Raw genomic sequence first — 115,343 nt, 5'->3', positions numbered from 1 at the left:
GCAATACCGTCACCGCCGCCTATGAACGACTGACCTCGGAGGGTTTCCTCTCCGCTCGCGTGGGTTCGGGCACCTTCGTTCGGTCGCCGATAGCGCCAGCCGAACAGCGACGCAACGCCCTGTCCGGAACGGGGCTCCGCCCTCTGCCCGTTTGGGACCGAGTCACCGTGGGACCGGAACGCCCGGCGCGAAAACCCGCCTTCGACTTTCGCGCCGGGATTCCGGATGCGCGACTCTTCCCGTTCGCCGCCTGGCGCAGGCTGGTGACTCGGGAGTTGCATTCAGCGGAGAACCGCAAGGCGCTCTACCAGGAGCCCTCCGGGCTGCTCCGACTGAGGCAGGCCATCGCGCGGCATGTAGGAGTCGCCCGGTCGATTCAGGCGACAGCCGAGGACATCCTCATCACCAACGGAACCCAGCAGGCGCTGGACCTCATCGGCCGCGTCCTGTGGGAGCCGGGCGCCGTGGTGGCCATGGAAGACCCTGGCTACCCCATGGCGCGACTGCTGTTTCAGTCACAGGGGGCGCGGGTTCATCCGGTGCCGCTGGATGCGGAAGGGCTGGAGGTGGACGCATTGCCGGAGAACGCGGCGGTGGTCTACACCACGCCGTCCCATCAGTTTCCGCTCGGCATGCCCATGTCCCTGGCGCGGCGGATGGCGCTGCTCTCCTGGGCGGAACGTCGTCGGGCAGCCATCATCGAGGATGACTACGACAGCGAGTTCCGGTTCGACGACCGACCGCTGGAGCCACTCCAGAGCCTGGACCGAGGCGGGCGAGTCATCTACGTGGGGTCGTTCTCCAAGACCCTGCTGCCGGAACTTCGGGTGGGGTACCTGATAGCCCCGCCCTCGATTCGTCCCGCGCTGCGAGCCGCCAAGGCCCTGACGGACTGGCACAGTCCCCTCACGACTCAAGCCGCTCTGGCGCGGTTCATGGAAGAAGGGCTGCTGGCGCGGCATGTCCGCCGGGCCCGGAAGGAGTACCAGTCCCGCCGTGATCGACTGGTGAGCGCCATCGAGCGCCACCTGGGGACCTGGGCGGAGCCCGCTCCATCGGTGGCTGGGCTCCACCTGTGTGCCCTGTTCCGGGACGAGCGATTGCACGCCGACGAAGTCGCTCGCGCCGCGAACGCGGAGGGCATCGCGGTGTATCCGTTGTCTCGCTTCTCCACCGCCCCCACACCTCCCCAAGGGCTCGTCCTCGGGTACGGGAGCATTCCCGTGAACCGGATCGACGAAGGCGTACGGCGGCTGGCCGCGGTCCTCGCGGCGACGCGGTAACCACCGGGCTCGCGGCCCTGACGAACTTCATGGCGGCACGTGGCCTGCACTGGAGGTCCCCGGGCCCGACGCCGGAGGTCGGAAGAGGGCCCTTCAGGGCAGCGCCATGCGCGAAGCCAGGGTGCCGAAGGACAGGGCGACACGCGTGGCGAGGTGGGGGCCTGCCATTCCGTCACATGAGGTGAAGAACAGACATGAACCAGAACAAGTCCAGGCAGCAGCGCCGTCGCAATCGCGGCATGACGCTCATTGAAATCATGGTGGTCATCACCATCCTTGGCCTCATCGCCGCGGCCGTCGGGGTGGCTGTCATTCCGACGTTGGGCGAGGCGAGGGGAGACCGGGCCTCGTTGGATATCAAGACCATCGAAACCGCGCTCAAGCTCCACTACTCGAAGAAGGGCCGCTTCCCAGACACGCAATCCGGGCTCGGCGCGTTGGTGGAGAGTCGGACCCTGGAGCAGCTCCCCAAGGACCCGTGGCAGAACGACTACGTGTATCTCAACGAGGGAGGCCGGCCCGTCGTCATCTCCTACGGAGCGGACGGCACCGTGGGTGGCGAGGGAGAGGACGCGGACATCTCCTCTGCGCCCGCGAACTCCCAGAAGGGCTGAGTCCGCCCATCCGACGGGTGCGGGGAACATGGCGGGCCCGCTTGTTCCCTCCGGCACCGCCCGCATCGCGGTGCCGAGTCGTTGGGGCCAGACCCCGCATGCTCTCCCCGCAGCGAGCGGGGCACCTGTCTGGGCTCTCCTGGCTCATACCGCCAGAATGCTACATCCTGAATGTCTCATGTCTGTCGATTGGGTCATGGTGTTTGTGTTTTATTGTTTCGCGGTTTAGGCATCGAAGGCCGGATTTCATCCGAACCTCCGGTGGCGCCCGTGGGGCGTCCTCTTGTCCAAGAGAAAGGCCTGACCATGAAGAAGCTGTTCCTGGGAATGTTCCTGGCAATGATGCCGCTCGTCGGCTGTGGCACTGATGAGGCGAGCCCGCCGGAGACCGGCCAGGTGATGACCACCGAGGATGGCCGCGAGCTGGTCATCGAACAGCGGACGGCTGAGCCGGGCGAGCAGGCACCGGACGCCGAAGTCGCCAATATGAGCGTGGACGAGGACAATCTCGCCTGCTGGGTGGTGCTCAATTACTGCAGACATCCGAACACGGGGCGGCCGCATTGCACGGCCACCGGCTGTACCATCGCCCAGGCCATCAAGCACTGTCAGGCGCTCATCAGAAAGACCTGCTGAGCTGTCACTGCGGGCATCCCAAGGGACCTCTCGGCCGTGGCCGGGAGGCCCCGGGACGTCGGAGCGCCATCTCGTCAAGAGAATATGTTATACCACAGCAATATGGTTGCGAAATGACCACGAATTGCCGGCTGACGGTGCCTTCCGGGGAACAAGAACATCAGAAATTGATTAATCTGGACATTCGAGATTAGTCAGGATTGCTTGTCCCTCCTCACCATCTCTGAATGAGGAGGCTCTGTGATTCGTTCGCGGCTTCGTGACGTATGGATGCGTGGTTTCGCCTCGCTGGGCGTGTTGCTGGTCGGATGTGGAGTTCCCGAGGAGGGTGGCGCCGAGCAGGCCCTCTCCTCCACGGCCTCGCCGCTCGTGGGACAGAAGCTGGCCATCACTCCGGCGATGGTCCAACCGGACGGCGTCCGCCCGACGCTGGGCGTCTATCAAAACCTCTATGACGAGCAGGCGCTGATAGGTGACCCGCGCGCGGGCTCGACCTTCAAGCCCGCGACGACCTGGGGCAACGTCGTCTACAGCGAGACCCAGTACCCCATGGGTTTCATCATCGACCTGGGCCAGCTCCACGACGTGACGGAAGTCGGCGTGTTCGACACGTACGACCACAATGGCTCGGTCTCCTTCCGTGTGGGGGCGCCGGGTGCATGGACCTCCACCTTCACCATCAACACCACCCTGTGGGAGACGTGGCAACTGGTGCCCGTGGGCCAGCGCACGCGCTACATCCACTTCGCGCGCACCATGTACGGAGCGTCGAACGAAATCGTCATCTATGGCGCGCCGGTGGGCCCGCCCGCCAACGTGCCTCCCACGGCCTCGGCGGGCCTGGACCAGACGGTGGTGCTGCCCACGTCGTCCGCGCAGCTCACCGGCACGGCGAGCGACTCGGACGGAACGGTGGTCTCCCGGCAGTGGACCCAGTTCTCCGGGCCGAACACCGCCACGCTGACGGGCGCGAGCACCCTGACCGCCACGGCCTCGGGCCTGGTGGCGGGGCTCTACGAGTTCGACCTGCTCGTGACGGATGACCAGGGGGCCACGGCCACCTCACGCACCAAGGTGCGGGTGGAGCCCGCCAGCACCGGGCGAGGCACGACCACTGAAATCTACAGGGACACCACGAGCACGCTCCCGGGGAACTATGGCTACGTCGTGTACCTGCCGCCGGGCTACAACGCGGCCACGAACTGGCCCATCGTCATCTTCCTGCACGGCGCGGGTGAGCGAGGCGACGGCGGCACCAACCAGCTCAAGCGCGTCCGGAACATGGGGCTCCAGTCGTACATCGACAAGAATGGGAAGGACTATCCCTTCATCCTCGTGTCGCCCCAGACGAGCACCAGCAGCTACTGGAACGACCAGGAGGCCCTGGACAGCCTGAACCCCTTCATCGAGCGAATCCTGTCGACGTACAAGGTGGACAGGAAGCGCGTGTACCTGACGGGCCTCAGCATGGGCGGCGCGGGCACGTTCTCCTATGCGCAGAGCTTCCCCGCGAAGCTGGCGGCCGCGGTTCCCGTGTGCAACGGAGGCTACGGCGCCTCCGCCGCTCGCGCGCAGGCCATGGTGGACGCCAACCTCCCGGTCTGGGGCTCACACGCCATCAACGACCCCGTCTCGTATTCGGGGACACGCGAATGGTTCACCCGGCTGGGACAGGCCATGGGGGCCACGGGAACCGTCATGGACACGTACACCTATCCGCCTCGGGCGCAGACCGCGTTCTTCCGCCCGGCACTGGGGCGGTGGGACTGGGTCGACGGCCAGACGGCCCAGGATGCGAATGGGAATCCTCCCGAGCGCCCGGTGCTCTTCACCCTCTTTCATGACGGCGGCCATGAAATCTGGGACCGCGTCTACCAGGACCCGAAGGTGTTGAGCTGGATGCTCGCGCAGCAGCGCCCCTGAGGTTCATCTCTCTCCGGACGGAGATGAGGTCCGAAGCCGCGGTGCAGGTCACACCGGCGGCCCGGCGTGGGGGTTGGATATCCTCCGCGCCGGTGCCGCCGGATGTTCTCGTTAATGACTAGCGGATGATTCCCTGGGCGTCGTAGATGGTCTTGGTGGAGGAGCTGGTGCTGATCACGACTTCGTCCCCGGCCAGGCCGTCGATGTTGGCGATCATCTGCAGGGTCCAGAATCCGGCGATGGGGTAGTCCCGCGTGGCGCGGCTGGCGTCCCGGATGATCCTCACGTACGAGACGTTGTTGATGATCAACTCGGCGCCCGGCTGTCCATTCGTGTCGGCGACGCCCATCAGCGCCCAGGTGCCGCTGGAGATGGGGTAGTCACGAGTCCCTGACGCCTGGTGGTCGATGATTCGAATGGCGGCGCCCGTGTTGATGGGCAGTTCAGTCGCTCCGTCGCCGGTCAGGTCATGAAAGCCAAGCGGCGTCCACGCGCCCCCGGAGATGGCATAGTCGCGTGTCGCCGAGAGCCGGTGGGTGATGACCCGGACGAAGCTCCCCGCGTTGACGGCCAGCTCCTGGCCCGCGAGTCCATCCATGTTGCTGAAGCCAATCGGAGCCCAGGCCCCGCCGGAGATGGGATAGTCGCGTGTCGCCGCGGTCCGGTGCGTGATGACCCGGACCAGGTTTCCCGCGTTGAAGGCCAGCTCGGCGCCCGGCGTGCCATCCATGTCCGTCGCCTGAAGGAACGTCCAGGCGCCCGTCGAGATGGGATACGTGCGATTGCCGCCATTCGTTTGTTGGACCTCGATGTAGCTCAGGTTGTTGTAGACGGACTCCAGCGTGCCATCTCCATTCAGGTCCCACGCCCCCATGAATGTTCCCGCCGCATACACGGGGCTCGCGCTCAGGGTGAGCAGCAGGAGCGTTGTTTGGACGAAGGAACTGCCTGAAACCAATGCACTCTTCCGGGACATGTGTGCCTCGCGGTCTGAGTCCAGATAGGCATGACTATCAGGACTTCTCTGGAATATCGCCAATTCACACTGGGCGTGTAAATGACCTGCCCCGTTTCCCTATCGCCAGAGGTCCGTGGCGACGTCCGTCCCTGAAGCCTTACCTGTTGGAGGATGTGCTGGGCTTGTGTGCCTCGATGAGGAAGCGTGTCGTGCGGGCGACGAAGGGGCCGTCGCGCTGGATGCGCTCGTGGAGGGCCCGGAGCTGGGGGCGGTAGCGCTCGACGGTGAAGTCCGGGACCATCCAGATGACCTTGCGCAGGAAGTAGATGACCGCGCCGATGTCGAAGAACTCGGTGCGCAGGGACTCCAGCCGCAGGTCGATGACCTGGAGTCCGGCGGACTCCGCCTGGGCACGTGCGTCGTCGGGGTGGCGCCTGCGGTGGATTTCGGCGGGCAGGGGGCCGAGGAAGAACTCCACGAGCTCGAAGACGCTGGCGGGGCCGACCTGCTGGGAGAAATAGGTTCCGCCGGGTTGGAGGACGCGGGCAATCTCCGTCCACCATGTCGTCACCGGGTGGCGGCTGACGACCAGGTCGAAGGCGCTGTCGGCGAAGGGGAGGGGTGGCTCGTCGGAGTCGGCGACGACGACCACGCCGAGCGGGTGCAGCCGCTTTGTTGCCTTCGCGACATTGGGTGGCCACGACTCGGTCGCCACGGTGAGGGGAGGCCGCTTCGGCACACCCGCGAGCACCTCGCCACCGCCGGTCTGGATATCGAGCGCGGCGGAGGCTCGGGCCATTCGCTCACCCAGTTGCCGCTGATAGCCCCAGGACGGGCGTTGCTCGGTGGCGCGACCGTTCAGCCAGGAGAAGTCCCAGCCTTCCACGGAGGCACTCGCGGCCTCGGCTTCCAGTTCCTCGTACGTTCGCGACATGCCCTGGCTTCTATCGCGAGGCTCCGTGCGTCGTGGTGGAGACCTGTCCTTTCTTCGCGCGGGCCAGCGTGCCGAGGACATTCAGGGCGTTCGTCGGTAGGTTCTACCCTGCGTGAGTCAGGATTCTCCCGGTCCATGATTGGGTTTGTCATGTTCGACCTCAGAGAGGGGGGTGACACCTCCGCAGCCGAGCGGTGTTCCCTGTGCATGAACATCCACACCCGGAGTCTCGAAGTCCGCCACGGTGATTCACTCGAACAGGGGCCCGCGCGACGGCCGAGCTTCACCTCGCTCTCCCTCGTCCTGTTCCTCGCCCTGGCCGGAGCCGTCAGTGGTTGCGGCGACGACGAAGAAGAACCCACGACGCTGCACGCGGACCTTCAAGCCATTCTCGAGGACGCCGTCGCCAAGGGCGTGACGCCTGGGGTCTCGCTGGCCGTTGCCTCGGACAAAGGCCCGATGTGGCTGGGTGTCGCTGGCGTCGCCGACGTCGAGCGGAATCAGCCCATGTCCGCGCAGCACCGCTTCCGTGCGGGCAGCATCCTCAAGAGCCTGATCGCCACCGCGGTGCTCCAGTCCGTTGAACGGCGCACGCTCGCGCTGGATGACACCCTGACGGAGCGACTGCCAGCGAGCGTGACGGACCGTATCGAGAATGCGGGGGCCATCACCGTGGCCATGCTGCTCGGTCACCGCTCGGGTATTCCGGAGTGGGTCACCGACGAGACGAACATGGCCATCATGGCGGACCCGGAGCACCGCTGGACGCTCGAGGAGATTCTCGGCATCTCCGGAGCGCGGCCCTCGGCGTTTCCTCCCGGTTCCCAGTATGGCTACTCGAACACCAACTACGTGCTCCTCGGCGAAATCCTCTCGGCCGCGGAAGGCCGGAGCTGGCGCGAGATTGTCCGAGAGCGGGTCATCGAGCGAGCGGGGCTTTCCCACACACGCGTGCCCGAGCCGGGAGACCTGGACTGCCCGGCGCCCTGCGCGCGTGGCTACGTTCCCTTCGACGGTGCGCTGGCGGACCTCACCGTCGTCGACCCGTCGATGGCTGGGGCTTCTGGCGGTCACGCCCTAGTGACCACCGTCTCCGACCTCCTCACCTTCTGGAAAAAGCTGCGCGCTGGTGCGCTCTTCGAGCGCAGGGAGACGCTGGAGGCCATGGTCGCGTTCCAATCGGCGCCCGACCCCGAGTCCCGACTGGTCGGCTACGGGCTCGGAGTGATGCGGCTCGAGTCCCAAGGCGTTGCCGCCGTCGGGCATCTGGGCGGCACGGCGGGCTACCAGAGCTTCATGCTCCATGTCCCCGCGACGGGCCGCTACGTCACGGGGAGCATCAATGTGATGGGAGACCTGGCCGCGGTGCTCGTGCCCATCCTGGACCGCGCGGGACGGCCCTGAGCCTCGAGCGAAGTGGGCCGGCCAGAGAGCCGCTGTTCAGGGGCCGGAAGCCTGGCGAGCCGCCCCCGTGGGTCGCGGTGCCTCCATGCGCTCCGCGCGAAACCGGCGCAGGCGTCGGCTGCTGACCAGCAATCCATCCACGCCTCCGGAGGCCGCCCGTGTGAAGGTCACCGCTCCGAGCGAGCCGATGAACCGGTCCCCACCCACGGGCTCCAGCACGACCTCGTCCCGACGGGGCCAGCGCACGGCCAGTTTTCCGTCCGCGATGCGCACCGTGTAGGTCATGGCGACCTCCTCGCCGCGATACTGGCCGACGAACGCCGCCAGGTCTGGGGGCGTGGGCATGGGCGCGCTCAGGCGGATGAAGTCCCTCGTCGTAGGCCAGGCATCCCGGATGCGCAGCTCGCGTGGGGCCTGGGGCTTTGGCGCCACGAAGCGCCAGACATGCGTCGACTCGCCCGGGCGGAACGCGCCATCGCCGATATGGACGAAGGCCTTGGGCATGCCGACCTCGCGCAGCGCTCCGTCCTTGACCTCCAGTCGCACGACTTCATCCGTCAGGGGACTCCAGTAGTTGCCGGCGAGCGCGGACAGCTCCGCCTCCGGAAATGCGACGGCGGGCGGCAGGGTGTCCTTCAGGAGGTCACCCAGATACACCTCGGCCACCTTCCACACGAGGTCCGTGACCGCAATCGAGCCGTTGTTGCACAACGCGACGATGGCCAGCCGTTGGTCGGGGAAGAGGACGGCCTCCGTGCGGAAGCCGGAACCCGTGCCGTCATGTCGCACCGTGCGCAGACCGCGATGCTCCGCCACATGCAAGCCACCGCCATAACGCGTCTCGGTGCCATTGTTCAGCTTGCCGGAGGTCTGCATCAGCGCCTTCAAGGCCGGCCCGCCGACGCGCCCATCGAGCAGGTTCTGCTCCCACTTCAGCAAATCACTGACAGTGGAGAGCAGATTGCTGGCGCCGTAGTGGTCGTTGTTGGGCATGCTGATTCCCCAGCCGCTCTCGCGGGGGAAGTAGCCCATGGCGCGCCTGGGAACGACCGCGTTGTGGTCTTCCTGGAACCCGGTGTCGGTCATTCCGAGCGGCTTGAAGAGCCGCTCGTCGGCGAATGCCCGCAGGGGCTTGCCGGAGACGCGGTGCACGATGACCGCCAGCAATGTGTACGCGGCATTGCCATACAGGATTTCCGTCCCCGGCTCGAAGTTCACACCGCGTTGCCGGGTCAGCACGTCGAGGATGTCCGCCTCGGTGTTCAGGTCGTCGCCGCGCAAGCCGGCAAGGCTCAGCAACTGACCCTGCTCGCGCAACCCGTTGGTGTGGTGCATCAGGTGCGCGATGGTGATGGTCTTGCCGTAGTCAGGTATCTCCGGCAGGTATTTGCGGATGTCGTCGTCCAGCGACAACTTGCCGTCTTGTGAGAGCAGCCCGATGGAGTACGCGGTGAACTGCTTGGTGACAGAGGCCAGATTGAAGACGGAGCGCGGCGTGATGGGGACGTCGTATTCCAGATTCGCCATGCCGTGGCCCCGCGCGTAGTCCACCACGCCGTCGCGAGAGACACCCACCGCGCAGCCGGGCGTGGCCTTGCCGCTCCATGGCGAGAAGATGGCGTCGACGCGTGAATGACGCTGGGCCCGAGAGCCCCGTGGCGTCTGGGCACTGGCGATGCTTCCGGGAAGGACCCACTGAACGACGAGGGCCAGCAGGAGTAGGGAACGGGGAAGTCGCATGCGAAGGAGGCTCCTCGAGCGGGACGTCGAGCCGCCCCGCGACGAGAGGGAGGATTCCCGAGCCCTCCGCCCCGCGCGGGGCATATCTGCGAAGCCCCGCCAGGCGTCGGTGAACCGCGCGTTTCAGGCGGTGAGCCGCCGGGCCCGCAGAGGCTCAGGGCCGTTCCGCGCGGCCCAGGACGGGGATGCGCACCGCGGCCAGGTCCCATCACGTTGATGCTCTTCGTGACGTAGCGGCCCGTCGCGGGGGCATGGAGCATGAATCTCTCGAGGACTTCGAAAGTCCGGGAATGGGTTGACATGCCCATGAAGCCCCGCGCGAATGCGGCCGTGTCACCTGTCCTGGCGCTCGAGGCGGCTTTCAGGCGTGGGATGGCGTGTCGAGGTCCCAGCGGCCCACGGTGCCGTCGGGCTCGCCCCTCGCCACCGCGTCGTCCTGTCTAGGTGGATGTACGTGAGCAGGGCAGCTCAATACCCAGACCCTCCGAGCAGGATATGCCATGATTGGCTTCCCTCTTCGTTTTCGACAGGGCGGGAGTCGTTGATAGCGAAGCACATCCAACACGAGGCCAGTTATAATGAAACTTTCTGCCTTACTTCTCGCAGTGTGCCATCTGCTTGTAATCAACACGGTTGGGTGTACAAAACAGGACCCTGCGGTGCCTGGTAGTCCTACATCAGAAGCACAGCCTGCTTTCTCCCCTCTCGTCGGGCCGTCCTTTCCTCGAGGTGAAGCGACCCGAGGCGGATACGTCGATGCTTCTGGCCATGAGCACCCGCCTTCCCTCAAGGAGAGCACCGACTCCTGGGTAGCGCTAGACTATCCTGGCTGCATCGATGACTACATCGACAACCACAGCATCACCTATCAAGGATTTTCTCTCGAATACACAACCTGCAACCCGGGCGCTCCACAGCCCAGCGCCATCCGCGTTGCCTGGACGCACGACACGCCCTCCGACATTGCCTTCAACGCCGCATCCAGCAGCAGTTACGGGAGGGTGAAACTCGTGGGCGGTATGCAACAGACTGTCCCTCTCGTCGTGACGCAGATTGGAACGTACACGCACCCCGGCTCAGGTATCGCGATGACCAGATACCGAGTCGAGTATACAGCCAGCATGGGCGGCGTGAACTACTGCACTGCCACCGACTTCTCCACCAACTACCGTCTCGCCACGGATTGCGTCGAGGCGCCCGTGGCCTATTCGGGTTCCAATACGTCTTCCCTGACACCGAAAACCTACAAGGTCTACCCCTACGTTGCCAGTGTCTCTCCCCTTGACTCGAGGGGGAGGGTGTTGACTGTATCCACGGGGACGCTGCCCTGCTCCGGCTGCCACGATCCCGAATTGGGCGACAGTCCCGAGAGCTTTTTCGAGTATCGGAAGCAGGGAACCACTGCATGGACCGTGGTTCGCCGCACGAATCCGTCCAACTTCAAGGTCCTTCTCGTCAGCGCTGGTACCTATGAGTACCGGTCCAGGGGCAAGCTGACGCTCGGTGGCACATACTCCGACTACACAGCGATCCAGACGGTGACCGTGCAACAGCCTGTCGAGGTCGTGGCGGGACTCAGCTATTCCCTGGCATTGCGAACAAATGGCACGGTCTGGACTTCGGGTGTTGGTCCGACTGGAGGGGGGACCTACACTCCCGGCCGGTTCATTCCAGTGCAGGTTCAGGGACTGAGCGGGATTGTGACCGTGGCCGCAGGTGGCTCTCATGCCGTGGCCGTGGATTCCAATGGCACGGTGTGGGCCTGGGGAGACAACACCTTCGGCCAGTTGGGAGATGCTACCTATACCGAGCGCGATACTCCGGTCCAGGTGCGAGACTTGACCGGAGTCGTGGCTGTCTCTGCTGGCAGCTACCACTCGCTGGCACTGCGCTCCGATGGCACCGTCTGGTCTTGGGGCGCGAACCCCTACGGGCAATTGGGGGATGGCTCTTTGTTGGGGCGTGCCGTGCCGGTGCAGGTACAGGGACTGAGCGACATCGTGGCCGCGTCCGCAGGCGGTTCTCACTCACTTGCCTTGCATGCGGATGGTCGCCTGTTCGCTTGGGGCTACAACAGCTCCGGCCAGTTGGGGGATGCCAGCACGACCCATCGTTCCTCGCCGGTTCTGGTGCAGACGGTGAGCGGTGTCGTGGCCATGGATGGAGGTAACTCACACTCCCTGGCCGTCCTCTCGAATGGCACGGTGTGGGCCTGGGGTAGTAACACCCAGGGCCAATTGGGGAATGGCTCCACGACCAACGAATCGTTGCCGCTACACGTGCCGGGGGTGGGTGATGTGAAGGCCGTATCCGCTGGCTTCGACGGCCACTCGCTGGCGGTAGATGCGAACGGTACCGCGTGGGCCTGGGGCAGCAACTCTGGTGGCCAGCTGGGAGATGGAACCACGACGAATCGCTCCACACCCGTGCAAGTGCAAGGCCTGACCAGTGCAGTTGCCATTTCGGCGGGTGGGTTCCATTCGTTGGCGGTGCGCTCCAACGGCACCGCCTGGGCCTGGGGGCGCAACTCCCAAGGAGAGCGCGCGGATGGGAGCTTCGGGTATCAAACCGTCCCGATGAGGTTCGAGGGACTGAGCAACGTGGAGGCCGTGGCCGCGAGTGGTGAGCACTCACTGGCGCTGCGCTCTGACGGCACTGTCTGGGGATGGGGCCAGAACAACCTTGGGCAGCTGGGGAATGGCACGACCTCGACAATCTCGCTGCTCACGCAGGTGCAAGGATTGTCCAACGTCGTTGCCATCGCCACCGGACCGCGACACTCGCTCGCGGTACGCACCGATGGCTCTATCTGGGCCTGGGGGGACAATTTCAGCGGACAATTGGGTGACGGCACCCTCACCAGTCGACTCACACCTGTTCCAGTACAGGGCTTTGGTGGCGCGTTGACCGTGGCCGCAGGCCATCTCCATTCGTTGGCGTTGTACTCCGATGGAATCATCAGGGCCTGGGGCTACAACTTCTTCGGGCAGTTGGGCGACGCCACCATCGTTTCGAGATCCATCCCTTCTCTCGTGAATGGGATGTATGGCTCGAGTGCCATCGCGGCGGGAACGAGCCACTCCATGGGCATACGGAGTCATGATCCCAGCGCCTGGACCTGGGGCGACAACGCCGCCGGTCAACTGGGCCGCAGCGACTCCAGCACGTACCGGTACGCGGGCCCAGTACCTGACCTGATCGGCGTACAGGCCGTAGCCGCGGGGTCTGACCACTCGATGGTTCTCCGCGATGACGGAAGCGTGTGGGCGTGGGGTGCCAACAGCAACGGTCAATTGGGAGATGGCACCTACAATGGCGCGTATTGGCCTGTGCAAGTCCAGGGACTGAGCGGCGTGAAGAGCGTGGCGGCCGGTGGCGAACAATCGGCGGCGATTCTGACCAACGGAACTTTCTGGACCTGGGGAGTGTTTGGCGGCCAAGGACAGCCATCCAATGTTCCGATGCAAGCTGGCACGCTGGATAGTGGGCGTAGTGTGGCCGTCGGTGGAGCCCACTTCGTGGGTCTGCGGCAGGATGGCACCGTCTGGGTCTGGGGAAGAAATGACTCCGGCCAGCTCGGGAGCGGCGTGCCGACGAGCGGTCTGACGGCTACCCCCTCGTTCTTGCTCTGAAAGGTGCCGGCCCCTCCGTCCGCGGGCACGGTTTCGACGGTGCGAGCATGTTCTTCGAGGAACATGCTCGCACCGTGGCTCTCCCGGAATCAGTACATCAGGAGTTGGACGGGCATGAGCGCGTCGAACGCGGTGCCGTCACCGAGTTGGCCGTCGCAGTTGTTGCCCCAGGCCATGGCCTGCACGCCTCCGGTGAGGCCGAGGACCTCGTCGGGCTGGAGGGGTTTCCCCAACGGCCGCGAATCATTGGGAGTCAAGGGGTGAGGTCGATGTCAGGCAAGCCCGTGAGGGTGTACTGAATTTCGACCGAGAGGAGGGCTGCGGCCACCGACACACAGAGGCCGAGTACGATGAAGCCCTTGCCCGCGAGCGCGCCTGACTTCGTGCCGACGCCGCGACGCCGGACCTGGACAGCGATGGCGACGAGGGTAGCGGCCAGTGAGACACCACGAACGTCAAGAGCACGAAGGTCGCTGCGTCGTCCATGTTCGTTGGGGCTCGGACCGCGCGGAAGGTTCGATCAACCTACGCTGGCGCGTGCATGCGGTCGACCGGACATGCGGACAGCGGCTGTTCGTTCTCCCGGCCCCATGACCCAACCTTCCTTTTGGATCCACGGGGCCGCGGTTGCCCGCATGCCATGGCTATTCCCCTCAGCGGCGCGGGGCGCGTGCGAGCTGCTGACGCAGGTGGGACTCTTCCACGAGCCCCCAACGTTCGAGCAGCCGGCCGTCGGCGGAGAAGCGCAGCAGGTCGAGGACGGTGTAGGCCACCGGGAGTCCCGTCGGCGCGAATCCCATGAAGGGTCCCAGGTGGGTGGCTCGGGTCAGGACGCGACAGGCGACCTTGTCACCCTCCGCGACCAGGTCCTCGAGCACGAAGCGAACGTCGGGAAACGCGGTCCGCAAGCCGGCGAAGGCCTCTTTAATGCCCTCGCGCCCGGGCTTCATGTCGGGGTCCGGATGATGGTCGATGGCGTCGTGCTGGATGACGTCATCCAGGAGGCTGAAGTCGCCGGAGTGGATGGCTTCTTCGAGCCGCGGGTAGAACCGGCGTGCGGCGTCCTTGGCGGAAATGAGCATCGGATGTCCTGGGAAGGAGCGTGGATGTGGGAGTCTCTCCATGGCTTCCGCGCGCGTCTTGCACGAATCGGACAGCGGCCGCGCGTCATGCCCGCTTGGCCGCTCCAGGGCGCGTGACGCGTCTATTCCCTTGAGGCAACACCACGCTCTTGGAATCGTATTCCTCCCATGTCCCTGCCGCTTCGCATCGAATGTGGTCCCTGTGTCCTGCGCCCCTGGCGACGCGGTGACGAGGCGTCCCTGGTTCAGCACGCCAACAACCGCGAGGTGTGGCGCAACCTCCGTGACCGGTTTCCCCACCCCTACACGGCCGAGGATGCCGCGGGGTGGGTGAGTTACGCGGGAGCGGTGCTGCCTCCCACGGACTTCGCCATCGAGGTGGACGGCGCCGCGGTGGGCTCCATGGGGCTGATTCCCGGCAAGGACATCGAGTGCTATTCGGCGGAGGTGGGGTACTGGCTCGGGCAGTCGCTGTGGGGCCGGGGAATCGTCAGCCGCGCGCTCGACGCGTTCTCTTCCTGGACCTTCGCGAACAGCGACTTCCTCCGCCTGTTCGCGCTGCCCTTCGCCGACAACGTCGCGTCGTGTCGGGTGCTGGAGAAGGCGGGCTTCCAGCGCGAGGGCCTGTTGCGGCGCAGCGCCGTCAAGGACGGCACCGTGCATGACCAGGCGCTCTACGCGCGCCTGCGCCCGATGGGGCCCTGAGCCCGCCCGCGGCTCAGGGGCTTTCGCTGCTCGGCGCAGGGGGGATGGCTTGAAGGCCACGCCCCTCAATAGTTCCAGGCGGTGCAGTCGGTCGTCGTGCGGGTGACGAACTCGGCCAGCGTGCGCAGGTTCCGCACGAACGTGCTCGTGTCGAGATAGTCACCCGGCGTGGCGCCACTTCGCGGACCGCTCGGGCTGTAGGTCGTGAGCCACTTCTCGTTGTTCACCGTCGCATCCACGGCCTGGGCCGTGTCGGCGCGGAGTTGCTGGCACGAGCGCTTCATCACCGTCGTGTCGCTCGCCAGCCGGTTGTACTCCGCGCGGAGGGCGACGAGCTGGGACGGACCCTCCCACCCATAGTTCTGGTAGGTCGGCGGGGCCTGGGAGAACCGCACAGGGTAGCCGCCGGGCTTCACCGTGAAGAAGCCCGTGTTCGCCGGAGCGGTGTCATCCAGTTCGATGTAGCGGTGGATGAGTGTGTCGTTCGCATGGTCGACGGTCTCCAGGTACGCGAGCGCGGTGCCGACCGCGTCGCGGTTCGCCGGCACACTGGGGTCGAGCTGGTAGAGACGAAGCAGCGCCCACATGGCGTCCTGACTCTCCTGACCGGCGATGGCTGGAACCTCCCAGTTGCGCGCCCAGCGCGGCTGCATCTGGATGTCATATTGCTGCGCCCAGGCGGGCTGGGGCTGGGGCATCTGCGCCCGGCGAAGGAATCCCCCGAACGCGGTGCGCATGCCCTGATAGGTCGTGGCCTGCGCGGGATAGATTTCCTGGGCCCAGTTCAGCATCTCCACGAAGGCCGTCGCGAGGTTGTCGTTCAGGGTCGGGTCATCCCAGTACTCGTGGGTGTAGGTATTCGCATAACAGTTCGCGAGGCCACACGAGGTCCCGATGGAGGGCGGGTAGCTGGCCGTGAGCGCCGGCCGCGCGGCGACGGGACCGGTGAAGCCCTGGGGGAAGCCGCCATTCGTCGGGAACTGCGAGGTCTCCACCCGCGTGCGGGCATAGGACGAGGCGTCGGAGATATCCGTGTGCGCGAACCCGAGGAGCTGGTCGGCGCGCATCATCGCGATGAGCGCGTTCTGGGTGGTCTGGTCGTCGTAGGTCGTCGTCGTACAGCCGCCGCAGCTACAGCTCGCCGTGGTGTGGCGGTAGCACGCCTTCAGCGTCGGCGTCGCCTTGAAGTCCGCGTAGAGCCGCCAGCCTCCCGACTTCACCTGCCCATGACGCAGCGCCATCGCCGCATCCGTCGCATACGTCTTGAGCGCGGGTGTGGCCGGGTCGGCGAGGGCCGCTTCGACGAACGCAATCACCACGTCCGACGTGCCGGGCGACTGAATCATGATCTGCTCTTCGTCGAGCTGGATGTCGCCCCAGCGCTCGCTCAGGTTGTTGGCATTGTGATGCCACGCATAGCCGCCCTGACGTGCCACCTGGTCATGGAAGTACTTCGCCGCGTTCCGCATCCGGCCGAGCGCCTTCGCGCGGAGCGGAGTCGTGGCCGCCCGCGCCGCCTCGCCAGTCCGGGTGCCCTCGTCATCGGGTTCGGAGGCCATGGGCGCGCAGGCGAACGTCGAGAGCAGCGGAAAGAGCACGAGCACAATGGGTCTTCGCATGCGCGCTACGCTAGCAAGCAGGTGGCGCGTGTGCAGCGTCGCCACCAGACGCCGGGTCCTGAGTGGGGCGTCGCGGCCCGTCTCCAACAACCCCTGGAGGTGGTGGGGTACCGCGCAGGCGACGAACGAGGATGAACCCCAGCGAGAGGGCCGCCACGGTGAAGCCCACGAGTCGCAGGTGTGTCCCGATGACTCCAGCCACGCCGACCGTCACCCCGAGCAGCGACAGGTACGCGGCAATGCACAGGGGGCACTTCGGGATGAGCGCGGCCAGCAGCCCCAGGGCCAGCGACACGCCCGGCGCGACCACCGCCGGGCGGCGTGTCAACGGGTCAGCGGCCATACTGGTCTCTCAGTCGCACCCACTGCATCGGCCAAGGCAGTCCGTCCTCGTCACGGCCCTTCGAGACGAGGTCGAGGACCTGGTAGGCCGTGTTGATGACCTCGATGCCTCGTCCGTAGGTCCCGTAGGTGTGGAAGACGTCGCCGCGCTCGTCCTTCGCGAAGGCGCTGATGCCGGGCATGTCTGAGTTGGACTCCCGTAGCGGTCCGTAGTTGTAGACGGCTTCGCCGCGCTCCCGTTCGTCCGGGTGGAACGACACGTTGAAGTCGAAGTTGAAGGTGTTGGCCTGGGATGACAGCCACTTGAAGCGCCAGCCCATTCGCTGCTGGAACGCCTGCAGCTTGGGCAGTGCCGCGCGGGAGATGGCGACGAAGCTCACGTCCCGCTGGGCCAGGTGCTCGATGACTCCGTTGAAGGAGTCCGCCCAGAACGAACAGTTCTTGCAGCCCGCCTCCCACTCTGGCGCGAACATGAAGTGATAGACGACCAGCTGGCTTCGGCCCGCGAAGAGCTGCGCCAGCGTCTCCTGACCGTCGGGGCCGTCGAACACATAGGGCTCGGCCACGCGCAGCCAGGGGAGGGCGCGGCGTGTGGCGCTCAGCTCATCGTGCATGCGCATGAGGGCCTTCTCCCTCGCCAGCAGTTCCTTGCGTGCGGCGAGCCACTCGCTCTTCGATTCCGTCATGACGGGTGTCACGTGATTCCTCCACGGGGATTGGGGACTCCAGACGTAATGGGTGGCGGGCGTGGGGCGGGAGTAACAAAGGCGACGGGCTTCCCAACGCAGGTGGGGTGCTGGAGGATGCGCGGCATGGATGTGCTGGTCACCGTGGCGGCTCGGGCGCTTCGTGAGGGAGACCCACTCGGTGCGCTTCAACGCGTGGCGCTCCGAGAGGACGCTCCGGCGTTGGCCCTGAGAGGGGTCGCGATGGCGCAGCTGGGCGAGTTCCCCAGGGCCCTGCATCTGTTGAAGCGTGCCGCGCGCGCCTATGGCTCCGGGGACGTCCTCGCGCGGGCGCGCTGCGGTGTCGCGGAGGCGGAGGTGGCGCTCGCATCCCGCGACTTCGAAGGCGCGGAGCTCGTGCTCGTCGAGGCGCTGCGAACCTTCGAACTCCATGGCGACTCCGAGAACGCGCGCTACACGCGCCTGTTGCAGGCACGGCATGCCCTGGTGCTGGGACGTGTCGATGCGGCCGAGCGGTTGCTGGCCGAGCTCGACCCGCGCGATGCGCCCGCGATGCATTCGACGCTCGCGCGGCTGCTGTCGTTCGAGGTGGCGTTGCGCCGGGGGGAGATTCGCTCCGCCCGCACCGCTCTCGAACACGCACGCGTCGCCGCCCGGAACGCGCGCATCCCCGCGCTGGGCGCCGAGGTCGAGCATGCGGCCCGGGTCCTGAGCATCCCCGCCGCGCGAGTCGTCGTTCGGGGCGAGGCGCGGCCTGTCTTGCTCGACGAGGTCGAGTCCCTGCTCGGCTCGGAGCACCTCGTCGTTGACGCCTGTCGTCGCGCGTTCCGTTCGGGCTCGCGGGTCGTGTCGCTGTCCACGCGCCCCGTGTTGTTCGCGCTCCTGCGGGTGCTGGCCGAGGCCTGGCCGGGTGACGCCTCACGCGATGCGCTCGTCTGGCACGTGTTCGGAGCGCGGCGGGTGAATGCCTCGCATCGCGCGCGGCTGCGCGTGGAGCTGGGTCGTCTGCGCACGCAGTCGCGCGACCTGGTGGACATCCAGGCGACCCCGCGCGGCTTCGTCCTGGTTCCCCGTCGTCCGGTGGAGGTCCGGGTCCTCACGCCGCCCGTCGAGGGGGCGGACGGGGCCGTGTTGGCGCTGCTCGCGGACGGTGAGCACTGGTCGACCTCCGCGCTCGCGCTCGCGCTGGGGGCAAGTCAGCGCACGGTGCAGCGCGCGCTCGCCACGCTGGAAGAGGCCGGACAGGTCCAGGTGCTGGGGCGTGGCCGCGCGAGACGCTGGGTGGCTCCCCCGGTCAGCGGCTTCACGACGACCTTGTTACTCCCCACCTCGGGTTTCCCTGGGTAGAGCGGACCACGGGACATCGGAAGGAGCGCGGACATGGACAAGACTCGGAGCGAGGTGGAGGAGACACAGCCAGCGGAGGTCGTCCGTGAGTACGGCCCGTTCGAGGGCGCCTCGCGCGTCCACGGCGTGACGTTCGACGGCGCACAGGTCTGGTTCGCTGGCGGCGAAACGCTTCATGCCTTCGACCCGGCGAGTGGTGAACCCGTGCGCACCCTGGCCGTCGCGTGTGACGCGGGGACCGCCTTCGATGGGCGGTATCTGTTTCAGCTCGGCGGAGGGCTCATCCGGAAGATCGACCCCGAGACGGGACAGGTGTTGAAGACGCTCCCGGCTCCGGGCAATGGCAGTGACTCGGGGCTCACCTGGGCCGAGGGCTCGCTGTGGGTGGGCGAGTACCGCGGCCGGAGAATCCATCGAATCGACCCCGAGACGGGCGCCATCCTGCGCACCATTGAGTCCAACCGCTTTGTCACGGGCGTGACGTGGGCGGAAGGCGAGCTGTGGCACGGCACCCTGGAAGACGGCGCGAGTGACATCCGGCGACTCGACCCGGCTGACGGCCGCGTGCTCGTCAGGCTCACGTTGCCCGAGGGGATGAGCGTCACGGGGCTCGAGGCCGACAAGGGCGACCTCTTCTACGCGGGCGGCGGCGCGAGCGGGAAGGTGCGCGCCGTGAGGCGGCCCCGACGCTCCCGCCGCTGATGAGAGGACCCGCCGCCGCGGCGCGACGGCGGCGGGGTCCTCCATCGCAGGCAGCAGACATCAACTCCGCCGCGAACGGGGCCCTTGGGCCTCGGGGAGCTGGTAGCCCACTAGCGCATGGCCTGAACCCTCTCACGCGACAGCGACCTTGACGCTCACCGTCGCAGCCCTCTTCCCTCGCGTCAGTCCCTGCGGTCCAGGCGGCGGTACTCGACGATGCTCGGTGGGTACTCGGTCCAGAAGCGCAGCATCCCGTCGTGCCCCATCACCGTCTCCTGCTTGCCTTGTGCATCCGCGTCCGAGACCGCGAGCGAGAAGCTGGCGGCCACGAGGGGTTCGCTGACGCCGAGCTCCGCCAACGGCAGTGTGAGCGTCACCTCGTAGCCACGGGGACGCTTGCGCCAGGCGCCCTGGATGGACGGAAGCCCCGGGTGCGCATCTCTCGTCCAGTCACGCGCCTCGACCTTTCCTCCGGCCCCGAGCAGGACCCCCAGCTTGAAATCTTCAGAGCGCGGGCCAGAAGATCGCACCTGCCACACGGTGAGCTCGAGGTGGTCTGAATGCAGCCCCTCGCCACTCCCCAAGGGGGCCACCTTGTCATCATGTACCTCGACGTGGAGGGAGAGCGCTCCGCCCACGCGCGCCAGGCGCCACGCGAACGCCAGGTCCGCCGCGTCCTTCCAGCCCTCGAGCCCCCAGGAGATATGCGCCTGCGTGTAGGCCTGGACCGTGGGAGCCAATGCCAGCGCGTCCTCGGCGGACCGTGCGAACCTCACGGGGTAGGGATGGCTCCCATTGACGACCGCTCCCGCGGTGCTGGCGAACGCCATGTATCCCGGCCGTTCCCGGGAGAACGTCTCTAGCTCCACCGTCGAGCCGCGCACGCCCATGGGGCCCCAGAACAGATAGAACGTCGGCTCCACCAGGACGGAGGTCGCCCAGTCTTCGGACGCCACCAGGTGGAGCTCCTTCCCCTTGACGACGAGGACACAGAACGGCCCCTTGAGGCGGCCGTCCGACATCAAGGACGCATCCTCGGGCACGGCATCGGGAGCGGGATCGGGCTTGAACCCCGTGAGCAGCAGCAGGCACGTCCCATCCCGACAGACGTACTCCAGCGGATTGAAACGCACGCCCATGGGACACAGGGCGCGGGCCCGAGAGAGGAGTTCGTCACTCACCGCCCGAGGCTTGGGGGGCTTCGGGCTCACTGGCGCGTTCACGACCCGAGCGCTGGACTTCGTCCACTTCGGCTCCTGGCTGGGCACAGCGATGAAGCGCGCCCCATCCCGTGACACCTTCATGACCCGCCGGTACACCTGTTTCTGGGCCAGGCCGTAGTCGACGAAGGTGTAGGGCAGCCGGTTCTTGCTCGAGGTCACGACCTCGACATGCTCCGGGTCGAGGAACCTCACGGTGTTCGCTGGGGCGTGTTCGAGGCGATAGGTTGCCCCCAGGACCTCCCCCTGGAGGTCCGACAGCATCAGTGTCTCGAGCGCGCAGTACCCGCTGGAGCAGGAACCCAAGTCATCGATGAGGTGCCACAAACAAAAGGGACCTTCGCAGGCGAGGCGCTTCAGCGTGCTCCCCCTACCCCAATCCTTCAGGAGCTTCTCGTCCAGGACCGTGCCTTTCGGGAAGGGGGCCTTGTCTGGAGACGCCAGGGCCGCGGTGCTCCCGAGCCCCAGACAGAGCGCCAGGGCGAGGACGCCGCGACGACCGGCGGCGCCCTCGCCCATCGGGAAGGTTCGTGGGCCCGAAAAAAGGGGCGCGCGGCGTGGGTCATTCATCGGTTGACCTTCATGCACCGCGAGTTTGCAGACGGCATGCCATGGTTTGCCCCCATGCCGGCCCCATTCACACGGCCCCACTGCGGCGAGAACGCGGCTCCGGAACCGCGCGACGAGGGCCTCCAGACCCACCCGGGATGAAAAGCCACATGGGTTTCGATACGGTGCCTCGCGCCGCTCGGGTCGCGCGGGGGCGCGAGCATGAACGGGTTGATGGGGATGGCCGCGCGGAGCTGTCGGGCTCTACAGCCGCGTGACGCGCTTGAGCGCCTTGGTGTTGCCCTCGCCGAGCGAGAAGAAGGCGCTGCCATCTGGAGCGAAGGTGAGTGCCTCCGAATAGCCGGGGTTCGTCACCTCGCACCGGGTCCCCAGCAGCGCCGCCGGGACGCTCTGCCCCGCCTGTCGCTTCCATAGGAAGGTGTGCGTATAGGTCTTGATGAGAATCTCCCCGCCGTCAGGGGAGATGGCGCCCCCTGTCACCACGCGGTCCTCCTCCGCCGTCGAGCCCGGCAGGAAGTCGAGCTCCGCCACCAGCTCCAGCGTCCGGGACACGCCCGGCGCGTTCAGCGGCACGGCATAGCGGTACACCTGCGAGTGTCCCGACGGCGCCTTGGTCACGATGTAGATGTCGCCCTGGGAGTCCACGAACATCGCCTCCGCGTTGGGCGCCACGCCGCCTGGATAGGTGAACGGGAAGCGCTCCACGCCACTCACGGGCACCGTCACGGGCGCCTGGGCCACGCTGACGGTCGGCTCGGGGAATCGCACGACTTCCCGCACGCTCGGCAGGCCATTGTTGTCACCGATGCGGCCCACGTAGACGTAGTCCACGCCGCTCACGGGGCCGGGGCCCATGGCCATGTCCTCCCAATCCAGGTTCGGGTTGCTCGACAGGGTGTAGGTGCCCAGGAAATGGCCGTCCACGGCGCTCAGCGCGTAGACATGCTCGACGCAGTTGCCGCCGCTGGCGCCACACCGGTCATTGTGCGTCCAGACGACCTGGGCGTTGGCCCTGCTGGCCGCGAGCCCCGAGGCATCGGTGAGGATGGCGATGTTGTGGGGCGTCAGATTGACCGGCGCGCCGAAGGTCGGGCACTGCGGCGTGCTCGCCGCGGGCGTGGCAGTGATGGGCGTCGCATAGCCCGAGGCATTGCCGGAGAGGTCCTCGGCCTTCACCATCAGCTCGTAGGTCGTGCCATTCACCAGCCCCGTGAGCGTCACCAGGGGCTGGGTGAGGCTGTAGCGGTAGCTGTAGGTCGCTGCCCCCGCGGCGCGGTACTTCACCGTGTACCGCCGGAAGTCCGGCTCGGTGTTGGCGCTCCAGGTCAGTCCGAGCACGGTGTCGCCTGGAGTCGCCACGAGTTGTCCTGGCACCACGGGAGGTGTCACGTCCGGCCCGGTGGGCGTAGGCGTGGCGTTCACCGCCGCGCAGTACGCCGAGGCATTGCCCGAGGTGTCCTGGGCCTTCACTTCGAAGGCATAGGTCACTCCATTCACCAGCCCCGGGAGCGTCAGGGGCGGCGCGCCCACTCCCCACTTGTAGGACGGCGTCGTCTGTCCCACGACGCGGTAGCGGACCGCATAGTCCTTGAGGTCCGCCGCGGGGCTCGGGTCCCACGACAGGATGACACCGCTGTTCGCCGCGAGGATGCTCAAGCCCGTGGGGACGGGCGGAGCTTCGGTGTCCGCCAGGGGACTCGACACACGGGCGGCTTCTGGCAGCGCTTCTTCCTCGCCAGGCACGGATGAGACGCCGCACCCCACGCAGAGGCTCAACAGAAGACTGCACAAGCCGGCGAAAGGCATGAGTACACGACGCGTCACGGTGACCTCCTGAAATGTCATTCCATGGATGGAAACACGCCGCAGCCTAAGGCCCCGCACCCGGGGCAACAATGAAGACAGGCTTCACGTGTCCATCCAGGTCAAAGTTTGACCTTCGCAATGAAAGAGCCGCTTGAGAACAAGCGTTCTGAAGTCATCGCCCGGCTCAGTCCACGGGGCAGCTCCCGCACCCTCCTGAATCAACTCCCGAGAATTGGAATGGGAGGTCTCACATGTCATTCGGTTTCCTGAATCGCATTCGCCGCAAGGTTGTCGCACGGCCCAAGCCTCCACCGCCTCCGCCCCCACCGCCTCCCAAGACAAAGTCCGCGGGGGAGCCCACGGGATACTCCCAGGTGGACAGCTTCCAGGCGCCTCGCGGCGCACGGACCATCGAGCGGGCCTCCGCGCCGGGAAACACCTGGTCCGGGGACATGCCACTCTCCGAGGCACGCAACGCGCATCGCACCAACACGAAGGAGGAGTTCCAGGCCGCGCTCCAGAGTGAGGCCAACTGGTTCGAGGGCGACGTCCGGAAGGAGCTCAACCACGACTCCCTGGAGATGCGTCACGACACGACGCACGAGAGCGGGGACAACCTTTCCCTCCATGAATGGCTGAGCATGGGGACGGAGTCGGGACGTGGGCTCAAGCTCGACATCAAGGAAGGCGAGCACATGGGGGCCGTGCTCGACGAGATTGAGCGCGTGGGTGTTCCCCAGGAGCGACTGATGCTCAACCTGGGCTTCGGCGACGTGAAGACCTGGGGAGAAGAGATTCGCACGCGCTTTCCCAATGCCATCCTCGCCATCAATCCGCCGCCCGGCGACGGAACGGTGAGGGCCGCTGATGCCCGGCAGATGGTCGACGAGGCAAGACGAGCGGGCGGAGGCCCCACCACCTTCGTGGTGCATCATGAATCGCTGACCGACGAGGCCATCGAGGTCTTCAAGACCGCGGGGACTGTCTCGGTCTGGGGAAACGCCGAGGACCCGACGAAGGTCGCCGCGGAGATGCGGGCCCGAGGTGTCGACGGGATGGTCGACATCGGCTCCAACTACAATTGGGGCTCACTCTCGAGGGCGGACGGCGTGCGTGACGGCCTCGACGCGGGGAAGAACTGGGCCCGGACGCGATGGGACAGGCTCTTCTGAACGAAGAGCGGTGACAGTCGCGACCTGGCGAGCCCGGTGCATCTGGAGTCCGGTGCCGCTGGGGCGGGTTGGTGGTGGACCGCTTCCGCTTGGAGGTGGCGGCCCGTGCGCGTGGAGGCAAGTCCCAGGGAGAGGACAGTCCACCGCCTCAAGGAACGCCAGTGTTGACCGTTGGCCTTGACGCCCCGCATCCGGTGGGTGCCGCCGTTTCTCCCGCGCCACCTGGAACGAGAACGTGCCCGGGTCGAAGTCCAGCGTCACCGTGCCCGTGGGAAGCTCCTCCACCAGCGCCAGCCCGGTGGAGCGAGGTGCTCACACCTGCTTGCGCGCGACGGACCAGACGAAGCCGTCGTACCAGAAGTGCAGCAGGGACACGACGAGGGTGAGGGACCAGAGGCTCTCCAGGTCGGAGTCCAGCAGCTCGGCCCACACGCCGTAGGTGAGCACCGTGCCCAGGAACAACGCGAGCGCGAGCCCGCGCCACTTCAGCCGCAGCCGCTCACGCAGCCGCTCGCCCTCCATGGCCCACACCAGCGCCAGGTACTGTATGGCGTGGAGCAGGTTCATGATGAAGAACGCTTCGCCCCAGGTGTTGAAGCCCCAGGAGTAGATGGAGCAGGCGCCTGTGGTGACCAACAGGAACACCTTGTGGAAGGAGAGATGGTGGCCCTTCCTCAACAGGTGTACCGAGGCCGCCACGTAGAAGACGAGGAACGTGCCCCCCACGGCCACGACGCCCATCGTCCAGGCGCGGTGGGTGGCCGTCATGCGCGCGGGCACGGAGGCGAGCCACGGCATTCCCACCGCTTCGAAGGACTCGAAGCTGCTGAAATGGTCCAGCATGGTGGCGCCAGCGAGGATGGGGCCGACGTACAGCAGGTGGTTCAGCCAGTAGTCGAGCCGGCGCCCCGCGGCGGGTGGGTTGCCTTGGTTGCGGTCATAGATGCGTGCCAGGCCAAACGTCTGCAGCCCCGAGTGCCACACGTCCCAGAACGTCGCGAGCACGGTGGCGGCGGCGGCCACCACCGCCAAGCCGCGAATGACCGCCCAGGCCAGCACGGGGACGAGGACGAAGCGCAGTGGATGGAGCCGGAAGATGGCGGGGTTGCCATGGCTGCGGAAGAACACCGCCACCAGGTGCGCATGGATGATGCTGCCCACCATCAGCCCGGCCCACGTCTTCTCCTGGCCGAAGAACTGGACGGGAGTGTCGCTGAAGTGCGTGCCTGAGATGGCGATGCCCAACCCGAGCGCCAGCAGCGGCGGCAGCAGGAAGAAGGCCCAGTCATAGGTGGGCCCTATGATGTACGAAGAGCGCGCCGATACAGGAGCGGCCTCTCGTACAGACTCCACCGGAGGTTGTGTCTCAGGAGGGCGCGGTTGGGCCAGGGCCATGGGCCGCCTCCTTTCGCACCGCGAACTCCACGCGCTCGCTGAGCTCCTCCACGAGCGCCGCGAGGAACAGGCTGGCCCCGACCAGCTCGAGTGCCTCCTCCACGTGGTCGATGAGCGCATACACGAGGTTGTCGTTGCCGTGTTGCTCCGTCCACCACCCCAGCGGCAGCTCCATGAGCAGCGCGCCACCCACGTACAGCACACCCGCCAGGATGAACTGTCCGCGCCGTCGCGGCGCGAGCCGCGCGAGGAAGGGCAGGAAGGCAAGTCCGCCGAGCACCACGAGGATTGCCGCGGGCACCACCCAGGTGAAGAACAGCACTCCACTCAGGGAGAGCAGGCTTCCGAGGTGCTCATGGAGACCCACGCTCTCGTCCAGGGAGATGTACGCGAACACAAGCGCCAGGGCCCACCAGTGAATCCATCCTTGCTCCCGGGGGCGTCCCGCCACGCGGGCGATGCCCGCGAGCACGAGCGCGCAGCTCAGCAACAATGCCGAGGCGTACCAGGTGGGCAGGTTCCGCTCGTAGCTCAGGGAGAGAAATGCGACGAGGGGCTCCAGCTTCCGCGCGCCGAGCGCGGAGTAGGCGACCTCTACTCCCACTCCGATGGCAGTCAGCAGGCCCGCCAGTGAGAGGAGCCAACGGCGCAGAGAGCGGGGCGAGGGGAGGAGCATCGGAGGCGGAGGGAAAGGTTACTCGGCCGCGTGCATCCTGGAGCGGAGTGTCATGGTGCGGAAATGTTTCGTGTCCGCGGTACTGGGGTTGCTCGTGGAGCACGCGAGCAGGGACTGCAGGTGCGGGCTTCGGATGTGAGTGTGCTCGACCTCTCGGGAAAAGGGTCCGGTATAGAATGCGGCTCCGAGGGAGAACCCCACCATGTCACGGATGAATCTGGCCGGCCTGCTCGCGATGCTCCTGCTCGCTTCCGCCGGTGTGGTCGAGGCGAAGCAGTGGAGGTACGCGGGCATGCACCCCCGCACCGGGCAACCGGCGGATGGGCTGTGCCACATGGAGATGGTGCATGTGCACACCGCCGCCCCGCTGCACGCCGACACGCTCTATCGTACGCGTGAAAACGTCTATGTCTTCATTGGAGACCCGACGCCCTTTGGCTACGAGGGGCCGCGGCATGCCTATTACGGGCACCATCCCGTGGTGCTCAACGTCCTCGTCAACATCTCTGTCGACAGGGACGTGGTGGAGTACTGCTACCACGATGGGCCGCACTATCATTCCTACGAGCCTCCGCCGCGCCACGAGTTCGTGGAGAAGGAGGACGTCAGCTACTACGCGGGCGAGTATCCCCAGGAGTACAAGCAAGGGAGCCCGAGTCTGGTGCGCGTCAATACGGTGTATCGCTCCTGGAGCGCTCCGCGTCCGGTCATCACCGTGGGTCCTCCGCCCGAGTACCGCGGCCCCGTCATCCAGGTGGGCCTGAACATTCCGGTGCCCAGCGTCGAGATTCGGGTGGGAGGGCCGCCTCCGCCGCCTCCGCCACCTGAGTGGGAGGGGCGCGTCGTCCGGGAGGAGCGCGTGCATGTGCATCATGACCACTGCGACCACCACGAGCACAAGAAGCACAAGAAACACAAGAAGCACAAACACAAGAAGTACAAGGGACGGGATTGAGCGTGCCGAGAGTGGCTCTGGCGTTGATGCTGCTGTTGGTGGCGGGGTGCTCCAGCGGGGTGGATGATGTGCTTGATGCGTGGAAGGCGGCGGGAGAGTCGCCTTCGGCGTTCACCGACGTGGGCGAGAAGCTTCCGGGGGGCAAGTGCCGGGCTGGAAAGGTCAGTGGCCTGGACGCCACGGTGTGTGTGTTCGAAAGCACCGAGAAGGCACGGCAGGCCGAGGAGTCCGGCTGGACGCTCGTTGGCAATGCCGCCGGAGCCGCGACGGTCTCCGGCAAGATGGTGCTTGTCATCGCTGACCCGCGAAAGGAGGACCCGAGCGGACGGCGTATCAACGCCCTCGTGAAGGCGTTCCAGGGCGAGACTCGCTGAGAGAGCACCTGGGAGTCGCTGGAGTTGCCCTTGTCGACTCGATGGGGAAGTCAGGCCGGGTGCGTCATCGTCGTGACGCGCGCATCGAGGGCGCGCGCACGGCCGCCAGCGGCAGCAGCCGCGCCTCCAGCTCCGGACTTCGCGCGAGCGCCTCCTCCACCCATTTCGCGACGAGCCCGGCCACGGCGCGCTCGACCTCGGGGGTCTCCAACCTGTCGTGCGTGTGCCGGTGCCAGATGGGCACGGGGACGACGAGCTCCATCACCGCCGTGAGTCCCGTCGCCAGCGCGGACTTGCTGAACGGGAGCTTTGTCTGGCGATACCCGAGGGCCGCCCTCCTGGCGCTCACGGCCTCATGCAGGCCCCGCCTCAGCCCCTCGCGGGGGATGTCGCGATGCGAGCACCGCTGGAGGTTGCCCCAACAGGCGAAGCCCTCACCGGGGCGCTCACACCACTGCATCGCGAGTCGGAACCGCGTCGTGCCCGACAAGCCCTCGAAGCTCCAGGGCTCGTGGAGCGGCCCCGAGGACGCCGTGGATTCGCGACACAGGTCCGCGAGCCCCTGCTCGCGGAGGATCCGCTCCTCGCGTCCCGATGTCACGTCGTGGAACCGCCAGAGGACTCCCGGGACGAGCGCCGCCAGCTCCCGCATCCTCCGAATCACCTCCTCGGAGACCTCGCGCGGGGGCTCCGCGAAGAGGGACGCGTCCGGAGTGAAGACGAGGCGCAAACCCGAGTCGGAAGCGGGCACGTCGAGCACCTCGGGCCGCATGCCTCCCTGGGGAATCCCTTCACGGAAGCGCTGTCCCCAGGCCCGTCCCTGTCCCCACACGCGGACGTCGAGCGACGAGGAGAAGACGCTGACCATCGCGAGGTCGTCGTAGCACGTCGGAAGCACCAGTCCCCGTGCGACACCTTCGGGCCTGGTGCCCCTCGGCTCGTAGCTCGTGAGGGAGAGCCAGCCCTCGACCTCCTCCGGCATGGCCTCCACTCCCGCCGGGCAACTCCAGCCGTCGAAGACGGCCGTGCAGGAGCCGTCCGCCCCCATGTGCAGGGATACCTCGCGTGTCCCTCGCTCCCTGGCGGCCACGGCGCCCGACCGGAGCACCACCTCGGCGAGTGAGTGGAGGGCAAATCCGTTGGCGCCCCCGAGATACAGGCCAGGGCGACGGCGCATGAGCCCGCGCATTTCCTCCCCTGTCTCGAACATGTCCCAACCCTATCAAAAAGGGCATCCCCGCTCGCGACGCGCCTGACAAGCCGCATCCTCCAGGTGGAGCGGGCGGCTGCCCGTCGGCCTGCCCCTCTCCCGGAGACGACGCCCTTCCGGGCGGGTGACTCCATCTCACGTCCGAGTGATGCCTTCACGGTGGACCGACGCGAGGAGAACACATGCCCCTGCATGGAAAAGATGAAGTCCGGGACCGCATCAACGATGACGTCTACGCCTCGCCGGACCTGTCCGTCCCGATGCCGAAGTATCGCATCCCCGACGAGGAGCACAGCGCCGAGCATGCCTACGCCGTCGTGCACGACGAGCTGCTGCTGGACGGCAACTCCCGGCAGAACCTGGCCACGTTCTGTCAGACGTGGTCGGAGCCGCAGGTGCACAAGCTGATGGACGAGTGCCTCGACAAGAACATGATTGATAAGGACGAGTACCCGCAGACCGCCGAAATCGAGACGCGCTGCGTGAACATGCTCGCCGACCTGTGGCACGCGCCGCACGCGGCCAACACCATGGGCTGCTCCACCACCGGCTCCAGCGAGGCGGCGATGCTGGGAGGACTCGCGCTCAAGTGGCGCTGGCGCAAGCGGCGCGAGGCGGCGGGCAAGCCCACCGACAAGCCCAACCTCATCTGCGGGCCGGTGCAGATTTGCTGGCACAAGTTCGCGCGCTACTTCGACGTGGAGCTGCGTCAGGTACCGCTGGCCGAGGGCCGCATGATGATGACGCCCGATGAGGTGCTCAAGCTGTGCGACGAGAACACCATCGGCGTCGTGCCCACGCTGGGCATCACCTTCAACCTCATCTATGAGCCGGTGCAGGAGATCGCCGCCGCGCTGGATGGGCTCCAGAAGCGCACCGGGCTGGACATCCCCATCCACGTGGACGCGGCCAGCGGCGGCTTCCTCGCGCCATTCATCCACCAGGACGTCGTCTGGGATTTCAAGCTGCCGCGCGTGAAGTCCATCAACGCCTCCGGCCACAAGTTCGGCCTCACGCCGCTGGGCTGCGGCTGGGTGGTGTGGCGCGACAAGGAGGACCTCCCCGAGGAGCTCATCTTCCGCGTGGACTACCTGGGCGGCGACATGCCGACCTTCGCGCTGAACTTCTCGCGGCCGGGCGGGCAGATTGTCATCCAGTATTACAACTTCCTCCGGCTGGGGAAGGAGGGCTACCGGCGACTGCAGCAGGCGTGTTCGGACACGGCGAATGTCATCGCGAAGGCCATCGAGCAGATTGGCCTGTTCGACATCGTCTACGACGGCCGGGGCGGCGTGCCCGGTGTGTGCTGGAAGATGAAGGACGGGGTGAACCCGGGCTTCACCCTCTACGACCTGGCGGACCGGCTGCGTGAGCGGGGCTGGCTGGTGCCCGCGTACCCCATGCCCGCCAACCTCCAGGACCTGGTGGTGCAGCGCGTGCTGGTGCGCCACGGCGTCAGCCGGGATTTGGCCACGCTGCTGGTGACGGACCTCCTCGCCTGCATCGAGCACTTCAAGCGCCACCCGGTGAGCGCGCCCATGACCCGGGAAGAGGCGTCCGGCTACCACCACTGAGTGGCTGTTGCTTCACGAGACGGGGGCGTGTCCATGGGGGGGGGCGCGCTCCCGTCTCGTATTTCAGCGCCCGCCCCCCGCGACCTCCTTGCTTCGCGAAACTCCGTAAGCGATAACGGAGTTCATGGACTCCCTCAGGAAGCAGGGCACCCTGGCTTTCGGGACGCGCCTGCGGCGTCTCGTGGAGCGGATGGACCGGGACGTGCTCGCCCTCTACCGCGCCGCGGGCGAGCGGTTCGAGCCCCGCTGGTACGCGGTCTTCACGACCTTGAGGGATTCCGGTCCGCTGACGGTGGGCGAGCTGGCCGCGCGGCTCGGGATTACCCATGCGGCGGTCAGCCAGGTGCGCACCGCGCTGGAGCGGGAGGGACTCATCCTCTGCAAGCCGGACCCGGAGGATGGCCGTCGTCAGCGACTGCTGCTCAGTGCGAAGGGGCAGCGGACGGCCACGCGCCTCGCGCCGCTGTGGGCCGCCATCGCCCAGGGGGCGGACGAACTGCTGCGCGAAGGTGCTCCCTCGCTGATGGCGCAACTGGATGGACTGGACCAGGCCCTGGACCGGCGAGGGCTGCGCGCCCGGGCCGGAGAGCGGCTGGGAATCGACACCTCGAATGACACCGGAGACTCAGATGAAGACGTCTAGGCCGTGGCTCGCCGTCCTTGCCTCGCTGCTCCTTCTGGGCGGAGGCGCCCATGCCCAACCGAGGGTGGCGCCTCCCGTGACGCCCGCGCGCGGGCCGCTTACCCCGGCGGAGCTGGCCACCACCCTGGACACCATCGAGTCGGTCATCCAGCGCTCGTATGTCTTCCCGGAGAAGCGCGCGGTCATCCTCGAGCGATTGGCTCGCGGTCGGAAGTCCGGGCGGTATGCGGGCAACACGCCAGGGCAGCTCGCCGAGCACGTCACCGAGGACCTGAAGGCGGCCAGCGGAGACGGGCACCTGTACCTGATTCATGACCCCGCCTGGTTCGCCGCGCAGCAGGCGGGCCCGAAGGTCTCCGCGAGCGACAGCGCCGAGGCGTTCCACCGGAAGCAGGCCCTGCGTCAGCACCACGGCCTGACGGAGCTGAAGGTCCATCCGGGCAACGTGCGCTCGATGAAGGTCACCGGCTTCATGTGGGTCCGCGACGAGACGGGCGGCGTCTATGACGACGCGATGCGGTTCCTTCGCGACGGTGACGCCCTCATCATCGACCTGCGCGGCAACGGCGGTGGCTCGCACGCGGCGGTGCAGTACCTGGTCAGCCACTTCCTGGCGCCGGACACGCTCTTGATGACGTTCCAGAGTGGCACCCAGCCGCCGGTCCAGTCTCGCACGCTGGAGCACGTGCCCGCGGGACGGCTGATGGGCAAGCCGCTGTATGTCCTGATTGATGGCCGGGTGGGCTCCGCGGGCGAGGACTTCGCGTACGACGTGCAGCAGTTCAAGCTGGGCACCCTGGTGGGCACGCGGACGGCGGGCGCGGCGAACAACAACGCGATGCTGCCGGTGGCGCCGTGCTTCCAGTTGAGTGTGTCGGAGGGCCGCCCCGTCCACGCCGTCAGCCAGTCCAACTGGGAGGGCACGGGCGTGGCGCCGGACCGGGAGGTGCCCGCCACCGAGGCCCTGGAGGTCGCCCTGTCCATGGCGGTGGAGCGCCTGGCCCAGCGTCCGGGAGCCACGGCGCAGGAGCTGGCCGAGTATGCGTGGGCGCGCGCCGGCCTGGAGGCGAAGCGCCGGCCCGTGTCGCTCTCCTCGGCGCGACTCAAGTCGCTTGCGGGGCGCTATGGAGAAATCGACGTGAGCCTGCGTGACGGGAGCTTGTGGCTCGTGCGGCCGGGCCGTCCGCCTGGCCGGCTGATGCCCATGACGGAGGACGGCCTCTTCGCCGTCGAGGGCACGGACAGCTTGCGCGTGAGGCTGCCGGGCAAGGCCCTGGAGTTGTTCTGGGTGACGGAGCCCGCTCCCCGCGTCTTCTCGCGGGGGTGAGGGCGTCGCGCGCGCCTCAGTGCGGCGCGGCGGCGGCCTCGGTGGCGACGGGCGTGCCGGCGTTGCGCTGGACGCGGGGGAAGAACAGCCCCGCGATGAAGGCGCCCACCGCGAAGAGGCAGATGAGCCAGAAGTTGATGCTCAGCCCGGAGGTCAGCGCGCCGCTCAAGGTCCGCAGCGTCGCCTCGGGAATGGAGGCGTGGCCCCGCTCGGGACCGAGCAGCGCGTTGGCGGCCTCGACGGGAATCGTCGGGTCCGCCAAGAGCCGCGACACCATCACCCCGCCCATCAACCCCACGCCGAGCACTCCGCCGATGGTGCGGAAGAACATGTTGCTGGCGGTGGCCACGCCCCGCAGCTCCCAGCCCACGCTCGTCTGCACCGCGATGAGCAGCGCCGTGGACGCGAAGCCCAGGCCGACGCCGAACAGCGCCATCGCCACCTGGAGCGCGAAGAGGGGCGCGTCCTGCTTGAGCAGCAGGGCCATCAGCGTCGTGCCCACCACCGTCAGCCCCAGCCCTCCGACGATGAGCGGCCGGAAGCCCGTGCGCAGCAAGAGCTTCCCCGCGAACAGCGCCGCGAGCGGCCAGCCGACAATCATCGGCGTAATCATCCCGCCCGCCGTCGTGGGCGAGCCGCCCAGCACCGCCTGCACGTACAACGGCACATATGTGGTCGCTCCGAACATCGCCGCGGAGAAGAGCGCCCCGGCCACGGAGGAGATGGCGATGGCGGGGTGCTTGAAAATCGTCATCGGGATGACGGGCGCCGGGGCCCGGCGCTCCACCTGGACGAAGGCCACCAGCAACACCAGCGCGGCCGGCAGGGCCCACAGGTTCGTTCCCACGCCCTGCACACCGAAGAGCAGCGCCACCACGCCCGCGCACAACAACCCCGCGCCCGCGTAGTCCAGTTGCTGCGGCTTGTGCTGCACCTGCTCGTGGAAGAAGGCGACGATGAGCGCGAAGGTGAGCATCCCCACCGGCACGTTGATGAAGAAAATCCAGTGCCAGCTCAGGTACTTCACGATGAGGCCGCCCGTGACGGGGCCCACCAGTCCCGCCACGCCCCACACCGCGCTGAACGCGCCCTGCACCCGGGCCCGCTCCTCCATCGTGTACAGGTCACCAATCATGGTGAGCGCCACCGGCTGGATGGCCCCCGCGCCCAGGCCCTGAAGCGTCCGGAAGGCGATGAGCATCCCCATGGAGGACGCCAGGCCGCTGGCGATGGAGCCCGCGAGGAACAGCCCGATGCCGAACAGGATGATGGGCTTGCGACCGTACAGGTCCGCCAGCTTCCCGTAGATGGGCACGGTGATGGTGGAGGACAGCATGTACGCGGTGAAGACCCACGCGTAGCTCTGGATGCCACCCAGCTCGCCCACCACGGTGGGCATGGCGGTGGACACGACAGTCACTTCCAGGGCCGCCATGAAGAGACTCAGGGCCAGGGCCACGGTGGTGAGGGGACGGTGGGTCTTTCTCATGGTGTCGGGCGTCGAGGAGGGCGCCCACTTCTAATGGGTGCTCCCCGAGGTCGCCAGCCTCAATCTTTCCGGGCACTTGGAAAGACCGGGAAATTCGAAAACCACGTGTCGATTTGCGGGGTCCTCATTCGTCGCCGCTGAAGAGCGGCGATTGAGCGCTCGGTGCATGGCCCGGGGGGGCCCGACGTATCCATTCCTTTTGAACGCTCGGGAGTTTTCATGAAGAAGACATCAGGTGTCATCTCGACGGTCATCGTCGTGCTGCTGCTGTTCGCCATCGGCCAGCGACCCGGCACGTTCCGCGTCGAGCGGAGCGCGACCATCCACGCGCCCGCCGACGTCGTCTTCGCGCTGGTGAACGACTTCCGGTACTGGGAGCAGTGGTCGCCCTGGTGGAAGCTGGAGCCCACCCAGCAGGTTTCCCTGGCCGGAGCGGCCTCGGGCGTGGGCGCCATCTATGAGTGGCGGGGGGAGCGGACGGGCTCCGGGCGGATGGAAATCATGGAGAGCCGCCCGCCCGCGTACGTGCGAATCCGGCTCGACTTCACCGCGCCGATGCGGGCCACCAACACCACCGAGTACCTGCTCACGCCCACCGCGGACGGCGTGAAGCTGACGTGGGTGATGTCCGGGGAGAACACCTTCGCCGGCAAGGCGCTCCAGCTCTTCGCCAGCATGGACGAGATGATGGGCCGGGACTTCGAGCGGGGCCTGGCCGACATCAAGAGCGTGGCGGAGGCCTCGCGCGGCTCCTCCGCGCCCTCCGTGGGCGAGGCCGGGTTTCATGGAGACGCCCTGACTCGCGATGCCGCTCACGACGTCGTCGTCACGCGGGAGCCTCGCTTCCCGCGCGAGTAGGACCGACGCCGGGAAGGTGCGTCCCTGTGTCGTCCATTCTCAGAGGGTGTGAGTCGACCCCCGGATTCGAGGCAGCGGGCTCGGATGGGGGTACCAGCCGTGAATAACGTGTTTTTGTTTTCAGGTTGATGCGGTTTCAGGGGCGTCAGCGGCGCCTGAAACATGGCTCAAGCAACCTTGTAGGCGTGTGCTCGATACTGATTCTGGATTTCTCCAGACAACGGCCGAGCCATGCCCACCCGGATTCCCCCACCGAGCCGTCCCGCCACCTCTTCCACGTCCCGTTCCACCGAGGCCGAGGCGAAGTCGTCGCAGCCCGCGTCCAGTCCCAAGGGCGCTGGCGCGCGCGGGCCGGCGGTGAAGGACTTCTTCGACGATGTCCGGCGGACGCGCGGCGCGGAGGCTCGGCGTGCTCCGCCGGACCACGGCCCCACGGGGCGCGAGCTTGTCCGCAAGGACGGCAGCCTGGTGGCGGAGCTGCCCCGGGCCACCGCCGTGCCCATGCCCACCCAGCCCTCCAGTCGTCCGGGCATGGGCGCCATTCCCTACGACGGCGGGAGCACCTTCCGCGTGTGGGCCCCCAACGCCCAGCGCGTGCAGGTGGCCGGTGACTTCAGCAACTGGGAGTCGGTGGAGCTCCAGCGCGAGCCGAGCGGCAACTTCTCCCTGGACGTCCCCGGCGCGAAGGCCGGTGAGCAGTACCAGTACGTCATCCAGGGCAAGCACGGCGACTGGCGCTGGAAGGGAGACCCGCGCGCCAACGACGTGACGAACTCCACGGGCAACTCCGTCATCGTCGACCACAAGTCCTACGAGTGGAAGCACGACTGGGAGTTCAAGATGCCGGCCTGGAACGAGGCGGTCATCTACGAGATGCACGTGGGCACGTTCAACGACTCACCCGGCTGGGGCCCCGGCAACTGGCAGAGCGCCATCGACAAGCTGGACCACCTGAAGGACCTGGGCATCAACGTCGTGGAGTTGATGCCCTCGGCCGAGTTCGCCGCCGACTTCAGCTGGGGCTACAACCCCGCCTTCCCCAACGCGCCGGAGAGCGCCTACGGCAGCCCCGAGGACCTCAAGCGCTTCGTCGACGAGGCGCACAAGCGCGGCATCGGCGTGGTGATGGACGTCGTCTACAACCACCTGGGGCCCAGTGACTTGCCCCACTGGGACTTCGACGGCGAGACGTACGGCAAGGGCGGCAGCTACTTCTACACGGACTGGCGCGCGAAGACGCCGTGGGGCGACACCCGGCCGGACTACGGCCGCCCCGAGGTGCGCGACTACCTGCGTGACAACGCGATGATGTGGCTGCGCGACTACCACATGGACGGCCTGCGGCTGGATGCCACCAAGGAAATCCGTCAGGCCAGCGGCGCGGACAATCCGCAGGGCTGGCAGCTGCTCCGGGACATCAACGACGCCGTCAACCGCGAGTTCCCGCAGAAAATCATCATCGCCGAGGACCTGGGCAACGAGGGCGGCCTCACGCACCCGGATGGCGCCAACTTCGACAGCCAGTGGGACTCCAACTTCGTGCACCCCGTGCGCACGGCGCTGACGGCCTTCTCCGACGCGGACCGCGACATGAACGCCGTCGCCCGCGCGATTGGCTTCAAATACAACGGCAATGCCACCCAGCGGGTCATCTACACGGAGAGCCACGACGAGGTGGCCAATGGCAAGCAGCGGCTGCCCAGCGAGGTGGGCGGCTGGGACTCCGGGGGGTATCACGCCAAGAAGCGCTCGCTCATCGGCGCCGCGCTGACGATGACCAGCCCTGGCATTCCCATGCTCTTCCAGGGCCAGGAGTTCCTCGAGGACGGCCACTTCCAGGACGGCGACCCGCTCGACTGGCAGAAGAAGGAGTCCTTCGCCGGCATCAACCAGGCGTACACGGACCTCATCAAGCTGCGGCGCAACTGGAACGACAACACCGCGGGCCTGCGTGGGGAGAACGTCAACGTCCACCACGTGAACAACGACGACAAGGTCATCGCCTTCCACCGCTGGGACAAGGGCGGGCCGGGCGACGACACCATCGTCGTGGTCAACTTCGGCGGCAAGCAGCTCTCCAACTACGAGCTGGGCCTGCCCTCCGACGGCACGTGGAAGGTGCGTTACAACAGCGACTGGCAGGGCTACTCCGGCGACTTCGGCAATGCCCAGAGCTTCGACGTGGGCGGCAAGTGGAACGGCAAGGACGGCCTGCCCGCCAGCGGCTCCCTCAACAACCTGGGCCCGTACAGCGTCGTCATCCTGTCGCGGGACAAGTAGCCCATCACCTCCCTCGAAGCACCTGGACCCCGTCGTCTCTCAGTAAGAGGGCGGCGGGGTTCTCACGTTTCAATACCGTGGCATGTGTAGCGGTGTCGCATGAAGCCGCATAGCCGTAAAACATGAAATACTAGCTGTGTCCGGATAGCATGGTGGTTCCCCCAGGAGGGTTTCCATCATGATTTTCTCCCGCCGGGCCGTGCCCGGGCTTCGTGGTCTCGCGGTCGCTCTCACGTTGTTTCAGGTGTTGTTCGCGGCGCAGGCGATGGCCGCCGAGCGACGGTTCCTGATTGATTTCGGCGCGGACATCTCCACGACACCTGGTTGGAACAACGTCACGGTGGGCCATTCGGGGACGACGCTGAACAACCTGGTGGACTCGGCGGGTGTCTCGTCCGGGTTGACGCTCCAGATTACGGACTCCTTCTGGCAGGGCTGGACGGGGGCCAACAACGGCAACGGCACCACCAGCAGCGCGCTCTATCCGGCGACGGCGACGCAGGACTCGCAGTTCATCGGCAACCACATGGGCACGCTCGATGATCTGGCGAAGGTGCGCATCTCCGGGCTCGCGGTGAACGGGACCTACTCGGTGCGCTTGTTCGCCTCGCGCGTCACCGACGACCTCACGTCGGACCGGACGACGGTGTTCACCATCGGCGCCCAGTCGGTGGAGCTGCAGGCGCGCAACAACGTGAACAGCATCGCCGAGCTCACGGGCCTGGCCCCGTCGGGCGGCGCGCTGGAGGTCACCGTGTCGCTCAAGCCGGGCGCCATCTATGGCTACCTGGGCGTGCTCGAACTCATCGAGCACGACGGCGTGGTGGTGAACCGTCCCCCTGTTCCCAACGCCGGCGCGGACCGCACGGTGCCGCTGCCCAGCAACACCGTGGCCATTCCTCCAGCGGGCACGGACCCGGAAGGGCAGGCCATCACCTTCCAGTGGACGCAGGTCTCCGGCCCCAACACCGCGCGCATCTACCAGAGCCCGTGGAGCCCGCTGGTCGCGAGCAACCTGGTGCAGGGCACCTACGTCTTCCGCCTCACCGCGACCGACAGCGAGGGCGCCAGCGCCGCCGATGACGTGAGTGTGTCCGTGGTGCAGAGCACCGGCGCCGGCTCGCCCTTCCAGCGCACCGTCACCCAGAAGGCCGTCACGGCCAACAGCAAGGTCATCCAGTATTACGAGTCGCTGCCCCGGGGCTACAACACGGACCCCACCCGCAAGTGGCCGCTCATCGTCTACCACCACGGCCTGGGCCAGCGCGGCAGCACGCCGGAGAGCCTGCCCATCATCCTGGGCACCAGCATCCCCGTGGAGACGGGCGCGCAACTGGAGTACGTGAACAACGGCGTCACGGAGTCCTTCATCGTCCTGCAGCCGCAGCTGCACGAGTCCTATGGCGAGTGGCAGGACTTCTTCACCCAGGTCATGCTCGACACGGCCCGGACGAACCTCCGCGTCGACCCGGACCGCGTCTATCTGGTGGGCTACTCGCTGGGCGCGTTCCAGACGTGGACCTTCCCGCAGCGCTCGGACGCGAACGCGCTCCAGGTCGCCGCGATTGCGCCGGTGGCCGGTGGGCGCGTGCACACCTCGGGCGGCGTGTCGCAGCTCTGCCGGCTGGCGAACCAGGACGTCGCGGTGTGGGCGTTCCACGCGGTGGATGACCAGACGGTCGGTGTGGGGACGACGGATGGCGCGGTGAACGGGCTCAATGCCTGCTCACCGGCTCCGGACCCCGCGCCGAAGTACACGCGCTACGCGGATGGTGACCACTGGGTCATCGGCCGTGCGACGAATCCGACGGCGCCCGAGGCCTCCAACCTCTACCAGTGGCTGCTGAGGCAGCGCCGCAACGCACCGCCCGTCATCTCCACCCCCCGGACACTCACCGCGCGGTCCACCACCGTGCCCAAGCTCTACAACACGACCATCGGCTACTACGAGTCCCTGCCGCCTGGCTACAACGTGGACCCCAACCGCCAGTGGCCGCTCATCGTCTTCCTCCACGGCCTGGGCCAGCGAGGCAACGGCACGACGGAGCTGACCAAGGTGCTGGAGACGGCGCTGCCCTTGAAAATCAAGGACGGCGCGCAGCTCGAGTACGTCGTCAACGGGGTGACGGAGTCGTTCGTGGTGTTGATGCCCCAGATATCGGCGAGCACCTCCGGGTGGCACCCGTACCACGTGGAGCGGATGCTGGACCTCGCGCTGGCCAACCACCGCATCGACCCCAAGCGCATCTACCTGACGGGCCTGTCGCTCGGCGGCTTCGGCACCACGGCCTTCCCCGAGTTCTCCCTGGCGAATGCCCAGCGGCTCGCCGCGATTGCGCCCACGGATGGCGCCCACTACGGCGATGTCGTCTGGGCGCCGGACCTGGGCAACGTCCCCACGAACACCTGCTACATCGCCCAGGCCGGTGTGAAGACCTGGATGTTCTACGGCGCGGTGGACAACGACTGGGGCTGGTCGGCCTCGCAGTTCGTGGACCGGCTCAACGCCTGCGCGCCCACGCCTTCGCTCAAGGTCTCTGTCTATGCCGGTGTCGGCCACGGGGCCTGGGGGCGCGCGTATGACACGGGGGCCGCCTGGCAGACCCCGAACCTCTACGAGTGGCTGCTGGCCCAGCGTCGTCCGTAGGACGCTGGATGCATGGAGGCGCCCCGCGGTGTCCGTGCGGGGCGCTTCGCGTCTTCCTCCGGACCCTGTCTCTTGAGAGACAAGGGGCAGGAACCCGTGGGCAATGTCGTGCCCGCCGCGCATCCGGCACAACCGTCGGCATGGTGGGAAACACGTTGGTGGTGGTGGCGCGTCCGGAGTGGGTGTCAGGCGGCGGTCCCTGGGGGTCGACCTTCAAGGTGACGTTGCTGAACCTGTCGGACGAGGTGGTGGTCAATCCCGTCATCACCTTCAAGGTGGGGGCGAAGCAGGTCATCCAGAACAACTACGGGCTGGTCTGGACGCGCAGCGGGGAGGTGGTGTCCGGTCGGCTCGTGGCCGAACGCAACGTCATCCCTCCACGCGCTTCGACGGAGTTCCGGCTGTCGGTGCGGGGGGAGGGGCAGGACCTGGGGCCGCTCCCCCGCGACTTCACCGTCAACGGGCGCCCCGCGGACCCTCCTCGAGACAGCGAGCCTCCGACGACGCCCAAGCGGGTGCGCGCAACCCTCGTGGGCTCCGCACTCGTCACCCTGGGTTGGGACGCGTCCACGGACAATGTCGCCGTCGCGGGCTACCGCGTGACGTACTCGAAGGTGGGCGGTGGTGTGGCCCAGACGCTTTCGTCGACGCGGCCGGCTATCACCCTGATGGGCCTGTCGGCGGGGAGCGAGTACCAGGTCTCCGTGGTGGCGCTGGATGTGTCCGACAACGTGTCGGCGTCCTCGGACACGGTGAAGATTCGCACGTCGGCCGCGCCGCCGGACGCGGGGGACTGGGACGTGCCCCGGGCCCCGTTCGTGGACTACACGTCGTGGCCCACGCCGCGCGTGTCCGAGTACGGAAGAGAGGCCGGCCTGGATGGCTTCTTCCTCGGCTTCCTCGTGGCGCGACCGGACGGGGGTGCCAGGGCGGTGTCCTGGGGTGGCAACACCACCCTGGTGGACTCGGAGGATGGCCAGTCGTATTCGGGGGACGCGACGGTCTCCGACTACGGCAAGAGGGACATCGAAGCCTTCCGCCGAAGCGGCGGCACGGTGGTGCTGTCTTTTGGTGGCGCGTCGAACGTGCCCCTCGAGGCCGAGGAGACCGAGGTGGCGATGCTTGTCGCGACCTACGCGGCTGTCCTTCGCAACTACGGAGTCCGCCACCTTGACTTCGACTTCGAGGGCGCGTTCCTCCATGACGAGGACGCACAGGTGCGCCACCTCGCGGCCCTCTCCCAACTGCTCGCTGTCTACCCCACGCTGAAGCTCTCCTACACGCTGCCCGCGGACGGCGCGCCGGGCTCGCTGGTGGGCTTCAACGACGGTGGGGTGCGCTTCCTCCAGAAGCTGTCCTCCGCGGGCATCGAGCCGTCGCTCATCAATGGCCTGCTGATGGAGTTCGGGCAGTCGGCACCGGTTGATGCACTGGAGTGTTGTGTCCACGCGCTCCGGGGCATGCACGCGCATGTCTCCGCGGCCTTCCCTCGGTGGGACGCGGCGAAGGTGTGGCGGCGCCTGGGGGCGTGCCCCATGTTCGGGCGTCATCCCAATGGACGGGAGTTCACCCTGGAGCACCAGCGCGGCCTGGTGGAGTTCGCGCGAGAGCACCAGCTGGGCTGCCTGTCGGGCTGGGATGCCACCCGGGACGCGAACCAGGGACGGCTGCCCGAGTGCGAGCGAGACTCCGGAGGTGACCTGTCCCGGTGCACGCTCACCCCGCAGCAGCCGTTCGACTTCGGCAGATGCATCTCCGCCCATGGCGCGAAGGGCCCCTCGCAAGAAGTCGTCGCGGAGTAACGACTCGCGGAAGTACGACGTGCATCGTTGACAACATACGACTGACGTCGTACTTAGATGGCATGACGACGGATGCCATTCCCACGGACGTGGAGCTCGCCATCCTGGGCGTGCTGTGGAAGCGCGGTCCCAGCACCGTGCGCGATGTTCACGAGGCGCTCGGGCGGGAGGACGGCAAGAGCGCGGGCTACACCACCACGCTCAAGCAGCTCCAGGTGATGTCCGCCAAGGGGTTGGTGAGCCGTGACGAGAGCTCGCGCAGCCACGTGTACGCCGCGAGCGTCGCGGAGGGGCGCACCAAGCGTCAGCTGGTGAAGGACCTGCTCGACCGCGTCTTCGGGGGCTCCTCGGGTGCGCTCGCCGTGCAGGCGCTGTCGCTCAAGCCCGCATCGAAGGAGGAGCTCGAGGACCTGCGCCGGTTGTTGGACGCGGACAAGAAGGGGGAGAAGTGATGAGCCCCGCCTGGCTGATGGCGGAGTGGGGGCGAGGTGTGGCCCTGTGGCTGGTCCATGGCGTGTGGCAGACGAGCGTCGTGGCCCTGGTCGCGGCCGCCTCGCTGTGGTTGCTGCGGCGCCGCTCCGCGCGGGCTCGTTATGCGGTGGGGTGTCTGGCCCTGGCCGCGCTCGTGCTCGCGCCCGTGGTCACGTTGCTGCTGTCGTCCCCGAACTCCGTTCCGGCGCCGCTGGACGTTGGAGCGAGCGGGCGCGTGACGTCCATCGTCGAGGACTCCCAGGCGCTCGCGGGAGCCTCCCTCCCGAGCCCGACGTTCCAGGCGGCGACGGAGCCCGTGGCCTTCGACATCTCGTGGCCCATCGTGCTGGGCGGTCTCTGGTTCAGCGGGGCGTGTGTGGCGCTCTTGCGCCTCGCCCTGGGCTGGTGGCGGATGACGCAGCGACTGGTTCGCCTCGCGAGGCCGGCCTCCTCGTCGGTGCGCCTGACGGTGTCGCACGTCGCGGAGCGGCTGGGCCTGCGCCGCGGGGTGGAGGTGCGGGAGTCCTCCCTCGCGCCCTCTCCGTTGGTGCTGGGGCTGGTGCGGCCGGTGCTCGTGCTCCCTCGCGGCGTGGATGAGCGACTCACCCGGGAGCAGTTGGAGGCGGTGGTGGCACACGAGCTGACGCACGTGCGGCGTCATGACACCGTCGTCAACTTCGTGCAGTGCCTGGTGGAGGCGTTGTTCTTCTTCCATCCGGCGGCGCGCTGGCTGTCCGGTCAGGTGCGACTGGAGCGAGAGCACTGCTGCGACGACGCGGCGGTGGGCTTCTGTGGCGATGTCCGCGTGTATTCCGGCGCGCTGCTGGGGCTCGAGGAACTGCGGCAGGAGGGCCCGATGCTGGCGCTGGGCGCGGGTGCACGGCCGCTCGCGGCGCGGGTGCGGCGGCTGCTGGGTCAGTCGCCCGTGTTGGAGGTGCCTCGGCAGGCCCGGCTCGTGGGTTTCGTCGGGGGCGTGCTCGCGACGTTGGGGGTCTCCGGCGCGGCCTGGGCGTGGGAGGTGCCGCTGGAGATGTCCCTGCCCCCGCGGTCCTCGCAAGGGCTCGCCACGGCGGTGTGCTCGCGCGTGGTCTATCCCAAGGACTTCACCGCCGTGGCCTCCTACCGGAGCGGCGGGCGCACCTTGCGCAGCCGCATCTTCGTCTCCCGCTGTGGGCGCATCCGACTGGAGTCCGAGAATGGGTCCTCGGTCCTGGTGCTCCTCTATGACGTCAACACCCATGAGCAGGTGAATTTGGATGTCAGGGCGCGCACCTACGACGTGTTTACCGACGATGGGGACCTGGGGCTTCCGCTGCACCTTCCTGGCGGGTGCACGGAGAATCAGGCGGGCTGCGTGCTCCAGGGGGAGGACATCGTCGAGGGACGCCTCACCCGACGCTGGCACCGGAGCCACGCTCCGCATGACACGTTGACCCAGTGGGTGGATGCCGAGCTGGGCTATGCCATCCGTGAGGAGTCCGACCTCTTCGGCTCGCTCACTCTTTCGGACATCCAAGTGGTCGAACCGGTCGTCACGCGCTTCGTCATCCCGAGCGACTTCCTGGCGGACGCTTCGCCGTAGCGGTCACCGTCGGCGGTCCGCTGCGAGCGGAGAGATGAGCGGGGAGTTCTGTTCCCCGCACTCGACTTCATCCGAGTACTCGCGCGCTGTCGCCGTTTGTCACCGGTGAGCGCCTCCTCCCAAGGAGGTCCGCGCCCCGCCTCATCCTGATGTCCATTCGCGCCGGACGTGCTGGGCCTTCTGCGCCCTTCGCGTCCCGGCCGCACTCCCGTCGTCCATCCCGAGGTCACTTCACGTTGGACGTGCTGGGGCTCGTGCGCCCTTCGCGTCCTGGCCGCACCCCCGTCATCCATCCCGAAGTCACTTCACGTTGGACGTGCTGGGGCTCGTGCGCCCTTCGCGTCCTGGCCGCACCCCCGTCGTTCGTCCCGAGGTCCGCATGAAAGTCCTTCGCCTGCTGTGCCTGATGCTTTCCCTCGCGTGCGCCGGCTCCGGCACGCCACGTGTTCCGGTCCCTTCGGTCGCTCCCGCCGAGAAGGCAGCCCCCGCTGTCGCCACCGTCACGGTGGACGGCCGGGTCCGGAGCGCCACGAACACGCCCGTGGAGGGCGCCGTGGTCGCGCTCGTTCCCGCCCGTGAGGACTGGAACCCGGACCTCGCACCCCCGGCGGCTCGCATGCGCACGGGACCGGATGGCCGCTTCCACTTCGCTGACCTGCCTTCCGGCCAGTATGGCCTCACCGTCAGCGCGACCGCTTACGAGGCGGGCTTCCTCATGGACGTGAAGCTCACGGCCAGCGAGGCCCCGCGCCAGCTCGACGTGGTGCTCGCTCCGCCAACGCAGGTCCTCCGAGGGAGCGTGAAGTCGGAGTCGGGCAAGCCGCTCGCGGGCGTGTGGCTGCTCCTGGGACGCTACAGCGATTTCCTGGGCGACATGCTCTACGTCCAGACGGATGCGAGCGGCGACTACGAGGTGGCCCTGCCCGTCGGTGGGTATGGCGCCGCCGTCCACGCCGAGGGCTTCATGCCCATGGGGCGCTCGCTGGAAATCGCGGTCAACAAGTCCGTGACGGTGGCGGACTTCACCGCGCTGGCGCTCCCGGAGACCACGCCGCCATCTCCGGAGGTCGTGTCGTGGGTGAAGCAGTCCCTGGTGCCGCTCACTTCAGTGGAGGCGGGACATGGGTTCGCCGACCTGCAATCGCTGAAGCCGTGGCTCACCGAGGCCCGCATCGTGGCACTGGGTGAAGCCACACACGGCACCCGCGAGTTCTTCCAGCTCAAACACCGGATGCTGGAGTTCCTCGCCACGGAGCTGGGCTTCACCGTCTTCGCGATTGAAGCCAGCTTCGGAGAGGCGCTCGCGCTCAACGAGTACGTCCTCACCGGCAAGGGCGACCCGGCGAAGGGCCTCGCGAGCCTCTACTTCTGGACCTGGGACACCGAGGAGGTGCTGGCCCTCATCCGGTGGATGCGCGCCTACAACGCCGACCCGCGCCACGCCAGGAAGCTCAAGTTCTACGGCGTGGACATGCAGGCCACCGCCGCCTCCTCGCGGGCCGTCCTCGACTTCTTCGCCCAGGTGGCCCCCGCCTTCCACCAGCGACTCGCCGGGCCGATGGCGCCGTTCCTCGACCCGCGGCAGGGCCCCGCGCTTCGCAAGGTGGAGACCGGCCAGGTGCTCGCGGGGCTCGTCGCGGACATCGAGGCCCGCCTGCGTCAGCTCCCCCCACGCAAGGCTTCCGCGAAGGCCCAGGCGCTGGTGGCTCGCCACGCGAGGGTGCTCGGTCAGTTCGCCGAAACCGTCGTGGGCCAGCTCTCCGATGACAACCTCCGGGACCGGGCGATGGCGGAGAACGCACGCTGGATTCTCGAGCACGAGGGCCCCGAGGCCCGGATGGTGCTCTGGGCGCACAACGGTCATGTCGCCGCCACGGGCCGCGACGCGGTGACGCCCATGGGGCAGCACCTGCGCGAGGCCCTCGGTCAGCAACTGTATGTCTTTGGCTTCGCCTTCAATCAGGGAGCGTTCCAGGCCGTGCACGTGCCGAGCGAGCCGAACGAGCCGCGACGGGGTCTCACTGCCCATACCCTCCCTCCCGCGGAAATCGGCTGGCTTGATGGAACGCTCGCCCAGGCTCAGGTGTCCGCGTTCGCGCTCGACCTGCGGAGCCTGCCGCGCGGCGGCGGCGCGGCGGAGTTCTTCCTGCAGCCCCGGTACACTCGCAATTATGGTGCCGTCTACAGCAAGGCCATCCAGCCCCGGTCCATCCGAGCCGCGTCCGCCTATGACGGGCTGCTCTTCGTGGACCACACCCACGCGGCGGTCTCCACTCCCACGGGCAGGCGTCAACCTCCAGGACAGCAGGCGCAGGGCGCGCCGTGAGGGCACGCCCGCCCTTGTGTCGGGCTCCTTCCATGACTTTCTTTCGGCATGTCTCGCTTTTCATAAGACTTCCGTGAGGCCGTCTCGTTGATGCGTTGCATGGAGCGAGTACGGCTCCGGTCCGACGGGCAGGGGTTCGTCGGACCTCATCGACGGGGAGTACGGGTCATGCTGAAGAAGATGGTGGTTTCGTGGATTCTCCTGGTGGGCAGCACGACGCTGTTCGCCGCGTGTGACAGCGAGCAGAAGAAGGCGGAGGTCATCGACTCGCACGGCACCGGAACGGTGGTGCTGCTCATCGAGCGCGAGACGGGCGAGGGCCCCTATGTCGAGGGGACGCAGGAGCGCTTCAAGGTCACCGCCGCCGGTGAGGTCTTCAAGGCCGTGCGCTGGAGCGCCAACGCCGGCGTCGTCGCGGCCGAAGCCGAGCGCGTCACGTGGACGCTGCCGAAGGAGGGGACGGCGTCCCTGTCCGTCTCCGTGGAGACGGAGTCGGGGAAGACGGCCGAGGGCTCGTTCAACTTCAGCGTGGTGGCCTCCGCCGTCGTCGTCCCGGTGACGGGGGTGGACGCGGGGCCGGACGTGACGGGTGTGCTCTGCGAACTGGCCTTCGACAACGCCGGCAAGGGGCACCTCGTCTACACGAACGAGACCCACCGGGGGCTGTGGTACGCGACCTGGGACGGCACGACGTGGACGACGGAGCAGATTGATGGCCCGGGCTTCAACAACGGCGGCACCTACGTGCTGAACTGGAACATCGCCCTGACGCTGGACGTGGCGAGCGGGACGCCGCACGTCGTCTATCTCAAGGGGCCGGGCCTGCCCGGCACGACGGCGGCCAACTGGCGGATGAACTACGCCACGCGCGTCAATGGCAGCTGGGTTCGCGAGGAAGTCGAACCCACCAACCGCACGTCCTATACGCGGGTGAGCGTCGCGCTCAATCCCAACCAGGGCCTGCAGCCCACCGTCGTCTTCAGCGATGGCTCGGCCGGGACGGGAGTCCGCGTCGCCACCCGGACGGCGCCGGGCACCTGGGGCATCGCGCAGCACAACATGTCGATCCTCATGGGCGACGTCAACTTCGACGCCTCGGGCACGCTGTACATCCCGTCCAATGCGAACTCCAGCTCGGATACCTACGTGAGCGTGAGGCCCGGCGCGGCCACCGACCGCACCCGTCTGGACGGTGTGACGCTGGAGAACACGTTGTGGCTCTCCGCGGTCTGGGGGCCGAGCCAGCACCTGCTGCTCCTGTCCAGTGGCGGCGTCGACGGCGCGAGGAGCGCCCTGCAGGACATCACGGTGAAGGCGCCCATCACGTCCAGCACCCTGGCCACCTCGCCGGTCGACTTCGAGAACGACTCGAACGACATGACCTACGGCGGAGGCAAGGTCTTCATCGCCCAGCGCCATGGGACGAAGCTGGAGCTCATCACCCCGGATGCGCGGGGCTTCTGGACCTATACCCAACTGGGCACGGTGCAGGAGGGTTCACGTCCGAGCGTGGCGGTCCGCCCGACGGACAGCACGCCGCACGTCTGCTACCAGCGCGACGGCAAGGTGAGCTTCCAGTAGCAGGCCCCGCCTTCACGCCTGTCCGGCGCCAGCCTCGACCGAGGGCTGGCGCGTCGGGGCCTTGGTGTCACGGACGCGCTCGCCGCTCAGGCGCGGGTGCTCATCCCCGGGCCGCCCGTCGTCGGCAGTCTCGTCATGGGAATCTGGAGGGTGAAGGTCGAGCCGCGTCCCAGCTGACTCTCTACCTGGATGCTCCCGCCATGGGCCTCGACAATCTGGTGGGTGATGAAGAGGCCCAGTCCCATGCCGCCGTAGTTGCGCTCGGAGACGGCGCGCACGAAGCGCTCGAAGATGCGGTGCTGCTGCGTGGGGGCGATGCCGATGCCCTCGTCCTGCACGGTGAGCACCACGGTGGTGTCGTCGGCGCTCAGGCTCAGGCGGATGGGCTTGCCCGCGCCGTACTTGATGGCGTTGGTGACCAGGTTCGTCACGGCCTGGTCCATCCGCCGCCGGTCCCACATCCCCTCCAGGCTGGTGGGGAGCTCGAGCTCCAGGCGACACCCCGCGGCGGCGGCCTGGGCCTCGTAGCGCGTGGTGACATCCCGCACCAGGGCGGACAGGTCCATGCGCGCCGGCTCCAGCGGGAGCCTGCCCACGTTGATGCGCGAGACATCCAGCAGGTCATCGATGAGGTCGGCGAGCTTGCGCACCTGACCGCTCGCCGCGGCGAGCTCCCGGGCCAGTCGTCCGTCCGCCACGAGCGCCTCGGGGTTGCTCTCGGCGGTGCGGCGCATGGCGGACAGCTTCAGCTGGAGGGGCGTGAGCGGCGTCTTCAGCTCGTGTGAGGCCACGGACAGGAACTCGTCGCGGGCGTGCAGGGCCTCGCGCAGCCGCTCCATCTCTCGCGTCTCCTCGGCGTGCTTGCGCTGGGTGAAGTCCCGCGTCACCTTGCCGAAGCCGCGCAGCTCTCCCGTCTCATCGAAGAGGGCGGTGATGACGACGTTGGCCCAGAACCGCGTCCCGTCCTTGCGGATGCGCCAGCCCTCGTCCTCGAACCGGCCCAGCCGGATGGCGGACTCCAGCTCCCACTCGGGCTTGCCCCAGGCGACGTCCTCGGGCGGGTAGAAGCGGCTGAAGTGCTGGCCCAGGATTTCCTCGGCCAGGTAGCCCTTGATGCGCTCCGCCCCCAGGTTCCAGCTCGCGATGTAGCCGCGCACGTCCAGCGTCAGGATGGCGTAGTCCGTGACGCTCGAGATGAGCAGACGGAGCTGGTCCTCCGTGTCCCGACGGGAGTGTTCACCTCTCGAGTAGGTGATGGCTCCGTTACCGGAGTTCAGAAGGTGGTCGTGGTTGTCGCCCAAGGTGCCCCGCTTCCAGCCACCTAGGAGAACACGCAATTGTCGCCATGCAAGCGGCTGTCTCACCCTTTCGTCCAGTAGACGAAGGCGCCACCTTCCCCCAGTGGCGATGGGCGGGGCGGAAGCCTCCCTGCCCGGCGGTGTGGGCCGGGACAGGGCGTACGGGCAGGCAGGGGGCCTGACTTCCGGAGGGCGCGCGCGTCGCCCAGGTCAGCTCACGGCGCCTTCGCTGAAGGCCCGCTCGATGAGGGCCTTCATCGGAGCGTGGGCGGGCAGGGTCCCGAAGCAGTTGCCGTGCGCGCCTCCGAGCCGGGACTCGCAGAAGGCATCGGCGACCTGGCTGTTGCCGGCGCGCAGCAGCAGGGAGGCCTGGAGCGCCAGGGCGAGCCGCTCCACGACGAAGCGCGAGCGCGTCTCCAGCGTGGCGGTGTCCGAGAAGTCCTTGGCGATGCGCGCCAGCTCCGCGTCGAGCGCGGGGTGGCCGCCCTGGGCCGCCATCAGCTCCTGGAACAGGGCCTCGCGGCTGGCGGGCTCTCGGGTGGCCGCGCGCAGCACGTCCAGGCACTGGATGTTGCCGCTGCCCTCCCAGATGGAGTTCAGGGGCGCCTGCCGGTACAGCCGCGCCAGGTTGGACTCCTCGACGTAGCCGGCGCCGCCCAGGCACTCCTGCGCCTCGTTGACGAAGGTGGGGGCGCGCTTGCACACCCAGTACTTGCCCACGGCGGTGGCCATGCGCGCGAAGGCGGCCTCGCGCTCGTCGCGGTGGCTTGCGTCCACGGCGCGGGACACGCGCGCCGTCAGCACGGTGTGGGCCTCCGACTCGAGCGCCAGGTCCGCGAGCACGTTCATCATCAGCGGCTGTTCGATGAGCCGCCGGCCGAACGCCTTGCGGTGCCGCGCGTGGTGGATGGCCTGCACGAGCGCCTGACGCATCAGGCTGCTGGAGCCAATCATGCAGTCCTGCCGCGTGAGGGCCACCATCTCCAGGATGGTCGCCACGCCCCGGCCTTCCTCGCCGACCATGAAGGCCACCGCGCCCTGGAACTCCACCTCCGAGCTGGCGTTGCTCCAGTCGCCCAGCTTGTCCTTGAGCCGCTGGATGCGGATGGCGTTGCGCGTGCCCTCCGGCGTGAAGCGCGGCAGCAGGAAGCACGACAGGCCGCCCTCGGCCTGGGCCAGGACGAAGAAGGCGTCGCTCATGGGCGCGGAGAAGAAGAACTTGTGCCCCACGAGCGCGTAGGGATTGCCCGGCCCCTTCGCGCCCAGTTGGTGCGCGCGCGTGCTGTTGCTGCGCACGTCGGAGCCGCCCTGCTTCTCCGTCATGCCCATGCCGATGGTGACGCCCTTCTTCTGCTCGGAGGGCTGGAAGCGCGAGTCGTACGTGGTGGACGTGACGAGCGGCAGCCACTTCTCCGCGAGCCCCGCGTGTGCCCGGAACGTGGGCACGCACGCGTACGTCATCGTCAGCGGACAGCTGGTCCCCTGGTCGGCCTGGTTGTGCAGATAGGAGAGCGCCATCCGCGCGACGTGGGCACCGACCGTCTTCTCGTGTCGCCACGCGAAGTTGGGGATGCCGTGGGCGACGGCCGCCTCCATGATGCGGTGGTAGGCCGGATGGAACTCCACCTCGTCCAGCCGGTTGCCATAGCGGTCGAAGGGCTTGAACTTCGGCTTGTTCTCGTTGGCGGTGAAGCCCAGTTGCATCAATTCGCCGCCCGCGAGCGGGCCGTACTTCGCGATGTCCGCCTCCGCCCAGCCTCCGCCTTCGCGTGCCACGGCCTCGCGCAGCGGGAGGTCTGTCTTCCAGGCATCGTACACCAGGGGGGGCGCCTGATTGGTGACTTCATGGGTGACGAAGGTCGTCGCGATGGGGTCGGAAGAACTCATGGTGCGAGGATAGGCGAGCGGCCCAGGCTCCGCGAGCGCAACGTCCGCGCCGGAGCGCCTCCCCGGGCGCATGCCCTGCGTCCCAGCGGCTCCTGGCGACTCGCACGCCCGCGCGAGCACGGGGCCATGGAGCGCCGCTCGCGGGTCAGAAGGTCACTGTCACCACCAGCGTGTCGGAGTAGCTGCCCGCCGGCACGCTCTGCTGGGCGGGGACGCGGCCATGGATGGGGACGGTGATGTCCTGGCCCAGCAAGGGGAGGACCGGCCCATAGCGGGACGTGCCGGACAGTCCATTGCCCCAGATGCTCAGGCGGGTGGCGTCCAGGTAGAGGTTGTAGACGAGGGTTCTGGAGGACGGGCCCTGCATGCGCCGGAACGCGTAGTTGTTGGAGCCACCCTGGCTCAGGTCGATGGTGACAGGGGTGAGCTGGATGAGGCTGCACCGGAAGGTGATGCTCCCCGTGGTGTCGAGCGGCAGCGTGGAGGTGGGGGTGTAGTTGAGGAAGCGCAGGCCCACCACGTTGCGAATCTCACACGAAGCCCGGGCGCTCGCGGAGAGCAGCCCGCACAGGCCCGCCAGCATGAGCGCCAGGTCACCGCGCATCCTCATCCACGCACCTCACCGTTCCCAGGTCGATGACCTCGCCCGCCAGGGATGGGACGTCCAGCGTCGCGGCGCAACGTCCCCCGGGGTAGATGACGGTGGCCGTGTGTTTGCCGGCGGGGAGGTCCACCAGCTCGAACTCGCCATTCCTGCCCACGGGGGAGCTGACGCGCGCACCCGCGACGTCGACTTGAAGCTCGCCATGCGCGGGTGTCCGCCGGGCCGTGTCGTCGGCGAGCACCAGCCGGCCTCGGAACGCGCGCACCCTGTCCACCTGGAAGTCGAGCACCACGCCGCCGCGCCGCCACGGCGCCACCAGCTTCTGCGTCGTCCTGAGATAGACCTCCAGCGGCAGGTCCTCGTCCGTCAGCGACAGTCGGTTGGCCCCGTAGGACTGGAGCCGCGTCACCATCAGCTCACCGCGCGAGTCCGTCCGGCCGATGAGGTGGTTGTCGAGCCTCACGCCGATGCCCTCCACGCCCTCCACGCGCACCAGCGCATACCCCTGGTCCACCGCGCGGGTGGGGCGAACGCGGCCCCCGAGCGCCACCAGCCCCCCGGAGACCTCGGCCGCGGCCACCAGCACGCCCTGGCGCCACTCCAGGCCGCCCGAGGCGCGGCCCACGTTCGTCTCGTAGTCGACGCGGCCGAGGGCCTGGTGGTGAAGGCCCGTCTGTCCCTGGACCTGGAAGCCCAGTCCGCCTTCCACGGGGACACCGCGTGAGACATCCACCGAGGTGATGCCGCCTCCCCGGTTCTGGATGTGGCCCAGCGAGCCCGTCGTCCTCGGGTCGAGGATGGCGTTCAGGGACACCATGCCTTCCAGCGTGGAGGGGCCCAGGAGCAACTGGCCTCGGCTGGCGGAGAACGAAATCAGGGTCCGCTCGGTCAGTTGCGCGGAGGTGGATGCGCTCAACCAGGTGGACCAGCCGCGTGTCCTCCAGCGCGTCACCAGCGCCTGTCCGCCCACGCTCACCCGACGGCCCAGCGCGACGAAGAGGTTGCCCCCCGACTCCACCAACGGGTGCGCCGTGTCCGGGGCGAGGCTGCTGTGCGCATAACGCGCGCTCATCGCCCGGCCGAAGACCGACCCTCCCAGCCACCGCCCCTGGACGGACCAGGCCGCGCCGGCCGCCACGCCGGTGTGTCGCTCGGAGCGACTCACGGCCTGGGACACCTCCAGCTCTCCGAGCGGCAGCTGGAACCACTGCACCGCGCCGGTGCTCAAGAGGTCCGGTGAAATTTCCAGCCGCACGCCCGGCGTCAACCAGGGCGTCACGCCCATGCGGAAGGTGCCCAGCAGCAGCGGTCGTCCGTAGTCGAAGCTGCGCGTGCCGGGCGACTCCCGCTCGACGCCCAGCGACAGGTGGTAGTCCGCCACGCCGGGCGACAGCAATTGCGCGCCCAGCGAGTACGACGCATCCACCTCGCTGACGCGTCCGAAGGCATCGCGCACCACGTAGCGCGCGGTGCCTTCGCCCCGGGGCACGGTGAGGTTCTCCAGCCGGTAGGGGCCCGGTGGCAGCTCGGTGCGGCGCACCAGCCGGTTGTTGACGTAGATCTCCAGGGTGGAGGGCGTGGTGACGTCGCCCGCGAGGTCCTGCACGGGGTTGCGCACGAAGTAGGGGTTGAGCTCGAAGGAGCGCATGACGTGCAGGCCCGCCACCACCGCGCCTCCGCCGAGCACGCCGCCCAGGCCGGTGGCCTCACCCGCGAGGGCGCGCACCATGACCTCCGGAAAATCCACCGACAGTTGGGTCAGTCCGCGCAGCGGTGTCGTGCCAGGACTCCACCGCCCCTGGGTGGTCAACAGGCCCCGGCCCACCGACGCGCCGACCTCGCCGAACAGCGCCAGCCGCGTGTTGCGCAGGTGCGCGGCGTAGTTGATGAACCCGCTCGGGCTGCCGGTGACGGCGTAGCCTTCGGGGGGCGCGGTGCCCAGGTCGATGCGCGTCGGTACGAAGGCGGTGGAAGGCAGCTCGCAGTGCAGGGAGGTGGTGCGCTCGTCGAGTTCGAACCGGCCCCGGGGTGCCAGGGATTGCAGCGAGACATAATCCTGACCCTCGATGCGCTCGAGGCGCGCCCCCAGCCGCGTCAGGTCGACCCCGTTCGCCTCCAGTGTGGCCGCGGGCAGCAGCACGTCCGTGCCTCTCACCAGCGGGAAGACGTCACCTCGGGGGACGCCGTTCAGCGTGAACTCCACCACGATGGGAACCACGCGCTCGGGCTCGTCCGAGGACGCGCGCCAGGGCACCAGGCTGAAGGCGCACGCCAGCGCCAGGGCCAGCGCGCCCCGGGCCGCCGACTTCTGGAATCGGCTCATGGCGACGGCGTGGGTCCACAGGGCGCGGCGGCGGTGACGGGGGCGCTGTGGCGGAACACGCCCCGGTCCGTCTCCACCTCCACTTCCAGCGAGCGGATCCGCTGGCAGTGCTCGGCGGAGGTGTCGAGCGCGAACACCTGCGAGCCGCCCGGCAGCACGTACCAGCCCACCTGGTCCTTCTCCACCAGTCGCTGGCCCTGGGCATCCAGGCCGCGCACCCGCGTCTGACGGATGAAGAAGTTCACCGTGCCCGGGTTCCTCACGCGGAAGTGGAACCGGGACTGGCGCAGGTCCACGTCCTCGACGCGGCCCTGGACGTCCTTGTGCCTGGGCGCGACGAACACGGGGAGGGAGACGCGGGTGAGAATCTTCAGGCCCATGGAGGGTTGAGCCGGCGCGAGCGGAGGCAGCTCCTCGACGATGAGTCGGAAGGAGCGCTCCGTGTCTCGCGGCGCCGAGGAAATGCCCACCCGGATGGGGCGGGATTCCCCCGGCTCCAGCGTCAGCATCGACGGGAAGAAGAACAGCTCCCGCGTCGGCTCCAACGTCATGCGCCCTTCTTCATCCTGGACCCAGGTGTGGACCGAGGCCTGGAAGCGCGTGGTCTCCGTGCCCTGGTTTCTCACGGTGACCACCACGCCCCGGGCTCCGGTCTCCAGCTCGAGCCGGACGGGATTGACCTCGAGCGACGCGGCGTGTCCCGTCCCGGGAAGGACCCCGCTCAGGACGGCCATCAATCCCAGACATCGGGACCAGGCGGAAGGACGGAGGCGCATGAGAGGGAGGTCTTTCCGTTAGAAGGTGATGGTGGCGACGACGGTGTCGTTGTAGGTGCCGGAGGGAACGTTCTGTCCCCTGGGCACGGTGCCGAAGACCGTCACCGGCGTGGACAGCCCCGTGCCGATGTACGGCAGGCCCGTGCCGGGCGTGTTGCCCCAGACCACCAGTCGCGTCAGGTCCTGGTACAGCGAATAGGACAGGTAGTCGGTGGACGTCGTGTGCAGCATCCGGCGCAGCGGCACCGCATCCGTGGAGCCCGTGTTGGCGTGCGCGCCCTGGCCCAGCGTGACGACCGCGGTGCTCAGCAGGGTGCACTGCACCGTCAGCGTCCCGGTGCCGAGAAGGTCCACGCCCGCGCTGCCGTTGAGGAGCACCGGGTCGTAGTTGCCGAAGTTGAGCGAGCCGGCGTTGATGCTGCACGCGGAGTTCACCGTGGCCGTCACCGTCAGGTTGGCGGTGGCGGTGGCCGCGTCTGCGGGAGACGCGACGGCGAGGGAGGCCGCGACGGCGGTCGCGGCAATGGCACTCTTCAGGGTTTTCATGTGGACAGCTCCAGCTGCGAGAAGACCGGTGCATCCCGGTTGGCGTCTGGCCATTGCAGACTGGGCGCCAACCTCGTGGGCGCCAAGGCGGCCAGACTGGTGGCCCCCGCTCACCGCACGCTTGATGCGTGTGCTGGGTGGCAGACCCGGAGCCGCGCCAGCCGGGGCATTCACTGCGAGGCGCTCACCTGTCCATGGAGGGCATCCCCTCGGTCCAGCGGCCAACAGGGCCTGGGCCGAGGGGAGGTCTCCGGTGCGGGGCCGAGGAGGCTGTCGGCTACCCACTCAGGGTGGTGCGTTTCCCCGGGCTAGGGGAGGAAGGCGCCCTTCACCGCGTCGAGTGGAGGGTTGGCTCCCGTCACGGGGTTGGTGCAGCCCTGGTTGAGGGTCCAGATGATGGTGCCGCCGAAGCCGTTGGCGCGCGCATAGGCGCCCTTGGCGGCAATCGCTTGCGGCGAGTCATAGGAAATCCAGCGCACGGTGCCATCCACCACGGGCGTGGCGAAGGTGACGTAGCTGGACTGCGCCACGGAGTCCCAGTGGTACACCCCACCCGTGGCGGTCAACGCGAGGATGCGCCCGTAGGTGAAGTCATTGTCGCTGCCCACGTAGTCGGACCAGTCCGTGTAGGGCTGATACGGGCCGGTGATGTTGCGCCAGGCCATTCCATAGAAGGGCAACCCCATGCCCAGCTTCGCCTTCGGGATTCCCGCGGCCACCCAGGCATTCAGGCTGGACGCCACCGAGGTGGGGTGGGTGCCCGACTCTCCCGTCAGGGCGGAGGAGTACCAGGAGGTCCACCCGCCCCACGGCCCCGTCATCTCGTAGGACATGACGTTTATCTGGTCCAGGTAGGGCACCAGGTTTAGGAACCACGGGTCGGCGTCCTCGGGGAAGTTGGAGTTGATCCAGTTGATGGGGAAGGTGAGGAGCATGCCGGGACGGGCCGTTCGCAGCTCTCGCACCAGCGCGAGCAGGAAGGGCTTGTCGGCGGCCTCCACCGGCTCCCAGTCGATATCCAGGCCGTCGTAGCCAAAGCTGTCCATGGCGGCCAGGAGGTTGCTCACGAAGCGGGCGCGGTTGGCATTGGAGGCGGCGCCCACCCAGCCGTCATGCTCGCCGGAGCCTCCCACCATGATGATGGCCTTGCGGTTGGCCGCGTGGGCCCGCGTGGAGAGGGTGCGGGCGATGGCGGGGCCGTTGTCATTGTCGAACTGGGTGTTCACCGTGCCGTCGGGATTGGGAGTGACGCGGCCGACCACGATGTGGGTCATCGCGCTGAAGTCGACCTTCTCCGGAGGATAGAGGTCCGCGTTCCAGCCGGTGTAGTAGCCCGACACCCAGAGCCCGCTGGCCGGTGCGGGGGTGACCCTGACGGGAGCCGACGCGGACTGCGTGGGGTCCGCGACGCTGGTGGCCACCACGTGGTACGTGCCTGGCGTCCTGGGCGCGGTGTAGCGGCCCGAGGTGGTGATGGAGCCGCCCGCCGCGCCCTCGAGGACGGACCAGGTCACCGCCGTGTTCGTGCTCCCCGTCACCGTGGCGATGAAGGTCCGGGAGGTTCCGGCCGTCATCGAGAGGGAGGCGGGGTTGAGGGAGACCACCACGGGGGACGGGATGCGCAGTCCCTCCGCGCGCAGCGAGTCGAAGTAGAGCGTGGGCAGCGTCACCCCGCGCCCTTCCTGGAGCACGAGTCCCTTGATTCGCGCACCCGGGGTGACGAGGGCGGAGAACGGCACGGTGCACGTCACCCAGGTGTTGGCCAGGATGCGTCCCCCGGTGCAGCGCGGCCCCAGCTCCGTGCCGGTCGTCAGCGTGTCGTCGGCGTAGGCCCTGACGCGCACCACCGCGCCCGTCCCCGCCGTGCCTCCGTGGACGCGCAGGACGAAGGTGGCTCCCGCGTCGGCGACGTGCGGCGACGTGTAGAAGTACAGGGCCTCCTCGCTGCGCATCGTCGCGGAGATGGAATACTGCCCCTCCGCGACGGGCGAGGTGGCCCTGAGTGAATGCGTCGCCCAGGAGTAGTCGAACCAGGGCGACTCCATGGCATCGCGGTAGATCCAGTTCGTGGCGAACGTGTCGGAGTTCGCGGGGGCTTGTGGCTCCTGCTCCGTCGCGCTCGCGCCCCAGGCCCACAGCAAGGCCATCCCCAAGGATACCCAACCCACCCACCTCTTCATGTGTGCTCCTCTCGAGACCGGCCGGGCACCGCGCTCGCGCAAGGCGTGGCGGAAGTCCGGGGCTCGAAGCCTGTCCGGGATGGACGGGCCACGCGGCAAGCTGGGGTGAGCAGCCCGTGTCAGCAACGCCCGCCTGTCCCCGAGGGGGCTCGCGAGGAGACACTGCGCAAGGGAATTGGAGGAAAGGACTAGTACCAATCCCTTACATGCTCAGAAGCGTCTCGGTACGAGGGCTCCGGGTACGAGGAGCCGGGGCACAAGCAGGGCGATGACGGGGCAGCCCGGCGGGCTCCGGTACCCGCGCTCCAGCTGCATGGACGGCTGGACCTGCGCGGGCGGCCCCCGCGGCTCGCGCACGTCCGCTCCGCGCGGGGGCTTCTGGAGGCGGGGTGTCAGGGCTGTCTCGGGTGTATCGAGCCCCAGGGGTTGGGCGCCCGTCGGCCACGGTCCTGGCGGACCCTGTGTCTGGGATTGAGCCGGATGGGTGCGAGGGCGTCCGGAGGGGCTGACCTGCTTCACGTGGAGCCGTGGCGCGTCCTGGTGGATTGGCCCTAACATCCCAGGCGAGTCGCGGTGGAGGCGTGCGGGCTCGGATGCGGCTGTCATGGCGGCTGGGGGTGGTTCGAGATGAGCAAGCTGGCCCCGGGCAGGCTGCTGGAGGCGGAGGAGCCGCTCGCCTCGGGCTCGCTCGTGGAAGGCTTTCGCGTGCTGAAGCTGCTCGGCGAGGGCGCTTCGGGCAGGGTGTATCTCGCGCAGGACCTGGCGCTGGGGCGACACATCGCGCTCAAGTTCCTGCGGCCGGAGCTGCTGGGGCCCCAGAGCGCGGAGCGGCTCCTGGAAGAGGCGCGCACCACGGCCCGCTTCAACCACCCCCACATCGTCACCGTGCACGCGGCGGGTGTGTATCAGGGCCAACCCTTTCTGGCCTTGGAGTACCTGGAGGGCGAGACGTTGCGCGAGCGGATGTCTCGGGAGCGGATGTCGCCGGGGGAGGTGCTGCGCGTGGGGCGCGCCATCGCGGACGCGCTCGCGGAGGCGCACCGTCATGGCATCGTCCACGCGGACCTCAAGCCGGAGAACATCCTCCTGCCGAGGGACGGGCGGCTGCGCGTGGTCGACTTCGGGCTCGCCCGTCACGCGGGCACCTCCGCGGGCGCGGCGTCCGGAACCCCCGCGTACATGTCGCCCGAGCGCTGGAGGGGGACCCCGCCCGCGCCGGCGATGGACCTCTGGTCGCTGGGAGTGATTCTCCACGAGCTGCTGGATGGCCGCCGCCCGGTGGACGACGCGAGTCTCCCCGCGTTCGCCTTCACGCCGCGCCCGCTCCCGGGCCCGACGCCGGAGCTCGCCGGAGCGGCGCTCGTGAAGGACTGTCTCTCGCTGGCGCCGGAGGCCCGGCCGACGGCGGAGTCTCTGGCGAGAGCGCTGACGGACTTGCTGGAGCCGGCCCGGAGGCAACTGGAGGCAGACCCCGAGCGGCATCCGTTCCGGGGGCTGCGGGCCTTCACGGAGGGAGACGCGGAGGACTTCTCGGGCCGGGAGGCGGAGGTGGCGGCGCTCGTCGAGCGGCTGCGGCAGGCGGCTCCGGTGGTGCTGACGGGCCCTTCGGGTATCGGCAAGAGCTCGCTCGTGCATGCGGGCCTGGTGCCGCGACTGCGGCAGATGGCGAGCTGGGAGGTGGTCGCCTTTCGTCCTGGCCCGCGTCCCCTCCATCGGTTGACGGAGGTCCTGTCGCTGGACGCGGGAGTCGCGCGGACGCTGGTCCTGACCCCCGGGGCCATCGTGGAGTTGCTGCGGGCGCGCGCTCCGGCGCCCGCGCTGTTGTTGGTGGATGCGTTCGAGGAGGTCTTCACCCTGGGGGCGGCGGAGGAGGCGATGGCCCTGGTGCGGTGCCTGTTCGCGGTGGCGTCCGCGGGCATCGGGTGGCGGGTGCTGGTGGTGCTGCGTGATGACTACCTGGGGCAGTTCGCCCGGGTGGAGCACCTGGGGGCCTTTCTCGGCAATGCGTTCGTGGTGGGGCCGTTGTCGCCCTCGGCGCTGGTGGAGGCCGTCACTGGTCCCTTGCGTCGCGCGGGCCATGCCACGGACGAGCCCGGGCTGGTCGAGCGCATCGTCGCGGATGTCCGTGCCCAGCCCGCGGGCCTGCCGCTCTTGCAGGCCACCTGTTCGGCGCTGTGGGAGCGCAGGGACAAGGAGCGGCGTCTGCTGCGCGCGGCCGTGTACGAGGAGCTGGGCGGCGTGGCGGGGGCCCTGGCGGCGCAGGGACGTCAATTGCTGGGACAGCTCCCGGCGGATGACATCCACACGGTGCGACTGCTCCTGCTTCAATTGCTCACGCCCGAGGGGACCCGACGCCCTCGGGTGCGCGAGGAGTTGTTGGAGGAGCTGGGCGTGGGCGCGGGGAGGGTGCTCGACTCGTTGCTCGCGCACCGGCTGGTGGTCGCCTCCCGCGACGTGCGCAATGACGGGGCGCTGGTGGAGCTGGCGCACGAGGCCCTGGCCACGGCGTGGCCGGAGCTGGCGCGCTGGCGGCAGGAGTCTCGTGATGAGCACCTGCTCGTCACGGAAATCGACCAGGCCGCGGAGCTGTGGCATCGGCGCGGACGCCGGGACGAGGAGACGTGGGGCGGTGATGCGCTGGGGCAGGTGTTGCGGCGGGTGGCGGACTGGAAGGTGCCGCTCGCCAGTCGCTCGCGCGCGTTCCTTGACGCCGGGCGCAAGCGGGAGCAGGGGCACGTCCAGCGGCGCCGGGTGGGGATTGCCGTGGTGGTGCTGCTGCTCGTGCTCGCCACGGGGGTGGGCACGTCGGTGGTGTTCGCGTTCCAGCAGAACCAGCAGGAGACCGCGCGCCAGCAGCGGGAGATGCGGCTCATGGCCGCGGACATGGGGGACTTCGACCTGGTGCTGGAGTTCTTCGACTTCGATGCGCGCACCCTGACGTGGACCCGTGCGCCCGTCACCGCGCCCGTGCGGTGGGCGCTGGAGCTGAGCCCGGAGGCACGGCCGGACGAGCTGCCCATGAAGGGGGCACCTCCCGAGGGACGGGTGGATGAGCAGGGAGCCTGGCGCGAGCGCGTGGAGGCGCCCTCGCGGGCCGCGTGGCTCACCGTGGAGCGAGGGGACTGTCCTCCTTCGCGGATACGCCTCCTGCGACTTCCCGGCTACGCGCAGCGGGCCCGCCGAGAGGAGCTGCGGCTGCCGGTGCCGACCTGCGCCACGTCCCGGGCCGGGCAGGTGCTCGTCCCGGCGGGCGGATACTGGAGGCCCGAGCTGTCGCTGAAGGAGGAGGCGCGCTTCGAGATAGGCGCGTTCTCGATGGACAGGACGGAGGCCACCAACGCGGAGTTTCGGCTGTTCCAGGAGCGAATCCTTCCGCTCATGGGCGGAGCGCGGGAGGCCGCCCCCGCCCATCCGGACTATGAGCCGGCGAACCTGCCGAGGATTCCCGTCACCGGAATCGACGCCGGGGTGGCGGAGGCCTATTGCCACTTCATGGGCAAGGAGTTGCCGACCTACGACGAGTGGTCGAAGGCGGGGCGGGGCGGGGAGGTCCTCGACGCGAAGGGCGAGGTGCCCAATCCCGCGCCCCGTCGTCGGACTGTCTGGGGTGACGACCGGACGGTGCCGCCCGCCAACCTGTATGGGAAGGATGCCTTCGCCACGTTCGCCCCCGTGGGCTCGTTCCCGGAGGACCGCAGCCCCTATGGAATCATGGACCTCGCGGGCAACGTGGCGGAGTGGACGGCGACCATCGCCACGGAAGGTGACTACCCGGGCTTCCGCATGGTTGCGGGTGGGCGCTGGGACGCGCCGCCCGAAACGCGGCAGCACTGGCTCTTCTGGGCCAACCACCTTCCTTCGCGTCGCTTCGAGTTCGGCATTGGCACCCGCTGCGTGGAGCGGGTGCCTGCTCCCTGACGGCTTTCACACGGCGGTGCGCTGGGGACGGTAGATGCGGTGCGGCACGGCGTTGCCCCGGTATGCGACGACCAGCGAACTCCACACCGGATTGGCGTCGTGCATCTGCTTGAGCTGGCGCAGCATGCGGGACTGGAGGGCGCTCAGGTCCGCGCCGGGCGTCAGTCCGGAGACCATGGCGGCGGCGACGAGGTGCGCTGCATAGGTGCCTTCGGTCAGGTCCGTGGGCAGGCCCGGAGGTCCGTGCAGCAGTCCTCGCGCGAGTCGTTGGACGCGCGCCTCGTCCGTGTCGCGCCAGTTCTGGATTTGTCCCAGGGCATGCCCCTCCAGCGCGGCGGCGCGGTGCGTGACGAGCACCTCCGCGACGGCCCCGGCGGAGTGCTTCGCGAGCTCGCGGCTCACGGAGACGCCCTCGACGACGATGCGCTGCCCATTCACATCCGCATCCACCTCCCGTTCGATGAATCCCGCCCAGTGGGCCCGGTTGGCGAACAGGAGCTTGTCGACGGTGGCCGCGGCGAGGTACCCGCGCAGCACGTCCGCGGGGTGGGAGTCGTCGGACGGGCCGTCGCGGCGCAGCACCGGGCCACCACCCCAGGCGGCGTTGAGGCCCCGGAAGTAGCCCAGCAGTCCGATGCCCGACGTGGGGCCCATGTTGAGGATGCCGAGGACGTCCGCCGCCGTCTCGTCGATGCGGTCGGCCCAGTAGGTCGCGAGCGAGGGATACGTGTCCTTGAGCTTGTCATGGACGGCGTTGGACAGCTCCGCCGACAGCCCCGAGTCGGCATCCAGGATGTCGTGCCCCGCGGCCTCGTGCGGGAGCGCGGCCCACGCCAGCAATCCCTGATGCGCATTCGCGGGCGGCAGGCTGACCACACCCGCCATCAACCCGAGCACGCTCGAGGTGGCATCCACCGGCCAGGTGTACGGACCGGAGTCAGGACTGCCCCATTTCACCAGCGGCGGCAGGATTCCCTGGTCCGGCGGGGAGACACCCCGGCGACTCTCCGCGCTGAGGAATCCATCGAAGAGGTCGCTGACGACCTCCTGGAATGCATCCGTGGCGAGGAGCTCATAGCGCTCCGCGTTCTGGAGGACGGCGTGGGTGGCATCGAGCAGGAGGCCCGCGACGCCCGTGCGCCTCGGGTCCTGTTGGAGCAACTGGGCGAAGCGCGTGGCCCCCATCTCACCCAGCTTGTTGAGGAGGGGTTGATAGAAGGTGTCGCGATACGCGCCGGGAAGCGTGTCGCGCGCGGCGGAGAGGCGGCTGAACAGCTCCTGGTAGTTCGACGGCTCGCGGGGGCCGGGCTCTCCCATCAGTGCCGCGTCGCGCGCGTCCTCGACGAGTGCGGGCAGGTTGTGGGGCTCCCCAGGCGAGAAGACCGCGGGACCGTCAAGTGGCCCGCCAGGGGGCTCCGCCGGCATACGACGCGGGGACAAGGACGAGACAGGGACCTTCTTGGGTCGTGACATGGGTTCCTCGGGTGAAAGGTCCCCTGCTCATGGGGACAGGTGGACTCCGAGTTCCTGTCAGAGCAATCACCATGCCTTGACGAAGGTCGGGACGATGCAGACGTATGGCCAAGGAAGGGTTGAGAGTGTTTGTCCACTGTGTTGGACAACGCGCGACCTGCTTGTCAAATCCCGTTGACGTTCGCGACACCTCTTCCGCCGCGTGTCGCTCTCACGGTGTGACTGGCGCGCCCCCTGCAATGTCTGCCGGTGCCCATGACCTCCGACTGGCCCACCAGCATTGCCGTGCATCGACTGGGTGATATGTTGACAGACATGGTCACCCTCGAGGCCCGCTTTGCCCGCGAGCGAGATCTCTATCTCGCGGTGCTCCGAGTCCTGGATGCGCCGAGTCCCCTTCAACCCCTTCAAGATGTGCTGACCTGTCTGGTCGAGCTGGCGGATGCCCAGCGCGCGGGCCTGGAGCTGTATGGAGAAAGCTCCGTGGCGCGTCGTGAGTGGTCGCTGTTCCATGGTTGCTCGGAGCTGGAGCGCGAGGAGATCCGGGCGTTGACGTCGCGCGGAATCGTCGCCTCGACGATTGCGGCCGGCAAGTCGGTGCACACGGCGCATGCGTTGCTGGATGCGCGCTTCGCCAGCTCGGCCAGCGTCAAGGCGCAGCGCCTGGAGGCGGTGCTCTGTGTACCCCTGGGTGGGCGACTGCCGGGGGTGCTCTATCTGGAGGGAAAGCGCGGCGCGGGGCCGTTCTCGGAGGGGCTGGTGCAGCTGGCGGAGTCGGTGGCCCACTTCCTGGGCACGGCGTCCGAGCGGGCGCTGCTCCAGAGAGGGGGCGACAAGGAGGACCCGACGCGCCCCTTCCGGGAGCGCTTCCAACTGGAGGACATCATCGGCAGGAGTCCGGGGCTGGCGCATGTGTTCGCCCAGCTCGCCGTCGCGGCGCCGCTGGATGTGACGGTGATGATTGGGGGGCCGTCCGGCACGGGGAAGACGCAGCTGGCGCAGGCGCTCCACGTCAACAGCAAGCGCAGGTTGGGGCCCTTCGTGGAACTCAACTGCGCGGCTGTCCCGGAGGGGCTCTTCGAGAGTGAGTTCTTCGGTGCCTTCCCAGGAGCCTTCCCGGGAGCGCGGCGGACGGTCGGCAAGGTGGAGGCGGCGGAAGGGGGGACGCTCTTCCTCGATGAAATCGCGGAGATTCCCCTGGCCGCGCAGGCCAAGCTGCTCCAGTTGTTGCAGTCGCGGCAGTACTTCCCGCTGGCCAGCCCCAAGGCGTTCAAGGCGAATGTCCGGCTGGTGGCCGCGAGCAATGCCAACCTGGAGCAGTTGGTCCGTGAGCGGCGCTTCCGCGAGGACCTGTTCTACCGCCTCAATGTCTTGTCGGTGCGCATGCCGGCGCTCGCCGAGCGGCGAGAGGACATTGTCCCGCTGGTGGAGGCGTTGGTGGAGCGGTTGGCGGAGGAGAATGGGTTGCCGCGCCTGCGACCCTCACCGGCCTGTTTCGCGGCGTGCGAGCTGGCGGAGTGGCCGGGCAATGTGAGACAGCTCCGGCATCGGCTGGAGGCCGCGCTCATTCGCGCCAGCGCGGAGGCGGCCTCGTTCCTGGAGCCACGCCACCTGTTCGAGGGCATGGAGGCGCAGGGGATGGCGCCAGTGTCCTTCCACGAGGCGACCCGCCGTTTTCAACGAGACCTGCTTCGCCGCGAACTGGATGCCACTGATTGGTGTGTGTCCGATGTGGCGCAGCGGCTCGACCTGACCCGTCAGCATATCTACAACTTGATGAAGGCATTCGGCCTGACGAGGGATTCCCAGTCGCCTGAAAGTTGAAGGTCTCACCCGCAGTCCCCTGGAGTGTCTCATGCCGAGTACGCCGTTTTTCGGGCAGTCGACCATCAAGCCGCAGACTTCCGCCGCGGACCTGGAGTTCTGGTGGATGCCGGAGGTGAACGGCATCGGCTGGGGGTATCGCGCGTACAAGGTCCAGGTGAAGAGTCTGGACCCGAGGCGCTTCACGTTCGACCTGGTGGCGATGGAGCCGGGCGTCCCCACCCTGGTGGGGTTGGAGGTCGACCTCTTCAATGCCTCGCACGTGTGGCCCGGAGCACCCTCCACCGCCGTGAATGCTCAGCCGGGTCAGTTCGGCTACCTGTTGTTGACGGAGAAATACCTGTCGAGCCAGCAGGTCAGCAGCCTCGACGCGTACTCGGATGGTCGGGGCAAATGGCCCTTCGCCGCGGATTTGTCGAAGCGGCGGCGGGAAGGGGCCTCTCGAGGCAATGAGGTGATGCGTTCTGTCTCGGCGCTTCTCCAGGTGCTGTCGAACGAGCAGGAAGAAGGGTGAGAGGCCCGTCATGCATCTGACCATCATTGCCTATGCGTCTCGGCTCGACTGGGACATCGAGCGTGCTGTCTTCCGGGTGGACGGAAGGAGCGACCCACTGCGGAGGTTCGCGCGTTGCCAGGAGCGAAGCCAGCTCCAGTGGATCGTGAACGAGGTGGTCAACGAGTCCAACCAGAAGGTGGCGAGACTGGACATCTTCGGCCACGGGAAGTCCGGGACGTTGACGCTGGGAGATCAGGGGCAGGAGGTGGTGACCCAGCACGAGGCGAGCTGGGACCTATTTCCTGACCTGAAGACGGATGACCTTCTTACCGACAACGCAGAGGTGCGGCTGCTGGGCTGCGATACCGGGACGCTCGCGGAGGGCCGAGCGGTTCTCGAAGGGCTCGAGGCGAAACTGTCGAAGGGGGGCAAGACGCGGACGGTCTGGGGCAGTCTCGCCTCGATTGCTCACTCCGACTTTGGACCCGAGGGGTTCCGGGAGGAGGTCGCCAGCAAGTTCCTGAGGACCGCCAGCAGGATGAGTGCATCCGAGACAGGGGTGCGGCGCTTGGGGGGCATCGCCGAGAACGCCGCGGTGAATGTCCAGGGCGTCATGCAGTTGCTCCCGCCGGGCTACGTTCTGGATGGGCTCGAGGACATGCCCGCTGGCATCGTCGACGAGCGATTCCCTGTCAATGACCTGATTGTCACCCTCTGCGTGGATAGACGGGTCGTCGCCATCAAGTCGAAGTCATCGAATCGAATCGCGGTCTATCGGTGGACGGCCGGCTCGCAAGCTCCGAGTTGTGAGCAGATCACGGCTCACCTGCTTTCCCACTGAGCATCGAGTCGTCGCAGGTTCCGTGTTTCTCTTCTGAGTTTCTGTCTGGAATTGTCGCGTCGGGCGAGGCCTGTCGTGAGGCGCTTCGCGCGTCCGAGAGAAGTGTGTCCCGGTCGTGCCTGATTAATTCGCGCCCGTCGAGGTCCGGCGGGCGCTGCATTTCGATGAGCGCAGGGGGATATATGAGATATGTGATGTGGTCTGGCTTGCTCCTGTGGTTCGGCTTGGCGCCGACGGTGGTCTTGGCTCAATCCCCGGCTCCGCCGACGCCCAGAAAGGCAGCCGTGCAGGCGGGCCTCAATGTGGAATCCCAAGCGAAGAGCCACGCGGACTCCCCGGTGGCCTATGGGTGGGTGAAGCCGCTGGCGTATCCAAGGAGCGCCGATGCCTATTTTGGCGAGGATGCGCCGAAAGTGGCGGAGTATCTGTCTTTCACCGGGGTGTCCGAGTCAGGGTTCAGTGTCGCCGCGAAGCTGCTCAGTTTTCGAGTGTTCCCCAATCTTCAGCTGAGCTTGCATGCCGCGATGACCTCGACGAGAACCCCGTCCAGCGGCACCGGGCCGGACGAAAAGACCGCCAAGGAAGGTAATCTCGAGAATTTCATTCAGGCTGGAGGGAATGCGACGATGTTGGCGGAGCTGCCAATGGTGGCCTATGTGTCCGCGGTCGACGATTCCGAGGGGGTGCAGAATATCGCGGTGCTGAGCTTCATGCCCTCTATCAACATGGACATTGCTCCACTGGGAGCCCCACAGGGGAATGGAGTGAGGGTTGGCCAGCTTGGGTTTCGCCTCTTCGGACAGAAGGCAGCCATCGAGGATGCCAACATCGCAGTGTTTGGCGACATCTGGATGGGTGGCTTGAAGGGAACGCCCGAGTTTTTTGGAGCCATCGGGCAGCCCGGACGTAACTCGGCGCTCTATGGCAGGGCAATCGTGGGGGTGGTCGTCCTGAAAAAGGTCCGGTTGAATTTGACCAAGGTTTTCATGGGCCCCCACGGGATGCGCACGCCCTGGATTGTCTCCGTCGCCGCTGCTCAGTAGTTGCCCACCCGCGAGTGATGAACTCGGTCACCCCGTCACCGCAGCAGTGAGCGCGCGGTGGGCTCCAGCACGAGTGACTCAGGTGCGGCTTTCAGGTGCTTGAGCAGGGCGGGGCGCACGGTGTCGTTCCAGCGCCGTGAGTTCGCGAGTCGTTCGACATGGGCGAGGTATTTCTCCCGACTCGCGAACACGGTGAACGCGACGAGCACATGTTCGCCCTCGCGCACGGGGAGGGCCGGGAAGGTGTTCGGGGCGTACTCCATCTGGAGCAGGGCGAGCGGCGCGCCGCCCGTCTCACTCAGGACGGGCACGAGCTGTTGCTCGACGAAGCGCAGGAACGCGGAGTCCACGGGAGCGTCACGATGGAGAATCGTGACGACGACGACGGAGTTCGGGGTCGGGTGGTTCCCCTTGTCGGGTCTGGGGGCGCCCGGCGGGGGGAACCCCCGACTTCCGGTGACGGGGCGCAACAGCAGGACATTGCTCGAGTCCTGCATCGTCGCGTTGGCCGCCTCCCGGTGTGCCTTCCACACGGGCCCACCGTAGAACCGCTTCAAGGTCTGCTCGCGAGACACCATGTCCGGGAAGCCGCGCAGCCAGACGAAGCGCTCGGGCCGCACCGAGTCCCGGAACTGTCCCACCAGGTGCGCGCCTTGGTCCTCCTGACTCTCGACGAACTCACGCTCGAACAGGTCGATGAGCACATCGCGCTGTCCCGGGTGCAGCGTGTACTGCCGCAGCTCCAGCACGGCACAGCAATCACGAGAGGCAGGTTTCACGGCGGTGGCTCCTGACGGTGGCGTTGGTGGGAGCGCACTCGCCTTCCACGTGAGCAAGAGCAGGAGCGTGAAGAGCTGGCGTCGCATCGGGCCTCCGGTAGTGGGTATCGGAGGCACCGTACGCGCCCACTAGGACAGTTCCGGTCCTGATTCGGACCGTGACGCCCCCCTTCGTCTCAAGGCACGTAGGCGATGCAGTCGATCTCCACGAGCAGCCCGGCCTCTGGGAGCGCGGCCGCTTGCACGGTGGTGCGGGCGGGGCGGTGCCCGGCGAACACGCGCTCGTAGACAGCGTTCATCCGGGAGAAGTCCTTCATGTCGACGAGGAACACGCCGCAGCGCAGGACGTGCTGGAGGCTGGAGCCACCCGCCAGCAGGATGCGCTCCAGGTTGCGGAGGACCTGCTCCGTCTGCGCCTCGATTCCCTCGGCCTGCTTCCCGGTGGCTGGGTCCGTCGCGGCCTGTCCGGAGACGAAGAGCAGCGAGTCCAGCCGCATGCCCGGGGAGTAGGGACCCACGGGCTTCGGCAGTCCAGGCGCGGTGACGGGCTCGTGCTTCGTCGCGGTCATGTGTCCCTCCAGGAGGCCCAACGGGGCCCGCAGCCTGCCATCCTGCTCGGGAGGATGACCAGCCTCCGCCTCGGGCGTGTGTTTCCCCTCGCGGGAAAGCGACGCTCCTGTTGAACAACGCGTCACTTGTGCCGCCTGTGTCCCAGACCCCTGGCGTCCTTTTTTCGAGGCGTCGGTGAGGACCCGGTGGGGTGAAAGCGTGATACAGCCGGAGGCAACACGCGCACGCTCGCCAGCCGTGGCGGCCCTCGCGCGTCAGCCCGTGCCACACGCATGGGTGTGGAGGGTGACAGATGCAGTCGAGACGCGTCTCGCGATACCTGGTCGTGGTGGTTGGTTGTGCCCTGGTCGCCGCATGCGAGCAGAAGCAGGACCTGCCGGCTTCAGCGGAAGCGCTCGCTCTGGCTCGGGCCTACTTTCCGGAGCTGACCACGGAGGAGGCGCCGTCGAAGGTCTTCTCCTCCTCGGAGGTCCCCCTCACCGTCGCGGACTCCCGAGCTCTCACGTCGCGGCTCTCCGCGAGCGGGACGCTGGAGTTGACGACGCGGGGCCTGCTCTTCCGCGTCGAGCAGGGAGCTGGCGCCGATGACGCCGGTACCCTGCTTCGCGAGCGAGCGGTGTCCTTCGCGGGCCCGCGACACTTCTGGTTCCCGGTGGGTGATTCCGCCGAGGTGAGCCAGGGGTGGCGCTCCTCGCGGTTGGAGGAGGCCTGGGTGGTGGATGGCTCCGAGCCCCTCCACCGCGCGGAGTACCACGTCACGCTGCCCCCTTCGGTGACGCGCCTGCGGGATGTGGGCGAGTACGTGGAGTTCCTCGACACCGACGGGCAGCCGGTCCTGCGCTTCCACCCGTCCGAGGTGCGCGATGCGCGGGGCGAGTCCCGGCGTGGTGACACGCGCCTGTCGGGGGTTCGCGCGTCATCGCTCGCGAACGTGTTCGAGGTGGAGGGCCCTCGCGTGAGCCTCGTCACCGAAGTGGCGCTCGCCGGACTCACCGCGCCGCTGGTGGTGGACCCGGGCTGGTCGTCGACGGCCAGCATGGCGACCCCGAGGGCGCAGCACTCCTCGCTGCTCTTGACGGATGGCACGGTCCTCGTGGCCGGCGGGGTCAACAGGCTGGGCTTCGTGACCACCGCGGAGCGGTTCGACCCGGAGCGCGGGACCTGGGCGTCCGCCGCGGGCCCCGGCATCCAGGGCAATATCGCGGTGGGCGTGATGCTGCCCACGGGACGGGCGCTGGTGATGACGGACGGCAGCCTGACGGGACGCATCTACGATGCCCAGACGAACACCTGGACCGCCACGGGCGCGATGGCCGCTTCGCGCAGCCTGCCAACGGCCACCGTGCTGCCCTCGGGCAAGGTGCTCGTCGCCGGTGGCTCCAACCTGGCGACCGCGGAGCTCTACGATGCCGCGACCAATACCTTCACCTCCACGGCTCCCATGGCGGTCATCCACCGTGCCCACACGGCCGTGCTGCTGAGGAATGGACGGGTGCTGGTGATGAGCGGCTTCAGCAATCTCATCCCGGGCGAGGTCCCCGAATCCGAGCTGTATGACCCCGTCTCCGAGACCTGGTCTCTCGCGGCGCCTGCCCTGGTCCCCCGGCACTACGCGACGGGGACGCAGCTTCCGGATGGCCGGGTGCTGCTCGCGGGCGGCTTCACGGCCGGAGGGGTCACCACCCATGCGGAGCTCTATGACCCGGCGGCCAACACCTGGACCGCCACGGGAGCTCTCACCCATCCGCGCAATGGCCACACCGCCACGCTGCTGCCCAACGGCAAGGTGCTCGTCCAGGGGGGCGCGGACGCGGCCCGCAACACGCAGACTGTCTCGGAGCTGTATGACCCCGCGACGGGGACCTGGAGCCCGGCCGGGGCGTTGGCGGTGGGGCGTGAGAACATGGTGGCGACGCTGCTGCCCACGGGGCAGGTGCTGGTCAACGGTGGCTACGCCTCCAACCCGAGCCTCACCTTCTTCGCCAACGCCGACGTCTATGACGCGTCCAGCGATGTCTGGGCTCCCGCCGGCAATCTCGCGGCGGCTCGCGCTTCCAGGGCGGCCGTGTTGTTGCCCTCGGGGCAGGTGCTGGTGGCCGGAGGACGCGGCCCGGGCGGCGTGCTGGCGACGGCGGAGCGCTACACGCGCGCGAGCAACGCCTGGTCGCCCGCCGCTTCCCTGGCGACGGCGCGCGAGCGGGCCACGATGAGCCTGTTGCAGTCGGGCCGGGTGCTCGTCGTCGGCGGAGCCAATGGCGCGGGAGCGCAGGCCTCCGCCGAGCAGTATGACGCCACCGCCAACGCCTGGTCGGCCGCGGGCAACATGGCCACGGCCCGCGATGGCCACACCGCGACGGTGCTCGGCTCGGGCCGGGTGTTCGTGGTGGGCGGCGCGGGTGCGGCGACGGCGGAGTTGTATGACCCGGCGACCAATACCTGGAGCGGGGCCGCATCCGCCGCCACGCCTCGCTCGCGGCACGCCGCCGTGTTGCTGAACGACGGGCGTGTCCTCGTGGCGGGTGGTCAGAACGCGGGGGCGCTGTTGGCCACGGCGGAGCTGTATGACCCGACCACCAACACCTGGGCTCCAGCGGCGAGCCTCGCGCAGGGACGCGAGTCCTTCACGCTGACGGTGTTGTCCTCGGGCCGTGTGCTGGCGTCGGCGGGCACCACGCTCGCGGCGGAGCTGGCGTCGGCGGAGCTGTATGACCCGGTCTCCAACACCTGGACTCCGGCGGGCTCGCTCGCGGAGGCGCGGGCCTTCCACTCCGCGGTGCTGCTGCCGTCGGGCCGTGTGCTCGTCGCGGGAGGCCAGGGGCCGGGAGGCGCGGTGCGCGCCACGGCGGAGCTGTACGACGGCGCGACGAATACCTGGAAGCCCGCGACGAATCTCGCTGGGCCCAGGGCGCGCTTCGCCGCAGTGGTGCTGCCCACGAGCGAGGTGCTCGCGCTCGGGGGGCAGTCCGCGGCCAACGCGTGGCTGGCGAGCGCCGAGCTGTACGAAGACACGGGGGCGCAGCCCTCATGGCGTCCGGTGGTGACGGGGCCGGACGAGGTGACGCGCGCGTGCTCCGCCCGAATCACCGGCGCGCGGTTCCGAGGCATCTCCGGTGCCAGCTCGGGCGACTACAAGGACTCCTCGGCGGACTTCCCGCTGGCGCGGCTGCAAGGCGTGGAGGGAGGTCGGCTCTGGAGCCTGCCGGGGACGGACCTGTCCGCCACGGGCGCGACGGTGACCATTCCCGCCAGCGCGCCGCCTGGCACCTATGCGCTGTCCGTCTTCGCCAACGGGATTGGAAGCGGGCGACTGGTGACGGTGCTGGAGAACATCGCGCCGGTGGCGCAGGACCAGACGGTGGAAACGGGCTACGGAGTCCCGGTGAATGTGACCCTGGTGGCCACGGATACCGAGGTGGGGCCGCCGCTGACCTACGTCATCGTCACGCCTCCGGCGAACGGCACACTGAGCGGGACGCCTCCCGCCGTCACGTACACGCCGAATCCGGGCTACGTGGGGCCGGACAGCTTCACCTTCATGGCCCGGGACTGCGGCCTGGACAGCAACGTGGCCACGGTGACGGTGGGCGTGGTGGATGAAACGCCGCCGACCATCACCTGCCCGGCGGACCAGCAGGTGGAGGCGACGAGCCCGGCGGGCGCTGTCGTGACGTATCCCCCCGCCACCGCGACCGACGTCATCACCGGGAATCCGACGGTGACGTACGCACCGCCCTCGGGCGGCACGCTGCCATTGGGGATGACGACCGTCACGGCGACGGCGGAGGACGCGGCCGGCAATCAGGCGTCGTGCACGTTCCAGGTGACGGTGCGGGACACGACGCCTCCGACAGTCACCTGTCCGGTGAACATGGTGGTGGAGGCGACGGGCCCTTCGGGTGCCCCTGTGACCTATCCGGCGGCGACGGCGTCCGATGCGGTGACGGCCTCGCCCACGGTGACGTACTCACCGCCGTCGGGAAGCACCTTGCCGTTGGGGGATACGACCGTCACGGCGACGGCGGAGGACGCGGCGGGCAACCGGGCCACATGCACGTTCCTAGTGACGGTGCGAGACACGACGCCTCCGACAGTCACCTGTCCGGTGAACATGGTGGTGGAGGCGACGGACCCTTCGGGTGCCCCTGTGACCTATCCGGCGGCGACGGCGTCCGACGCGGTGACGGCCACGCCCACGGTGACGTACTCGCCGCCGTCGGGAAGCACCTTGCCGCTGGGAGATACGACCGTCACGGCGACGGCGGAGGACGCGGCGGGCAACCAGGCCACGTGTACGTTCCTGGTGACGGTGCGGGACACGACGCCTCCGACAGTCACCTGTCCGGTGAACATGGTGGTGGAGGCGGCGGACCCTTCGGGTGCCCCTGTGACCTATCCGGCGGCGACGGCGTCCGACGCGGTGACGGCCACGCCCACGGTGACGTACTCGCCGCCGTCGGGAAGCACCTTGCCGCTGGGAGATACGACCGTAACGGCGACGGCGGAAGACGCGGCGGGCAACCGGGCCACGTGCACGTTCCTGGTGACGGTGCGAGACACCCTTCCGCCCGTGCTGACGTGTCCGGGGAACCAGGTGGCGGAGGTGGGGACCGCGGTGACCTATCCGGCGGCGACGGCGTCCGACGCGGTGACGGCCTCGCCCACGGTGACGTACTCGCCTCCGTCGGGAAGCACCTTGCCGCTGGGGGATACGACGGTCACGGTGACGGCGGAAGACGCGGCGGGCAACCGGGCCACGTGCACGTTCCTGGTGACGGTGCGAGACACGGTTCCGCCCGTGCTGACGTGTCCTGGGAATCAGGTGGCGGAGGCGGGGACCGCGGTGACCTATCCGCCGGCCACGGCCTCCGACGTGGGGAGCACCCCGCTGGTGACGTACTCACCGCCGTCGGGAAGCATCTTGCCGCTGGGGGACACGACGGTCACGGTGACGGCGGAAGACGCGGCGGGCAACCGGGCCACGTGTACGTTCCTGGTGACGGTGCGAGACACGCTTTCGCCCGTGCTCACCTGTCCCGCGGACCCGGTGGTGGAGGCCCAGGACGCTTCGGGCGCCGTGGTGACCTATGAACCCGCGACCGTGACGGATGGGGGGGCGGCGGACCCGGTGGTGGCCTACTCAGCGCCGTCGGGAAGCACCTTCCCGTTGGGAGTGACGACGGTCACGGTGACGGCGGACGATGCGGCGGGCAACCGGGCCACGTGTACGTTCCAGGTGACGGTGCGGGACACGACGGCCCCGACGTTGAGCTGCCCGGAAAACCTCCAGGTGGCCTCGGACGAGCCGGGGGGCGCGCAGGTGACGTACACGCTGCCCACGGCGACGGACTCCGTCTCCGGGCTGGCGACCGTCACCGCGTCGCCGGAGTCCGGCTCGCGCTTCTCTTCGGGACAGACGCGCGTCACCGTCACGGCCACGGATGCCGCGGGGAACACGGCGCAGTGCTCGTTCGAGGTCTCCGTCCAGGCTCGGTTGATCTCGATTGCCGGAGGAGGCTGTCAGTCCACGGGCGGCGGTGGAGACGCGGTGCTGGTCGTGTTGTCGGTCCTCGCCGTCTGGGCGGGCCGTCGTCGCGGCCGGGAGCGAGTCGCCCCGTGAGCCTCTTGAATCCTCTCATTCGACTCTTCAGCTTGAAGGACCTTCCCTTGCGTGAATTGGCACGGACTGGTGTGCTCGTCGCGGCCCTGGCCGCCACAACCGCCTCGGCGCAGGCACTCTCCAGCCCCCTGGTCGCGTTCGATGCGGAGCGCTTGCGTCTGAGCGCCGCCGCCACGGACTCACTGATGGTGGACACGGGCCGGGTGCTCTCCGAGGGGGGCTTTCGGCTCAGCCTCCTCGCCAACTACGAGCGCGGCATCCTCGTGTTGGAGGGCAGTGATGGGAGCGAGCACTCCATCATCCATTACAGGACCTCGGCCTGGCTCATGGGCGCGTGGTCTCCGGTGGACCGGTTGGAGGTCTCCGCCAGATTGCCCGTCATCATCTCGCAGGGCGGGCATGGGGCGAACAGGCTGGCGGGTGTCGCGGAGCCCTCGTCCTCGGGGCTCGGCACGCCCGAGGTGGGGGCGCGCTATTCGCTGCTGCGGCGCGAGGAAGGCGCGCCGTTGTCCCTGGCGGTGGGGCTCGACGTGGGGCTCCCGGGTGGACGGGCGAGCGCCTTCGGACGTCAGGAGCACTGGGCGGGCCTCCAGTTCTCGCCCCGGGTCTCCCTGGGGCGCGAGGTGGGCATGTTCGCGCTCGGCGCGAGCGTGGGCGCGCGGGTGAGGTCCACGGAAGTGGAGCCGGGCCGCGACGTGGGCACGGAGCTGGAGCAGTCCGTGGTGGTGGCGACCCGGGGTGACGGCCTGCGCGGCGAAATCGCCCTGCAGGTGGCGGAGTCGTTGGTGCATCCGGACGTTGCCGTGGAGCTGCTCGGAGGCGTGCGGCTGCCCATTGGCATGGGCTTCGAGCTGAACGCGCTCGCCGGGCATGGCTTCACGGATATCCCAGGGACGCCCTCGTGGCGCGTGGGCGCGGGAATCGCGTGGGCGCACAACCCGGCGGCTCGCGAGGATGTCTGCAAGGGCGGACGCACGCACACGCCTGAGCAGTGCCCCGACTCCGATGATGACGGTGACTCCGTGCCCAACAAGTCGGACCGTTGCCCGCTGGAGGCGGGGTCGCCCGACAACGCGGGTTGCCCCGACCGCGACTCGGATGGCGATGGCGTCGTCGACCGGCTGGACAAGTGCCCGAACGAGGCTGGGAGCGCGGAGACGAGCGGCTGCCCTGACTCGGACGGCGATGGCGTGCCGGATTCCGAGGACAAGTGCCCGAACGAGAAGGGCACCGTGGAGAACCAGGGCTGCCCCGCGCCCGCGACGGACACGGATGGTGACGGCGTGCCGGATGAGTCCGACAAGTGCCCGGAGGAGAAGGGCACCGCGGAGAACCAGGGTTGCCCCGCGCCGGTGGCGGCGACGGACACGGATGGCGACGGCGTGCCGGATGACTCCGACAAGTGCCCGAGTGAGAAGGGCTCCGTGGAGAACGAAGGCTGCCCCGCCCCCAAGGACACGGATGGGGACGGCGTGCCGGACGACTCCGACAAGTGCCCGAAGGAGAAGGGCACCGTGGAGAACGAGGGTTGCCCCGAGCCGGCGAAGGCGCCGACGGAGGAGCGGCTCTCGCTGGCGGACCGTCGCGTCACCTTCCCGGTGGGGACGTCCGAGATTCAGGGCGAGGGCGCGAAGGTGCTCGACGAGATTGCCGAGCAACTGAAGGCGCGGCCCAAAGTCGCGGTGCGCATCGAGGGGCACACGGACAACACCGGTCCCGAGGACCTCAACCGCACCTTGAGTCAGGACCGCGCGGAGGCCGTGCGCGCCTACCTCATCCGCCGAGGTGTCGACGGCTCGCGACTGGAGGCCCGGGGTTACGGTCCGACCCAGCCCATCGCGACGAACGACACGCTGGAAGGACGCAGCGAGAACCGCCGCGTGGAGTTCGTCATCAAGCGGTGAGTCTGTGTGCTCGGAGTCGCGGGGCCACGTGCCCCGCGACCCGTTGAGGCCGAGCAGGCCAGGCACTGCTCGGCCCCAGCGGACCGTGAGGAGGCGGGGATGGACCGGTTGGACGTCATGCGGCTGTTCACGCGCATCGTGGAGCGCCGCAGCTTCACGGGGGCCGCTCAGGACCTGGAGCTCCCGCGCTCGACGGCCACGCAATCCATCAAGCAACTGGAGGCCCGGCTGGGCGTGCGACTGCTCCAGCGCACGACACGCCATGTCCGGCCCACGCTGGATGGCGAGGCCTACTATCGGCGCTGTGTCACCATCCTGGGAGAGGTGGAGGATGCCGACTCCGCCTTCAGCGGCGCAAAGCCGAAGGGACAGCTCCGCGTCGACGTCCACGGCACCCTGGCGCGGCACTTCGTCCTGCCGGCGCTGCCCTCGTTCCTGGCCGAATACCCGGACCTGAAGCTCCACCTTGGCGAAGGAGACCGGCTGGTCGACCTGGTGCGGGAAGGCATCGACTGCGTCCTGCGCGTGGGCGACCTCCAGGACAGCGCCATGGTGGGGCGGCGCGTGGCGCTGCTCAAGGAGGTCACCTGCGCGAGCCCCGCCTATCTGGCCCGGCACGGGACACCCACCCGGCTGGAGGAACTCGAGGGCCACGTGGCGGTGGGCTTCATCTCGTCGGCCACGGGGTCGATGATTCCCCTGGAGTTCATGGTCGACGGCGCGCCGAGAAACGTCACCCTCCCGGCGACTGTCACCGTCACGGGGGCGGAGACCTACGCGTCGGCGGCGAAGCTCGGGCTCGGGTTGATTCAACTGCCGCGCTACCACGTGGAGAGCGAGCTGCTCGCGGGGACGCTCGTGGAGCTGCTGCCTGAACATCCCCCGTCGCCCACGCCCGTCTCGTTGCTCTATCCGCGGAGCCGCCAGCTGTCGCCCCGGGTGCGCGTCTTCATCGACTGGCTCACGCGGGTGTTCGCCAACGCTTCCTCGGTGGCGCTCGCCGTCGAATAGGTCTGCTTCAGCCCGGCGCGCGCAAGGTCTTCAAGGCCCGGGACCATGCGAGCACTTCGTCCAGCAGCGTGTGCAGCGCGGCCTCCTGGGCGGGCGCGGGCGACCAGTTGCCCGGGTCGGTGAACAGCGCGACGTCGGTGTACTTCGACAACGACACCTGCGCGCGCACGGTGGCGACCTTCACCTCGGCCAGCGTCGTGCGCAGATGCTCCACCGCGCGGACGCCTCCGAGTCCCCCGTAGCTCACGAACCCCGCGGCCTTGTCGTTCCACTCGGCATAGAGGAAGTCGATGGCGTTCTTCAGCGCGGCGGGGAATGAGTGGTTGTACTCCGGCGTGACGAACACGAAGCCGTCGAACGCGCCCACCGTGGCGGCCCACTTCCGGGTGTGCGCGTGGCGGTAGTCCCCGCGAATGGCGGGGATGGGCTCATCCAGCAGCGGCAGGTCGTGGTCCGCCAGGTCGACGAGCTCCAGGGTCGCGTCCCCCGCCACGACGGCGGCATGCCGTTGTCCGGCGGCATGGACCCAGCGGGCGACGACCTCCGCCCTGCGTCCGGGGCGGGTGCTTCCAATGACGATGCCGAGCCGGGTCAACTTCAGCCTCCCTTGATGCGTGCGCGAGAACGGGCGCCAGGGTACAACGTACGTTGTACTGAGTAAAACGATGGTTGTACCCGTGCAAAAGGAACGAACATGCCCCGAGCAGACCGGACGAAGCCGCGTGGAGGGCAGGGGGACAAGCGTCAGGCCCTCCTGATGGGGGCGCTGACGGTCTTCGCTCGGGACGGCTACACCCGCGCCAGCATCGACATGATTGCCGACGAGGCGGGTGTGTCCACGCGTACGCTCTACAACCACTTCCAGGACAAGGCGCGGCTGTTCCAGGCCGTCATCCAGGAGAGCGCGTCACGGGTCGCCGAGGCGCAGACGGCCCTCCTGGACAGGCACCTGCGAAAAGTCACGAACCTGGAAACGGACCTCATCGAACTCGCCCTGGCCTGGGGGACACCGATGCCGGACTCCGCCGAACATTTCGCCCTGGTGCGACAGGTCAACGCGGAGGCGGGCCATATCCCCGCGCCCGCAATCAAGGCGTGGCGCGAGGCCGGGCCGCTCCAGGTCCGCCGGGAGCTCGCCCGCCACCTGCGACGGTTGGCGGACGAGGAACTCTTGCGAGTCGAGGACCCGGAGCGCGCGGCCCTCCACTTCACCCGCCTGGTCTCCGTCCCAGGCCCCTATGACGGAGGGCTCACGCTCACCAGGAAGGAGCGCGCCGAGCACGTGGCGTCCGGTGTCCGGGTCTTCCTGTATGGCTACGGCCGCTGAGGCGCGGGGAAGCCGCGCTCCCGCATCAAGGCGTCCAGGCTCGCCTCCCGCCCCCGGAAGGCGCGGTAGCCCTCGAACGGGTCCACGGTGTTGCCCACGGACAGGATGTGCTCGCGAAGCCTCGCGGCCACCTTCGGGTCATAGGCACCGCCAGCCTCGGTGAACGCCTCGAAGGCATCCGCCGACAGCATTTCCGCCCACAGGTACATGTAGTAGCCGGCCGCGTACCCGTTGCTGGCGAAGACATGCCCGAAGTGGGGCAACCGGCTGCGCATGCCGACCTCTTCCGGCGCGCCAATCTGGCGGAGCACGTCGCGCTCGAACGTGTCGGGGTTGATGCGGCGGGCACCCGCGAGGTGCAGCTTCATCTCGACGAGCGCGGAGGTCAGGTAGTCCACCGTGTAGAAGCCCTGATTGAACGTCGCGGCCTTCTGGATGCGGGCCACCAGGTCCTCGGGCATCGGCTTGCCCGTCACGTGGTGCACGGCGAACCGGCTGAGCACCTCCGGAGTGGACAGCCAGTGCTCGAACAGCTCGGCGGGAAACTCCCCGAAGTCGCGCACCACGCGGCCACCTCCGAGCGTCGGGTACGTCACGCTCGCGCTCAGGGAGTGCAGCGCGTGGCCGAACTCGTGGAAGAGCGTCAGCGCGTCGCGCCAACCCAGCAGCGCGACTCCTCCGGGCCCCGGCTTCACGAAGGGCATGCTGATGGCCACCAGGCCCGTCACCTCGCTCCGGAAGCGCTCCTGCACGCGGTACGTCTCGGTCTGCCCGCCGTTGTACTTGCCCGGCCTCGCGTAGGGGTCGAAGTACAACAGCCCCAGGGGCTTCCCGCTCGTGCGCTCCTTTACCGCGAAGACGCTTACGTCCGGGTGGTAGACGGGCACGTCCGGCGCGGGAGTGAAGGTGTAGCCGAACAGCTCGCCGGCGGCCCAGAACATGCCGTCCCGCAGGGAGTCGAGTCGCAGGTACGGCTTCACCTCGGTGTCGTCGAGGTCGTACTTCGCCTTGCGCACCTTCTCCGCGTAGTAGCGGTAGTCCCAGGGGGCGATGGTCTCCGGCTGTCCGTCGCGCCGGGCAATCTCCTGCATCGCCGCGACTTCCTCGCGCACGCGGGCGACGGCGGGCGTCCACATCTGCTCCAGCAGTCGCATCGCGCGCTCGGGCGTCTTGACCATGGACGTCGCGAGCTGCCGGTGGGCGTGGGTGGGGAAGCCCAGGAGCTTCGCCTGCTCGGCGCGCGCGGCGAGTATCTGGGTGATGACGCCGTTGTTGTCGTGGGAATCTCCATGGTCCCCCCGGCTGTCGTAGTTGCGCCACACCTTCTCGCGCAGCTCGCGGCGGTCCGAATAGGTGAGGAAGTCCGCCACCGCCGAGCGCGTGTTGGCCACGGCCCACTGGCCCTTCTTCCCGCGCGCCTCCGCCTCCGTGGCGGCGGCCTTGCGCAGCGGCTCCGGCAGGCCCGCCAGGTCGGCTTCCGTTTCCAGGAGGGTGAAGCGCTTCTCGTCGGCGAGCACGTTCTGGTTGAACGTCGTGTAGAGCGTGGCGAGCTGCTGGTTGAGCGCGGTGAAGCGCTTGCCGGCCGCCGCGCCCAGGTTCGCGCCGGAGCGGACGTAGACGTCGTGGTAGTGCGCGACGAGCCGCCGCTGCTCGGGCGTCAGCTTCGCCTTCGCGGCCGAGTCGTGGACGGCCTTGATGCGCCGGAAGAGGCGACGGTTCTGGGTGCTCTCGTCCCAGAACGCGGCCAGCCGGGGCGCCATCTCGCGCTCGATGACCTGATACTCAGGCGTGTTCACGAACGAGGACCACGCGTTGTAGACCTCGAAGACGCGAGTGAAGCCCCGGCCCGTGTCCTCCAGCGCGGCGATGGTGTTCTCGAACGTGGGCGGCTCGGTCGAGTCCGCGACCCGCGCCACTTCACGCCGCTCCTGCTCCATCGCTTCCTCGAGCGCGGGACGGAACTCCTCCAGCTTCACCCGGTCGAACGGAGGCGCTCCGCCGTGAGGTCCGGACCAGGGCGCGAGCAGGGTGGCGCCCTTGCCGGGAGGGGTTTCAGGAGCGGCGACGGCCGCGCCCGCCAGCAGGACAACGAGTGCTCCAATTCGGTATCGTGTCATTGACACAGAATAAGAGGCAGCTTCGGGTCGCATCCATCGAATGAAATTCGTCCAGGAACCCCAGATGACCCCCCTCGACCGAATTGTTCGCACGATTCTGGAGGCCCTCCAGAACAATGCACGGCTGTCCAACAAGGCGCTCGCCGCGCAGGTGGGGCTCGCGCCCTCTTCCTGCCTCGCGCGCGTGAAGCGGCTGGAGACGGAAGGCATCATCCAGGGCTACCGCGCGGAGCTCAACGTGCGCTCCATGGGATTGGGTCTTCAGGCGCTGATCGCCGTGCAGTTGCGCCAGCACGTGGACGAGGCCTTCGGCAACATCGGTGACCACCTGCGCTCGTTGCCGGAAACGGTGGCTGTCTATTGCCTGGGCGGGACGACGGACTTCCTGGTGCACGTGGTGTGTCGCGACACCGAGCACCTGCGGGTGCTGACCATCCAGTCCTTCACCAACCGTCCCGAGGTGAGCCGCATCGAGACGTCACTGGTGTTCTCCTTCACGCGACTGGGCGTGCCCGTCGACAAGGGCGCCTGACAGGGCGGGATTACTCGTCCAGCTCCGCGCGCGAGCGGCTTCGGGGCTCCAGTCCCAGGGCAATCTCCTTCAGCTCGAAGGTCAGCTCCCGGATGGGAAACGGCCGCACGTTGCCGAGGACAATCACCGTCAGCTGGTCCTCGGTGTAGTGGTGGAGGTTGGAGAGGAACCCATCCATGGAGCCGCCGTGCCGCACCAGCACGCCGCGCTCCTTGCTGCCGGGCCTCCGCTGGTACTGCTGAATCCGGAAGCCGTAGCCGTAGTAGCCGAGCGCGCGACTCTCTCCCGTGAAGAGGCGCTTCTTGCTCGGAGCGGACACCAGCCCCGAACCGAAGAGCGCCTGGTCCCAGGCGTACAGGTCATCTACCGTCGAATAGATGTCTCCGGAGCCCAGGGCATAGGAGACGTTGTTCTCGTCGCGCGAAACGCCCAGCAGCTCCTTCGCGTAGCCGAAGGCCCGCTTGGGCGGAACGTTCGTGCTCCGCTCGATGCCCGAGTCCGTCATCCCGAGCGGCCCGAACGTCTTCTCCTGGAGCACCTCCGCGTAGCGCTTGCCCGTGACGGCTTCGATGATGAGGGCCGCGAGGTGGTAGTTCAGGTTGGAGTACTCGTGTTTCGCTCCGGGCTTGAACGAGACGCGCGCGGTGTTGATGAGCCGCAGGATTTCCGCCGAGGAGACATCGGTCTCTGATTCACGCTCCACCAGCGAGTCCAGATGCGTGGGCAGGCCGGACTGGTGCTTGAGCAGCAGGTGGAGCGTCAGGCTCTTGCCCAGGTCCGCGCGGAGCTTCGGCAGATAGCGGGAGATGGGGACGTTCAGGTCCAGCGTGCCCGCGTCCACCAACTGCATGACCGTCACGGCGGTGAAGGACTTGGTCAGCGAGCCAATCAGGAACTGGGAGTCGACCTGGTTTGAGCGCCGGCCCTTCTCGTCCGCCAGGCCGTAGGCGGCGCGATGAAGCACCTTCCCGTCCTTCGCGACGAGCACCGCGCCTCGGAAGCCCTCCTTGTCGACATAGGACTGGAGGTGGGCGTCCAGCTTCGCGGAGACGGAGGCCTGGGGTGCGCCTGGCGCCTGGGAGGCGAAGCACGCGACGGCGAGAAGCGAGAGGAGCGGGGCGTGGGAGGACATGTCGGGCGTGGGCCTTAGTTGTTGGACCAGATGACGGAGGCAATCTTCCAGCCGGTGCCCGTATTCACCAGGTGCCAGCTCTCCTGGCCGCGATTGATGACGCGCTCGCCCAGGTGGAAGGTGAATTCGAAGGAGACCGAGGCGATGGTTCCGTCCGTGTCGATGCGGACGTTGGTGAACTTCTCCTCGCTACGCTCCGCGTCCGCCACGATTTCATCGATGAACGTCGTCGGGTTCTGCCGTGCATCGAGCTTGAGCCGGGTGGCCTTGGGGTTCTTCTGGAGGCGGCGCTTCAGGAGCTCCTCTCCATCGACGGACTGCCACGTGGCGTCCTCGCGCAGGAACAAGCCGAGGAACTTCTTCCGGTCCTTCTGGATGATGGCCTCGCGGAAGTCGTCGACCACGGCGGTGATTTGTTGCCGGGCGACGGCGGTGTCCTTGGGCTTCTCCTCCGCGAAGGCGGGCAGGGACACAAGGCAGGTGAGCAGCAGGAGCGACAGCTTCACGAAGGACTCCGAGGCGAGGTGGCGGGGTGTGTTCGCGCGGCCGGCCAGCAACCCGGGCACTTCGCGATTATTCCGCCGCATGGCCTCATGAAGCAGGAACGGCCCGGCCTGAACGAGCGCCGGGCCATCCCTGTCCACGCGTCAGCGACGCGCCCGCCTCACTCGCAGGGGTTGCCGTTCAGCGTGCAGTTGAAGGGCTGTCCGAGTCCGATGGTCGTGAAGCCGAACTCCTTGCTCGCGCCCGCCTTGATGGTGGTGTTGTGGCTGACGGGAAGGAACGTGTAGTGGTCCCCGTTGCGCGTCATCGTGGAGGAGAACGGGCTCTGCGCAATCGTCCCGGCCGGCAGGTCGAACTCCAACTGCCACCCGGTGACGTTCACCGTGCCCAGGTTCTCCACCGTGTAGCGGCCCGTGTAGCCATTGGCCCAGGAAGAGCTCACGGCGAAGTGGGCGACGAGCCCGGAGGGCGCGGGCGGAGCCGTGGTCGCGATGACCGGGGCGCTCGGCGCCGACACGTTGCCCGCTGCATCCCTCGCGGTGGCGGTGAAGGTGTACGCCGTGGCCGGGCTCAACCCCAGCAACGTCACGCCCAGGCCCGTCGTGGTGGCGGCCACGTTGCCGCCGAGCCAGACGGAGTAGCCGGAGACGCCCCGGTCGTCGGTCGCCGCGTCCCAGGCCAGGGTGACGCTCGTGGAGGTCACCGCCGTCACGCGGAGGTTGGAAGGCGCGCTCGGAGGGGTGGTGTCCGGAGGCGGCGGCGCACCGACGCTGATGAGGAACAGCGAGGGCGCGGTGTCCGTCCGCGTGGTGTCCACGCCATGGCCACCGGAGTAGTCGAGCGTCTCCGCGTGTGCCCAGTCGGCGATGGGTGTCCCGTTGATGTCCAGGTGCTTGTACGCCGCGCCCGACCAGCCGAACTGGTAGATGCGCGAGGGCTCCGAATAGAAGTCGGCGTAGGGGGACGTGTCGGTGCCCACCTGCTTGCGCAGGACGTTGTTGAAGAAGACGTTCTGCGGCCCCGTGGCGCCGGACCACTTCACGGCCTTCTTCCCGGCGCCCCACCAGATGGGATACCAGTTGGAGTCATCCGGGCCGCCGCCCCCTTCCTCTCCGCAGTGGGAGCTGCAGTTGCCGGAGCGGTGCGCGTACGGAACCGTGCTGATGTTGCGCTCGAAGAGGTTTCGTCGCTCCCAGCCGCCGTGCAGGTTGAGGTCGGAGTCGAAGTCATTGCCGATGACGACGTTGCCGGACGCGGACCACTGGAAGGTGAAGTGCCGCAGGTTGCGGGACGTGTTGCCGGCGTACAGCGAGTCCCAGACGCGGGAGCCTCGGAAGTAGCCGTTGCCGCCCTTGCCCTTGTTCCATGCGCCGTCGAGCACGTTGTCGACAATCTGGAGGTTCTTCGCCTCCTCCGTGACGATGGGATGCGAGCCCGTCATCTCCGCGCGGATGCCCCTCACCCACGAGTCCGCGACCCACTTGAAGACGATGCCGTGCATCTCGTACGCGGGCGCCAGGTTGCCGTAGTTGTGGAGCGCGGCCGAGGCGCTCACTCCCGGCACCTCCTGCGTGAAGTACAGGTTCTCGATGCCCACGCCGACGATGGGGTCGACGAGCGGGGCCGCCTTGGAGTCGTACACCGAGCCGTCGATGGCGGTGGACCCGTCCGAGGTCGACGTCACCGGGACGTCGTATTCGAGCGGCTTGTCCAGGGTGAGCGTCTTGTTGCCCGTGTCGACGGCGGCGATGCGGAAGAGCTGCTGACGCATGTGCAGGTTGGACAGCGCGTGCTGGGTGGGCAGCGCCTGCTGCTCGGCGTAGAAGGCCCGTGAGTTGGCGGCGCGGATGTTGACGAGCCTGCCCACGGCCAGCGCGGCGGAGTTCGCCGCCAGGTACACCACGGTGTCGCCCGCGCGCGCGGCGAAGCCGGTGTCACCCGGCTTCACGCGGAGCTTCACGCCGACCTTCCAGTGGACATTCACGGTGCCCTCGAAGATGTCCGCCCGGTTGGGAGGCGCCGTCTGGTAGTCGTCGTTCTCGTCCTCGTTGTACGAGGTGTGGACGCCGCGCGACTGCACGCGGAACAGGCCTCGTCCTGGCCACAGCCAGCCGCCCTTGCCCTCCCCGTGCGTCATGCCGTCCTCGTCCCAGTCGCCACCGTCCGACGTCAGGGTGTCGTAGCGGGTGTTCACATCGGGGCGGAACACCAGCTTCGTGCCCGTCACCGGCGAGGAGCCCGCGCCACGGATGATGAGGTAGCTGGCGTCCACGCCCAGCTGTCGGGACACGTCGAGCTGGCCCGCGGGAAGTGAGAGCAGGGAGAGCTTCGTGTACGAGGCGCTGGGGGTGCACGCCGTGCGCAGGTGGTCGATGGCGGCCTGCAGACCCGTGGTGTCGTCCACGCCATCGTTGGGGAGCACGCCGTAGGTCGTCGCCAGCTCCGCCGGAGTCACCCGGCACGTGGCGTCCGGATTGATGTCCCCTTCACCCGGGAGGTTCTGCCCGCCCCGGTAGCCCGCCTTGGACCAGTCCGGCAGCCCGGAGATGGGCGCCCTGCGATTCGCCGGCGACAGGTCAAGCACTGTCTGCGCCCAGGTCGGCGTCGAGCCCAGGACCGCCACAGAGGAAAACGTCAACAACACCAACCGGAGCAAGCCGGTTCTTCGAGTGAGCATGAACAACTCCAGTCTTGGGTGTCCGCGTGGCAGGTGTTGCGCCACTGATACGGATTTATCCAAGACTAGTCAGATATGCTCGGATAACAGCTCTAGCCCGTCCGGCGTCCGGACGGCCAGAAAGGTCCTACACCCATGAAGCCCTCCTCGCTGCGTGCCGCGCTCTGTGTGTTGTCCGCCGTCGCCGCTCCCTCCGCCTTCGCGTGGGGCAGCACCTATTCCATCCCCTTGTTCGAGTCTCGGATGACGGCGGCCCGTGCGAGTGGAAGCACGGGTGGGACGACGGTGATTCGCTCGGAAGTGAAGACCGCGCTGGAGGCGTTCCTCAGCTCCGACGACGGGCAGACGGACGCCGCCGAGTACGCCTATCTCGCGGGCAAGGTCGCCAGCCCCACGTTCCTCACGGGCATCGACACCTCGGCCCGGGACTACCTGTTCCGCTATCACGAGCTGAATGACGGGGCGGCGACCACGTCACCGCTGGACGTGGCCTCGCCGGCCCAGACGCCCGCGCAGATTTTCGGCGCGAGCGGCCGGCTGGCGAGCAACGCGTGGATTCAGGAGGGTGGAATCCCCGAGGGCGAAGGTGTGGCGAACCAGACCACGCTCCAGTGGACCTACTACGGCTACTTCGGTCCGCAGTCGTCCACCTTCGCGCCCGTCACGTACGCGGAGCTGAGCGCGAGGCTCGGCTCGACGATTTTCGGCCAGGCGCCGAGCGCGGCCGAGGTCAACGGCGCGCTCGCCTGGCTGAGCGCGCACGCGGGCACTGGAGCCCGCTACTACGTCGCGTCCTGGCATGACTCGTACGGCCGCACGGGCCCCGGGGACATCGGCGGCTATGTGGTGGCGTCCGTCAACAACACGCGAGACTCCGTCCGCTACATCGAGGTGATGACCTGGTCGGATTAGCGACTCAGGCGACGGCCACATAGGCGGCGACGGCGACCATGCAGGCGCCGAACGTCCACCCCTGGATGCGCAGGGCGCGCTCGGAGCGGAAGCGTCCCAGGATGAGCTTCCCTCCGTAAATCCAGGGGAAGTGGCACGCCACGCAGACGACGAGGAAGGCCGCGGTGAGCTGCGCGGCCTGCGAGAGCAGGGCTCCCGCCGGGTTCAGGAACTGGGAGAACATCACCAGGACCATCGAGTGAATCTTGGGGTTGAGGGCCACCGTGAGGAGGCCCTCGACGAAGCCGAGCCGCTCCGGTTCGTCCTCCGCTCCGGAGGGCGAGCTGGAGGCACGGAAGAAGCCCCACGCGAGGTAGAGCAGGTACACGACGCCGCACCAGCGCAGCACGTGGTGCAGCGAGGGAATCCCATGCAGCACCCGGCCCAGCCCCAGTCCGTAGAGCAGGCAGAGGGCGACATTGGCCGCTTCGAAGCCCGTCCAGAACGGCAGCGAGCCCCGGATGCCGAAGCGTCCGCCCGCGGTGGCGAGCACCGTGTTGCCGGGCCCGGGGCTGAACACCATCGGCACGGTGTAGCCCAGGAACATCACCCACACTTCAGCGGGAATCATGGCGAAAGCCCCCACGCGCCCTCGTGGTGGTGATGGGGCGCGAGCAGGGACACAAACTCCATTTCGAGCCGAGCACCCAGCGAGCTATCCTCGCGCGCTCGATAAAGGGAGCTCATCGAGCATGCGCCGCATTCCACCGCTCGGCGCCCTTCGTGCCTTCGAGGCCGGGGCGCGGCACTTGAGCTTCACCCGCGCCGCCACGGAGTTGCGTGTCACCCAGGCGGCCATCAGCCACCAGGTGCGCCAACTGGAGGACTGGCTCGGCGTCTCGCTCTTCGAGCGCCGGGGACATGCGCTGACGTTGACGACGAAGGGCAAGGCGTATCTGCGCGAGCTGACGCCCGTGTTCGAGCGACTGTCGGAAGCGACCACGCGCCTGTACGAGGCGGAGCAGGGGCCCCTGCGGCTCACCGTGCTGCCCTCGTTCGCTTCGTCCTGGCTCCTGCCGCGCCTGGAGGGATTTCGCCGGCTCCATCCCGACATCGAGCTTCACCTGAGCAGCGTGTCCGAGCTGTGGGACTTCCTCGACGACCGCTTCGACGTGGGCATCCGCTCCGGGCTGGGACGGTGGACGGGACTGAAGGCGGAGCAGCTCGCGCCGGAGGTGCTCGCGCCCGTGTGCAGCCCGGCCCTCGCCAGGAAGCTGCGCGCGCCGTCGGACCTGGGGAAGGTGCGCCTCCTCCATGACACGCCGAAGGACGGGTGGCGCCGCTGGCTCGATGCCGCTGGCGTTGACGGCGTGGACACCGGGAAGGGCTTCGCGTTCAACGATGCCGGGCTCGTGCTTCAGGCCGCACGGCAGGGTGATGGCGTGGCGCTCGGGCGATTGCTGCTCGCCGCGGATGACCTGAAGGCGGGGCGGCTGGTGCGGCCCTTCGCGACGGTCCTCCCCAACGACTTCGGCTACTGGCTGGTCCACCCCCGGCCGCTGTCGAGCCGGAGGGACGTCGTCGCGTTCAAGACGTGGCTGCTCGCCGAGGCCCAGGCCACCTCGAAGGCATTGGGGCTGGTGCCCGAGGTCGCGCGGAGGCGGGAGTAGACCTCGTCGTGCTCGGTTACCCTCCCTCGGAGGAAGTGACCCTGCACCTCGAAAAGACATCTTCCGTTGTTGCTGTCATGGGGTTGCTGGTGCCCCTGGCCGTGCCTGGAGGCGTGAGGAGACTCAGCGCATCCCGGCGAGCGTGAAGTCACACGACCCCCATGGGTCATCGCGAGGCCGGCGACCAGGGATGGGACTGGAAGTGCTCGGTGAGCAGCTCCAGCAGCGCGCGCACGGCCGGCGACACGTGACGGGCGCTCGGGTACACGGCGAAGAGGGGCACGGGAGGTGGCGAGAAGCGCTGGAGCACTTCGCGGAGTGTTCCGGCGGCCACCGCCTCGGCGGAGTGAATCTGGGAGAGTCGCGCGAGGCCCACGTCGGCTACGGCCAGGGCGACCAGCACCCGGAAGCTGTTGACCGCGACGCTCGGGACGATGGACACGGAGAGCGGCTTCTTGTCTCCCCGGAAGGTCCACGTCGTCGGCGTATTGGAGCCGGTCATCGCCAGGCAGCGGTGCTTCATGAGCTCCCGAGGCTCCTTGGGCGTGCCCGCGCGACGCAGGTATGCGGGGCTCGCGAACACCCCTATCTGCTGGGGCGCGCCCAGGCGCCGGGCGATGAGGCGTGAGTCGTCCAGGGTGCCTGCGCGGACCGCGATGTCGTAGCCCTCCTCGACCAGATTCACGCGCCGGTCGGTGAGGTCCGCCTCCAGCTTCACCTCGGGATAGCGGGAGGCGTAGACGGCGAGCAGGGTGTCGAGCACGTTCTGCCCCAGCTCGAAGGGCATCGTCATTCGCAGGCGCCCGCTCGGATGGGCCTGGAGCTTGCCGACCACGGACTCGGCGTCGCGCAAGGCGGCGATGGCCGGGGCGACCTCGCGCTGGTAGCTGGCGCCAATGTCGGTGAGCGTCAGGCTGCGAGTGGTCCGCGCGAAGAGCCGCGCGCCGAGGTGCTCCTCCAACCCCGCCACCCGCTGGCTGAGCGTCGACTTGGGGATGCCCAGCTTGCGCGCGGCGCCCCGGAAGCTGCCCTGCTCGGCGACCTCCAGGAACGCGATGACGGCGTTGGGGTCCGCCTGACGGATTGTCCGCATGGCCGGACAGTACTTCCCAAATCATTCGATTGGCCACAATGCCCCACGGGAGCACATTCCCTGGCGTCACCCCGCCAAGGAGCGGACTCATGAACCTCTTTTCTTCCTACCGTCTGGGCCCCACCGAACTCGCCAACCGCGTCGTGATGGCGCCAATGACTCGCAGCCGGGCGCCGAGCGCGCTGCCCAACGCGCTGATGCGCGAGTACTACACGCAGCGTGCCTCCGCCGGGCTCATCATCACCGAGGGCATCGCGCCGTCTCCGAACGCGCTGGGCTATGCCCGCATCCCGGGCCTCTTCTCTCCGGAGCAGGTCGACGGGTGGCGCGCCATCACCCGGAGCGTCCACGAGGCGGGCGGGCGCATCTTCGCCCAGCTCATGCACGTGGGGCGCATCGCGCATCCGCACAACCTCCCGGCGAACGCCCGCATCCTCGCGCCGAGCTCCGTGCGTCCCGAGGGCACCATGTACACGGACCAGGCGGGCCTGCAGCCGTATCCGTCCCCGGAGGCGATGAGCGAGGCGGACCTCCGCGCGACTCGCGACGAACTGGTCCAGGCGGCGCGCAATGCCATCGCGGCGGGCTTCGACGGCGTCGAGTTCCATGGCGCCAATGGCTACCTGCTGGAGCAGTTCCTCCACCCGCACACCAACCGTCGCGAGGATGCCTACGGTGGCAGCGCGGAGAACCGCGCCCGCTTCGTCGTGGAGGTGGTGCGGGCGGTGTCCGAGGCCATCGGCGCGGAGCGCGTGGCCATCCGGCTCTCGCCCTACAGCACCTACAACGACCTGCCCGCCCACGAGGGTGTCCAGGAGCAGTACACGGTGCTGGCGCGTGAGCTGCGCGGCCTGGTCTACGTTCACCTCATCGCGAGCGTGGAGAAGGGGTTCACCGCGACGGCGGACGCCATCCGACGTTCCTTCGGCGGGCCCATCATCCTCAACGGGGGCTTCACCCGTGACCGCGCGCAGGCCGCGCTCGACGCGGGACGCGCCGACTTGATTGCCTTCGGCCGGCCCTTCATCGCCAACCCTGACCTCGTCGCACGGATGAAGGGCGATGCCGAACTCGCGGCCCCTGACTTCCAGCGGCTCTACACACCGGGCGCGGAAGGCTACGTGGACTACCCCGCGCTCGGCTGACGGCGAGCCCACGGCCCGGACAAGGCCCTTCATCGTCATGACAACAGTGACTGAATGGCACTTCTATCGGAGATGCTGCTTTGAGTTGATGGGATTCCGTGGGCAGATGAGGGCCGTTGCTGACAGCAGCCTCGAGCGGAGGACCTCGTGTCCACGGATAACTACTATGTGCGGGTGGGGAAGACAGCGGGGCGGGAAGTCACCCTGCACTGTCTGACCGGCTTTGGTGGCGGCTTCACGGACTACGATTCAGGCCGCGCCTTCGGCTTGATGCTGCTCCTGGACGCGAAGAGACGCGCTGACCCTACCGAGTTTCTGGTGAGGGGCTTGCCGAAGGCAGTGGCGAGGGAACGGGTCGCCCTGGCGAAGAAATCAAGCAAGGCAAAGTCGCCCCTTCATGCGGAGCTGGGCGAGCCCCCCGTCTGGGACGCCGCGTGGCACGCCGAACACACGCCGCGCTTCGTGGCGCGCTCTCGCCTTCTCGCGCGGCACAACGCGGTCGGCGAAGGGCGGCTGCAGAAGATCATCGACGAGCTCTCCCCCCTCCAGCAAAAGGGGAAGGGACTCTTCCTGGACGCCGCCTGGGCGCGTCTTCATCACTTCGACGTCTCGGTGGAAGTGACGGATGAGAAGTACCTCCAGCACCTCGTGGAGGGGCACGTCTTCGGAACGACGGCCTACGACGCCTGGATCGAGAAGCAACTGCCCCCGAAGAAGAAGGTGTCGGCGAAGAAGCCGAAGCTGGCGAAGCCGAAGCTGACGAAGCCAAAGCTGACGAAGCCGAAGCTGACGAAGCCGGCGAAGCAGCCCGTGACCGCCCGGCGCAATGAAAAGAAGCGACGACCCTCCAGGGCTGGAACCTGAAGGGCTCCTCGTTCATCGGACGTTCGACCTCTCGACGTTGACGGTGTCGGCGAGCCGACGCCGCGCTACCAGCGGGCGTGGGGGTTGGCCACCTGCCGCGTCGTCGCGTTGAGCCGGTTCCAGAGGTTGACCAGGCCAATGGACATCACCAGGGTCCCCAGGGCCGTCTCGTCGTAGTGCCGGGCCGCTTCCTTCCAGACGTCGTCGGGGACGGGGTCCGAGCGGTCGCTGAGCCGGGTGACGCACTCGGTGAGTGCCAGCGCGGCGCGCTCGGCGTCGGTGAAGTAGGTCGTGTCGCGCCAGGCGGCCACCGCGAAGAGGCGGTCATCGGTTTCCCCGGCCTTCTTGGCCATGCGCGGGTGCATGTCCACGCAGACGCCGCAGCCGTTGATTTGACTGGCGCGCAGGTGGACCAGGTCGAGCGTCTTCTGTGGCACGCCGCCCTTGTGGGTGGCCGCTGCCAGGGCCTGCAGGGCGTTCATGGCCTCGGGGACGACCATCGCGGGGTTCTTCATGCGGGAGTTCATGGTGAGGACGCTCCAAGGGCCTCCAGGGCCCTGGCTGATGGGTGGACCGAACATCCGCGTGCGTGTCATTCCGGCTGCGTTACGTTCGGCGCCGCGGTGACGGACCTCAGCGAAAGAGTGTGACCGGTGGACGAAAAGAATCTGCGGGCCGAGGGCTTCGAGGCACACCGGGTCCACTTGCGAGCCGTGGCCTATCGGATGCTGGGTTCACTCAGCGACGCGGAGGACGCTGTCCAGGAGTCCTGGTTGCACTTCAGCCGGGCGGACACCCATGACGTCGCGAACCTGCGGGGCTGGCTGACCACGGTCGTCTCGCGCGTGTGCCTGGACCAGTTGCGCTCACGCGAGTCGCGCCGTGAGGAGCCCTCGGAAAGCAAGGGCGTGGAGCTGCTCGCCAGTCACGCGGCCGGCGGCAATCCCGAGCAGGAGTCGCTCATGGCGGACTCGGTGGGGTTCGCGCTGCTCGTGGTGCTCGAAGCCCTGAGTCCTCCCGAGCGCATCGCCTTCGTGCTGCACGACATGTTCTCCCTGACGTTCGACGAGATAGCGCCCATCGTCGGGCGCAATGCGACGGCGACCCGGCAGCTCGCCAGCCGCGCGCGTCGTCGCGTACACGGCGCGGCCCTGTCACCGGAGGCGGGCCTCACCGCGCAGCGAGACGTCGTCGCCGCCTTTCTCTCCGCCGCGCGCAGTGGAGACCTCGATGCGCTGCTCGCCGTGCTGGACCCCGAAATCGTCGCGCGCACGGATGCGCGGGTCCTGCCCGCGGGAGCACCGAGGGAGGCTCGCGGGGCGAGAGAGGTTGCCCGGCAGGCGCAGATCAACGCGGCCCGGGGCGGCTTCGCTCAACTGGGGCTCATCAACGGAAAGGTCGGACTCATCGTGGCTCCGGGAGGACGGCTGCTCTCTGTCCTCGTCTTCACCATCAGCGATGGGAAGGTCCGCGCCCTCGAATCCATCTTCGACCCGGAGCGTCTGGGGCGGCTGGAGCTGGCGGTATTCCCGGCCTGAGCCGCGTCGACTTCCGGGGGGCGCTCGTCACCAGGCCGCGCCGCTCAAGCTGCTCTCCCGGAGCAGGCCGTCGGGCAGCACCGTCAGGAAGCGGCGGGCCGCCGGGTGCCACGCCGTGGGCACCACGGTGGAGTCTTGGAGGAGCCGCTCGCCCGTCTCCACATCCCACACGGTGGTGCCCGTGTCCTTCGCGCTCACGAGCAGCAGGTTCCCATCGCACCTGAACGCTCCGCGCGGTCCCGGGAACCATCGCACCAGCTTCCCGGTCTCGACGTCGAAGAGCATCGCGGCGTCGAGCAGGGTGTCGACATCCCCGCCGAAGCCCCAGACGGCCAGGGTGCGCGGGCCCACGAAGCACAGCGGGCCATCCCAGTGGTACGAGCACTCGCGCAACTGCTTCAGGGAGGGGCCGTCCTCGGACTCCCAGACGTTCTCGTGGACCCAGCGCCGCAGGGAGAAGGCGGTCAGGATGCCCACCGGGTGCCAGACCCACCCGTCGTCCACGAGCCAGTTCCCATCCGGAGACACCGTCAGGCCGCAGTGGAAGTAGTCGAGCTCGTGTTGTGTCCGGGGCTCGCCGGGCTTGCCTCGCCGGGTGGACTCTCGCGGTGTCAGCAGCTCCCCGGTGGCCGGGTCCGACACGTCCAGTCGGTTCCAGGCCGTCGCGTGCGCCAGCAGCGTCCTGGTGCCGTCGCGAAAGAAGGCCACGGGAAACTCGCAGCGCTTCTCATGGTACGAGCCCCGGTCCAGCGGCATCGTCACCTTGCCGGAGGCCAGCTCCATGACGAGGCCTTTCGCGCCGCGCGAGTTCACCACCGCCACGTAGCGCCCGCACGGCGAGACGTGCAGCACCAGCTCGGCGGAGAGGTCGAGCGTGCCCGTGCCCACGACACCTGTGTGCGTGAGCGAACCCTCTTCGAGGTCGAGGCGAAGCAGCTCGCCCTGCTCGTTCACCGCGAGCCACTGCGAGCGAGGCTCGGTGCCCAGCGCGATGAGGCCGCGAAGCGTCTGGCCCGCGAGTGCGGGGAGGGAGTGCTCCCGGTGCTCGAAGTGGAGCGCGGTCGCCCGCGTGCGCACGCCGGGGCGTCCGATGATGCCCATCAGCGCGGAGGTCCTCCCCAACCTCACGTGCTGGCAGGCCGCGCAGATGCTCCGGAACTCCTGGCCAGGCAGGGCCACCCGAGCGCAGTCCTCGCAGAGCAGGTCGTGGTGGACGCCCTGGCCCGTGAAGCGGACGTGGTAGCCCGCGTCCTCGTCCTCCACGAGGTGCGCACACCACTGTCCCGCGAGAGGTGCGGCATGGCCACATGCGAGCTGGTTCATCATCTGTCCTCCTGGTTCCACTTCAAGGTCGACTCGACGAAGCGCGACCCTGGGTAGGACGAGCCGCTCGCGGGCGGGTGGCTCGAGTTCCAGGCATGAAATAAAGCTTCACGAACATCCCCCTGGTGCATCTCGTCGGGCGAGAGGCTGTTCGGCAAGGTACCCGAGGCCGCTCAACTCCGCATCCGACGCGAGCGCTGGTTCGTTCGATGAAGCGTGTGACTCCTCAAGGCACGGTGGTGTTCCTCGCGAGCTCCGACGACATGAACGCGCGAATCTCGGAGACGACCGTGTCCGCGTGGTCCTCGAAGAAGAAATGGTGTGCGTTGGCGAGCTCGATGGTGTGGTGGCTCGGAAACGTCTGTTCCCAGCGGACACGGTCCGCCTGAGGAAAGCCGGGGTCGTCGAGCGCCCAGAAGATGAGCGCCGGCTTGTGGACGAGGGCAGGCAGGCCCGCTTCGACCTCCTCGAAGAAGGTGTGCGCCTTCGTGATTTGTCCTGGATAGAAAGTGGCGATGCCACGGCGCTCGAGTGGCTGGAAGGGCCGCAGGTAGACGTCGCGCACGTTGCGAGGAAGCTCCCGGACGATGCTGTCCTTCAGCCCGAAGGAGGCGATGGCGTTGAAGTGGTGCTGCGCGAACGCGCCAATGGGGCCGCCCGCGATGACGGACCACATCCCCCGGGGCTCGCTCGTGCTCGTCTTCCACGCCCAGGTGCTTCCCAGGATGACGCGCTGGACGAGCTCGGGGCGCCGCGCCGCGAAGTGCGTTCCGATGGGACCGCCCCAGTCCTGCATGACCAGCGTCACGTCGCGAAGGCCGAGGTGCTCCGCGAACTCCTCCAGGACGCGACTCTGCTCGCCGGGCGTGAAGCCGAAGCCGGGAGGCGCTGTCGACAGGCCGAAGCCCGGGTAGTCGAGGGCGACACAGCGGTAGGAGCCGCGCAGTCCTCGAATCAAATCCCTCCACTGGAAGGACCACGAGGGGTTGCCGTGCAGGAAGAGCAGCGTGTCGCCCGTGCCCTCGTCCACGTAGTGGATGCGCGCGCCACTGGGGAGGTCGACGAACCGGTGCTCGGCGTCGAACATCGCGCGAGGAATCTCGCCGACGAGGGACTCCGGGCCGTGGGGCAGTTCGTGCTCCCCCGCGAGCGCCGTCACCACGCCCGCGGCTTCGAGCGTGCCGAGGAGCACGAGGGCGACTGTCCGCACCCGTGAGCGCGAGGACTGTTCGACCGCGCGTGGAGCGAGCCAGGCCACGGCGAGCGCCACGGTGATGAGGGCGGGGAGTGCCGCGACGGCGAGTCCGTCACGGCCCAGCACGGCCATCCCGAGGAGTAGCACCAGCGCCAGTCCCAGTGTGGCGGTCGCCAGCATCGAACGGGGCCGGGAGACTCGTCCGGTGAGCCAGCCGTGGCCGAAGGCGGCGAGTACCGCGACGAGGACACACACGGGAGCCAGGACCGCGTACCGCAGCTCCGGGAAGAAGGAGAACTCGTGTGCATGGGGCCGTGCCTCCATGGCGAGCGTCGCGAGGAGGACGGTGGGCACGGAGGCACGCAGGCCCGACTTGAGCAGGTGGAGGATGTGGGGCCGCGTCCACGTCATGGGGGCGTTGGGACGGAGTGATTCGAGGGGCATGGGGGTTCTTCCGGAAGACGAGGTGAGGGGGCTCGCTGGCGGCGATGCGCGCGGCGAGCCCGAGGAGGACCGCGGTCGTGGGGCTACCTGAACGCGGCGGCGTGTTCGTTCGCCCAGGCCGCGAAGGTGCGGGGCTTGCGTCCCAGCACCTGCTCGATGGCGGGGGACACCGTCACGGCGCCGCCGGCCTTGATGGTCGCCATTACCTCCAGCATCCCCTCGACGAGCGGCGCGGGCATGCCCGCTTGCGACATCGCGTCGCGTGCCGCCGAGGGAGGCACGTCGACGAAGCGCAGGGGCCTTCCCACCGCCGCGCCGATGAGCGCCACCTGCTCGTCGAAGCTCAGCGCCTGGGGGCCGGTCAGCTCGTAGCGTTTGCCCTCGTGCCCCGGTTGGGTGAGCGAGGAGACAGCGACGGCGGCGAGGTCCCTGGGGTCCACCACCGCCACCTTGCCTTCTCCCGTCGCGGCGAACGCGGTGCCCTGCGTCTTGAGGGTGTGCGCCCAGCCGAGCGCGTTGGTGTTGAACCCGCCCGCGAGCAGGACGGTCCACGCGAGCCCGGAGGACTCCAGCGCCGCCTCCACGTCACGATGCCAGTTGCCGATGGCCAGCGCGTCGCGGGTCGGACCAAAACCCATCGAGGAGAACTTCACGACGTGGCGCACGCCAGCGGCCCTGGCCGCGTCGAGCCCGTGCAGCTCGATTCGCGCGGGCCCCGTCGTCAGCAGGAAGAGCTTCTCGATGCCCGCGAAGGCCGCGCCGAGTGTCTCGGGTCTCGCGAGGTCTCCTTGGACGACCTCCACGGCGCCGCCGTGCTTGGACGCCTTCGCCGTGTCGCGCACCAGGATGCGCACCCGCTGCCCTGCTTCGACGAGCTGCTGAACGACCAGGCTGCCGACCGTTCCATTCGCGCCAGTGACCAGAATCATGTGGGAACCTCTCTTTCGCGAAGTACAGTACGTCCCGAGCGGAGGACTTTCAGTGCCTGGAACTCCAGATGAAGTGTCCAATCGTCCAGACGGAGCGGCTCCATCGGGAGTCGACCCTTTCAGCGACGTGTTCACCGCGATGCGGGTCCGGAGCGCGCTGTACTGCCGGATGGAGGCGACCGCGCCCTGGGGTGTGCGTTTCCCCGGCTCACCGCACGCGAAGTTCGGACTGGTGACGCGGGGGAGTTGCTGGCTGGAGGTGACAGGGGAGCCCAAGGCCATCCCCCTGCGCGGCGGGGACTGCTACGTCGTCGCGGCCGGGCTGGGCGTCACGGTGCGCGATGCGCCGCGCACGCGTGCCCAGGATGGGGAGGCCCTCATCCGCACGAAGACGGGAGACCTCCTGCGCTTCGGCGGTGGCGGCGCGGCGACCCAGGTCATCACCGGGCTGTTCGAGTTCGACGCGTGGAGCGGCCAGTCGGTCTTCGAGCTGTTGCCGAGCGTCCTCTGTGTGCGGGGTGACGAGGCGCAGGCCAGCGCGCTGGGGGCCACGCTCAATCTCCTGGCGCTCGAAACCGCGACGTCCACCATCGGCTCACCCGTGGTCATCAACCGGCTGGCGGAGATTCTCTTCGTGCAGATGATTCGCGCGCACTACACGTCGGGAGGCGCGGGGGAGCTGGGGTGGCTGGCGGCGCTGGGGAACGCACCGCTCGGGGCCGCGCTGCGGGCCATGCACCACGCGCCCGCACAGCCCTGGTCCGTCGAGGCGCTCGCCCGCATCGCGGGCATGTCACGCTCCGCCTTCGCGCTGCACTTCAAGGCGAAGGTGGGTGAGACGCCGCTGGAGTACCTGACGCGCTGGCGGATGTACAAGGCGGGCTGCCTGCTGCGGGACGGAGACCTGGGGCTCGCGGAGGTCGCTGACGCCGTCGGGTACGAGTCCGCCGGGGCCTTCAATCGGGCCTTCCAGCGCGTCCACGCGCGGACGCCGGGAGAGTTCCGGCGGTTCATCCGTCAGCAGGCCCCGTCGAGTGCCACGGGCGCGCCCGCCTGAGCCGCTCCCTGTTCAGGAGCGCGGCACGTCGGAGGAGGGCGCGGCCTCCTGGGCGTCGACCACCTCGACGTTGCGGAAGTTCTGGCAGGCCTGCTGGAAGCCGAGCACGTACTTCAGCGAGCGCGCCTCCTGCGTCAGCTTGTGCCACCACCTGCGGGGCAGGCTGGGGCCAATCGCCGCGGGCAGCTCCTGGGCGCTCTCGTTCAGGTCCAGGTAGTGCGTGGCCGTGCGGCCCAGGCCCTCGAACTCGTGCTCGAGCCCCCGGGTGAGCTGGCGCAGCTCCGGCTGGAGCCGCTGGTGCACCGAGTCGGTCATCAGGAAGTACTCGGACACGGGGACGTCGTTCTTCAGCATCCGGTGCACGAGGATGACGTCCACGCCCGCCAGCTCGGTGAGGTGCTTCACGCGCTGGAAGGCGACCTCTCCGGAGTGGGCCACGAACTTGAGCGTCAGGCCGCCGACCTGCATGCAGCCCTCGCACTTGCACATGCGGTCGACGATGAGCCGCTCGCGTCGGGCGAGGAAGGCGCGGCGGATGTCGGCGATTTGCCGGGCCAGGACGCTGCAGTCGTCGCCGACGGCGTAGAAGAACGCCGCGTCCCCTTCGAGCTTCGCGAGCTTGAGCTTGCCGGAGGCGTCGATGACGGCTTCGAGCAACTGCGCCACCGTGTCTTGCGCGTGCGCGAGACTGAAGCGGTGGTGTTTCATGAACCGGGTGTAGCCGCCGATATCCGCGATGAGCAGCAGCGCCTTCTCTGTCGCCATTCGCGTTTCAGCGTATCGCAGGGAGCAGGGGAGGCATAGCGGTGCCTCTCCCTGCCTCGAAGGCTCTAGCCACCCACGACGACGGCCTTGTCCTTCTGCTTCTCCGCCCAGGGCAGGTAGTGGCGCTCCATGAACTCCTGCTTGAAGTCCCGGTACGACGTGATGGCGCCCAGGTAGGACCACCCGCGGATGAAGTGCCAGGCGGGGTCGAACTGGTAGGACAGGAAGCCCGCGCGGGCTCCGTGCGGATAGAGGTGGTGGTTGTTGTGCCACTCGCCCGTGATGAGTCCCGGCCAGAGCTGGTTGATGGACTGGTCCTTCATGTTGAAGTCCACGCCATCGCGTCGGCGGTCCTTCCCGCCTCCGTGTCCGTCATAGTTGAACGTCCGCACGCCCACGGCCCACACGCCGGACCAGCCGAAGAGGGCCAGCGCCAGGGCGTGGCCGCCCAACAGGAAGAACACGCCGTACCAGACCGCCCAGTTCGCCAGGAAGTGCGCCACGGTCCAGCCGGGGTGACAGAGCGAGCCCCACTTCTGGTACTGCTCATAGCTGTTCAGGTGCACGCCCGTGTGCTCCATGAGCTTGCACAGCTGCGAGTAGTCCTTGGCGCTCAAGTCCCTGCGGATGCCCTGGTGATTCACGTCCGCCAGGAAGCAATAGAGCCAGCCGGCTTTCGCGTTGTAGGGGTCCCCCGGCGTCTCCACCTTGGCGTGGTGGACGTGGTGGGAAATGACATACGCCTCTTCCGAAATCGTCTTCACCACCAGGTTGCGGCAGAGCTCACGGAAGAAGGCGTTCTTGAACTGGAAGGCCCGGTGCGTCGAGTACCGGTGGAACCAGATGGTGCCGTGTGTGCCCAGGACCACCATGCTGTAGACGAAGCCCACGAGCAGCAGCCACCAACTGAAATGGTGGGTGAAGAAGAGGGCGAGTGGGATGCCGAAGCCCAGCGTCGTGGTCCACCCGATGAGCGCCAGCCAGTTCTTCCGCGTCCGGAAGATGTTCAGCCGCGCGAAGAACTCCGAGAAGATTTCCCGGTGGGTCGGCACGTAGAGCGCGCCGTTCTTCTCGTAGCCGTAGCTCGGAGGGTCGAGGATGCGGTCCAGAAATGACATGAATTCCCTGAGCAGGCGGCTGGGCGCGTGAAGTGTCGCGGAGTTTGTCATGAAACTCCGGTGGCGGCGCGAAGTGCTACCCGACAATTTCTTCGAGGCGCGGGGGGGGGCGAGGACTCCACGAGGGCGGAAGAATGAGCCCCCAACGGAGGGAAACGCCTCTTGGCTCCGGGCTCATCCTGAAGGTCCGTGACGACCCCGCCCCCTGCCTGGAGCACGGGCGGAAGCCCTGAGTCGCCTGCCTGCTTGTCACAATCAGGTTGTGACGGCGCCCCAGAACAGCACGGCGAAGCCTCCGAGCTCTCCCGCGATGAGGGCGACCATGGAGGCCACCATCACCGCGGGAGGCAGCACTGCACGCCCGAGCCTGTGGGGGCGCTCGAATTGATTGTCCGTGTCTTTCAGGAGGCCGTGGATGACGTAGGTCGAGAGGCCCACCGCGAAGAAGCCGATTTGCGCGATGACGGCGATCAGCTCGACGGCGTCGTCCAACGCGCTGAGGACGACGAAGCGTTCGACGACGAGGCACGCGAACGAATAGAGGAGCGCGGCGCGGTGGGCGATGTCGACGTAGGGCGAGGCCTGGGCCTTGGGGCTCTGGGATATCTGGAGATATTTCCAGACGCCGAAGAGCAGGCCCGCGAGCAGGAAGCCACCGGCGGAAAAGGCCGCGATTTTCTGGGCGAGGTTCATGGCGCGAGTGTGGGGCGCGCGTGTTCCCTGGCGCTTGTACGAACCGGCTACGTCGGGATTGCGCACCCGGGCCCTCGACGTGATGAACCCCCGCGACGGGTGGGTGCCGCACGAGCAGTCGTGACCGAGGCCGCCCGCGAGGAGAGCAGCTGATGCGCCTGGCCGCCGAAGAGGACCACCCGCTCGCCGGCCTCCAGGGGCAGGACGTCCTCGCCGGCGCGCAGCCAGCTGCTTCCCTGTTCCATCCAGTGAAAGGATGCGAAGGGGGCCTCCGGCAGGTCCATGCCCCACGGGGCCCGCAGCTCCCAGGCCGCGTAGATGCTCCCCTTCAGGTTCATCCCACGCAGCACCGCTGACAGCGGCTCCATCCCCATCCCTCCCTTTGGAACGCGAGGCCCACGAATCGGAACGGCCGACAAAGCGGGTGTCCTCCCGTCGTCCTTACAGTGGCACGGCTGGGCGGGAATGCACCCTCGAAACCAGGTCCCCGCCCTGGAGGTCGTCCGTGTCCGGGAAGTCTCGTCGTGTCGCCTTGTTCCTCCTCGTCGCCGCCCTGGGCGTCGCGGGGATTGCCGCCGCACCCCGCCCGTCGAAGTCCTCATCGAACAAGGAGCAGTCCATGATTGTCGAATACATCCGCTATGACATCCCGGCCGAGCGCGCCGACGCGTTCCTCGAGGCCTACCGGGCCGCGGGTGAGCATCTGCGCGCCTCGCCGCACTGCCTGCGCTACGAAGTGAGCCGAGGCTCCGAGGAGCCCCACCACTTCGTCGTCCGCATCGAGTGGGACTCCCTCGAAGGACACATGAAGGGGTTCCGGGGCAGCGCGGCCTTCCAGAAGTTCTTCGTGCTCGTGCGGCCGTTCGTCTCCGACATCCAGGAGATGAAGCACTACGACGTCGACACGGCGTGGACCCGGCCGTGAGCGACGGCGGTGCAGCGTCCGCGGTGCCCACGCTCTACGCGTGGGCGGGTGGGGCGCAGGCCCTGGCGCGGCTGACAGAGTGCTTCTATGCCCGGGTGCGCACCGACGCGCTCCTCGGCCCCATCTTCGAGCGCATGTCCGCGCGGCACCCGGCCCACGTCGCCCTCTTCCTGGGTGAAGTCCTGGGCGGGCCTCGTGCCTACAGCGAGGCGCATGGAGGACATCCCGGGATGCTGCGTCACCACCTGGAGCGGCACCTGACGGAGGCGCAGCGGCGACGCTGGACGGACCTGCTGCTCGACAGCGCCAACGAGGTGGAGCTGCCCTCGGACCCCGAGTTCCGCTCGGCCTTCGTCGCCTACGTCGAGTGGGGCTCCCGGCTCGCCGTCATCAACTCTCAGCCCGGCGCGAGCGTCACGCTGGACGGGCCCATGCCCACCTGGGGCTGGGGTGTCCCTGGCGGCCCCTATCGCCCGGAGACTTGAATGGTGAACTTGTTGGTCGTACAGTAAGTTAACGATGGTCGCCGCCGCGAAGAAGAAGCCCGTGTTGACGAGGGACCCGGAGGGGGTCCGGAAGCGGATCCTCACGGAGGGCACGCGGCTGTTCGCGGAGCGTGGCTTCGCCGGGACATCCTTCCGGGATGTCGCCAACGCGGCGGGCGTGTCCGTGAGCCTGATTCAGCACCACTTCGGGACGAAGGAGTCGCTCTACGCCATCGTGAAGGCCCACGCGGTGGAGGACTCCGCGCGGGCCCACGCACCGGCTCCCGATGATGACGGCCTGGGGCTGCTCACCGAGGAGGGGCTCCAGCAGCTCGTCGGCTTCTTCCGGGCGAGTCCGGAGTGGTCCCGCCTGGCCGCCTGGGCCGCGCTGGAAGGGGACTTGGAGATGTGGCCGGGTGAGGACGACTTCGTCGAACGACAAGCCGCCCAGGTCCGGGCCGCGCAGCGCAACCGCGCCGTCGCGAAGGACGTGGACCCGGAGCTGCTCCTCATCGCCATGGCGGGCCTCATGAAGGCCTGGGTCAGCTACAGCGAGCGCCATGCCCACCGGCTGCGGCACCTGGGCAGCCGCGCTCAGCGGGAACGCGCGTACCTGGCGCTCTGCCTGAAGCTGCTGCGGAACGGTGTCCTGCCCTCCCGCGCGTAACGGGTGGGGACCTGTGCCCCGGTTCGTCGATGCCGCTGGTCAGGCGTCGATAATGAATATTATTATCGAAATCAAGTCAATGGGAGGTCGTCCGTGAGTGTCGTCGAGGAGTCGCCGAGTCATCCGCCGCCTGGCCTGCGAGGGTTGGTGTCGCTGCTGGGTTTGCAGGGGCCGCTGGTGGGGCTCGCGGCGCTCAGCTCGACGGTGGCTGCCGCGCTGGGGTTGGTGCCGTTCTTCATCGTCGCGCGCATGGCCACGGCCATCTACGCGGAGCCGCCGAAGCTGGACGAGGTCCGCACGCTGGCGCTCGTCGCCGTGGGGGCGCTGGTGCTGCGCTACCTGTTCGTCGCGGGGGCGACGATGGCCGCGCACATCGCCGCATTCCGAATCCTCCATGCGCTGCGCCTGCGAATCGCGCGGAAGCTCGGCGCGGTGCCGCTGTCGTTCTTCAGCCGTCGGTCCACGGGCTCGCTGAAGACGACGCTGATGGACGACGTGAATCAGATTGAGTCGTTCGTCGCGCACAACTTCCCGGACGCGGTGGCCGCCATGGTGGTTCCGCTCGCCACGGCCGTCGCGCTGCTGTGGGTGGACTGGCGGATGGCCCTGGCGAGCATCGCCGTCGCTCCCTTGGCGGTGGGCGCCATGGCGCTCGCGATGCGCGATGTCGGCAAGGCGCATGCGCGGTGGAACGAGATTCAGCAGCGGATGAACGCGTCGCTCCTGGAGTACTTCCGGGGCATCAAGGTCATCAAGACGTTTGGCCTCTCCGCGGCCCGCTTCGGGGACCTCTCGCGCTCCATCGAGGAGGGCCTGGCGTGGATGGAGGGCTTCATGCGCACCAACGGGCGGGGCTATGGCGCCTTCGGCGCGCTCATCGGCTCCAGCCTCGTCGTCCTCGTACCCCTGGGGGGCTGGCTGTACGTGCGAGGCGGGCTCTCGCTGGAGTCGCTGGTGTTGTTCCTGGTGCTGGGGCCCCAGCTCCTCATGTCGCTGATGCGGCTGATGTTCGCGTGGGGCAACGTCGAGCGCGTCACGGCGGGCAACGAGCGCATCCACGACATCCTCCTGGCGCCCGACCTGGAAGACGTCGCGGGCACCGAGTCGCCACGACATGACGGCATTTCGTTCCGGGAAGTCGACTTCCGCTACGACAGCGCGGGGAAGGACGTGCTCCACCGCGTCACGTTCGATGCGCCGGCCGGGAAGGTGACCGCGCTCGTGGGGCCCTCGGGCGCTGGCAAGTCGACGCTCGTGAAGCTCGTGCCCAGGCTGTGGGAGGCCCACGGCGGCACGGTGGAGCTGGGAGGCGTCGACGTGCGCAAGCTGCCCCTCGACACGCTGCTCTCGCGCGTCTCCATGGTGTTCCAGGACGTGTTCCTCTTCCATGGCTCCGTCCGCGACAACCTGCGGCTGGGGCGCGCGGAGGCGACGGACGCGGAGCTGGAGGCCGCATGCCGCGCCGCGCGGGCGCACGACTTCATCCTCGGGCTGCCCCAGGGGTACGACACGATGCTGGGTGAGCGTGGCGCGCGACTGTCCGGTGGAGAGAAGCAGCGGCTGTCCATCGCGCGGGCCCTGCTCAAGGCCGCGCCCGTGCTCCTGCTCGACGAGGCGACCGCGTTCGCGGACCCGGAGAACGAGGCGCGCATCCAGGAGGCGTTGTCGGAGTTGTGCGAGGGGAGGACCGTCGTGGTCGTCGCCCACCGGCTGTCGACCATCGCCACCGCCGACCACATCGTCGTGCTCGACGGAGGGCGGGTCCAGGACCAGGGTCCGCATGAGGTGCTGCTCTCGCGCTGCGCGCTCTACCAGCGACTGTGGGCGAGTCACTCGGATGCACGGGACTGGTCGCTCGGCGGTGCCGAGGCAGAAGCCCCGCGTGGTGTGGAGGTGGCATCATGATTGGAGAGTTCTTCACGCTCGGAGAGCGGCTGGCGGGCCAGAAGGACGCGCGGCTGCGGCGCGGCTTCCTCTTCGCCTTCGGTGAGGCGGTGGCGACGGCGCTGCCCTATGCGCTGGTCCTGTTCTTCGTCCGCGCGGCGTTGGAGCGACGGCTCACCCTGGAGCTGACGGGCCAGGTGACGGGCGGCATCGTCCTCGCGGTGCTCCTGCGGATGGTGTTCACCCGGTCGGCGATGGCGAACATCTTCACCGCGGCCCATGCGCTGATGGGACAGGCCCGCATCCGCACGGCGGACCACCTGCGGCGGCTGCCCATGGGCTTCTTCACCCAGCACCGCAGCGGCGAGCTGATGGGCGTGCTCACGACGGACCTGGCGCTTGTCGAGGACATCTGGTCGCACATCATCGGCGTCTTCGCCGCCAGCTTCGCCCTGCCGATGCTGGTGGGCCTCGGGCTGTGCTTCCTCGACTGGCGGCTGGGGCTCGCCGTCCTCGCGATGTTGCCCGTCGCGCTCGCCGTCCTGGCGGCCACGACGCCCCTCTTCGTGCGGGAAATCACCTCCGTGCTCGAGGCGACGGCGGACGTGAACGCGCGCATCGTCGAGTACGTGCAGGGCATCGCCGTGCTCCGCGCCTTCGGTCGACACGGTGAGGTGTACCAGCGCTTCGTGAAGGCGATGGAGCGGCTGCGTGACGCGCTCATCCGCGCGGAGGTGGCGCCGTCGCCGCTCCTGTCCGTCTTCGGCTTCCTGGTCGAGGCGAGCTTCGTCGTCGTGGCGTTCGTGGGCAGCACGCTGGCCTTCCAGGGGACGCTGGCTCCGGGGACGCTCCTGGTGTTCCTCGTGGTGAGCGTGGGCGTGACGCGACAGGTGGCCGAGCTGGGCGTGGCGCTCCTCATGCTCCGAGGCTCCCAGCGCGCGTTGGAGCGCGTGGACCGGCTCATGGCCGAGAAGCCGCTGAGCGAGCCTTCCTCGCCAGCCGCGCCTGTCACCCGCTTCAACGTGGAGGTGGAGGCCGTCTCCTTCGCGTACGAAGGGGAGCACGTGCTGAAGGACGTCTCCGTAGAGTTCCGCGAGCAGTCGCTCACGGCGATTGTCGGTGCCTCGGGCTCGGGCAAGTCGACGCTGGTGCATCTGGTCGCGCGGCTGTGGGACGTGCCGCGAGGGCAGGGGGCCATTCGTATCGGCGGAGTCGACATCCGGGATTTGCCGTTCGAGGAGCTGCACCGGCACATCGCGATGGTGTTCCAGGACGTGGTGCTGTTCTCCGGGACGGTGCTCGACAACCTGCGCGTGGGTCGCGCGGATGCGTCCCGGGAGGACGTCGAGCGCGCCGCCAGGGCCGCGAGGGCGCATGACTTCATCCAGGCGCTTCCCCAGGGCTACGACACCGTGCTCACCGAGGACGGTGGCTCACTCTCGGGAGGCGAGCGGCAGCGGCTGTCCATCGCGCGGGCCATCCTCAAGGACGCGCCCATCGTCCTGCTCGACGAGGCCACGGCTTCGGTCGATGCGTCCGCGGAGGCGGAGATTCAGCGGGCGATTGACGAGCTGGTCCGGCACAAGACGGTGGTCGTGATTGCGCACCGGCTGCGGACGGTGCGTCGCGCTCACCGCATCGTGGTGCTGGAGCGCGGAAGGGTGGCGGAGAGCGGGACTCACGACGAGCTGGTGCGTCGCGAGGGGCCCTATGCGGCGCTCTGGCGTGAGCAGGAGCGGGCCAAGGGATGGCATCTGGGCCTGCGGCGAGAAGCCCCCCGGGCAGAGCAGGGGTAGAGGCCGTCACTACCGACGACGGAGCTCTTCGTTCACGTCCTCGCGGAGGCGGTGCAGTGCCTCCGCGAGCGGGTCGTCGGAGTACACCTGAACCCAGGCGTGCAGGCCCAGCACGGCTTCCAGCTCGACGAGCGCCTTCAGCACGCGTCCGGGTTCCATCGTGTTGACCCGGACCGAGAGGCTGTCGTTCCCGGGCGTCGAGTCCACGCGGTCGTCTGGGGTCAGGTACGGACGAAGGTGCGGGACGACGTCGGGCGGGCCGCGCTTCGGCTGCGAGAAGGAGCCCCTCACGATGACGCGCTGACTGGTGAGCATGAGCGCGGTGCCACCCTGGCGCTGGGCGAGGTAACCCAGGCGGGGTCCGAAGTGGTCCTCCTCCAGCAGGACGTGCGGGCCCGCCACCGTGACGTCGCCGGTCAGGTCCTTCGCATAGCGGCTCGCCACCTCCGCGGACTGGAACAGGACCCACAGGCGCAGCCGCCCCGCGTGAGGGCCGCGCGACGCGAGGCGCTGTTCGAGGCGCAGGTCCTTGGGGACCTCCACCAGCTCCGCCGCGACGACCGCGCCGTTCTCCTGGGCGAGTGTCTTCAACTTCGCCACCAGGGTGTCGAGGGACTCCTTGCCGCCAGGGGCGCCCCAGTAGCCCACGAGCCCGTGGAGCTGGTTCGCATGGCGGATGAAAGAGCCGTGCACTTCCTCTTCCAGCACGAGCTCCAGTGCGCCCAGGGTCGCCGTGTCCCGCACTCCAAACGCGGTCGCCAGCTCGAATCTACCGTGCCCGTGAATCTCCGAGTGGACCATGCGCCCCTTGCGCTTCCACAAGAGGGTCCGCAGCGCGGGGAAGTCGTCATCCAGCGTCATCTCGGTGTGCAGCATCACCACCCGGCCCAGCGAGGCCATCACATCGGGGACGCGCTCCTCCGCGCCCACCGGGATGCCCTCCGCCGCGAGCAGCTCCTTCCATCGCTCCGGGTAGGCGCGTCCCGACTTCCAGTCTGGCAGGAGCGTGTCGAGGTAGGCCGTGGCCTCTTCAGCCGTCTCGAAGCGACCCACGAGCACGCAGTCTCCGCTGTTGTTTCCGGAGAACCCGCGCCACACGCGAACGCCGTCGGTCAGCGCCTCTCCCAAAGGCGCCCCCGCGCGCGCACAGCCCGCCAGGGGCGACGGCGCGGACAGCACGTCTCGCCGCCCGTTCCATCCCGCGAGCACATCCTCCGCCGAGGTGATGGGAAGTCCCCCGCCCTGAAACGAGCACGCCTTCAGCCGTCGGTTCGACGTCAGGGTGACGAAGTCGAGCCCCGCGCCGCAGTCGCCGCCGAAGAGCCGGGGGACCTCCGTCAGCGTGTCTCCGAAGCAGACCGACAGGCGCGTGCGCAGCGGGCTGTCCGCGAGCACCTCCGTGAGTCGTGCCTCATCCGAAGGGCTCAGTCGGAGCTTCGCGTCGTCGCCGACGTAGCGCAGGAGCGCGGCATCTCGACAGCCCAGCGCGTGAAGCGTCCGGAGCTGTGCGGACAGCGTGGGCAGTCGCTCCGGGGTCGCGAGGATGTTCACGCCGAACGTCTGTCCGGCGCGGGCGAGCCGCTCGACACACGCCTCCCAGTCGTTGTCGTCGTAGAGCGACACGCGGACCTCTCCGAGGTGGGGCGCGAGTCGTGCGAGTCGCTCGTCGGAGAGCAGCATCCCGTTGGTGGTGAAGTGGATGGCGAGCGGCGTCTCGTTCGACAGCCGCCGCACCAGCTCATCGAAGCCACGAAAGGCGAGGGGCTCGCCGCCACCGAACGAGACCTCCAGCGTGCCCGCGCGGGCCAGGCCCGACAGCACGTCGAAGGCGGAGTCCACCGTCCACTCGCTCTTCGCTTCCCGCTCTCGCGAACAGAAGGTGCACGCGAGGTTGCACGCGTTGGTGATGCCGAAGAGGACCAGCCGGGGCGCCCTTCGCCGCAGGTGGCGCGTCCGGGGGCCGTCCACGCGGAGGTTCGTGCCGGTGATCCGGTGGAACCAGAGGAGGGCGCCATCGAGCGCGTGCGGGCGCCAGTCGGAGTGTGGCTGCATGAAGGTCCTCACAACCCCCTGGATTCAGGGGCAATCCAAGGGTGGGGCGTGGTTCTCAGCCTACAAGAAACAATCGACGTTCCAGGGCCGATAACTCCAGAGTCAGCCGAAGTCTGGCCGCCCACACCCCCCGAGGTCCCACCCATATGGGTTTCAAGATCCCCAGCTTCAACGACGTTCGGAAGACGGTGACGAACACCGTCAACGACGTGAAGGACACGGTCGTCGACAAGGCGACGGACGTGAAGAAGGCGGTCGTCGACACGACCAACGACGTGAAGAAGGCCGTCGTCGACACGACCAAGGACGTGTTCGAGGACGTGAAGCACAACCCCGTCACGGACGCGTTCAAGAAGGCCATCACCGACCCGAAGGACCTGGCCCGCGACGTGTTCCAGACGGGGCTGCGCACCGCGTACCACGGCGTCACGAAGGTGCTGCCGGACGGCGCCGCCGACCAGCTGGTGAAGGCGGCCGAGGGCGGCATGGATGCCCTGGCCAAGACGTCGGAGCTGCTCGTCGGCAAGGACTCCTCCATCACCCAGAGCCTGAAGACGCTGGGCAAGGTGGACCTGGAGGGCATCACCCGGACGACGGACCCGGTGACGGGGCAGAAGCTGCAGGGTGACTGGCCCAAGCTGTGGGGCACCTGGCTGCTCGAGGAGAAGCCCAAGGACCTGGGCACCTGGGACAAGACGGACAACGGCACCGAGCGCGTCACCGTGCGCGACAACGCGTACACCGAAGACCTGGCGGGCCGCCCCCACCAGCAGCAGGTGACCGAAGAGTTCTTCAAGATGTACCCGAACCCGAAGCCCGGCGACGTGTTCCCTCCCGCCGAGGCCACCGACGCGCAGAAGGACAAGGCCCTGTACCGCTTCACGGGCCCGGGCACCGACGAGAAGAGCAAGGAGAAGTACACCTCGCTGGAGTGGTTCATCGGCTCCTACCGCACGCAGGTGACGTGCACCGGCATCGACGAGAAGACCGGCAAGCCCAACCTCCAGTACGAGGTCGTCAACAACTCGCACCTCGAGTCCGGCACCCGCGTGCCCGCGTCCTTCCAGGACAAGGGCCTGCCCCCCGCGCTCGTCCAGGACCGCCAGCGTGAGACGGGCCTGGGCGTCGGTGGTGACTGGATTCAGCGCTACGTGTGGACCAACAACGGCGTGGACAACCCCACGAAGTAATCCCGTCCCCGGTCGTTGACGAAGGCCCGGTGGTCGCGAACAGCGGCCCCGGGCCTTCTGCTTTCTGGCGTCCGGGTTCGCGCGATGCCTGCGCCAACGTGACTCGGAGCGCCGTGGGTCGCCGCCGAAAGGTGTGACGTCCTGCGTCACATCACGCCCCTCGGTTTTTCCTAGGCGTCAGGAAACATTTTCGGCTGATTCGCGAAGATGTAGGTATCCCCCCTTCAACACGAGGCGCTGTCATGGCCGGTATCTCCTCTGTGAACAGCAGCGCAGCCGAGTCCGCCCGTCGCCGAGCGGAGGCCGCGCGCGTCGCGGCCGAGCAGCAGACGGCGGCCAAGGCCAAGCCCAAGGCGAAGCCCGTGGAGAAGGTGGAGACGGTCTCCACGTTCGAGGAGCCTCGCAAGACGGGGGCGGAGAAGCTCACCGGGGAGAATGCGCCGCTCGCCGCCAAGGGGCCGCTGGACAGCGCGCCCGCGGACCCGAAGGCCCGCGCCGGTTGGTGGAAGCAGCTGTCGCCCACGGAGCAGTCGCAGGTGGTCAGCTCGGACCCCAAGAAGCTCGGCTCCATGGATGGCCTGCCGGCCTCCGTGCGTGACACCGCGAACCGCACGCAGCTGAAGAATGAAATCGCCCAGCTCAGCGCGGAGAAGTCACCCTCCAAGGACCAACAGCGCCAGCTGGAGAACGCGCGGGCCGTGCAGACGCAGCTGGACCGGGTGGCGAAGGAGGCGGGCTCCGCGCAGCTGCTCGTCTATGACTCGACCTTCGTCAATGGCGAGGGCCGTGCGGCCATCGTCGCCGGCAACCTGGACACCGCGAAGCATGTGTCGGTGAGCGTGCCGGGCCTGAACTCGGACGTGCGCGGCTACATGGACAACATCACCAGCGACGCGCTCAAGCTCCACAAGGCCTCGGGCACGCAGCAGGGTGAGGTCGCGACGGTGGCCTGGATGGGCTACGACGCGCCGGGCTTCCAGAACGTGGCGTCCGACAACGCCGCGGAGAATGGCGCCAAGCTGCTGGCCGCTGACGTGGCCGGCATCCGCGCCGCGCGCGACGGAAACCAGCCGCACCTGACTGTCATTGGCCACAGCTATGGCAGCACCACCGCCTCCATCGCCGCCGACAAGAACGGCCTCCAGGCGGATGACCTGGTGCTCATCGGCAGCCCCGGTGCGGGCAGCGCCAAGTCGGTGAAGGACTACGACGGCGCGCTCGCCAACGGCCACGTGTGGTCCGGCTCGGCCAGCCGGGACGTGGTGTCCTGGCTCAATGGCAGCAACCTGCCCGGGGACCCGCTGGGACAGGACCCGTCCGAGAACAAGTTCGGCGCCAACCGGTTCACCGCGGAGGCGAAGGACCGCGGGGACAAGAGCAACATGGGCGACCATTCCAAGTACTACAAAGAGGGCTCCGAGTCCCTGGCCAACCTGGCGGACATCGTCACCGGGAACTACGGCGGAGTGGACCGGGCCCAGCAGCGCTACGGCGAGCATGACTGGTGGAAGGGCAACCGCGTCATCGACCCCGAGGCGAAGCGCGCCGTGGAGTGAGCCGGATGTAGAGCGGGCCCAAGGTCCGCTCCACCGGAATCCCTTACAATTTTTTCGCGGGACCGGCCGGTGCTCTGGCGGGTCCCGCTTGTCTTGAGTGGACCTGGGAAGGTCGTGCATGCGCTTGTCGAACGTGGTGTTGAAGAGCCCTGACGTGGGCTCACGGCTGTCGTCTGTCGAAGTGGTGCAAGGCAGTCTGGTGAGCGGACGCGAGCGGGTGCTCGTCAATGCATCCAACACGAATGGCCAGCTCGGCTCGGGTGTCTCCGGCGCCATCCGCCGGGCGTGCGGCGAAGGCTTCCAGGAGCACATCCTCGCGGCGCTGAATGCGCGCTTCGGTGGACCCATGGCGCCGGGAGAGGTGCTGGTGACGGAGGCGGGCGCGCACCCCACGGCGAAGTGGGTGGCCCACGTCGCGGTGATGGACTATCGCGAGGGCATTCACGGGGGCTCGTTCCCGGACTCGCAGCGCATCCGCGCGGCCTGCGTGAAGCTGTGGGAGACGCTGGAGCAGTTGGACGAAGCAGACCTCTCCGTGGCCATGGTCGCCCTGGGGGCTGGCACCGGAGGGCTCTCGCTGCGTGAGTCGGTGGACCTGGCGTGCTCCACGCTGAGCGAGCACCTGAGCGCCAGAGAGGGTTCGCGGCTCGGGCGTCTGGTCTTCTACGGCTACAACCTGCCGGAGTACATCGCCACCGTGGATATCGTCTCGCGCTACTTCGCGCTGCCGGAGGGCTCCGTGTCGCGCGAGGTGCTGGACTTCGTGGAGCGCTGTCGCGAGCAGGAGCAGCGCGGCAGGTAGTCGCCGCGCGCTCACGGGCGCCGCCGGTCAGCCGAACCGCTCGCGCAGCGCCGACGCATGGCTCCGGCTGAGCGGCAGCGGCGCTTCCAGCCCGCGCAGGTAGACGTCACCCCCGCCGCTCAAGCCCCGGTCCACGCGCTCGACGTAGGTCAGGTTGACCAGCGCGGAGCGGTGGATGCGCGCGAAGGTCCGCTCCGGCAGGCGCAGCTCCCACTCCTTCAAGGGGCGCGGCGACAGCGTGCACTGGCCGTCCGCCGTGACGAGCTCCACGTAGTCGCCCGCGCCGCGAAGGCAGACGAGCTGCTCCACCCGCACGAAGCGCGACTTCGCGCCGTTCTCCAGGAACAGCACGTCCGCCTCGGTGAGCTTCTGGCGGGTGGGGCCCTGCGCGGGCGCGGGTCTGCCCTGCTCCCGTTCCACCAGTCGCTCCACGGCCCGCGCCAGCCGGTCCGGATGCACGGGCTTGAGCAGGTAGTCCAGCGCGTTGACCTCGAACGCCCGCAGCGCGTGCGTGTCGTGGGCCGTGACGAAAATCACCTGGAATGGCCGCTCGGGCAGGCGGGCGAGCAGCTCGAAGCCGCCCTCTCCGGGCATCTGCACGTCCAGGAAGAGCAGCTCCGGCCGCAGCTCCTCGATTCGCTCCAGCGCGGACTTCACGCTGTCCGCCTCGCCCACGACCTTCACATGGGGAGACGATGACAGCATCTCGCGCAGCTCGACTCGGGCGAGCCGCTCGTCATCCACGAGCAACGCGCGCAGGGGCAGCGTCATGCGATTCCTCCGCGAGTATCGGGGTCCATTCCATGGCGGGGAGCTCGACGACGATGTGGACCCAGCCCTCCGTTTCCGACGTCTCCAGCTTCGCGCGGTCCGCGTAGAGGTGGGCCAGCCGCTCGCGCACGTTGCGGAGCCCGGTGCCCGTGCCCTGGGGGCCCAGCTCGCGCGCCGCGGGCGCCCACGTGCCGGTGTTGTCCACCTGGATGCGCAGCACGTCCCGCACCCGCGTCACCCGCACACGTACGCGCACTGGCAGCACGCCGGACGCGAGGCCGTGCTTCACCGCGTTGTCCACCAGCGGCTGGATGAGGAACGCCGGCACGGTGAGCTGCTCGGTGCCGGGCTCCACGGAGAGGCTCGCGTCCAGCTTCTCCTCGAAGCGCACCGACTCGATGCTCAGGTAGCTGCGCACCATGGACAGCTCCTCCTCCAGCGGGACATGCGGGTAGTCCCCCTTCTGGAGCGAGAAGCGCAGGAAGTCCGCCATCTCCGTCACCATGCGCCGCGCACGGGCGGGGTCCTCCCCGATGAGGGCGCGCACGGAGGTGAGCGCGTTGAACAGGAAGTGCGGGTGCATCTGGTGACGCAGGGACGCGAGCCGCGCCTCCTGCGCCAGGGTGTCCGCTCGCAGGGCGCGCTCGCGCTCCTCCTGCCAGGCTCGGGCGTGTTTGATTCCGAAGTAGAGCCCGCTCCAGCCCAGCAGCGTGACGCCGTATTCCAGCGAGAGCCGGGGAAGCGACATCTGGTGTCGATGCCAGTCGTACGTGGGATAGAGCCAGATGGCCCACAGCTCACCCAGCACCGTCCAGAGGACTCCGAACGCCGCGCTGGTGACCATGGCCCAGAGCGTCTGCCGCCGGAAGGTGCCCGGAAAGAGGCGCCGGTAGGCCAGCCTCATCACGCTGGTGAGCGCCAGGCCGTACAGCGCGCGGTGTGCCTTGGCCACCACCAGGTGCAGCGCGCCGCCATCCGCGTTGATGGCCGGATAGAAGGTGATGATGAGCAGGATGGCGTAGAGCCCCCAGCCCCCGAGCTGCAGGGTCCAGAACGCTGGAGCGGGGGCCAGGCGGTGTTTCATGCGCGGGAACCTATCAGAGTGAATCCAGCCCGACGACGCGCGAGCGCCTCGGGCTCTCAGGGGATGCGTGCGCCTGTCTGGCTGCTCTCAGGTCTTCAGCATGGAGCGCAGGAGGGTGCCGAACGCGCGCATCTCCTCCACCGTGCCCAGCGTCAGGCGCAAGGCGGAGTCGTCCGCGGCGATGGGGACGTTCGGGTTCGTCATCAGGTGGAAGCCATGGGGGGCGAAGCGCACGGGCAGGTCCAGTTGCTGCCGGGTCAGCGGAATCCAGAGGAAGTTGCCGTGGCCCGCGACGTACTTCATCCCCAGTTCGTCCAGGACGCGGGTGGTGACCTCGCGAGACTCGGCGGTGAGCTTGCGCATCCGCGCGAGGAAGGGCTTGTCCTGGAGGCTCGCCGTCGCGGCCATGATGGACGTGGAGTTGGGGAGGGACATCCGCAGCTCGGACAACCGCTGGATGACCTGGGGCTGGGCCAGGGCGTAGCCCACGCGCATGCCGGCCAGCCCATAAATCTTGGAGAAGGAGCGGGCGATGATGACGCTTCTTCCCGCGCGCACCTGGTCCACCATGGACTGGCCCGGCGCGGGCTCCAGGTAGTTCAGATACACCTCGTCCACCAGCACGGTGGCGCGGGGAGACACCGCCTCGCAGAAGGCGCGCAGGCGCGCCGGGTCGACGATGGTGCCCGTGGGGTTGTTGGGATTGCACACCGAGACGAGCTTCGTGCCCGCGCCCACGCGGGCCTCCATGGCCGCAAGGTCATGCGTCAGCGTGGCGTCGAGCGGAACGCGTTGCACCTTCCCTCCGACGCGCTCGGCGTAGTTGGCGAGGACGGGAAAGGTCAGGTCCGCGCACACGACGCCGCCTCCGCCGGAGGCGTACTCCGCCGCGATGATCGTCAGCGCCTCGAAGGAGCCCGCGGTGAGCAGGACGTGCTCGGGTGTCAGGCCCTCCTGCTCGGCGATGAGGCGCTTGAGGACATTGACGCTGTCGGTCGTGGCGTAGCGGCTGCTGAGGTGGAGGGACTCGCGGATGGCTCGCTTCGCGCCTTCAGAAGGGCCGTAGCGGTTCTCGTTGGAGAAGAGGCGGACGGGGTCCTCGCTCGGCGCACGCCTGGGCGCGGGGGCGGCCCGTGCGGGTTCGGGCCGGAGCGCCAGTCCGGCGGTGGTCGCCGCGGCGCCGGCGAGGAGGGCCCTGCGGGTGGGAAGGAAGTGGGACACGTCGATTCTCCCGGCGCTGAATGGGGTGGACGTCTCAGCGCGAGGAGAAGGTTAGGGGCGTGGCGGGGCTCAATCGCGGGCGCATCTGTGAAGGCCCGCACGCAGCCGGCGAGCGGTGTCCTTCACCTGTGAGCGGCGGGGGCGGCGCATCCCAAGCACCTTTTCGTGCCATTCCCCGACAATTGAGAATCGGAGGATGCACCATGCCTTTTGAGCACGGCGGTCGGATTGGTCCCAGGGTCGTCCCGCTCCCCAAGCCGTCTCCTCCGCCCCCGGCGCCCGAAGTGAAGGCCGTCGCTCCGGCGACTGTCGCCAAGGGCCACTCCCAGGTGGACAGCTTCCAGGCCACCACCGCCAGCGCGAAGTCCGCCGAGTCCCCCGCTCCAGTGGACAACACCTGGTCTGGGACCCAGCCGCTCTCCGAGGCGCGCAACGCGCATCGCACCAACACGAAGGAGCAGTTCGAGGACGCGCTGAACAGCGGCGCGAACTGGTTCGAAGGTGACGTCCGGAAGGAGATCAACAAGGACTCTCCGGAGATGCGCCACGACAAGAACCACGAGGACGGGGACAACCTCACCCTCAACGAGTGGCTGACGATGGGGAAGGAGTCCGGGCGCGGACTCAAGCTCGACATCAAGGAGGCCGACCAGATGCCGGCCGTCCTCGACGAGCTGGAGAAGGTGGGCATCTCCGAGGACCGGTTGATGCTCAACCTGGGCTTCGAGGACATGCAGGAGTGGGGGCCGAAGATTCGTGAGCGCTTCCCCAATGCCATCCTGGCCATCAACCCGCCCACCGGGGGAGAGGTGAAGGGGACGGATGCACAGAAGATGGTCGACCTGGCGAAAGAGCTGGGCGGGCCCGCCACCTTCGTGGTGCGTCACGACAAGCTGACCGACGAGGCCATCAAGACCTTCCTGCCCGCTGGGAGCCCCGCCGCCGGCACCATCTCGGTGTGGGGCGATTCGAAGGACCCCGTGAAGGCCGCCGAGGACCTGAAGGCCCGAGGCGTCAACGGGATGATCGACATCGCCGGACCCCATGGGAACAGCTGGGGCGACAGGGCCGACGCCGTGAAGAACTGGTTCAAGACCGGCTGGGACAAGTTTCTCTAAACCAACGATCTCGATTCTCGCACGACGTCAGGAGGCACGCCTGAGGTCGGCTCGGCGCAGGGATGGACAGGCAGAGCGCTGTGCATTCCGCGCGTTGAGGTAGGCATGTACCCGCACCATGAG

91 protein-coding genes (1 of these 91 running past the window's edge) are annotated in these 115,343 nt (G+C 68.2%); 48 read left to right on the top strand and 43 right to left on the bottom strand.

The window, feature by feature from the left end; all coding sequences use genetic code 11:
- From HUA76_RS29960 to HUA76_RS29945, 4 genes are all read left to right on the top strand, one after another.
- Positions 1-1,283 carry the 3' portion of a PLP-dependent aminotransferase family protein gene (locus HUA76_RS29960; protein WP_174462760.1) on the top strand. It extends 148 nt beyond the left edge of the window, so only the last 1,283 of its 1,431 coding nucleotides appear in the window; its start codon lies off the left edge, out of view; the stop codon is at positions 1,281-1,283.
- Between the two features lie 194 nt (positions 1,284-1,477).
- Complete coding sequence (gene gspG, locus HUA76_RS29955; protein ID WP_174456432.1) at positions 1,478-1,897, top strand: type II secretion system major pseudopilin GspG; 420 nt, start codon at positions 1,478-1,480, stop codon at positions 1,895-1,897.
- Between the two features lie 306 nt (positions 1,898-2,203).
- Complete coding sequence (locus tag HUA76_RS29950) at positions 2,204-2,533, top strand: hypothetical protein (protein WP_141643927.1); 330 nt, start codon at positions 2,204-2,206, stop codon at positions 2,531-2,533.
- Positions 2,534-2,803: 270 nt separating this feature from the next.
- Positions 2,804-4,456, top strand: a complete 1,653-nt coding sequence (locus tag HUA76_RS29945; RefSeq protein WP_174462759.1) for an alpha/beta hydrolase-fold protein — start codon at positions 2,804-2,806, stop codon at positions 4,454-4,456.
- 118 nt (positions 4,457-4,574) lie between these two features.
- Here HUA76_RS29945 and HUA76_RS29940 read toward each other — a convergent pair whose 3' ends face one another.
- A complete protein-coding gene (locus HUA76_RS29940; RefSeq protein ID WP_174462758.1) occupies positions 4,575-5,432 on the bottom strand; it encodes a hypothetical protein in 858 nt (285 codons plus the stop codon).
- A 139-nt stretch (positions 5,433-5,571) separates the two neighbouring features.
- The gene (locus HUA76_RS29935; RefSeq protein WP_174462757.1) at positions 5,572-6,348 is read right to left on the bottom strand and encodes a class I SAM-dependent methyltransferase; all 777 of its coding nucleotides are present in this window, start codon (positions 6,346-6,348) and stop codon (positions 5,572-5,574) included.
- Positions 6,349-6,498: 150 nt separating this feature from the next.
- Between HUA76_RS29935 and HUA76_RS29930 the strand changes: the two genes are divergently transcribed.
- Positions 6,499-7,752, top strand: a complete 1,254-nt coding sequence (locus HUA76_RS29930; RefSeq protein WP_217440408.1) for a serine hydrolase — start codon at positions 6,499-6,501, stop codon at positions 7,750-7,752.
- Between the two features lie 36 nt (positions 7,753-7,788).
- On the opposite strand, the gene HUA76_RS29925 is transcribed toward HUA76_RS29930, so the two are convergent.
- Positions 7,789-9,492, bottom strand: a complete 1,704-nt coding sequence (locus tag HUA76_RS29925; RefSeq protein WP_174462755.1) for a serine hydrolase — start codon at positions 9,490-9,492, stop codon at positions 7,789-7,791.
- Between the two features lie 1,121 nt (positions 9,493-10,613).
- Between HUA76_RS29925 and HUA76_RS29920 the strand changes: the two genes are divergently transcribed.
- Positions 10,614-13,124, top strand: coding sequence for an RCC1 domain-containing protein (locus tag HUA76_RS29920; RefSeq protein WP_174462853.1), 2,511 nt, complete (start codon positions 10,614-10,616; stop codon positions 13,122-13,124).
- Positions 13,125-13,213: 89 nt separating this feature from the next.
- Here HUA76_RS29920 and HUA76_RS29915 read toward each other — a convergent pair whose 3' ends face one another.
- The gene (locus HUA76_RS29915) at positions 13,214-13,357 is read right to left on the bottom strand and encodes a hypothetical protein (protein ID WP_174462754.1); all 144 of its coding nucleotides are present in this window, start codon (positions 13,355-13,357) and stop codon (positions 13,214-13,216) included.
- A gap of 420 nt (positions 13,358-13,777) precedes the next feature.
- The gene (locus HUA76_RS29910; protein ID WP_174462753.1) at positions 13,778-14,206 is read right to left on the bottom strand and encodes an ester cyclase; all 429 of its coding nucleotides are present in this window, start codon (positions 14,204-14,206) and stop codon (positions 13,778-13,780) included.
- Between the two features lie 168 nt (positions 14,207-14,374).
- Between HUA76_RS29910 and HUA76_RS29905 the strand changes: the two genes are divergently transcribed.
- Complete coding sequence (locus HUA76_RS29905; RefSeq protein WP_174462752.1) at positions 14,375-14,911, top strand: GNAT family N-acetyltransferase; 537 nt, start codon at positions 14,375-14,377, stop codon at positions 14,909-14,911.
- Between the two features lie 65 nt (positions 14,912-14,976).
- Here the strand turns inward: HUA76_RS29905 and HUA76_RS29900 are convergent, their stop codons facing one another.
- Genes HUA76_RS29900 through HUA76_RS29890 form a run of 3 tightly spaced genes read right to left on the bottom strand, consistent with a single transcriptional unit; the run spans position 14,977 to position 17,558 of the window.
- The gene (locus HUA76_RS29900; protein ID WP_174462751.1) at positions 14,977-16,530 is read right to left on the bottom strand and encodes a hypothetical protein; all 1,554 of its coding nucleotides are present in this window, start codon (positions 16,528-16,530) and stop codon (positions 14,977-14,979) included.
- Positions 16,531-16,540: 10 nt separating this feature from the next.
- Entirely contained in the window at positions 16,541-16,873 is a 333-nt protein-coding gene (locus HUA76_RS29895; protein WP_174462750.1) for a hypothetical protein, read from the bottom strand.
- Complete coding sequence (locus HUA76_RS29890; protein ID WP_174462749.1) at positions 16,863-17,558, bottom strand: thioredoxin family protein; 696 nt, start codon at positions 17,556-17,558, stop codon at positions 16,863-16,865. Before HUA76_RS29890 ends, HUA76_RS29895 begins: the two co-directional genes overlap by 11 nt.
- A gap of 126 nt (positions 17,559-17,684) precedes the next feature.
- Between HUA76_RS29890 and HUA76_RS29885 the strand changes: the two genes are divergently transcribed.
- Positions 17,685-18,905, top strand: a complete 1,221-nt coding sequence (locus tag HUA76_RS29885) for an HTH domain-containing protein (protein WP_174456423.1) — start codon at positions 17,685-17,687, stop codon at positions 18,903-18,905.
- A 33-nt stretch (positions 18,906-18,938) separates the two neighbouring features.
- Positions 18,939-19,607, top strand: coding sequence for a PQQ-binding-like beta-propeller repeat protein (locus HUA76_RS29880; protein ID WP_174456422.1), 669 nt, complete (start codon positions 18,939-18,941; stop codon positions 19,605-19,607).
- A 182-nt stretch (positions 19,608-19,789) separates the two neighbouring features.
- Here the strand turns inward: HUA76_RS29880 and HUA76_RS29875 are convergent, their stop codons facing one another.
- Together HUA76_RS29875 and HUA76_RS29870 are read right to left on the bottom strand one after the other, a co-directional pair.
- Positions 19,790-21,397: a hypothetical protein gene (locus HUA76_RS29875; RefSeq protein WP_174462748.1), complete on the bottom strand. Its 1,608-nt coding sequence runs from the start codon at positions 21,395-21,397 to the stop codon at positions 19,790-19,792.
- Positions 21,398-21,640: 243 nt separating this feature from the next.
- The gene (locus HUA76_RS29870; RefSeq protein ID WP_174462747.1) at positions 21,641-23,221 is read right to left on the bottom strand and encodes a fibronectin type III domain-containing protein; all 1,581 of its coding nucleotides are present in this window, start codon (positions 23,219-23,221) and stop codon (positions 21,641-21,643) included.
- A gap of 233 nt (positions 23,222-23,454) precedes the next feature.
- Between HUA76_RS29870 and HUA76_RS29865 the strand changes: the two genes are divergently transcribed.
- The gene (locus tag HUA76_RS29865; protein WP_174462746.1) at positions 23,455-24,375 is read left to right on the top strand and encodes an FAM151A/B family protein; all 921 of its coding nucleotides are present in this window, start codon (positions 23,455-23,457) and stop codon (positions 24,373-24,375) included.
- Between the two features lie 312 nt (positions 24,376-24,687).
- Here the strand turns inward: HUA76_RS29865 and HUA76_RS29860 are convergent, their stop codons facing one another.
- Positions 24,688-25,770: a hypothetical protein gene (locus HUA76_RS29860; RefSeq protein ID WP_174462745.1), complete on the bottom strand. Its 1,083-nt coding sequence runs from the start codon at positions 25,768-25,770 to the stop codon at positions 24,688-24,690.
- Positions 25,742-26,446, bottom strand: a complete 705-nt coding sequence (locus tag HUA76_RS29855; RefSeq protein WP_174462744.1) for a hypothetical protein — start codon at positions 26,444-26,446, stop codon at positions 25,742-25,744. The genes HUA76_RS29860 and HUA76_RS29855 overlap by 29 nt, the downstream gene beginning before the upstream one ends.
- Before the next feature lie 202 nt (positions 26,447-26,648).
- Between HUA76_RS29855 and HUA76_RS29850 the strand changes: the two genes are divergently transcribed.
- Together HUA76_RS29850 and HUA76_RS29845 are read left to right on the top strand one after the other, a co-directional pair.
- Complete coding sequence (locus tag HUA76_RS29850) at positions 26,649-27,401, top strand: hypothetical protein (protein WP_141645258.1); 753 nt, start codon at positions 26,649-26,651, stop codon at positions 27,399-27,401.
- Positions 27,402-27,403: 2 nt separating this feature from the next.
- On the top strand, positions 27,404-27,775 hold the full coding sequence (locus tag HUA76_RS29845) for a hypothetical protein (protein ID WP_174462743.1): 372 nt from the start codon (positions 27,404-27,406) through the stop codon (positions 27,773-27,775).
- Between the two features lie 64 nt (positions 27,776-27,839).
- Here HUA76_RS29845 and HUA76_RS29840 read toward each other — a convergent pair whose 3' ends face one another.
- Entirely contained in the window at positions 27,840-28,952 is a 1,113-nt protein-coding gene (locus tag HUA76_RS29840) for a DNA gyrase subunit B (protein ID WP_174462742.1), read from the bottom strand.
- 215 nt (positions 28,953-29,167) lie between these two features.
- On the opposite strand from HUA76_RS29840, the gene HUA76_RS29835 reads away from it, so the two are divergent.
- From HUA76_RS29835 to HUA76_RS29825, 3 genes are all read left to right on the top strand, one after another.
- Entirely contained in the window at positions 29,168-30,559 is a 1,392-nt protein-coding gene (locus tag HUA76_RS29835; RefSeq protein WP_174456415.1) for a glutamate decarboxylase, read from the top strand.
- 124 nt (positions 30,560-30,683) lie between these two features.
- Positions 30,684-31,202 carry a MarR family winged helix-turn-helix transcriptional regulator gene (locus HUA76_RS29830; RefSeq protein ID WP_141645254.1) on the top strand — a complete coding sequence of 173 codons (519 nt, stop codon included), beginning with the start codon at positions 30,684-30,686 and terminating at the stop codon, positions 31,200-31,202.
- The gene (locus HUA76_RS29825) at positions 31,189-32,529 is read left to right on the top strand and encodes a S41 family peptidase (RefSeq protein WP_141645253.1); all 1,341 of its coding nucleotides are present in this window, start codon (positions 31,189-31,191) and stop codon (positions 32,527-32,529) included. The genes HUA76_RS29830 and HUA76_RS29825 overlap by 14 nt, the downstream gene beginning before the upstream one ends.
- Before the next feature lie 16 nt (positions 32,530-32,545).
- Here the strand turns inward: HUA76_RS29825 and HUA76_RS29820 are convergent, their stop codons facing one another.
- Positions 32,546-34,018: an MDR family MFS transporter gene (locus tag HUA76_RS29820; RefSeq protein WP_141645252.1), complete on the bottom strand. Its 1,473-nt coding sequence runs from the start codon at positions 34,016-34,018 to the stop codon at positions 32,546-32,548.
- A 219-nt stretch (positions 34,019-34,237) separates the two neighbouring features.
- On the opposite strand from HUA76_RS29820, the gene HUA76_RS29815 reads away from it, so the two are divergent.
- The 8 genes from HUA76_RS29815 (at position 34,238) to HUA76_RS29780 (ending at position 47,565) form a co-directional block, all read left to right on the top strand.
- On the top strand, positions 34,238-34,876 hold the full coding sequence (locus HUA76_RS29815) for an SRPBCC family protein (RefSeq protein ID WP_174456412.1): 639 nt from the start codon (positions 34,238-34,240) through the stop codon (positions 34,874-34,876).
- Between the two features lie 231 nt (positions 34,877-35,107).
- Entirely contained in the window at positions 35,108-37,156 is a 2,049-nt protein-coding gene (locus tag HUA76_RS29810) for an alpha-amylase family glycosyl hydrolase (protein ID WP_174462741.1), read from the top strand.
- Positions 37,157-37,334: 178 nt separating this feature from the next.
- Positions 37,335-39,803: a hypothetical protein gene (locus tag HUA76_RS29805; protein WP_174462740.1), complete on the top strand. Its 2,469-nt coding sequence runs from the start codon at positions 37,335-37,337 to the stop codon at positions 39,801-39,803.
- A gap of 140 nt (positions 39,804-39,943) precedes the next feature.
- Positions 39,944-41,605 carry a fibronectin type III domain-containing protein gene (locus tag HUA76_RS29800; protein ID WP_174462739.1) on the top strand — a complete coding sequence of 554 codons (1,662 nt, stop codon included), beginning with the start codon at positions 39,944-39,946 and terminating at the stop codon, positions 41,603-41,605.
- Positions 41,606-41,667: 62 nt separating this feature from the next.
- Positions 41,668-42,057, top strand: coding sequence for a BlaI/MecI/CopY family transcriptional regulator (locus tag HUA76_RS29795; protein ID WP_141645248.1), 390 nt, complete (start codon positions 41,668-41,670; stop codon positions 42,055-42,057).
- Positions 42,057-43,658, top strand: a complete 1,602-nt coding sequence (locus HUA76_RS29790; RefSeq protein ID WP_174462738.1) for a M56 family metallopeptidase — start codon at positions 42,057-42,059, stop codon at positions 43,656-43,658. The genes HUA76_RS29795 and HUA76_RS29790 overlap by 1 nt, the downstream gene beginning before the upstream one ends.
- 379 nt (positions 43,659-44,037) lie before the next feature.
- Complete coding sequence (locus HUA76_RS29785; protein WP_174462737.1) at positions 44,038-45,984, top strand: erythromycin esterase family protein; 1,947 nt, start codon at positions 44,038-44,040, stop codon at positions 45,982-45,984.
- A 168-nt stretch (positions 45,985-46,152) separates the two neighbouring features.
- Entirely contained in the window at positions 46,153-47,565 is a 1,413-nt protein-coding gene (locus HUA76_RS29780) for a hypothetical protein (RefSeq protein ID WP_174462736.1), read from the top strand.
- Positions 47,566-47,651: 86 nt separating this feature from the next.
- Here the strand turns inward: HUA76_RS29780 and HUA76_RS29775 are convergent, their stop codons facing one another.
- The 7 genes from HUA76_RS29775 to HUA76_RS29745 form a co-directional block, all read right to left on the bottom strand.
- Complete coding sequence (locus HUA76_RS29775) at positions 47,652-48,902, bottom strand: HAMP domain-containing sensor histidine kinase (RefSeq protein WP_217440407.1); 1,251 nt, start codon at positions 48,900-48,902, stop codon at positions 47,652-47,654.
- A gap of 171 nt (positions 48,903-49,073) precedes the next feature.
- The gene (locus HUA76_RS29770; RefSeq protein ID WP_141645243.1) at positions 49,074-50,750 is read right to left on the bottom strand and encodes an isovaleryl-CoA dehydrogenase; all 1,677 of its coding nucleotides are present in this window, start codon (positions 50,748-50,750) and stop codon (positions 49,074-49,076) included.
- 145 nt (positions 50,751-50,895) lie between these two features.
- Entirely contained in the window at positions 50,896-51,360 is a 465-nt protein-coding gene (locus tag HUA76_RS29765) for a spore coat U domain-containing protein (RefSeq protein WP_174456403.1), read from the bottom strand.
- Positions 51,344-53,677 carry a fimbria/pilus outer membrane usher protein gene (locus HUA76_RS29760; RefSeq protein WP_174462734.1) on the bottom strand — a complete coding sequence of 778 codons (2,334 nt, stop codon included), beginning with the start codon at positions 53,675-53,677 and terminating at the stop codon, positions 51,344-51,346. Before HUA76_RS29760 ends, HUA76_RS29765 begins: the two co-directional genes overlap by 17 nt.
- Positions 53,674-54,453, bottom strand: a complete 780-nt coding sequence (locus HUA76_RS29755) for a molecular chaperone (protein WP_174462733.1) — start codon at positions 54,451-54,453, stop codon at positions 53,674-53,676. The genes HUA76_RS29760 and HUA76_RS29755 overlap by 4 nt, the downstream gene beginning before the upstream one ends.
- Positions 54,454-54,471: 18 nt before the next feature.
- A complete protein-coding gene (gene pru, locus HUA76_RS29750) occupies positions 54,472-54,999 on the bottom strand; it encodes a fruiting body spore coat protein U (protein ID WP_174462732.1) in 528 nt (175 codons plus the stop codon).
- Between the two features lie 308 nt (positions 55,000-55,307).
- Complete coding sequence (locus HUA76_RS29745) at positions 55,308-57,179, bottom strand: glycoside hydrolase family 18 protein (protein WP_174456399.1); 1,872 nt, start codon at positions 57,177-57,179, stop codon at positions 55,308-55,310.
- Between the two features lie 627 nt (positions 57,180-57,806).
- Here HUA76_RS29745 and HUA76_RS29740 point away from each other — a divergent pair.
- On the top strand, positions 57,807-61,097 hold the full coding sequence (locus HUA76_RS29740; RefSeq protein ID WP_174462731.1) for a bifunctional serine/threonine-protein kinase/formylglycine-generating enzyme family protein: 3,291 nt from the start codon (positions 57,807-57,809) through the stop codon (positions 61,095-61,097).
- 6 nt (positions 61,098-61,103) lie between these two features.
- Here HUA76_RS29740 and HUA76_RS29735 read toward each other — a convergent pair whose 3' ends face one another.
- Entirely contained in the window at positions 61,104-62,570 is a 1,467-nt protein-coding gene (locus HUA76_RS29735) for a hypothetical protein (protein ID WP_217440406.1), read from the bottom strand.
- A 315-nt stretch (positions 62,571-62,885) separates the two neighbouring features.
- On the opposite strand from HUA76_RS29735, the gene HUA76_RS29730 reads away from it, so the two are divergent.
- The 4 genes from HUA76_RS29730 to HUA76_RS29715 all read left to right on the top strand — a co-directional run bounded on the left by HUA76_RS29730 (position 62,886) and on the right by HUA76_RS29715 (position 66,774).
- Entirely contained in the window at positions 62,886-64,394 is a 1,509-nt protein-coding gene (locus tag HUA76_RS29730) for a sigma-54-dependent Fis family transcriptional regulator (protein ID WP_254614570.1), read from the top strand.
- Between the two features lie 31 nt (positions 64,395-64,425).
- Positions 64,426-64,908 (top strand): hypothetical protein, encoded by a 483-nt coding sequence (locus HUA76_RS29725; protein WP_174456396.1) that lies wholly within the window; start codon positions 64,426-64,428, stop codon positions 64,906-64,908.
- A 10-nt stretch (positions 64,909-64,918) separates the two neighbouring features.
- Positions 64,919-65,731, top strand: a complete 813-nt coding sequence (locus HUA76_RS29720; RefSeq protein ID WP_174462730.1) for a DUF4347 domain-containing protein — start codon at positions 64,919-64,921, stop codon at positions 65,729-65,731.
- Between the two features lie 182 nt (positions 65,732-65,913).
- The gene (locus tag HUA76_RS29715) at positions 65,914-66,774 is read left to right on the top strand and encodes a hypothetical protein (protein WP_217440405.1); all 861 of its coding nucleotides are present in this window, start codon (positions 65,914-65,916) and stop codon (positions 66,772-66,774) included.
- A gap of 35 nt (positions 66,775-66,809) precedes the next feature.
- Here HUA76_RS29715 and HUA76_RS29710 read toward each other — a convergent pair whose 3' ends face one another.
- Complete coding sequence (locus HUA76_RS29710; protein WP_371823533.1) at positions 66,810-67,553, bottom strand: NIPSNAP family protein; 744 nt, start codon at positions 67,551-67,553, stop codon at positions 66,810-66,812.
- A gap of 176 nt (positions 67,554-67,729) precedes the next feature.
- The gene (locus tag HUA76_RS29705) at positions 67,730-68,122 is read right to left on the bottom strand and encodes a RidA family protein (RefSeq protein WP_141641494.1); all 393 of its coding nucleotides are present in this window, start codon (positions 68,120-68,122) and stop codon (positions 67,730-67,732) included.
- Positions 68,123-68,415: 293 nt separating this feature from the next.
- On the opposite strand from HUA76_RS29705, the gene HUA76_RS29700 reads away from it, so the two are divergent.
- From HUA76_RS29700 to HUA76_RS29695, 3 genes are all read left to right on the top strand, one after another.
- Positions 68,416-73,740, top strand: a complete 5,325-nt coding sequence (locus tag HUA76_RS29700) for an HYR domain-containing protein (protein ID WP_254614569.1) — start codon at positions 68,416-68,418, stop codon at positions 73,738-73,740.
- Between the two features lie 56 nt (positions 73,741-73,796).
- On the top strand, positions 73,797-75,644 hold the full coding sequence (locus HUA76_RS45705; RefSeq protein WP_254614568.1) for an OmpA family protein: 1,848 nt from the start codon (positions 73,797-73,799) through the stop codon (positions 75,642-75,644).
- A 99-nt stretch (positions 75,645-75,743) separates the two neighbouring features.
- Positions 75,744-76,655 (top strand): LysR family transcriptional regulator, encoded by a 912-nt coding sequence (locus HUA76_RS29695; RefSeq protein ID WP_174462727.1) that lies wholly within the window; start codon positions 75,744-75,746, stop codon positions 76,653-76,655.
- A gap of 7 nt (positions 76,656-76,662) precedes the next feature.
- Here HUA76_RS29695 and HUA76_RS29690 read toward each other — a convergent pair whose 3' ends face one another.
- Positions 76,663-77,250, bottom strand: a complete 588-nt coding sequence (locus tag HUA76_RS29690) for an NADPH-dependent FMN reductase (RefSeq protein WP_174462726.1) — start codon at positions 77,248-77,250, stop codon at positions 76,663-76,665.
- A 99-nt stretch (positions 77,251-77,349) separates the two neighbouring features.
- On the opposite strand from HUA76_RS29690, the gene HUA76_RS29685 reads away from it, so the two are divergent.
- Positions 77,350-77,982, top strand: coding sequence for a TetR/AcrR family transcriptional regulator (locus tag HUA76_RS29685; protein WP_174462725.1), 633 nt, complete (start codon positions 77,350-77,352; stop codon positions 77,980-77,982).
- On the opposite strand, the gene HUA76_RS29680 is transcribed toward HUA76_RS29685, so the two are convergent.
- A complete protein-coding gene (locus HUA76_RS29680) occupies positions 77,970-80,099 on the bottom strand; it encodes a M3 family metallopeptidase (protein ID WP_174462724.1) in 2,130 nt (709 codons plus the stop codon). The two genes, HUA76_RS29685 and HUA76_RS29680, sit on opposite strands and share 13 nt — an antisense overlap.
- Before the next feature lie 64 nt (positions 80,100-80,163).
- Here HUA76_RS29680 and HUA76_RS29675 point away from each other — a divergent pair, with 64 nt between their 5' ends.
- Complete coding sequence (locus HUA76_RS29675; protein WP_174462723.1) at positions 80,164-80,631, top strand: Lrp/AsnC family transcriptional regulator; 468 nt, start codon at positions 80,164-80,166, stop codon at positions 80,629-80,631.
- Positions 80,632-80,641: 10 nt separating this feature from the next.
- On the opposite strand, the gene HUA76_RS29670 is transcribed toward HUA76_RS29675, so the two are convergent.
- The 3 genes from HUA76_RS29670 to HUA76_RS29660 form a co-directional block, all read right to left on the bottom strand.
- Entirely contained in the window at positions 80,642-81,763 is a 1,122-nt protein-coding gene (locus HUA76_RS29670) for a serine hydrolase (RefSeq protein ID WP_174462722.1), read from the bottom strand.
- 14 nt (positions 81,764-81,777) lie between these two features.
- Positions 81,778-82,350: a nuclear transport factor 2 family protein gene (locus tag HUA76_RS29665; protein ID WP_217440404.1), complete on the bottom strand. Its 573-nt coding sequence runs from the start codon at positions 82,348-82,350 to the stop codon at positions 81,778-81,780.
- A 77-nt stretch (positions 82,351-82,427) separates the two neighbouring features.
- Positions 82,428-84,944, bottom strand: a complete 2,517-nt coding sequence (locus HUA76_RS29660; protein WP_174456385.1) for a cellulose binding domain-containing protein — start codon at positions 84,942-84,944, stop codon at positions 82,428-82,430.
- Between the two features lie 135 nt (positions 84,945-85,079).
- Here HUA76_RS29660 and HUA76_RS29655 point away from each other — a divergent pair, with 135 nt between their 5' ends.
- Positions 85,080-85,856, top strand: a complete 777-nt coding sequence (locus HUA76_RS29655; protein ID WP_174462721.1) for a hypothetical protein — start codon at positions 85,080-85,082, stop codon at positions 85,854-85,856.
- Between the two features lie 4 nt (positions 85,857-85,860).
- Here HUA76_RS29655 and HUA76_RS29650 read toward each other — a convergent pair whose 3' ends face one another.
- Positions 85,861-86,466: a LysE family translocator gene (locus HUA76_RS29650; protein WP_174462720.1), complete on the bottom strand. Its 606-nt coding sequence runs from the start codon at positions 86,464-86,466 to the stop codon at positions 85,861-85,863.
- A 121-nt stretch (positions 86,467-86,587) separates the two neighbouring features.
- Between HUA76_RS29650 and gcvA the strand changes: the two genes are divergently transcribed.
- The gene (gene gcvA / locus HUA76_RS29645) at positions 86,588-87,505 is read left to right on the top strand and encodes a transcriptional regulator GcvA (RefSeq protein WP_174462719.1); all 918 of its coding nucleotides are present in this window, start codon (positions 86,588-86,590) and stop codon (positions 87,503-87,505) included.
- A 166-nt stretch (positions 87,506-87,671) separates the two neighbouring features.
- On the opposite strand, the gene HUA76_RS29640 is transcribed toward gcvA, so the two are convergent.
- Positions 87,672-88,598 carry a LysR family transcriptional regulator gene (locus HUA76_RS29640; RefSeq protein WP_174462718.1) on the bottom strand — a complete coding sequence of 309 codons (927 nt, stop codon included), beginning with the start codon at positions 88,596-88,598 and terminating at the stop codon, positions 87,672-87,674.
- A gap of 89 nt (positions 88,599-88,687) precedes the next feature.
- Between HUA76_RS29640 and HUA76_RS29635 the strand changes: the two genes are divergently transcribed.
- A complete protein-coding gene (locus HUA76_RS29635) occupies positions 88,688-89,743 on the top strand; it encodes an alkene reductase (protein WP_174456380.1) in 1,056 nt (351 codons plus the stop codon).
- A gap of 147 nt (positions 89,744-89,890) precedes the next feature.
- On the top strand, positions 89,891-90,607 hold the full coding sequence (locus HUA76_RS29630) for a hypothetical protein (protein WP_174462717.1): 717 nt from the start codon (positions 89,891-89,893) through the stop codon (positions 90,605-90,607).
- 65 nt (positions 90,608-90,672) lie between these two features.
- Here the strand turns inward: HUA76_RS29630 and HUA76_RS29625 are convergent, their stop codons facing one another.
- Positions 90,673-91,134, bottom strand: coding sequence for a carboxymuconolactone decarboxylase family protein (locus HUA76_RS29625; protein ID WP_141641480.1), 462 nt, complete (start codon positions 91,132-91,134; stop codon positions 90,673-90,675).
- A gap of 126 nt (positions 91,135-91,260) precedes the next feature.
- Between HUA76_RS29625 and HUA76_RS29620 the strand changes: the two genes are divergently transcribed.
- Positions 91,261-92,145, top strand: coding sequence for a sigma-70 family RNA polymerase sigma factor (locus HUA76_RS29620; protein ID WP_174462716.1), 885 nt, complete (start codon positions 91,261-91,263; stop codon positions 92,143-92,145).
- Between the two features lie 27 nt (positions 92,146-92,172).
- Here HUA76_RS29620 and HUA76_RS29615 read toward each other — a convergent pair whose 3' ends face one another.
- From HUA76_RS29615 to HUA76_RS29605, 3 genes are all read right to left on the bottom strand, one after another.
- The gene (locus HUA76_RS29615; RefSeq protein ID WP_141641478.1) at positions 92,173-93,471 is read right to left on the bottom strand and encodes a WD40 repeat domain-containing protein; all 1,299 of its coding nucleotides are present in this window, start codon (positions 93,469-93,471) and stop codon (positions 92,173-92,175) included.
- A gap of 223 nt (positions 93,472-93,694) precedes the next feature.
- The gene (locus HUA76_RS29610) at positions 93,695-95,107 is read right to left on the bottom strand and encodes an alpha/beta fold hydrolase (protein WP_174462715.1); all 1,413 of its coding nucleotides are present in this window, start codon (positions 95,105-95,107) and stop codon (positions 93,695-93,697) included.
- A gap of 83 nt (positions 95,108-95,190) precedes the next feature.
- A complete protein-coding gene (locus HUA76_RS29605) occupies positions 95,191-96,036 on the bottom strand; it encodes an SDR family oxidoreductase (protein ID WP_174462714.1) in 846 nt (281 codons plus the stop codon).
- On the opposite strand from HUA76_RS29605, the gene HUA76_RS29600 reads away from it, so the two are divergent.
- Entirely contained in the window at positions 96,035-97,093 is a 1,059-nt protein-coding gene (locus tag HUA76_RS29600) for an AraC family transcriptional regulator (RefSeq protein WP_174462713.1), read from the top strand. The two genes, HUA76_RS29605 and HUA76_RS29600, sit on opposite strands and share 2 nt — an antisense overlap.
- A 12-nt stretch (positions 97,094-97,105) precedes the next feature.
- Here the strand turns inward: HUA76_RS29600 and HUA76_RS29595 are convergent, their stop codons facing one another.
- The 4 genes from HUA76_RS29595 to HUA76_RS29580 form a co-directional block, all read right to left on the bottom strand.
- Positions 97,106-97,858, bottom strand: a complete 753-nt coding sequence (locus HUA76_RS29595) for a DUF2652 domain-containing protein (RefSeq protein ID WP_174462712.1) — start codon at positions 97,856-97,858, stop codon at positions 97,106-97,108.
- Between the two features lie 65 nt (positions 97,859-97,923).
- Entirely contained in the window at positions 97,924-98,976 is a 1,053-nt protein-coding gene (locus HUA76_RS29590; RefSeq protein ID WP_174462711.1) for a fatty acid desaturase, read from the bottom strand.
- A gap of 255 nt (positions 98,977-99,231) precedes the next feature.
- Positions 99,232-99,669 (bottom strand): hypothetical protein, encoded by a 438-nt coding sequence (locus tag HUA76_RS29585; RefSeq protein WP_174462710.1) that lies wholly within the window; start codon positions 99,667-99,669, stop codon positions 99,232-99,234.
- Between the two features lie 47 nt (positions 99,670-99,716).
- The gene (locus HUA76_RS29580; RefSeq protein ID WP_174462709.1) at positions 99,717-100,037 is read right to left on the bottom strand and encodes a cupin domain-containing protein; all 321 of its coding nucleotides are present in this window, start codon (positions 100,035-100,037) and stop codon (positions 99,717-99,719) included.
- A gap of 137 nt (positions 100,038-100,174) precedes the next feature.
- Between HUA76_RS29580 and HUA76_RS29575 the strand changes: the two genes are divergently transcribed.
- The 5 genes from HUA76_RS29575 to HUA76_RS29555 all read left to right on the top strand — a co-directional run bounded on the left by HUA76_RS29575 (position 100,175) and on the right by HUA76_RS29555 (position 105,426).
- Positions 100,175-100,594, top strand: a complete 420-nt coding sequence (locus HUA76_RS29575; protein WP_246137029.1) for a putative quinol monooxygenase — start codon at positions 100,175-100,177, stop codon at positions 100,592-100,594.
- Complete coding sequence (locus HUA76_RS29570; protein ID WP_174462708.1) at positions 100,591-101,079, top strand: group II truncated hemoglobin; 489 nt, start codon at positions 100,591-100,593, stop codon at positions 101,077-101,079. The genes HUA76_RS29575 and HUA76_RS29570 overlap by 4 nt, the downstream gene beginning before the upstream one ends.
- Before the next feature lie 34 nt (positions 101,080-101,113).
- A complete protein-coding gene (locus HUA76_RS29565; RefSeq protein WP_174462707.1) occupies positions 101,114-101,746 on the top strand; it encodes a TetR/AcrR family transcriptional regulator in 633 nt (210 codons plus the stop codon).
- Between the two features lie 93 nt (positions 101,747-101,839).
- Complete coding sequence (locus tag HUA76_RS29560) at positions 101,840-103,651, top strand: ABC transporter ATP-binding protein (protein ID WP_174462706.1); 1,812 nt, start codon at positions 101,840-101,842, stop codon at positions 103,649-103,651.
- Complete coding sequence (locus HUA76_RS29555; protein ID WP_174462705.1) at positions 103,648-105,426, top strand: ABC transporter ATP-binding protein; 1,779 nt, start codon at positions 103,648-103,650, stop codon at positions 105,424-105,426. The genes HUA76_RS29560 and HUA76_RS29555 overlap by 4 nt, the downstream gene beginning before the upstream one ends.
- 9 nt (positions 105,427-105,435) lie before the next feature.
- On the opposite strand, the gene HUA76_RS29550 is transcribed toward HUA76_RS29555, so the two are convergent.
- Positions 105,436-107,478, bottom strand: a complete 2,043-nt coding sequence (locus tag HUA76_RS29550) for a radical SAM protein (RefSeq protein ID WP_174462704.1) — start codon at positions 107,476-107,478, stop codon at positions 105,436-105,438.
- Between the two features lie 146 nt (positions 107,479-107,624).
- On the opposite strand from HUA76_RS29550, the gene HUA76_RS29545 reads away from it, so the two are divergent.
- The 3 genes from HUA76_RS29545 to HUA76_RS29535 all read left to right on the top strand — a co-directional run bounded on the left by HUA76_RS29545 (position 107,625) and on the right by HUA76_RS29535 (position 111,026).
- Positions 107,625-108,668 carry a hypothetical protein gene (locus HUA76_RS29545; RefSeq protein ID WP_141641465.1) on the top strand — a complete coding sequence of 348 codons (1,044 nt, stop codon included), beginning with the start codon at positions 107,625-107,627 and terminating at the stop codon, positions 108,666-108,668.
- 242 nt (positions 108,669-108,910) lie between these two features.
- Positions 108,911-110,224 carry an alpha/beta hydrolase gene (locus HUA76_RS29540; RefSeq protein WP_174462703.1) on the top strand — a complete coding sequence of 438 codons (1,314 nt, stop codon included), beginning with the start codon at positions 108,911-108,913 and terminating at the stop codon, positions 110,222-110,224.
- 118 nt (positions 110,225-110,342) lie between these two features.
- Positions 110,343-111,026, top strand: coding sequence for a macro domain-containing protein (locus HUA76_RS29535; protein ID WP_174462702.1), 684 nt, complete (start codon positions 110,343-110,345; stop codon positions 111,024-111,026).
- A gap of 27 nt (positions 111,027-111,053) precedes the next feature.
- Here the strand turns inward: HUA76_RS29535 and HUA76_RS29530 are convergent, their stop codons facing one another.
- The 3 genes from HUA76_RS29530 to HUA76_RS29520 all read right to left on the bottom strand — a co-directional run bounded on the left by HUA76_RS29530 (position 111,054) and on the right by HUA76_RS29520 (position 114,102).
- Positions 111,054-111,797, bottom strand: coding sequence for a LytTR family DNA-binding domain-containing protein (locus HUA76_RS29530; RefSeq protein ID WP_174462701.1), 744 nt, complete (start codon positions 111,795-111,797; stop codon positions 111,054-111,056).
- On the bottom strand, positions 111,763-112,881 hold the full coding sequence (locus tag HUA76_RS29525) for a sensor histidine kinase (protein WP_141641461.1): 1,119 nt from the start codon (positions 112,879-112,881) through the stop codon (positions 111,763-111,765). The genes HUA76_RS29530 and HUA76_RS29525 overlap by 35 nt, the downstream gene beginning before the upstream one ends.
- 87 nt (positions 112,882-112,968) lie before the next feature.
- The gene (locus HUA76_RS29520; RefSeq protein ID WP_174462700.1) at positions 112,969-114,102 is read right to left on the bottom strand and encodes a histidinol-phosphate transaminase; all 1,134 of its coding nucleotides are present in this window, start codon (positions 114,100-114,102) and stop codon (positions 112,969-112,971) included.
- A gap of 203 nt (positions 114,103-114,305) precedes the next feature.
- Between HUA76_RS29520 and HUA76_RS29515 the strand changes: the two genes are divergently transcribed.
- Complete coding sequence (locus HUA76_RS29515) at positions 114,306-115,220, top strand: FAM151A/B family protein (RefSeq protein WP_174462699.1); 915 nt, start codon at positions 114,306-114,308, stop codon at positions 115,218-115,220.
- The last annotated feature ends 123 nt before the right edge of the window (positions 115,221-115,343 follow it).

This window comes from Myxococcus sp. CA056, from assembly GCF_013336715.1.
In the GTDB taxonomy this organism is placed as follows: domain Bacteria; phylum Myxococcota; class Myxococcia; order Myxococcales; family Myxococcaceae; genus Myxococcus; species Myxococcus llanfairpwllgwyngyllgogerychwyrndrobwllllantysiliogogogochensis.
The sequence above is the reverse complement of the archived record's forward strand: the minus strand, read 5'-3'. Positions and strand labels throughout refer to the sequence as shown.

Excerpts from the sequence above, each read along its gene's own strand:
- HUA76_RS29615 (WP_141641478.1), bottom strand. The coding sequence starts at position 93,471 with ATGATGAACCAGCTCGCATGTGGCCATGCCGCACCTCTCGCGGGACAG.
- HUA76_RS29805 (WP_174462740.1), top strand. The coding sequence starts at position 37,335 with ATGATTTTCTCCCGCCGGGCCGTGCCCGGGCTTCGTGGTCTCGCGGTC.
- HUA76_RS29880 (WP_174456422.1), top strand. The coding sequence starts at position 18,939 with ATGGACAAGACTCGGAGCGAGGTGGAGGAGACACAGCCAGCGGAGGTC.
- HUA76_RS29515 (WP_174462699.1), top strand. The coding sequence starts at position 114,306 with ATGCCTTTTGAGCACGGCGGTCGGATTGGTCCCAGGGTCGTCCCGCTC.
- HUA76_RS29760 (WP_174462734.1), bottom strand. The coding sequence starts at position 53,677 with ATGAGCCGATTCCAGAAGTCGGCGGCCCGGGGCGCGCTGGCCCTGGCG.
- HUA76_RS29825 (WP_141645253.1), top strand. The coding sequence starts at position 31,189 with ATGAAGACGTCTAGGCCGTGGCTCGCCGTCCTTGCCTCGCTGCTCCTT.
- HUA76_RS29930 (WP_217440408.1), top strand. The coding sequence starts at position 6,499 with ATGTTCGACCTCAGAGAGGGGGGTGACACCTCCGCAGCCGAGCGGTGT.
- HUA76_RS29830 (WP_141645254.1), top strand. The coding sequence starts at position 30,684 with ATGGACTCCCTCAGGAAGCAGGGCACCCTGGCTTTCGGGACGCGCCTG.
- HUA76_RS29655 (WP_174462721.1), top strand. The coding sequence starts at position 85,080 with ATGAAGCCCTCCTCGCTGCGTGCCGCGCTCTGTGTGTTGTCCGCCGTC.
- HUA76_RS29610 (WP_174462715.1), bottom strand. The coding sequence starts at position 95,107 with ATGCCCCTCGAATCACTCCGTCCCAACGCCCCCATGACGTGGACGCGG.
- HUA76_RS29935 (WP_174462757.1), bottom strand. The coding sequence starts at position 6,348 with ATGTCGCGAACGTACGAGGAACTGGAAGCCGAGGCCGCGAGTGCCTCC.
- HUA76_RS29815 (WP_174456412.1), top strand. The coding sequence starts at position 34,238 with ATGAAGAAGACATCAGGTGTCATCTCGACGGTCATCGTCGTGCTGCTG.
- HUA76_RS29725 (WP_174456396.1), top strand. The coding sequence starts at position 64,426 with ATGCCGAGTACGCCGTTTTTCGGGCAGTCGACCATCAAGCCGCAGACT.
- HUA76_RS29540 (WP_174462703.1), top strand. The coding sequence starts at position 108,911 with ATGGCCGGTATCTCCTCTGTGAACAGCAGCGCAGCCGAGTCCGCCCGT.
- HUA76_RS29905 (WP_174462752.1), top strand. The coding sequence starts at position 14,375 with ATGTCCCTGCCGCTTCGCATCGAATGTGGTCCCTGTGTCCTGCGCCCC.
- HUA76_RS29585 (WP_174462710.1), bottom strand. The coding sequence starts at position 99,669 with ATGAACCTCGCCCAGAAAATCGCGGCCTTTTCCGCCGGTGGCTTCCTG.
- HUA76_RS29855 (WP_174462744.1), bottom strand. The coding sequence starts at position 26,446 with ATGCTCCTCCCCTCGCCCCGCTCTCTGCGCCGTTGGCTCCTCTCACTG.
- HUA76_RS29865 (WP_174462746.1), top strand. The coding sequence starts at position 23,455 with ATGTCATTCGGTTTCCTGAATCGCATTCGCCGCAAGGTTGTCGCACGG.
- gcvA (WP_174462719.1), top strand. The coding sequence starts at position 86,588 with ATGCGCCGCATTCCACCGCTCGGCGCCCTTCGTGCCTTCGAGGCCGGG.
- HUA76_RS29875 (WP_174462748.1), bottom strand. The coding sequence starts at position 21,397 with ATGAATGACCCACGCCGCGCGCCCCTTTTTTCGGGCCCACGAACCTTC.
- HUA76_RS29745 (WP_174456399.1), bottom strand. The coding sequence starts at position 57,179 with ATGAAGAGGTGGGTGGGTTGGGTATCCTTGGGGATGGCCTTGCTGTGG.
- gspG (WP_174456432.1), top strand. The coding sequence starts at position 1,478 with ATGAACCAGAACAAGTCCAGGCAGCAGCGCCGTCGCAATCGCGGCATG.
- HUA76_RS29730 (WP_254614570.1), top strand. The coding sequence starts at position 62,886 with ATGGTCACCCTCGAGGCCCGCTTTGCCCGCGAGCGAGATCTCTATCTC.
- HUA76_RS29895 (WP_174462750.1), bottom strand. The coding sequence starts at position 16,873 with ATGGCCGCTGACCCGTTGACACGCCGCCCGGCGGTGGTCGCGCCGGGC.
- HUA76_RS29680 (WP_174462724.1), bottom strand. The coding sequence starts at position 80,099 with ATGACACGATACCGAATTGGAGCACTCGTTGTCCTGCTGGCGGGCGCG.
- HUA76_RS29545 (WP_141641465.1), top strand. The coding sequence starts at position 107,625 with ATGGGTTTCAAGATCCCCAGCTTCAACGACGTTCGGAAGACGGTGACG.
- HUA76_RS29755 (WP_174462733.1), bottom strand. The coding sequence starts at position 54,453 with ATGCGCCTCCGTCCTTCCGCCTGGTCCCGATGTCTGGGATTGATGGCC.
- HUA76_RS29900 (WP_174462751.1), bottom strand. The coding sequence starts at position 16,530 with ATGCGAAGACCCATTGTGCTCGTGCTCTTTCCGCTGCTCTCGACGTTC.
- HUA76_RS29950 (WP_141643927.1), top strand. The coding sequence starts at position 2,204 with ATGAAGAAGCTGTTCCTGGGAATGTTCCTGGCAATGATGCCGCTCGTC.
- HUA76_RS29670 (WP_174462722.1), bottom strand. The coding sequence starts at position 81,763 with ATGTCCTCCCACGCCCCGCTCCTCTCGCTTCTCGCCGTCGCGTGCTTC.
- HUA76_RS29550 (WP_174462704.1), bottom strand. The coding sequence starts at position 107,478 with ATGCAGCCACACTCCGACTGGCGCCCGCACGCGCTCGATGGCGCCCTC.
- HUA76_RS29940 (WP_174462758.1), bottom strand. The coding sequence starts at position 5,432 with ATGTCCCGGAAGAGTGCATTGGTTTCAGGCAGTTCCTTCGTCCAAACA.
- HUA76_RS29735 (WP_217440406.1), bottom strand. The coding sequence starts at position 62,570 with ATGTCACGACCCAAGAAGGTCCCTGTCTCGTCCTTGTCCCCGCGTCGT.
- HUA76_RS29600 (WP_174462713.1), top strand. The coding sequence starts at position 96,035 with ATGTGGGAACCTCTCTTTCGCGAAGTACAGTACGTCCCGAGCGGAGGA.
- HUA76_RS29530 (WP_174462701.1), bottom strand. The coding sequence starts at position 111,797 with ATGACGCTGCCCCTGCGCGCGTTGCTCGTGGATGACGAGCGGCTCGCC.
- HUA76_RS29590 (WP_174462711.1), bottom strand. The coding sequence starts at position 98,976 with ATGTCATTTCTGGACCGCATCCTCGACCCTCCGAGCTACGGCTACGAG.
- HUA76_RS29795 (WP_141645248.1), top strand. The coding sequence starts at position 41,668 with ATGACGACGGATGCCATTCCCACGGACGTGGAGCTCGCCATCCTGGGC.
- HUA76_RS29885 (WP_174456423.1), top strand. The coding sequence starts at position 17,685 with ATGGATGTGCTGGTCACCGTGGCGGCTCGGGCGCTTCGTGAGGGAGAC.
- HUA76_RS29695 (WP_174462727.1), top strand. The coding sequence starts at position 75,744 with ATGGACCGGTTGGACGTCATGCGGCTGTTCACGCGCATCGTGGAGCGC.
- HUA76_RS29780 (WP_174462736.1), top strand. The coding sequence starts at position 46,153 with ATGCTGAAGAAGATGGTGGTTTCGTGGATTCTCCTGGTGGGCAGCACG.
- HUA76_RS29525 (WP_141641461.1), bottom strand. The coding sequence starts at position 112,881 with ATGAAACACCGCCTGGCCCCCGCTCCAGCGTTCTGGACCCTGCAGCTC.
- HUA76_RS29635 (WP_174456380.1), top strand. The coding sequence starts at position 88,688 with ATGAACCTCTTTTCTTCCTACCGTCTGGGCCCCACCGAACTCGCCAAC.
- HUA76_RS29555 (WP_174462705.1), top strand. The coding sequence starts at position 103,648 with ATGATTGGAGAGTTCTTCACGCTCGGAGAGCGGCTGGCGGGCCAGAAG.
- HUA76_RS29595 (WP_174462712.1), bottom strand. The coding sequence starts at position 97,858 with ATGGCGACAGAGAAGGCGCTGCTGCTCATCGCGGATATCGGCGGCTAC.
- HUA76_RS29785 (WP_174462737.1), top strand. The coding sequence starts at position 44,038 with ATGAAAGTCCTTCGCCTGCTGTGCCTGATGCTTTCCCTCGCGTGCGCC.
- HUA76_RS29740 (WP_174462731.1), top strand. The coding sequence starts at position 57,807 with ATGAGCAAGCTGGCCCCGGGCAGGCTGCTGGAGGCGGAGGAGCCGCTC.
- HUA76_RS29800 (WP_174462739.1), top strand. The coding sequence starts at position 39,944 with ATGGTGGGAAACACGTTGGTGGTGGTGGCGCGTCCGGAGTGGGTGTCA.
- HUA76_RS29605 (WP_174462714.1), bottom strand. The coding sequence starts at position 96,036 with ATGATTCTGGTCACTGGCGCGAATGGAACGGTCGGCAGCCTGGTCGTT.
- HUA76_RS29925 (WP_174462755.1), bottom strand. The coding sequence starts at position 9,492 with ATGCGACTTCCCCGTTCCCTACTCCTGCTGGCCCTCGTCGTTCAGTGG.
- HUA76_RS29700 (WP_254614569.1), top strand. The coding sequence starts at position 68,416 with ATGCAGTCGAGACGCGTCTCGCGATACCTGGTCGTGGTGGTTGGTTGT.
- HUA76_RS29840 (WP_174462742.1), bottom strand. The coding sequence starts at position 28,952 with ATGCGCCGTCGCCCTGGCCTGTATCTCGGGGGCGCCAACGGATTTGCC.
- HUA76_RS29720 (WP_174462730.1), top strand. The coding sequence starts at position 64,919 with ATGCATCTGACCATCATTGCCTATGCGTCTCGGCTCGACTGGGACATC.
- HUA76_RS29625 (WP_141641480.1), bottom strand. The coding sequence starts at position 91,134 with ATGAACTCCCGCATGAAGAACCCCGCGATGGTCGTCCCCGAGGCCATG.
- HUA76_RS29765 (WP_174456403.1), bottom strand. The coding sequence starts at position 51,360 with ATGAGGATGCGCGGTGACCTGGCGCTCATGCTGGCGGGCCTGTGCGGG.
- HUA76_RS29835 (WP_174456415.1), top strand. The coding sequence starts at position 29,168 with ATGCCCCTGCATGGAAAAGATGAAGTCCGGGACCGCATCAACGATGAC.
- HUA76_RS29705 (WP_141641494.1), bottom strand. The coding sequence starts at position 68,122 with ATGACCGCGACGAAGCACGAGCCCGTCACCGCGCCTGGACTGCCGAAG.
- HUA76_RS29790 (WP_174462738.1), top strand. The coding sequence starts at position 42,057 with ATGAGCCCCGCCTGGCTGATGGCGGAGTGGGGGCGAGGTGTGGCCCTG.
- pru (WP_174462732.1), bottom strand. The coding sequence starts at position 54,999 with ATGAAAACCCTGAAGAGTGCCATTGCCGCGACCGCCGTCGCGGCCTCC.
- HUA76_RS29640 (WP_174462718.1), bottom strand. The coding sequence starts at position 88,598 with ATGCGGACAATCCGTCAGGCGGACCCCAACGCCGTCATCGCGTTCCTG.
- HUA76_RS29675 (WP_174462723.1), top strand. The coding sequence starts at position 80,164 with ATGACCCCCCTCGACCGAATTGTTCGCACGATTCTGGAGGCCCTCCAG.
- HUA76_RS29890 (WP_174462749.1), bottom strand. The coding sequence starts at position 17,558 with ATGACGGAATCGAAGAGCGAGTGGCTCGCCGCACGCAAGGAACTGCTG.
- HUA76_RS29565 (WP_174462707.1), top strand. The coding sequence starts at position 101,114 with ATGGTCGCCGCCGCGAAGAAGAAGCCCGTGTTGACGAGGGACCCGGAG.
- HUA76_RS29820 (WP_141645252.1), bottom strand. The coding sequence starts at position 34,018 with ATGAGAAAGACCCACCGTCCCCTCACCACCGTGGCCCTGGCCCTGAGT.
- HUA76_RS29920 (WP_174462853.1), top strand. The coding sequence starts at position 10,614 with ATGGGCGGCGTGAACTACTGCACTGCCACCGACTTCTCCACCAACTAC.
- HUA76_RS29660 (WP_174456385.1), bottom strand. The coding sequence starts at position 84,944 with ATGCTCACTCGAAGAACCGGCTTGCTCCGGTTGGTGTTGTTGACGTTT.
- HUA76_RS29665 (WP_217440404.1), bottom strand. The coding sequence starts at position 82,350 with ATGCGGCGGAATAATCGCGAAGTGCCCGGGTTGCTGGCCGGCCGCGCG.
- HUA76_RS29910 (WP_174462753.1), bottom strand. The coding sequence starts at position 14,206 with ATGCTCATTTCCGCCAAGGACGCCGCACGCCGGTTCTACCCGCGGCTC.
- HUA76_RS29580 (WP_174462709.1), bottom strand. The coding sequence starts at position 100,037 with ATGGAGCCGCTGTCAGCGGTGCTGCGTGGGATGAACCTGAAGGGGAGC.
- HUA76_RS29770 (WP_141645243.1), bottom strand. The coding sequence starts at position 50,750 with ATGAGTTCTTCCGACCCCATCGCGACGACCTTCGTCACCCATGAAGTC.
- HUA76_RS29685 (WP_174462725.1), top strand. The coding sequence starts at position 77,350 with ATGCCCCGAGCAGACCGGACGAAGCCGCGTGGAGGGCAGGGGGACAAG.
- HUA76_RS29810 (WP_174462741.1), top strand. The coding sequence starts at position 35,108 with ATGCCCACCCGGATTCCCCCACCGAGCCGTCCCGCCACCTCTTCCACG.
- HUA76_RS29945 (WP_174462759.1), top strand. The coding sequence starts at position 2,804 with ATGCGTGGTTTCGCCTCGCTGGGCGTGTTGCTGGTCGGATGTGGAGTT.
- HUA76_RS29715 (WP_217440405.1), top strand. The coding sequence starts at position 65,914 with ATGAGATATGTGATGTGGTCTGGCTTGCTCCTGTGGTTCGGCTTGGCG.
- HUA76_RS29535 (WP_174462702.1), top strand. The coding sequence starts at position 110,343 with ATGCGCTTGTCGAACGTGGTGTTGAAGAGCCCTGACGTGGGCTCACGG.
- HUA76_RS29650 (WP_174462720.1), bottom strand. The coding sequence starts at position 86,466 with ATGATTCCCGCTGAAGTGTGGGTGATGTTCCTGGGCTACACCGTGCCG.
- HUA76_RS29860 (WP_174462745.1), bottom strand. The coding sequence starts at position 25,770 with ATGGCCCTGGCCCAACCGCGCCCTCCTGAGACACAACCTCCGGTGGAG.
- HUA76_RS29850 (WP_141645258.1), top strand. The coding sequence starts at position 26,649 with ATGTCACGGATGAATCTGGCCGGCCTGCTCGCGATGCTCCTGCTCGCT.